Origin of the sequence: Legionella clemsonensis, from assembly GCF_002240035.1 — a bacterium.
Taxonomy (GTDB): Bacteria; Pseudomonadota; Gammaproteobacteria; order Legionellales; family Legionellaceae; genus Tatlockia; species Tatlockia clemsonensis.
Window position 1 is genome coordinate 2778942 of sequence record NZ_CP016397.1, and the last position, 88559, is coordinate 2867500.

An 88559-nucleotide genomic window follows, 5' to 3' on the forward strand; every position below is an offset into this window, starting at 1 on the left:
TACGCGACTGTTGCCAACAAACCATTAGCAGCCCAGATCGATCCACTCCTTGCCATTCAACAAGTCCATTTTCCTCAAGAAGTACAAACAATAGGTCAGGCAGTTGAATGGTGGTTGAGGTTTTCAGGGTTTTCTCTGGTATCGAAAGAAAAGCAACCAGAAAGCCTACAAACCGTCATGCACCAAGCCTTACCTCAGATTGATAGAAACCTTGGCCCTTTGACTGTTAAAGACGGACTTGAAGTCCTTGTTGGCCAACAGTCCTTTACCTTGATCGAAGATCCCTTATTGCGGCAGGTGAATTTCAAATTAAAAGCTGGAATACGAAATGGGGGTAAATCATGACCAATCGCGCAACAACCTTAAAGTATTTATTGGCAGCAGGTTTAGGCTTGACCTTGGCAAGTGTCATTGTTGGTATTAACTATTCTCCAACAAATAAAATGAATGATTCAGATGTTATTTCACATCGTCTTGATACGTTGCAAGCACAGCTTGGTGCTTTGCACGAGGAAGTTAAAAAGCCCGTTGAGACAGTAGATTTAACCGCGATTAACCAGGATTTTCATAAACTGACCTCCTTGATTGAACAGCTCAAAAATCATAATGAAACAGATATTAATCGCCTGATCAATGATAATCGTACTGAATTAACACAAAAGTTGGATGTCTTGCGTGAAATGGTGAGGTCTTTGGATAAAAAGCAGCATCCCATTAAATATCTGCCCATTAACACCTTACCGTTTAAAGTCATCAGTATAGACAGCATTCAGCAAGTCAGTGTGGCTACAGTGGCTTATAACTTTAAGACAGTGCCTTTGGAAAAAAGCGACCAATTAGCTGGCTGGACAGTATTAAGTATTGACTTCAGTCTACAACGCATGGAATTGGAAAACGGTAATAAAGAGCATGTCGTGGTGAAGATGGATGTATTGCAGGGGGAATCTGATGCTTAAGTATTCTGCTTTCCTGATTCCAATATTAGCCTGTCATGCAGTACATGCTGATCTGACTATTCCAGGATTAAATCAACAGCCCTTAAATCACTTTACCATTGAAGATAAAACATTGGCAAAAACAGGGTTAACGGTTAATGAAGACGATCTGACCTCAGAGCAAGACATCAATAAAATTACACTGACCGATAACCAATTGCATGAAGCTAAAGTGTGGGGATTAACAGCTGATGAAGAAAAACGTTATGTCCTGCTCATGCAAAATAAAAGTAAATTCTACTACAAAGGCTTAAGACAAACTCCTATTGATATTCTGGGTATTAATGCCAGAAATGAAACCGAACGCAACCATTTTGCAGAATTAGCAGCAAGACAGGAAGCCCAGAAAGTAGCTAAAAATATTGCTTGGAACAATGCTTTTTACAAGGCCTATAACGAGTTGTTTGTTAATGTCCCTGTGGTTGGTGATTTTGACCCATCTCCTTATTCACCCTATGCCCACAAACCGGTGCAATTAAGCCAGGGCGATACGCTGTATTTCTTTATCAAAGAACAAGATGCTGTAAAAACCATTTTGCTGATGCTCTTTGATGCTATAGAGCAAACACCAAATGCACGGTTGCATCTGATGTTACTGGACATGAATGATACGACCATCCAAATCTGGGCAAATCAACATCAAATACCACAACATCTTGTAAATGGTGGCCGTATTACCCTTAACCACGGTGAACTAAGCTACCAATCCCTCAAGATCCAAAAGTCACTACCGATGTTGCTACTCTCCCAAAATGGTCATTCCAGCATTGTGGATTTGGGGAGGTTTTAATGTGAAAAAGTCAGCCATACTCTTTGGATTGTTGATGATTACCTCCTGCTATGCCTGGCAAGCCATTAACATGGAGCAATTCATTAAAGAAAGCCAAGCTCAGATCACCGAAGAATCTTTAAAACTACAAGAAAAGTTAGATGCAAGACTGCCCGTATCAAGTAAAGCCACTACTGGCAAAGTAGAAAAGCGAACACTCACACTAGTTAATTTCTCAAACCCTGTGTTCATCATTGGGGATGATAAGGACTCTTACCAATGGTTGCAAAAAAACGCGAAAAAGCTGGAAGAAGCACAAGCCTTGGGCTTTGTCGCCAACATTAATACCAGTGAACAACTTCAAGCGCTACAACACCTCACCAAAGCACCTTTATTACCGGCTAACGTTGATGACTTAATGGAACTCTTTCAAGAAACCCATTACCCGCTCGCTTTCTTTGGGGAAGAATTATGGCAATAAGGACTGCAACGCCCAAACCCTCCAAAAAAACGGTCATGAGTTTTATGCTGCTTGTTTTATTGGGCTGGTTAATCCTTATGGGTTGGGTATCCAGTCTTTGGTGCTGTTTAGGATTTGAAAAAGCGTTTAGTTCAGTCACCACACTTTCCCAAAAACAAACGCAAGCAATTACCGCATTTAACGGAGTGATAGTTGCTAACACTATTAAATCCTGGTTAAAAACCATTCCTACTCAAGGTGTTGCCAACAAAGCGGCGCACACAGGCTCCCTGATTAAAAAAGGGCTGGATGAGGTGATGCCTGATGAAACCAATGATTTAAATGAAATAGCACAAGATTTTATCCTAATTGCCAATCAAGTTTGGTTACTGATGGGATTAATTACTCAAGTAATGTTCATCAAACTGGTTATTCTGATTTCGGCTATCCCTCTGTTTTTATTAATGGTCGTGGTTGGACTGGTTGATGGGTTAAATCAACGCGCTATCCGCACCGCATCATTAGGCCGTGAATCATCCTATGTCTTTCACCAACTCAATCGCCACGCCAAGCGAGGCCTTTTACTGTTATTAAGCTTATGGCTTGCGCTGCCCATAAGCATCACGCCTGCCTTTGTTTTTGTACCTGCAAGCCTATTGTTAGGCATCATGGTTTCAATCACCGCAAGTCGATTTAAAAAATATTTGTAGGAGAAAAACATGAAACGATTATTGTTATTACTCATATTAAGTCTGCCAATGGCCTCTCATGCGAGTAACGATGCACTCAATCAAACGCTGGTCAGAATAATTAATCAGATTAATGCCATCATGCCTTTGCTTGATGAAGCGAAAACGGAAATTGAACCCAATACCCGCATCCAATTGCATATAGAACATTTTGAAGGCTCTGATGGAAAGATACACGCAGGCCTTCGTACCGATTTACTGTCCATTCGTAATGCGCTGATTGATTACATCAATAAACCAGCCATTGAACCTAAAACCATCAAGCCGTTAGCGTTGGATTTTATAGGAAAGTGACTATGAGCAAAGTAGATATTGCCAAAACTTTTGCTTCCAGTTTTAAACAAGCTGCGGGCGATACAACTGTAAGTGCCTTTTCCGGCAGCATCCGATTTGTCGCCATCATGCTAGTCATTATTGGCCTTATTTGGTGCATTAATCAATTCATGGGTAATACAGAAAAAGAACAAGAAGGATTTCTTATCCTTCTAGGTTCCCGCTTAATCCGGATTGTTCTTGGTTTTTGTTTATTCATTCTAATTTTAATCGTTAAGGGGAATTAATCATGAAAAAGTCAATTGCAATTGCAGGTGTCAAGCAATGGGGACAACGAATGGGTGCAGGACTCATTACTTTAAATTATGCGCCTGCATTGTTTGCCGACAACTGGTTTCCAAAAATCTCTAATGCCGATGACATCAGTGATGGTAATAAAAGCATGATGACAGTTACAGGTAACTATGTTCGTCAAGGCTTGGGATTATTGCTTTTTATTGCTGCTGTCATGAGTTTTATTAAATTCATCACCACCATTCAGCATGGCATTGAAGAATCCAAGAAAAATGATGGTTCTATGGTGGCCTTTGGTACGTTTGCAGTGATGGGGATTACTTATCTTGCCATCAGTATTGTAGCAGGTTATGTCGGCTACAGCATGATTACCAAATTCAAGATTTAGGGGGATTCATGAATCAACCGTCCTCACGTCATCTATCGTTTGATTATGAAGCCTATAAAGGGTTAAGCCTCAGAGAGCTTTTCTGGATAGTGGTGGTAACCACGCCACTAATGAGTATGGGATGTGTTTTAGCCGGACTTTTTATTGGCTATCCGCTGGCCTTCGGCTGTGTTGGTTTCATTGTGGGTTTTATTGTGTCCATTACTTTTTGCCCTAAACGAGCAGCTGCCATTAAAGCGGGTAAACCGCATGGCTATTTAATGAAAAAAACCGTGTTGTTGATGGCAAAGTGGGGGTTAAGACACTCTCCCTACATTCACCATCAAGGTGTCTGGCAAAAATCAAGACTGGTGAGGTAGTTTTATGTTTCATTACTGGAAAAAAGTGGACAGTTTAAATCATATTAATCGGTTGTTATTAGCCTTTGTATCCGTACTCATTTTGATTGTATTTGGCCTGATCATTACGCTAGCTAAAATACCCAATCGTTTTGAATTTTGGCTAACACCTTCTATGAATAGTAATGGTGGATTAATCAAGGAAAACGCCATACCCAAAGAGTACGTTCAGGGTTTTGTTGCCACACTGCTACCCACCTTAAACACCTGGTCACAAGGTGGTAAAAAAGAATTTGCTACTAATCTTTCAGGCTTTCATTACTACTTCACTCCACGACATCAGGCATTAATGGATAAAACCTTGATAGCTTATAAAGATGCTCAACTTTTTAATCGCATACAAGTAGCAAGTCTTTATCGGTTTATGGAAAACGAAGATGTCAAAGTAATCGCTCATAACACATGGGAAGTTCATCTGGTTTTACGCATTACCCAACGCTTAAAAGACGATAGCCCCATGGTCATTGCAGACAAGATTGTGGACTACCATGTGCGTGTGGTTAAGGTCAATCTCTCGCGCTTACAAAATCCTTTTCAACTGGCATTGGATGGTTATACCCAACCAGAAACACTAATCACCGATTTATTGGCAACCAATACAAGAGGTACACAACATGACAACAACTAAATGGTTACTCACCATAATTGCCTTAATTAGCAGCCAATACACGCTAGCTCTGGATGCAGAACATGTCTTGTGGGATAAAACACCCATCCCTGTCGAACTATCCTTGAATGAGGAAAGGCTCATCCATTTTCCTCAAGCCATTAGTATTGTAGATAATGAAGCAGCCTCTCAAACCGCACTTTTGAAAATTCAGGATGCTTTGTATCTGAAAGGCAAGGACGTTTTTAAAAACAAAAGGCTCTTTGTGCAGCTCATGCCTCAAGGTGAAGTCATTATCTTAAACTTAAGCGTTAATGATAAAACTCATGATGTAAAACCAATAGAAGTGCTTTTGGAATCCAAAGAAAATACCAACTCCCCTCAAGAAGTGGTTAACCCGCTGGATTTAAATGCAGTAACACTGACGCGCTTTGCCATCCAATCCTTGTATGCCCCGCAAAGACTGTTGGTTATTCCTGATGGTGTGGGGCGTGTTCCTATGCAAACCCGAAAACAAGTAAGCCTTTTTTATGGTGCCAGCATCGAAGCAAGACCATTGATTTCATGGCATGGTGGTGCATTTTATGTAACTGCGGTGGAGTTGAAAAACCTGCTGAACAAGGAAGTAATTGTTGATCCTCGCCAAATGATGGGTAACTGGCAAACCGCTACCTTTTACCCCACCAACACTTTATCACCTCGTAGCAATAAAGAGTCCACTACGGTATTTCTGGTATCAGACAGGCCCTTTGGTACAGCGCTTTCCGCAAGTCGGGAGTACGTACGATGAAAAAAAATGCTGGACTCAAAATATTAACCGTAACAGTGATCGCTGTTGTTGCACTCATTATGATGAACAGCAAACATCATGACCGTGAACCCGAAGTCACTCGCCCCGATCCCAATAATCTGAATGAAGCCATTGCCAGCCAGTTTAATGACAACATCCGTGATGTTGCTGCAAGACTACAGGAAACCGAAAAGAAACTTGCCAATCTTGAATCGGAAAACAAGCAACTCAGAGGCAAAAAAGAAAATGTGCAGGCTTCTTATAATCCTGAGGTGATTAAAGAAATAGAACAACTAAAATCCGAATTGGCCAATGTCAAAACCAGTCAGGAATCCCAACAAAACTCTCAACCCTACACCGTCAATGGAGAATCGACTCTTACAAAAGAACAAAGTGTTAAGGACATCGATGCTTTATTAATGAAACGTGAAAACAATCCTAATGAACAAGCCTATTGGGAGGGATTAAAGAAAAAAAAGCAAGCATTAACCCCAAAAGTTAAAACAGCAGCTTTAAACAGTATAGATAAAAAAAGTATTCCCTATTATACCATTCCAGCAGGCTCTGATTTAGGCAGAACTACCTTGTTATCGGCACTGATTGGTGAGGTACCAGTTGAAGGCAAACTCATGCAGCCTTTATTTCCCTTCTCAGCCATTATTAATCGTGGTGATTTAATGGCTGCTAATGGTATCCCTTTGCCTCCCAATATTTCAGGTATGAAAGTTAATGGTTATGCAATCGGTGTTGGTTCTTTTTTGGATAACATCAGCTGTGTTCGAGCCTATGTGACCTCTGCTTTGTTTGTTTTTGATGACGGCCATTTTGTGACTGTGGGTAAAGAGCAGATGACCGGAACAGCTGAAATGGTCAATAACGAAAGTTTAGGTTATCTCACCACCGCTTTTGGTAATCCCTGCATTAAAGGCCAGTATTTTACTAATGCTCCAAGAGTACTTACGGCACTCGTGGCTTCCGATGGGATTAAAGGGTTTGGTAATGCACTGTCTCAGTGGCAAATGACTTATACCGCCAATGCCAATGGTGCAACCGGTATCCCTACCGGTTCTATGGGCAATTATGCCTTGGGTGGTGCGCTTTCCCAGGGAACAGTCAAAGCTGCTGATTGGCTGGAAAAACGCATTCAAGGCAGTTTCGACATGGTTTTCGTTCCAGCATCTCAAGGATACAGACCAACACAGCTTTCATTTCACGTCACACAAACCATCAACCTTGATAAAGAAACCAATGGGAGAGTATTAGATTATGGCCATTTACAACAAACTGCACACGATTTTAGCCTTAGGTAGCGTCTTGGTGCTTAGTGCTTGCGCCTCAAAGACAGTTGGCTCCACGGCTATTCCCGAAGGAGGATTGACTGTTAGCCAACTTTATCAGCAAAGCTTAGGTGATGCCATGCCTGGCTGGTCTGTACCTAAAAGACAGGCGAAGACCGTGAATTATTCAGGGTATACACGAGATGCTTCCAACGAGATCCAACATTTGTTCAAGCCTTTGGATAACCCACAAGTTCCGATTTATGTGTTTCCTCATGTTGCTGTCATTGGTGATGAGCAATTGTTAAAACCAGGCTATACCACAGCCTTTTTTCTCTACAAACAAAATCAATTTGCACTAGCTTCCGAACACTATTAAGAGGTAAATAATGAAATTATTCAGCCAAATAAGTGACTGGCTGTTAGGACAACCCAATAAACCAGCATTAACGCAACAAAACATAAAAAAAAGATTTGAGAATCACAACCCTTCCTTTGCCAATCAATTGTCTATGGTGGATTTCAATGATGAGCTCAATTTCTTTTTACTCAATGATGGAGTCAGCATTGGTTCAGGTTTTGAATTAGCGTCCATTCCAGCGGAGGCCGCCTCTACTGAACATTTACACGCAGTTTTTAGCAAAATTCGAGATACTTTTGCCACTGTAGTCCCTTTGCACAAAGAAGATCCCTGGGTGATGCAAATGTATGTCAATGACGAATACACTTTGAAACCTGTTCTCACTCATATTCAACAAAGCATTGCACCAGACATTGCTGAAACATCCTTTACTCATGACTATTTGGCAAGGTTGGATGATCTGTTTTGTAAGATGACAAGACCCGAAGGATTGTTTGTTGATCCCAAAACCGATGCACCTTATCGCGGCAGACGAAGACGAATCAGGGTTTTATTTTATCGCCTCTATCAAAAAACGCAAACCACCAGAGAGCTGGCACTTGCCGAGCATCAGGAAGTCATGGCTCAAATTGAAAGCAAATTACTATCACCTGGTCTTCAACTAAAACAACTAACCGGTAAAGATTATTATCAGTGGTTGGTGCGTTGGTTTGCAGCCAACCCCGAAGAACTATTAGCTCGCTTTCCTTATCCTAAAGACAAAAAACCCGCAGGTTATACCCTAAGCCAGAATGTTTTGTTTCATGAACCACAAAGTGACGAGCAAGGTTTTATATTTGATGAGATGGTCCATCGTATTCTTTATATTGATGGGCTGAAAGAAGCGCCTGAAATTGGTCTTTTATCTCGTGAAAAACCACAAGCCAATCCCAAACATCGGTATGCACTTTTAGATAAGTTGCCTGAAGGCGCTACCTACACCATTCAGGTTATCTTTGAAAATGATGAAGCCTTAGACGCGCATCTGATGCGTCTTGAAAAAAGTGTAGTAGGGACAAGCCTTAAACCTTCACAAGTCAGAGAAGACATAAAAACCGCACGAGATGAATTGTCTATAGGAAACCGTCTGTTTTGGGTTAATCAATCCATTTTTTATCGTGCCAGCACAAAAGACCAAGCAGTACTCATTGAAAAAGAACTAAAAGAATTATTCATTGAAGCCAAAATGCCTTTGATTTCTTCTTGTTTCGACATTCATCCCATTAACAGTTATCTCAATGCCTTACCTTTTAATTTCAATCCACAATATGCTCGCCAATACTTGCGCTTTGACCGATTGATGTATGCATCCGAATTAGCCTCTTTACTGCCTGTATATGGACGTAATCAAGGGGCAAGACACCTTCCCTGTTTCACCTTTTTTAACCGTTTGGGAGAACCAATACTCTTCGATGTGTTGCATCATGATTTTATCAGCCAAAACTCCCACATGGCCTTGTTTGCTAATTCCGGTGGCGGCAAATCAGTGGCTACAGGCTGGATGATTAATTCGCTGATGGCCACTAAAAATGCCCGCATCATTCTATTTGAAATGGGAAATTCTTTTGATCGTATACTTCTACATGCCAAAACACACGGCAAAAAAACCAAGCAGTTATTACTGAGTAATAAAAAAGATGAAGCCGTTCCATTAAATCCATTTTGTGAAGCTTATAAAGCCATTCCTGAAATCACGGACAATCTGAGTGCAGAACAAGCAACCTTAATTGCGCAAAAAATTAGAACAATCAAAGAAAATCTCGAACAGCCTGCCAGCTCAGAAGAGTTGGCCTGTAATGATGGATCTCGCTCGTATCTAGCAGAGCTGGCCTTAGCGTTGCGTACCATGATTACTGAAGCCAATGCACTGGAAGAAGAACAATTTACTCTGGCCGATGAAACACTGTTAATCGAAGTCTTAAGTGATGCCATCTTAACGTCTTTTAATCATGATATCCCGCAAATGCTAACTGAGCATATTGTAAGTAGCTTTAAACGGCGACTGGATAAAGAAACAGTTCCTCGCAAAAAAGACCGCATTTTGGATATGCACGACCGATTAAACAGTTATGTCATTAACAGCGCCAAATCACGCTTTTTTAATGTGCCAACTGAACCTTTAGGAGATTTTGATATCTTCCATGTTGATATCTCCGCGATTAAAGATGATACCGGAAAGCTCGCTTTAGTGATGGTGTCTTTATTACCAAGAATATTGGCTATGGCAGAAGCCACTCAAAACGACGACAGACCAACCTTTCTTTTTATTGATGAATCTCATTTGCAATTTCAAATTCCTTCAGTAGTGGCCGTGTGTTTACTGGTTGCCAAAGTAGCCAGAAAGTTAGGTCTTTGGCTGGTTGCTATTACCCAAAACGTCACCGATATGAATTCGGAAAAAGCCACCAAGATTTTATCGCTAATTGAAACCTGGATTTTGTTAGGCCTTGATGAAAAGGAAATTAGCGATGTCAAACGCTTTAAATCATTAACTCCACAACAAGAAGCCTTAATTAGAGATATTGATTCTCAAAAAGGCTTATATGCAGAAGCGGTTTTATTAGGCTCACGTTATCAAGGATTATTTCGTGTCATTCCACCTCGCTACTTGCTTGCTCTTTTAATGACTGAAAAATCAGAAAAAGCACAGCGCCATACTCTGGAGAAACAACATGATGTCCTTAAAGCCGCTGAATTACTTGCAGAACAACTCGAGAATAAAAAACAAAGCAAAAATCATGATGCTTATTTCTATGATGATTAGCTTACCCATCCATGCAAGAGAAAGCATAGAGCCACCCCATCCTATTAGCAGTTTTGGTATTGCCACCAAGGTATTGGGCAGAATCTTTACCAACAGTCACTACAAGGTAATTGGTTCCTGTACTTGGGCAGTAGGAAAATTTCCGCCTAAGCTAGTAGCTGTTCCTGCAATCGAACAGTTTTTACCTGACTTAATTGTCACAGTGGCCAATCGCCCCGAAACCAATCCATGGATTGAAGCGCGTGCCCTTTATGAAAACCCGGCAAGCCAAGCCTTGTATCAAAAAACCTATCGACTAGCGACTGGTTCAGCGCTAGGGTTTGGAGATGATGCAGGACAAACCTCAGCCATGCACATCAATGAAGAACGCACACGGGTTGTAGATGTAATTGGCAGCCCTGCAGGTCTTTATCGTTTCCCTTATTTGTCACATAAACCTGAAACACGTTTTGGTTCTCCTTACTACATCAGTGAGGCTGATGCCGTGTCAGACCGCACAGAGCTTGCTGAAATTGCTTATATGGCAACTCATCCTCATCTGTTATTCAACCATGACATAGGATCCGCAACACAGTCGTGGGGACATGAAATCCCAAGGATTATGCGAGTCACGCAGCCCTCACGCTTTAGAGCATCCGTTGTTGCAGCCCTTCATGCAGCAGACATCGTGACCAATAAAAATAGTCTTCATGTGACCCAGAGCACCAGCAATTCTTGTGGTGCTAATTGCGTAGTAGCCAATGTCATATTCGATGGCCACAACAAAAACATCATCTGGCAGGAAGTGTACCCTAAAAACCGCAACATCAATTTCAATGATGCTAACGATATGGGTGTAAAAGATGACAAAGCAGGTAACGGCAATTATGTCTTTGTAGTCTGGCGAAAATATCGAGGTTGTATTGCCCATAAAGGAAAACTGATTCGTGCACTTTCATTCCCCAAAGTGGGACATCCTCAAAAACGATAGGAGTTAATCATGCACAAACTGTCTATGTCTTTACTTGCATTGATGCTACCAAAAATGCTCTTTGCCAGTTCTTTTATGCCTAATGAATCGGATTATTATTACAAGTTGGGTGGCTCATCCAATCTATATGTACCCCCTGTTAATAATGACCAAACCATTACTATTGGCGGTAATGTCGATGGACGGCTTGGTTTTACCTGTAATGGATTTAATCCAGTGGTATCCATTACCAACACCTTTCAGGATATGAAATCCTCTGCCATGAATATTCCAGGTGGCATTATTGAAAACCTTAAAGGTTCTGTTGCAGGTTTTCCGCTGTATAAACTTCAGCAATCCATGCCTGGGCTTTATAACGTACTGCAAAATACTGCTAGCTACGCACAAAATGAATTTAGCGTCAAAGTCAAAGACTGTCAGGATGTGAAAAAGACTCTCGAAGAAGGCCAATCGCCCATGGAAAGCATGCTTTCTGTATCTGACAGTCAGGGTTGGCTTGAAGCAGCAAAACGAGCGAAAACTGAAAATGTGGATGTGACTTCAACGGCTAAAAGTATTGCTAAAAAACGAGACGAATATGGACTGCCCTGGATAGGTCGGGAAAGCGGAAATGCTGGTGGAACATACCAACGGCCTATCAAAGTCATTAACGATGTAGTCATTGCGGGTTACAACATTTTACTAAATCGCAAACCACTTAATAATGAGAAGAAGCCAGATACCAAAACACCCATGACGCATACTTGGCCAACACCTGCTGATGCCAGTAAATGGGCAGTTAAAGTATTAGGTGATATTCATGTAAGCACCGCCGCCGATGCAGATAAAACCAAACACGATGCCAAAGCTGGCATTGGATTATCCGCGTTATTGCAAAGTTGTGACAGCTCCAACACCTGTACTTCCAATGTGTCTAAAGCACTGTGGAATCTAGTAGACAAGCAATGGCCGTTGACTGAAGAAAAACTCAAAATGGTTAGTGCATCCAACTTGATGATTACAGATGAAATCATCATCACCATACAACGTATGCCGCGGGAAGAACAAATCTTAACTGTTTCCAAATTGGCCGAGGAAATTGCTGTACAAAACATGCTCGATAAGGCCTTGATGATGCGCCGTATCTTACAAGCTGGTCTTCAAGTACAAGAAGTACAAAACTTAAAGTCCGCGCTTGATATGGTGAAATTTGCCTTAAAGAAACTCGATGATGACATTCATTCTTTAGCTTTTGAAAGCGAAGTCCGTAAAAAAATGATGACTGAAACCTTAGGTCTTTTGATGGATATGCGAGGTAGCGATATAGCCAAGGGCTTGCCTGGTGATGATCATGAACAATCGCAAGTTAAAAATGGCGCAGTCTATGCGAAACCTGATTCCAAAGGAGCATAAGATGGTTGTATTTAGCCCTTTATCCTTGTACACCACCTATTTAGGCTGGCAGCAATATGAGGTTATTTTTAATGCCCTGTGGCAAACCGGTTTGTTATACCTTGGTTTTCTTATGGTAGGGTATCGATTCTTAAAAAATGTGCTGGCACCTTCTGGTGCTACACATCACGCGGCAGAATATGCCTTGAATCATTTTCTTTATGAATTGGCAATTACTTTTTTGATTTGCGGCATCTTTATCTACCCCTGTGTGCCATTGGAAGAAAAAGCCATGAGTTTTAAGCCTATGTGCGGTATAAAAAAAGGAACAGATGCAAAAACCTCTACGTTAAAAGATACAGGTACTACTTATGATGAAGCATTTGCAGACGTACTGACCCCCAATGTCAAAATGCCTATTGGTTTTGCACTTTTGCAAAATTATATGTCAGGAATTACCTACGGCTTAATGAAAGTGACCGGTTGCACCGACAGCTTACAGGCGATTGAAGGCGATTTAATTTCCACCTATTTACCTGCCGATGTACGTGAACAAGCATTGAATTTTCACAGACAATGCTTCCTTGAGGCCAGAAGCCAATATCACAATGAACCGCACGATAAAACTAAGGTCAATGACATTTTAAAAAAATACGGTGGTGAGGAAGATTTGAAATGGGTGGGTTCCAAAGTCTATCAAACACTATACTATGATAAAATTTACGCAAGACAACCCGTAGCTGGCTTTACCTTTAACGAAGCCCCCAACAAAAATCTCGAAAAAGCAGCAGAACGTGGTGATATTGATGCCAAACATCTGCCAGAGCAAGGCTATCCCACCTGCAATCAATGGTGGAAAAAGCTCAAAACAGATTTGGTGCAAGTAGCCAATAACGCCAGTGTCTTTGACAGCCACCTGAATTACTATGCGGTTTTAGACAGGGTACGCACATTCAAAAATAACCATCCCAAAGCCTGGGGTTCGCAGTTAAGCTCAGAAGACTACATTGCCAAGATGTTGCTTAATGACAGTCGCGAAATGCAGGCTAACAGTATGAAAAACCTAATGGGAAACACCAATGGGGCTTTTGGTGGTGCCATTTCTCATGGGTTAGTAAATATTGGGCAATTAACAAAATCATGGACATCAACGCCATTAAAGCGTGAAGCCATTATGCAAACGCTACCTGTCATGCAGGCCTTTTTGTATTTCTTCCTGATTATCTTGACTCCTGTGATTTTGGCTCTAAGTGGTTATAACCCTAAGGCGTTAGGCAGTATTTGCGGTCTGTTTATAATGGCGATATTCCTGCAATACCTATGGCATCTGGTGGGCTTTGTCGAACGCAGTGTGCTTGATCCTTTAGGACAAAACGATGCCATTGCAGCCATGCGCAATATGGCGGTTTTATTCTACTTTATTGCACCCATGTTGCTATTAAAACTGTCCAGTCATTTTGGTGGGGAAGCAGGAGCAGCTCTTGGTGCATTGGTTAATGACGCAGCACAACACAGTAACAAAGTTGCTAACTCAGGTGTGGATACCATCAAGCAAGGGGCAAAAATAGCCAGCATGGGGAAAGTAAAATGAATTTAGTCTCCATGAATATGTCTGGCGTATTCAGATCCACTGATTGCACCATCTTCATAAAGCTCGGTTGCCTTCCCCGCAACATAGTGTGGTTTATCTTTTTCATCGGAAGCAAAGGCAACAATCGCTTGCAAAGCAAGAAAACTTATCTTGCCAAATATTTTCAATCCCTTCCAAACCACCGACTGTTCTGGGGTGTTCTTACTAATCATAAGGAGTTTTTCCATGTTAAATAAATGGTTTTATAAATCCATTATAGGCATAAGCAAATTCATTCTGCCAGTGGTATTACTTTTGTTATTAGCACCTCAATTGATGCAATTTAGTACTGAAATTAGCAGCATGAATGACTTTTTCAAAATCCATCAAGTAGGCTTTTTACTCTGCCATATGCTGTTTTATCTAGCTCTGTATTGGGCTTGGCCAAAACTGATTACAGTCATGATAAACCAACGCCAAGATGAACTTGATGAAGCTCAAATTAAAGTGGCTTTACAAGCAAAATATTACCTGCTTACAGCACTAATCTTTTTTGAATTACTGATGTGGTGGAGATAAATCATGAGTCAATATCCCGTTGAAAATCTTTTGCGTGAACCCACTGAATTCTATACCTTTCTAACTTGTGTTTCACTGGCATGGCTTACTGTCACTCAACCACACCTGTTTCTACTCACACAAAACATGGGAGTCTATGCAGCACTTAGCCTTATGACATTGGGTCTAGTTAGAGGATACCAGGCCTTCCGCATCAAGTGTTATCACCGCAGACTTATTGCTATGCCTTATTATGCTTTGTCCACCACGGAAGTGCCATTATCCAAGAAATGGTTGTTTCTTGGGAAAGGGTTTCGTTGGTTGCCTCATCATACGCAGCGATTACATCAAATTAAACAAATTAGAAATGAATTATTTATGCAACGAAATACCTGCTATCGCAAAGTACGTGATTATTGCAAAAACCACGAAAGTTCATTATTGACCCAACTTTTTAATACCCCATCAAGATTCAATCCATTTAAACCTGACCCACCTGTAGGTGGCAGCTCATACCTACATGGGCTAGGTGAAAAAGACAGTTCTGTCTATATCCCGCAGGAGGTGCGAGTTGGTCATACTTTTGTAGTCGGGACAACTAGAGTTGGCAAAACACGTCTAGCAAGTATCCTAATTAATCAAGATATTAGAAATGGCGATGCAGTGATTGTCGTTGACCCCAAAGGAGATTTAGATTTAGTTCGTGATATGTACTCAGCCTGCAAGGCTAGTGGCAGATTACATGATTTTAGAGTGGTGCATTTAGGTTTTCCTGAATTGTCTGCTCACTACAATCCGCTCAAAAACTATGATCAAGTTAGTGAGGTTGCAACACGTGTTACCGATGCGATTCAAGCTGAGGGCGAAGGAAAACAGTTTGCAGCCTTTGCCTGGAAATATATCAACATTGTAGCTATCTGCCTTGAAGAAATGAAACAACTTATTTCTTATACTTCTATAGGGTTTTACATCAATCGATTGGATCAACTACTAATGGCCTACTCTGATGCCATACTCCCCACACATGATCCAAATTATCATGAAAAAATAGAAGAAATCATCGCTAATAATGATTGCCGGGTAGATAAATACGGCAATACACCGCCGCCTATGAGCCGCTCAAAGGCGGTGGTGAAATATTTACAAGAGCATATCAGTAAAACCATCACTTCAGGCAACGTTGAAAGCCTTCATGATCAAGTACTCATTGATCTGTTTGATGCGGCCATCATGGATAAAAATTATTACGATAAAATCACAGCCAGTGTTGGCCCTGTATTATCAGAGATTAATAAGAGTAATGCCTCAAGGATCTTTTCATTTCGTAAAAGCAACTGTGAAATCGAATTGATGAGCGCAATAAAAAACAAGCAAGTCATCTATATCGGGCTGGATAGCCTGACAAACCCCAATATCGCCCAAGCAGTAGGTAAAGCCTTTTTGTCAGATTTAGTATCCACAGCTGGAAAAATATATAAGGAAAGTAACGCTAGTTACCGTCTCAATCTCCATTGCGATGAGCTTTCTGAAATTATCCAAGACTCGTTTGTCAAAATTTTAAACAAAGCTGGTGGAGCTGGTTTCCAAGTCACAGCTTATGCTCAAACCAAACAAGATATGGAGGTGGCACTAGGTTCAAAAGCGAAAGCAGAAGTGACTGAAGGAAATCTAAACACCCTCATCATGTTACGTGTTAAAAATGAAGAAACAGCCAATTTATTAGTTAAAGTGTTACCAAAAATTGGCGTGGTCGAGCACACTCAAGTCTCCATGGTCAACGACACACCTCATGGCGAAGATGGCGTTTATTTTAACACCACCAATGAAGATCGAGTACAAACTACCGCAGTACCTATGATTGATGTCAATGACATTATCTCATTGCCCAAAGGGCAGGCCTTTGTTTTAGTGAATGGCGGAGAGCTGTACAAAGTAAGAATACCCTTACCTGTGAACGATGGATTAGCTCCCAAGGATATCAAAAGCGCTATTCGTGCAATTAACCAATTAGATGATAACCTTGGAGATTAATATGAAAGCAGAAATTACTTTAAACCTTCGTACCCGTGAAGTGTATAAATTATTTGAGAGAAAAATCAGTGGGGATAGGTTATTTATTGATGTTATTTTGAAAAAGATGAATATTGTCATTGGGCAAAATCGTAAGCAAAATCTCATGGCTCTTAAGATGCTGCATGAGATAGAACAACAGCTCAATTCCCTAACCAATGCATTTGCATCTGAAATTAGGCGATTTGAAGAATTGCTTGCTAAGAAAAAAGAGTTTAAGGGCAAACAAATCAATTTTGTTGTGCTGTTTCATCCAAAGATAATTGTATGTAACCCATTAAGTATTAAATTAGCTGAGTTGCTCGAGATTTATGACCAACTGATAGCAACTTTGAAATTACTCCGGCTTGCAGGATGCTTTGAGACTGATCAGGCATATTTTATCCATATGAAACAAAAACAAAAGCTCACTAACCAATCGCTAAGCAAAATTATTTTGGGCTGAATGAATTGAATTCTTTTAGAATATGGCATTGAATTTTTGTAAAGCCACTATATCTGACAATGCCATAAAAATTATTCAAAATCCCATGACTAAGTTGATGATTTGTTTTTCTCAAAATCTTTAAATATTGCTTCTGCTTTTTTTTGTTGTTCAAGAAGTTTGCAATAATGCTCTCGCATAGAAACATCTTTGGCGTTCTTACACAACTGTTTAAATGTTTCTATATTCTTACTTTCTTGAGCTGGATTTGCAGAAATCATCGAAGGAAAACACAATATAATAAAAATCAATTTTTTCACAATTACATCCTTTATAAATAAAACAACACTCCAAACAAGACTTTAAATAAATCCTGCCCCGCTAGAATAATATAATGGATTTAATAGCACAACATTAACATTTGAGTGCATTGAAACTGTACTATTTCGGAGTTAATTAAAAAGAAACTATTCTGATAGCAGTTCTAAAATTTTAGGAATCCAAGTTTCTTGATACCACAACCACTGATTATTAACGACTAATTCTCCATATTGTTTTGCCTGCATATTCCGTGTATTTGCATCTTTCCACAATCTTTTCCATAAATTTTGATGAATTGTTTTATTAAAATTCTTCCCTTGTTTTTTAATAATATCTATTACCTCATTTTGAGTTAGTTTTTTATGCTGTTTGTATTTAAAGAGAATATTATCAATTTCCACTCCACTGGCTGATTTCTCATCAATAAATCGGTAAGCTCTATCAGCTTGATTTTCATGATTGGCATTTATCCGCATATAAATGACACGATAGCTATATCTTGAATCAGTTAAAGAATCACAATCTGTTTCATAATCTGAAATAAAATCCAGTAAATTTTTAGGCAATTCTTTTTTTTCTATTAGTTCATCAACTTGACTTTCACCAAAAGAAAACAGTTGTAATGCAATCGGAGTAATTTTCTCAAGTCCATAGTTATTCCCAAATAAATTCTTCAATGTAGAATTATAATTTATGCAACACGCTTGGAATTTTGCACTAAAAAACGAATCAATTTTATTCGTCATTTGATGCTCAATTTCATGCCTAATTCCAAGTAAGAATAACAAATTATCTTTGATAGTTTTATCTAGAGGACAACTCTCATGGTTTAAACATTTTTCTAATTCCCAATATCTATAGGCACCATGTTTGGTTTTGATAAAAATTTTTCTGGATTTTGGACTGTTATAATATCGATATTCAATATTATTTTTTCTGAAATAAGCATGTAAAAGATATGTCCAAGCAATATTCATCAGAACAATAAATGATTCTGATTTAAATGTTATAAGAGGATTATTGTAAAGCTGAATTGCGGCCAAAGCCGCCTCTTGTGATTTTTTTATTAACTCATTTTTAATTGAAAAAACTGACCGCTTCCTTTGTTTAGCCATAATTTATCCAACTAAATATTGTCTTTATAGTTTAGATTATCTGGCAAACAAATTTGCGAGCTGCGTCACTGAGGATTTATCCGCAGTGACGCAGCCGAAGGGCTGCGAAATTTTTCAATAAATTCAGTCTACTATTCATCATTGAGCAAGCGCACGCAACGCGATTGCTCAAAATAATCATTTAAAAGCCCTTGTCCAACACAAATCGTTTTGCTAATGTAATATTAAGCATAACTGACGAGACCGGTGCGACTCCGGCGAAACCTTATAGGTCTTATGCAATGGCCACTCTCATTCTCTAATCTTGTGGCAGAACGATAAGTCGAGAACAAAACACCATCTGTACTTCGCAGAACCTATTGCAATAAATGCAATGCAATTCTTTGAGAATTGAACCTCACAATACCATTTCTGTATTGCCCATGCGCAACAATGGCTCGTATAGGCTTTGTTGTATTTAAACCCATTAAAACCTAAGGAGGTCACCACCCTAAAACAAAGAAGTAGCTATGTAATCAGGTCAATGTAAGTTTGCAGTTTAAAACTGATTTGCCCCTGAACTGAGCCTTGAGGCTATATGCCTGGTACTGCAATCTTGCAGGCCGCTCTACCAACACTAAACAAATACCAGGGCAAATAGTTTTAGAGGTTTATAGATGAGAAAAAATCAGCTCAGACAACAAGTAGATCAGTATTGTTATCATGATCACACCGGTTCATTCCGTGCTAAAAAGCACCGACATTTTGTATTACACAAAATGATTCGTGATTTATATCATATTGGGCATGTTCCCCCAAAATGGCATGGGATTACTCCTGATCATATTATGCAACTTGTTGGGCATTGGCAAAAAGAGCAGATCAAGCCCAAAACCATCATGAAGTATATGACCATCATTCGTAGATTTTTCCAGAGCATTGACCATACAATCCCTGACATTAGTAATCAACATTTGAGAATTAAAAGCGCTAATCTTCGTTCCAAGACAATCCACTTTCCAAATAATAGTTTTGAAACGATAAAAAATCCTATTGCAAAAATATTGCTCGAATTCCAAATTTATTTTGGATTAACGTTCAGCGAAGCAATGCGTTTAAATCCTGCCATTCATATCCTGGAAAATTCACTTTGGATTACAAGAGACATTGCCACAAACAGCCATGACCGGAGGATCCCTGTTAGAAATGATAAGCAAGCTCAAGTAAATAACTCACTTCAAGCACTTTGCAAAGAACAAAGTTTGATTTTAACTTATGGGTATCATTCTGTACGAGGCGCGTACAGCCATGAAATAAAAAAAATAGGCCTGTCATCATCAAAGAGCTACCGCTGTTTTTATGCCAAGAGTATGTATCCAGAACTGTGTCAAATCTTGTCCCCTTACCTGGCGAAACAAACAATCATGCGTGAAATGGGGCTGCAATCCAGACGCACGCTTTGGAGTTATCTGCATGAGTAATACAAAATTGCGTTCGGCAAAATTTTCAATCAATGAATTGGTTAAAAAAGCATATAACCACTCCTATGCCAGTCAATCAGACATGCGTCACATGCTATTTCGATGTGTGAAAGATTTACATGAGCTTGGCTATAAAATTAGCCATGTAAAAGGATTAAAAGCAAAACATATCTACGTGTTAGTAGAACACTGGAAATCTGAGGGGAAAAATACAGGAACAATTAAAAACTATATGGCCAAACTACGCAAAACAGCTTGTCTATTGGATAATCCCAAGCTCATTAAGCCAGAAAATAGTGCTTATAACATCGGTCAACGCTCTTATATATCCTCAATCAACAAATCAATTCATCATATTGATCTATCCAGGTGCACCGATCCTTACATTAGATTATCCCTTGAGGGTCAGATGCTTTTTGGCCTAAGGCGTGAAGAATCCATGAAATTTACGCTTAGTGAAGCACACCATGGAGATAGCTTGACGATTAAGCCAAGTTGGACAAAAGGAGGCATAGGCAGAACATTAAATATAACAAATGAGACACAACGGCAATGGTTAATAAAAGTTTCTCAGCAGGTCAAGACTGGGGAGTCGCTCATACCATCAAATAGAACCTATAAGCAGCACTTAAGTCATTATGAAGAACAATCAAAAATCATGGGGGTTAGTAAACTGCATGGCTTAAGACACGCCTATGCCCAAAGACGATATGCAGAGCTAACTCAATTATTTGATCCAAAAAATAAAGGAATGGTATGCCCATTTGAAGGAGGGAAAAAATTTCAGGACATGAATCCAATAGAAAAAGCCATGGATAGAAAAGCACGTCAAATGATTAGCCTTGAATTAGGACACTCTCGCTTATCAATAACAAGAATTTATTGCGGATGAAATAAATCGAAACGTGTTATTAATTCAAAAATAAAACACGTTTCGATTGATTTGTCTGTTGTAACAGTTTATAGTACTAGGTATATAGCACAACTGAAGAGCCAGTGAGAGCCTGTTGAAACCGCAATCGGTCTTGTGAAGAGCCACTATCATTCCCTAATCTTATGGCAGAACGTTAAGTCGGGAACCTCAGTTTCGATCACTGATCACCCACCAGGGTGAAACCACATTAAAACTCTTGTTTTAAACCTGTTTATCCATTCGCAATTGTTCATTTGCGAACGGCTGTTCTTTAAAAATTAGGCGAATCAACCAGACTTGTCGTAATCGAGTATGGATGACTCATTTTTTAATCATCTGGGAGAAACTTCCCTGATGGGGTGGTTTTCCCAATTTTTGGAGAAAATCATGGAAAATGTGAGTTCTACTATCTCAAGAAAGGAATATGTATTTTTTGATTTAGCTTGTTGTATTAATGAATTTCATACCTTGCGCGATGAGTTATCAGCACAAGATATAGAGGAAATTAAACGGCTAAGCAAGAAATTGCATTCTCTTTTAGAAGCTCAACATCCTCAGCTCAATTTAGTTTAACCCTAAGTAGGAGTGCTTATTTCTGCTTAGGGAATAGCACTTCTTTTACAAGGAGTCTTAAAATGGATACACCTCAAATTTATGTTGCATGTCTTGCGGCATATAACAATGGCATACTACACGGAGAATGGATTGATGCAACTCAGGATGTAAGCACTATTTATGATGAAATTCATAAACTGTTGGCTAACAGCCCCATTGAGAATGCAGAGGAATTTGCGATCCATGATTTTGAAGGATTTGGTGGTGCACAAATTGGCGAGTATGACAGCATCAATGATGTTGCTGATTTTGCCTCCTTCATTATGAATCATGGAGAATTAGGTGCTGAACTTTTTAGCTACTACTCTATTGAGGACGCTGAGAGGATGTTAGAGGAAAATTACCACGGTGCTTATGATAGTGAAGTTGATTTCGCCCATGCGCTTTTTGATGACTGCTACAGAGGTGCAATACCGGAGGATTTGCTGTTTTATTTTGATTACGAAGCTTTTGCACGTGATCTATTTATAAACGATTATTTTTCGGTAGAAGCAGATGGTCAAACGCATGTTTTTTCTAGCTACTAAGCCCCTTCTTTGGGGCTTTTATTGCTACCTTGAGTTTAATTTTTCCACCGTTGCTATAGCTTGCTCAAAACCAGGTTTTTCTAACTGATAAACCATTTGCTCCAGAAAAAATCGCCAATGCTCTTCCCACTTTTTATCTGAGCGAAGGTAATGTAATGCTGATATTGATTTCTCATATACGCTATCAGAAGATTCACAGCCAAACATCTCCTGCTCTTTTTCTAAGACCTTTTCCAGTACAAGGTAATAATTTTCTGTAAGGCAATTTTGTTGCTGCAATCGATGAAGATCATACAAATGCCTGACTAAGTGCTTATCTGAGTCGCGCGCGGTTTGATTTGCATCTACAATTCGGCGTGACAATGCCACCCATTTTTCCGCTGCGGTCTCATCTAAGGCAACGCAAGGAACTGGAAAATAATGGTGATCACATTCTGCATCACCTAAAGTTACTTTAACCATTGAAGAAATGTTCCGAATTTCAGGATTTAACTCCAACGTACCAAGAAAACAATCAATGGCAATATGGGGCTTCAAATAAACAATGCCTTGGGCACCATCAAATGAAGCACGAATACTCATATATCGTCCTTCATAAAAGACCTTAACATCCTGTGGTTGAACATTAAAGCCAGCATTGATTAATGATTCAACCAAAGCACGCCGGAATAATCGCAACTCTCGTCGTCTTGCATCTTTACCTAAATTAAGACAAGCAGGCTTAGAAATTACTCGGAAATCGATATCCTCCGAGAGTCTGCTAATCACTCCATAACCTTTAGAAAGGCTAGTACCTCCTTGAAATACCAACTCAAAATAATCATTAGATATTCCAACCAATAAGCGAATTGCTTTGGTAACGAAATAGTCTTTGCGAATAAATCTGCAGGCAATCCTAAGATAATAGCAGTTTGACGAATTTGCTGTTCATTTAATTCACCTGGCATTGATACCACCTTCAAAAATCAGTTTTCTACCCTCTGCATGAATAGAACCACGATATCGACTTTTTAATCGCACACTAAAAACAGCTGGCACCTGGGTAGTTTTTCCCGCATTATAATCGCGGATAGCACTTCCTAACTCCCATTTAATTCCTAATTTATCTAGTGCCTCTGTCACGACTGTTTCAAAGGGTTCTGTCAGCACAGCTTGTATCTTCCTACCAGGGATACTCATAGGCTCGGCTTTGGCAAATAAACCGTGTGCAATTTTAATGATAATACCCTCGTCCATAAATGTACGCAGCGCACGATTTAATTTTAATTGAACTTGATTAGAATGATCTTGTATTAAATCACCCCGCGAAAATACACGGCTGGTTATATGATCAATCTTTTTTCTTAATTCATCACGAAAAGTATTATTGTAATGGTTTTTCCGGTTCATAGCTGATTACCATAACGTCATAAATAGTCATTTTTTATTATAGCACAATATTACGTCACAAATAGTCATTTTAATAAATAATTGATAATTTACTTCACAAGAAGCTAAAATAGCCTCACGTGAGATTTGCGTGTTTGAGTACGACGCAGTACGCCATAATACGCCATTTGTAGTGGTTGTTACGCAGCAAATTTCATAATAAAATCAAGTGGTTAAAATAGAGATTGATGGCTCATAATCCGTTGGTCCTAGGTTCAAGTCCTAGTGGGCCCACCAATTAAAATCAGTAAAATCAATCAGTTACACTTGATACCTTAAATCCCAAGAAACCCACTTCGGGACTTCTTCGGGAGCTACGTGCAAAATCTAAAGGGTCTTCCCCAAATCCGGGGGCACTTTACTCATCCACAAAGCACTCTAACTCTTAATCTATAATTTTCAAAATTTCTAAACCCATAAGCCCTGCGTTGAATCAATTTCATCTTTCGATGAAACCCTTCAGTTATTCCATTATTCTTAGTAAAACGAAGCATTCTGGGTCTTCCCCAAATCCGGGGGCACTTTACTCATCCACAAAGCACTCTAACTCTTAATCTATAATTTTCAAAATTTCTAAACCCATAAGCCCTGCGTTGAATCAATTTCATCTTTCGATGAAACCCTTCAGTTATTCCATTATTCTTAGTAAAACGAAGCATTCTAACGACTTCCTCTCTCCATTTAAATAGTGTATTTCCTAAAGTTCTAAGCGATTGAAAAGCGCTTTGCTTTAGTTCTTTAACCATTTCCAAGAATTGCGGTAATAAGCGTTTACACTCTTTTGCTGTACAATGCTTCTTAGTTAATAGTTCATGCAACTGTTGTTTAAAATCATAAATCGCAGCAATCGCGGGTTGTTGTTTCAGGTATTGGTCGCGTTTGCTTAAACGTAATGACGTTAGATTCTCTGGCTTTGTCTTCAAAGCCATGAGTGTGCCTCTTTGATACTTCATTGTGGGATCAATTTGATGAAAGGTTTGCATGCTCAGTTGGTTAATTAATCGGATGACATGAAAGCGATCAGCCACAATCTTGGCCTTAGGAAAGTGGCGTTTCACCAAAGCCCGATAGCTGCTACTTAAATCGATACACACGACACGTACACGCTCTTTGCCTTCCAATGTTTTAAAATAAGCCTCTAAATCTCGCCCTGAGCGGCCTTTAACAATATCAAAAACCTTATGCTTACCTAAATCACATAAGGTAGTTACATAGCCCTGCTTCTTTGTAAACGAGTGTTCATCAATACCCAATACACGAGGACATAAGGGTGATGTAATCCGTTTCTCTTGCCGTTCATAACCATAATGATACCAACGTTCTATCGTTGATTTGCCTGTATGGAAATGACGGCTTAAATCTTTTTGACTAACACCCTCTGTATGATGGTGAAACACCTCTTTACGCAAGCTTTCTGTAGCTCGCTGGTATTTACCTATCCCCGGAAAACGCTGATTAAAATAGCGCTTACACCCATAGCACTGAAACTTATGCGATTTAATAAGTAAATAGCTATAACGTAATCCGATAGACTCATGACGTATCTTTCGATTAAAGCTATCTTTCTTCCTTAATCGCTTGCCATTGCAGTAAATACAACGCACAACTCGAGTATATCTTACTTCAATATAAACAGGATTGTTTCCTGTCACCTTGACTATTGTATAGCCAGGTAAATTTAGGATAATATCTTTTCTTGGCACTTTAATCCTCTTTTGATTGCGGAATCAAAGAGTTAGATTACTATAATCTGATTAAAGTGCCCCTACATTTGGGGTAGAGCCAGCATTCTAACGACTTCCTCTCTCCATTTAAATAGTGTATTTCCTAAAGTTCTAAGCGATTGAAAAGCGCTTTGCCTTAACTCTTTAACCATTTCCAAGAATTGCGGTAATAAGCGTTTACACTCTTTTGCTGTACAATGCTTCTTAGTTAATAGTTCATGCAACTGTTGTTTAAAATCATAAATCGCAGCAATCGCGGGTTGTTGTTTCAGGTATTGGTCGCGTTTGCTTAAACGTAATGACGTTAGATTCTCTGGCTTTGTCTTCAAAGCCATGAGTGTGCCTCTTTGATACTTCATTGTGGGATCAATTTGATGAAAGGTTTGCATGCTCAGTTGGTTAATTAATCGGATGACATGAAAGCGATCAGCCACAATCTTGGCCTTAGGAAAGTGGCGTTTCACCAAAGCCCGATAGCTGCTACTTAAATCGATACACACGACACGTACACGCTCTTTGCCTTCCAATGTTTTAAAATAAGCCTCTAAATCTCGCCCTGAGCGGCCTTTAACAATATCAAAAACCTTATGCTTACCTAAATCACATAAGGTGGTTACATAGCCCTGCTTCTTTGTAAACGAGTGTTCATCAATACCCAATACACGAGGACATAAGGGTGATGTAATCCGTTTCTCTTGCCGTTCATAACCATAATGATACCAACGTTCTATCGTTGATTTGCCTGTATGGAAATGACGGCTTAAATCCTTTTGACTAACACCCTCTGTATGATGGTGAAACACCTCTTTACGCAAGCTTTCTGTAGCTCGCTGGTATTTACCTATCCCCGGAAAACGCTGATTAAAATAGCGCTTACACCCATAGCACTGAAACTTATGCGACTTAATAAGTAAATCGCTATAACGCAATCCTATCGATTCATGACGTATCTTGCGTTCAAAACTATCTTTTTTCCTTAATCGTCTTCCATTGCAATAAATACACCGTACAACTCCATTATAACTTACTTGAATATAAACAGGATTGTTTCCTGTCACCTTGACTATTGTATAGCCAGGTAAATTTAGGATAATATCTTTTCTCGGCACTTTAATCCTCTTTTGATTGCGGAATCAAAGAGTTAGATTACTATTATCCCATTAAAGTGCCCCTACATTTGGGGTAGAGCCAAAGTTATAAATGGGAAAAGAAACCTAATCCATTGAGCTGAGATGAACAACATAAGCTGTTTGATCACTTGCCTGATCATCTGAAAAGTGGCTTTAATTGGTGGGCCCACTAGGACTTGAACCTAGGACCAACGGATTATGAGTCAGCTTAATCATTTTTAACTACTTGATTTTATTATAAATTTTGCCGCGGGTTTTTCCTACAACTGGCGTACTGTGTCGTACAATGTCGTACTCAAATACGACGATCTCCCGAAGGGTAATATATAACACTAAACATCGTAGTCTCTAAATTTCTGCATATTGATCAGTAGTTTTTATCACAATGTCCATTTTGTGGGGAATCTGCAATAACGTTTACCTGTTATCGGATCATAAGGAACATGAATATTGCCTGTCCTGATTCAAATGGATAAGCCCAGGTACTGCCCCTGCTTTCAGGCTGATTGGCAAAGACTTGATGATGAAACCTTTTAGTCATAAATGATGTCCATCGCATCATTTTCATTGAGTGCATCTTGGAGTTGGATTAATTCTTTATTTACAATGTTTGTTTGATAGGCATCATTGCGGTGATAAAAAGCATAAATTGATTTTTCAAACGCATTGCCTATGGCCTGTTTTATCCAAAGATCTGGTCTGGAAACGGATATAACAGGGATATTATTTTGTTTGGCATAGATGGCAAGCCAAATATCTGACATATTAGGCGTTAAAAAAATAGTGTGATTCAACTTTATATTATCGGTATGAAAAGCGAGGGTCCCTGTACCAGGGATATCAGCCAGCGTGTCCTTTACTAATTTTTTTGCAAAGTGAATACCTTGCTTATCTTTATAATAAGATGAAATTTTTCTTTTAGGCAGAATGTTAGCATGAGCACAAATTAATGCTTTTCTTTTATAAGTGTCAATTTTATCTACCAATGTGCTCACATAGTCAGCTGGATAAATCAAATCATCATCTAAAGTGAATATATAACCGAAAGCTCTTTCAACTTGGTAAAATTTACCTATATCACCTCTTTCTCCAAACTCTTGGCTTGTAAATATTTGTATATTCTTATGTCGTAAGAAAACCGGAACATTATCATAGTTATTTAAATAGACCTCTATTTTATCTACTTGCTCCAAAAATAGTTTTATAGTTAACTCAAGCTGATGAACCCGTTCTGGTATGGATGCAATTTTTGCTGTAATCACGCCTTTAATTCTCGTTTAAATGAAATATAAGCTCCTTTGGTGGAACATAATCTATTTTCCATGTCCAAGCTTTGTTCTTAATATAAATGTCCTTCGTCTCGTTATAAAACTCTATATCGCTATTCATGCTTACATAATTATAATTTTTAAGCCGGGTTTCGGGTATCGCAGGGCAAAATATCTTACTGCCACAAAAAACTTTTTTTACTAATTCGTGAACTAAAATATGATCAGAGTGGCCATATTCACCAACTGAATTGTGGGTAAAAATTTCTGTAAAAGTATATTTGTCTTTCAACTCCAGTAATGAGTGATAAAGATTAATTTTTGCCTCATTAAACTGTTGTTCTCTGGTTTTATCTTTCCAATATCCAGATTCATCAATCTCTAGTAATAGAATTCTCTCTTTTAAAGGATGCTCCTGAAGCGCAAGTCTTCTGCACAGGGCGGCATAGGGCTTATCATGACGAGCAAGGAAAGCAATAACAATTAAATCAAAGTACTTTGATGGAAACCAGATAACTTCATCATCAGGATGAGCGACAATTAATGCTTTCATACAATGCTATTTTCCTGAAGCTTTAATTCATTTAATTGTTTATTGACCAATTGCAATATAAGTGGACGCAGTAGCGACACTTTATCCTCTTCATGACAAGTCAGAATAAGGCCGCACTGTTTTGATTTCTCTTCCAGAATTTTTAACAGAACCAATTGGGAGTTTAGATCTAAGCCATTCAATGGTTCATCTAAAATGATAAAATTAGGATTTCCAATTAACGCTGTAGCTAAGATAAATTTCTTTTTAGTGCCAAAAGACATGGCTGAAATTGTTGTATTTAAGTGTTTGTTTAATTGGAATTTGGTAATTATAGTTTCTATCTCATGGCTATCGGTGGTCCTGGCTTGAGCAATCCAATTAATAAACTCTTGACCCGTTAAAAAAGGATATACTTCCAAGTCATCTGGTACATAATGGATATTTTTAGCCATTACATTTTGCTCACTTACTGCCAAGGTCTCATTAAGGGTCACTGTGCCGGTATCAGGACGTTCTAAGCCGACTAAAAGCCGCAAGAGAGTTGATTTGCCTACCCCATTACTACCAATGATATGATAAATATGCTTCGCAAATTGATAAGTAATTTGGTTCAACAATTGATGATGTCCGTAACCTTTACAGACATTCGTTAAGCGTATATTACTGTTCAAAAATAACTCCTAATATCCAATACTGCACCATAACCCATAACATACAATTTATTAGTGAAGTAAATAAACAGAAACGAAGTGACAATTTATATAGCGCCCTATTGATTGCTAGTGGCATGAAACTACTCAAAAAGGCGGTAAAAATGACCATAAACAGAGTTCTCTTTTCTACTGCTAGGTATAATAAAAAAGGTAACCCGGTAATTATAAAAAGTACAAAAGTTAGTATTATTTCTTTTCCATACTTAAAATAATTTTGGTATGGAAATAGGACGTGAAATAACTGGTGATGATTCTCCTCCTCTTGGAAAACGGAGAACAAGGTAGATAGAGTGTAGCTATTAACCCCTATAATGGTTATAAAAAAACCAATATTATCTAAATTAAAATGCTGTGCGACTATTAAGTAAATCAAAAAAATATTAATCAGTGTAGAATATAGAATTTTGTGAAGAAACAATTTCTTATGCTGCTTATAGACAGCATATTGAATTGTAAAATAAAATTTTAATGAATTAGGGTGTTGTTTTTTGTTAGTTAATTGCCCCGATTTATTGGCTTTTCCCAAAGGCTTGGTTTTCCAGAAAAGAAATAAACTGAAATAGCTTATTAAAATCGCCCCCACATAATTTATCAAAATTATTTTTGAAGAAGAAATGAAAACAAGAACCATTAAATTGCAAAGTAGCAGTAGGATGTGCTTTTTATTGCCATATAAATTACTTAATAATAACACTAAATAATTAACCATAAAGGATAAATATAAACAGAAAAGAGAAAATGCCATGCTGGCATTGCTAGATGAGGTATAGATAAACACAACTCCTAAAGCAATCGAAAGCCATATAAAATTAAGAGAAAGTGCTAACAGTAGAAAATCTATTTTTTTATGGGTGTCTAGTGAGATATCAAAACTATTTAAATACTCTCTTAATTGTCCGCCAGTAATAAAATTGGCTTGAGCATTGGTTAAAATAAGTGAGAAAACTAAGATACTTCCAATACACAGTAATTTTAATGGTATCGTTGCTGTAGGATCAACGATAGCAAAAAATGGTATACCAATTTTAGGTAGATTGTGGATGCCAGGTACTAATAAACAAATAGCAAAAGCCAGTAGTAATTTATGCCGGGTTAAAAATTCAGATGTCTTATTAACATAATTTTTTATTCGGTATTTGCAATATAATCGGTTGAAACGATTTTTATTAGAAAAAGTGTTTTCTAGCATATTGTCTCTTCAATTAAGGGAAAATAAGATGGTTTTCTGTCGGGCATTAAAATATGCTTATTCATTAGTGTTTGGATCTCACTAGAATGACTAATAACTAATAATGTCTGTTTTTTTATAGTCATTAAGTTACTGATCACTTGTAATTCTAATTTTTTTTCCAAACCAGAAGTCGATTCATCAAGTATCAAAATTTTTGGTTGAGCTAGTATTGCTCTTGCAATCGCAATTCTTTGTGTCTGTCCTCCAGAGAGCAATATACCTTCTTCACCTATTTTGGTGTCAATTCCATTAGGCAGTGTGTTGATAAAATTATGACAACATGCCAGATTAAGTGCGGTGAATAATTGCTCTTCTGTATAATTAGGATTGTTATAACATATGTTTTCTCGAATGGTTCTATTAAAGAGCAAATGATTTTGCTCAATTAGAACGATTAGCTTTTTCAATTCTTCTCTTGGTATGGTTTTAATATTAATCCCAGCAATATAGATATTGCCAGAATAGTTTGTATGTAAGCCAGTTAATAATTTTACCAATGTTGATTTACCGGCTCCAGAATTTCCTTTTAAAAGAACTTTTTGATTGAAATTTATTTTTAGTGATAAATCATTAATTATGTTTTTATAATCTTTAATTGAAAAACATAAATTTTTTATTTCAAGAATTGGTGAGCTACTTATTAATTCGGTGTGTGATTGATGTTGTACAGTGTAATGAGGGTCCTGGTTGCCTTGTATCAAAATAGAAAAAGAATTTTTTATAATGCCAATTTCTCTAATAAATATTGTAAGTTGAAATGAACTGAACCATACATAATTAATTAAGTTATATGTAATAAAGATAACAAATATAAAGTCACCAGCTTGGAATTTTCCCCTTGATAGTCCATTTAACTGGTGCGAAACCAAAATAAATATTAGGAGAATGGAAAGAATGCTTTGAAATATTTTGATTTTTTCAAAATATATTTGTGCTTTCTGTAAGGATTTTTTTTCTAAATAAAAGCTTTTTTTTATTTTTCCTAGCTCAAATGCCTCTCCATTGAATACTTTGACCGTAATAATTTTTGAAAGTAACTCATTTAAATTACCAGATATATTAGAGTGTATTGAATGGTGATTTTTTATATGCTTTATGGACTGATTGAATCTAAGGTAGGTTGAAAAAATATGAATAACAAACCATGCAGTTATAAGAAAAGTATAAAATGGTGTTATAAAAAATAATAAAATTGATATTAAAACAAAGCTAACTATGATTGTGAAAAAATTAAAAATAATAATTTGTAATACTCTCTCGGACGAAGAGGTAAAGTCTTGTAATTTTTGTACTATTGTTCCAGGAAGATTGTCCATGAAATACCCATAATCTTTATTTAGGATCCTTTGAAGGAAGAAGTTTTTTACATTCTCTTTGAAACCAGGAATAACTTTAGCGATAAGTATCCCCTGGCTCCTTATAATGAGTTCCGATATTAAGTAGATAGTGAGAAAAACTGATAAAAATGAATGTAGTGGAATGTGATTATAATTTTTAGATTGAAAGTTATTTAAGATAAATTTAATTAGCCAAGGAGTAAGACATTGTTGAAGCGCACCAAATAATGAAGAGATAAGCAACAATAAAAAACCAAGTTTTTGTTTGCGTATATTAATTATAAAAACATTAATTATTGACATAATTATACAGCAATACGTTTATTCCAGAATCTAAGGAGGAGTCTATTGTCTTGACTATTAAATTCAGTTCTACCGTGAAATATTCTACAATTATCCATTACAAGAAGCTGATCTTTTTGCAAAGCAATCCGATGTTGGTTTGATGGGTCATGAATAAATTCATTAATAAATATAATCATGTCAGAAATAGGTGCTGTAGCTCTCCAATTCAGTACAAAAGGTGAATACGACATTCCGATTGAGCCATTATCTAAAGTGAAAAGAATTTGTTTGTTCGAGGTGCCGGCCTTTGTTGTTATGCTTAATGCATCCGCTTGGAATAGTTTTGCGACCTGATTCCCAAATTTATTATATAAAGCGTTCAGCAATGTTTCTACGGGCACAATTGTACTTATTCCTCCTTGATTGGATTGTTGCAAACAATACAAAGAAGCATAGCGTGGAAATATGTTCGTATACCCTTCATCAGTATGTAACGGCTGAGACATATTAGAATTGACATAGAATTTACCATTCTTAGCTGCTTGAACTTTTGCTATATATTTTTTATAGACTCCGGAATCTTTCATCGGAGGTCCTAAGTAAAATGCAAGTGTTTTTAGAAGTGATCGCAATGACTTATTATTTAATTGTACTATTGCAAATCCGTTATTATCTACAAATTGCCGGAGTAGCTCAGTATTTAAAAAATCCTCTTCTGGGTGAAAATAGTACTCACTATTCATACCCGGATGTAAGCAGTATTCTTTAGTATTTATATATTTTTGGATTTCTTTAAGATCACACAGCATATTGGATCCTTTAACTAACTCTTCATGTATAAAAAGATATGTCAAATTAATTATCATCAGTGATTATTGAAAGAGATTAAAAAATCTCTCTGGATAATTTTTGTCGCCAGTTTTCATAATCTTTGTTTTCGTTTCGTTCAATTCTTGGAGGGAAGTTTTCCCGTTTATAAATAAAGTATTGTGTTCTTAAGTCTCCATACTCTGCAGGTGAATAAGTAATAAAAAAGCAGCTTCTATCTGATGTGGATAAATTATTAAACGACTGGTGTGCTAAGAATGAAGAAAAGAAAAACGCATCACCTGGAGATAATAATACATTTTGCCAGTTCTCTATTACATCCTCCTCATATCCTTCAGATGCTATTTTTCCCTCCCTGTGAGGAAGCAGTTTTTTTTTAAAATTTTTATTTGAAATTTGAAAGCAACCATTGCTTTTACTAGTATTATGAATTGGAATTATAAGAGTAATTAGCTCATCATCAACGAAGCTTTTAAAGGCTGCACCATCTTGATGAGGTTTAAAGCCCCCGCCACCAGATAATTTGAAATTAATCTTTTCTTTGAATAGAGTATATTGTTTACCCGTAATTTCCTTTAAAGAATTAAGTAGCTTATCTCCTCTTATGATTCCATCTATTAATGGCAGATATTCACAGAATTTTTCCACCCGGTTTAATATAATAGAAGCATTAATTTGACTTTTTTCAAAATATTTTAAAGGTCCATTAATAATTTCTGGAATTTCTTTAAGGTAATTGGCTCCGGCTATAAGTTGTTCTAATTCTGAAGTATCAAAATAATTTTTTGCAAGGTAGAATCCATTGGTTTGATAATCTAACATAATGCACTCACAGTAACACTTTAGCAGGCTGTTTATATTTTTTTATAATTGACTTCGCTCTTCTAGCCTCGTCAACGATACCTGAAAACGGTTCAAAATTAGCGTCACGTTCAATAATTACACCTCGAAAAGGTATTGTACGCGCTGCATACTCAAATAATTTCCAAACTTCATTAGCAATTGCGTTAGCGTGAGTGTCTACATGCATGTTTTCTTTAAACGATCCGCCTGCTAGATGTATCTCTACAATTCGCTCAATAGGTATATTTTTTAAAAACTCATAAGGATCATAATTGTGATTTAGAGAATTTAAATATAAGTTATTTAAATCAAGAAGCATTCCGCATTCTGCTTCATTTAAAATTCTAGAAATAAACTCATACTCTTTCATATTGGAAGAGGGTATTTGATAGTAATAAGTTATATTTTCTAGTAAAAAAGGTTTTTTAATAGTTTGATTTAATTTTTGAACCTTAGATACTATCGTTTCAATATTTTGATCCTCAAAACTAATTGGCATTAAATGTCCAACTTCAATTTGTTCAATTTTAGTGAGGCTAATATGATCACTGTACCAGTGGCACGGTGTTTCATTAATAACTTGTTCTAATTTATCAAAATAGGTTCTATCGACTGGTTCAGGCGAACCTAAAGAAAGGTCTAACCCATGCAGAACAACCGGCTTGTGTTTTAGAATCTCTTTTAATTTACTATTTTGTTCCCTGATAAAAAAACGTTCTGTATATGCTTCAATAAAATCAAAATCTTCAATGTTATTTAGTATTTGCTGACCAATTGCACTCATGTAACTTATGCCGACACCAAGATCAGGTCCTGAATAGTACATCATTTTTAATTCTCTATGTATTGAATGATTAAGACGCCGATTTGTTCAAGTTTTTGAAATAATTCTTTAAACTCATCTACAGTTAATTTATTTTTAAAATATTTATAGGCCTCTGATAGATTTGGACTTTCAACTGACTGCAAGAGGATGTTTTTTACATCATAAGATATCTTAATTGTGCCTACTCCTTCCTTTTTTAGATTTTTGAAAAATAGAATAAGTGTGTTATCAGGCGCGCTTATTTCTTTGGAAGACATCTTAAGAATTACAGGGATATTATAAGAGAACTGTTCTATTCTAAAACAATTATGGATATAAACGTTGAAGTTTTCTAAACAATTAATTGCTTCATCGTGACGAATAGTTTGTGGATAAGAATTAAAGTCATTATGATGCTGATAAGTAACCTCATTCCTTGTTTTTTCATACTTAATGATTTGTTTATCAAGTAATGATAGTGAGTTGTTGTCTTCCACATAATTTAAAAAATGAATGCTTTCGGATAAAGGATTTTTCGGAACATTTGAATCAAGATTTAGAGCATTTAAATAATTTTCCCATAGTTTCTCGAGTACATCACCGTGTATATAATCGGCTGTAATAGGAAGCGAAGCTTTAATATCATCCCATCTGTTTTTCTTTAAAATCCTAGCGGAGGCCTGGAATTTCTGTTTGTTCTCGTTGTAGAAAGAGTCCAGCATATCGGCGACATCAGCGCTTAAATTTAAGCTTGCGATAATTTCATTTCTAAAGTTGAAATAATTTTCACAATATTTAGGATTGGTAATTAATTTTGCGAGTGCTTGTTGAATTTGGCTATTCATTTATTATAAACCTCTACATCAAGAGCCATTAAAAATTCATCTTGGTAATCATCCAAAAGCTTAATGGCTTTTCTCTTCCTTCCTTCAATTACAAAACCGAATTTTTCTGCTAGCTGTATAGACTTTTGATTGCAGGCTGCTATATGGGCTTCTATTCTGGTTAGCTGATTTTTTTTTGCATGCTCTATCACCTTAGTACCTAATTGGTTTGCAATCCCTTTAGAATAATGAGATTTAAGGATACCAATTCCAACTGTAGCAATATGACATTTTCTTTTATTTTTAAATGCATCTAAGCATAAGAAACCTACAATAGGCTCTTCTTTGAGTTTTCTATCAAAAGCAAGAAATATAGCTGATTTACTATGTTTTTGAGTGTCGATAATTTTTTCTTCGTACTTACTTATCTGTGCAGATCTTTCACCTGGCTCAAACACTGAGTAAATAACTTCACTATCAAGTTGCCATAACATCTTGGCCCATTTTGTTGCATCTTCAGGAAATGCCTTTCTAATCAAAATATTAGAGGTAAACATTTTTTATTAAGGAATTTAAAGGCTAGGCTATTACCTAGCCAAAACACTTTATGGGCAAGCAACAGAGTTGCAAAGGACTTCCACGCTATCTGTAGACTCTTCGATGATTTCAATATCTAAATCCATTATTTTCTCCTAGATGTGAAAATTAATTTTGACTTGTCTTCTCTTCCAATTGACACTATATGCATAATGTCGGCAGCATGATATAAAAAAAAACTAAGATTGGAAATAAAATAATGTGAGCAAATTGTTTTAAATATTGACTTTTAATCAATAAGATTATGATTTAAATAGCGAAATCAAGTAATAAATTATTAAGCCCTCTGAAGAGGCTTAATAATTTAAAAAGACATGAGTCTGTCTATCATACTCAACCGAACAGTAATCATTGATAAAAAGATCCCGGGCAAAGGCCTCAAAATCAAAGTAGCAGATCAAACCATTCGGCATTTGATGGGCATAACAATCATCAAATAACTGCCTGGCAAAATCAACCTCTGAATCATAACTACCCTGGTAATGGTCTTCCAACATGGTTTGGGCATCATCTACCGAATAATCACAGAGAAGGGCTAAGCCTAGCTCTCCGTGTTCTTGAATAAATGAAGCATATTCCACAATGTTACTTATTGACTCATACTCATGAATTTTGATGCTGCCGAATCCTTCATAATCGTGTATGGCGTATTCTTCAGCATTGGGTTCAGGGCTGTTATCCAGCATTTCCCATATTTCTTTCATGAGGTCATCTTCGCTTTGTGTAGCATCTATCCAGATACCATGTAGAATGGCGTTATTGTAAGAGGCTAAACAGGCGACATAGATTGAAGGGGTGTCCATGGGATTATCTCCTTATGTGAATGGAGCAATCCCACACGGGAGCTTGCTCCCGTGGTAGGGTATAATTAAAACGGAATTTCTTCTGAATCCGGTTGTATCATTTCACGCATCTGAGCCATGTGCTGTTCTGCGGTTTTGTTGTTGGATTCGTCAGCTGATTTGGGTGGGCTGAGAAGCTGAATGTGGCTAACAACAATGCTTAAGGCTTGACGTGCTTTGCCTTCGTTGTCAGTCCATTGATTAGAATGAAGTTTGCCTTCAAGGTATACTTGCGTCCCTTTCTTTAAATATTCAGCAACTTTAGTCAGCTTGCCAAAAAGCACCAACTGATGCCATTCCACTCTGGTTTGCCATTCATCATTCTGCTTGAATGATTCATTAGTAGCCAAAGTGGCGGTGACAAAAGATTGTCCGTCTTTTCCGGCGATGCTTTTAGGATCAGCACCGAGATTACCGATTAATTGAACGCGATTTAAAGATGCTGTCATTGTATTCTCCTGTTATTTTTTAATGTGAACCGCATAACAGAAAAACATCCGCATAGGCAGGTGGTTTTCTGTTATGCGGATAAGACTTTTATTACTTCAATTAACAAGCGATTCGTTGAGTATCGAACTGTTTAACAAAGGAAATCAGGGATTCCAATTTGTGTAAACTTAACTCTGCTTGCTGTATGTCATGGGTATTGATTTGAAGTCGATGACGGCCTAAATCATTCACACAACAATTTAGCTCAAAGAGCAAATGTTCAATCTCAAGTTGTACTGGTTCCTGTTGTTGCATGGTAGCTCCTTGGGTAGGGAGGATTAGCCCCAAAAAGGACTGTTCATCCCAATTGGGTTATGCAAAAAAGATCACCGAAACATCGGTTGATTTACCTGGTTATTAATGATGATGTGCTTAAAGCACTCCTCGGGCGTAAAGCCGTAAAACATCTCATGATGGGGTTTCCCTGCTAAACGCTTTGCCATGGAATTAGGGGAACAAGATGGCATATCACAAGACCTGGCGGTTTCGTCAGAATTGCACTGACTCATCAGTTGTGTTGTTTTTAGATTAACAAACTAGAATTAGAATTCAAGGATAATTTACTGTTGATATTAAATGAACGTAATTGAAACAACATTTGGATTAAATAACAATATATTGTGTTTTTATGGGGTTTTTATTCAAAATAATGTGTTTTCCTGTTGATTAAACAAGATGATAATGGCATCATAAATATGATCTTAACTTGATCTATAAGGTTGTTAAGTGGTCTTTGATTTTAATTTTAGTCCATTTCAAAGGAGTTGAGTATGACATATTTATGGACATGGAGTGGTCGATATTTTGGCTATCGACAAGACAATCAATTATGGACTTCATCAGGTATTCATGTTGGTAGGATATATGATGATGAGGTGTATGATCATAAAGGGCATTATCTGGGAGAAATTCTCCACGGACGTTTAATAAGGAATCCACAAAAAAGATATTTTCGTAAATATCCTTCAGTTTGTTATGGCCGAAAGGCAGCCATAGCTAAGTATGCGGATTATGCCGGTTATGCTATGTATTCTGGATGGGAAGACTTCCCTGCGATACATTAGCGTGTATCGGAGCAGCTTATTAAAATAAGCTGCTTTTTTATTGGTATATAAGGTTAACCAAGGTAGATTTTTGTAATACTCAATCTTGAATGCCCAAGTGCCTGACTAATCAATTCTCTTGCAGCCTGATCCCAATATTTTTCAAGGGAATTAAGCTCTTTGTAAATTCTACCCCCTTGTATTGGGCATATAAGATCTTTGCCAGTTTTGTCATAGGATTTTGTTATTTCGTGATATCTTTTTTGGGCGTAAGCATGACGAAGCCCATGGCATTTGCTTAAGCCCATTTTTTCTATTACTTCATGATATTGGGTAGCATTGTCACGCCGGATCGTAGATGCTAATCAAACCCCGCGAGATTCAGATAAACACTTAGTTCGGCATTTATATGATCTTTATCAGCTGAAGCAGCAAAACTGTCTTTCTGATAATTATTATATTGTCCTTGATCGCGTGCTGGAAAAAGAGCAGGAAATGTTTGGTACGGGGAATTTTGATCGCATGCGCACAAAAGTGACATCAGCGTTGCATCACCTTCGTACTGATAAAAAGTGGGAAGAGCATTGGCAATTTTTCCTTGAGCAAATGGTTTATCAATCAGAAAAACCTAGTTTTGAGCAGGCTGTTATTGCTGTAGAAGAACTTAATTGTATATAGAAATAGGAAGTCTCAAATAGCAACTTGGTTGATAACGGATTATAAGCAAACGCACCATAATCAAAATATAGTTTATCTTCAATTAATCCATAGCAGCATCAAAGCCATAATCAGCAATTTTTATCTTCATCAAGCCATTTTCGGGTTTGTTTTTTCCATTCAGCATAGCACTCATTGCCGCAAAAATACCGGACATAATCTTCCCCTTCAAACGAATTAGCGGCTGATTTTGGAACCAGTTTAAGGCAGGTATAACAGCTTTCTGTTTCGCAGTTTTCCTGGAGATTAAATTTTTCAAACGAAGTTAATAAGGGCAAGGTTTTTCTATCTTCTTCCATATGGGCTTTGAGTGGTTCTTTATTGTGTCCCAAAGCCAAGCCACCAATAATGGTATGTTCTTTAGGGATTTCTATTTGCTCTTTGGTAGAAGCCTCATCCAAGGTAACCCAGCAGCAACCAATATCAAGGGCGGACGCCGCCAGCCACATATTCTGCATGGCGGCTGCACCGCTGTATAGGTGCTGATTATGCTGTTTTAACCACTTATCAATATCTACGCCTGTATCAACGGTCACGATAATTAACAGCTGGGCTTGAGAGAGAAATGAAGCATGCTGTGCTTTCTTAGATAATGTTTTCAGGGTGTCTCTGTTGCGAATCAGCGTGAAATGCCAGGATTGTGAATTTAAAGGGCTGGGTGCGTATTGACCGGCTTGCAGTATTTTTTCAATGGTTTCCTCATTCAGAGGCTTATCAGAAAATTGACGTACCGCCCGTCTTCGTTTTATTGCTTCAAACAGTTCCATAAATAAGTATCCTGTGTTTTCTATATTAACTAAGTAACACAATGCTCATCACTCAGAAAAAGTGCAGAAAAACCGTTACCGGGGTAATTTGCGCGTTTTTGATTTTCGCCAGCCAGCGCAAAATATTTTTTCTGCGATAGCAATTCCTCGAGTACCACGCGTATCTCTAATCTGGCAAGAGGTGCTCCTAAGCAAAGATGAATCCCTTGTCCCCAAACTAAACTATGTTTCATGTCCCGCTCAAGCTTAGTGGTGTTTGGCTCATCGAAGACATATGGGTCCCGATTAGCCGCTATCCACATCAACGATAGGTTCTCACCTTGTGGAATGGTTCTTTCAGCGATTTTAACTTCACGTGTTGTAACACGGCGATTGGCGACAAGCGGGCCATCAACGCGCAAAATTTCTTCGATTGACTGAGGAATGAGCTTATGATCGTTTCTAAGCCTATCTTGCAGACTGAAATCTTTAGCAAGATGGAATAGTAGAATACTTAATCCAGCAGCAACGGTACCGTGCCCGGCTGTCCAATTGCGTAAGATACTTACGATTTGTTCATCATCTAATTTCGCACCATCCACCTCGGTCTTAAGTAGCGCATCGGTTGCGTTATTTTCAAACTCGAATGAAGCTCGGGGTTTATTTAAATTAGTCTTGACGCATTCTGAAAAAAGTGTGGCCAGTGCTTTTCCAGCAGTTTGATCTCTATTAAAAGCAGTTTGTTGATTGCCATCCGCCCAGCCACTTAAAAATTCCCATTGCTGCTCGGGCCAACCCAGAAAAGCACACAAGGTTTTGAATGCAAATGGGGTAACAAAAGAGCGCATGAGTTCTGTTTTTTCATCAAAAGGTATAGAATCAATAAGGTCTCTGGCAATTTTGCGGGCTTGGGGCTCAAGGCTTGCCATTTGTTTTTTGCTAAAGTTGGGAGCTAAGGCTTTGCGGTATTGTTCGTGAATCGGAGGATCCATTCCGTTAGGAATCGCTAAAAATTGAGATTGATTACTAAAGGTTTCTGGATCGGATAAAACAGTTGTAATATCTTGATGGTGAAATAGCGACCAGCCCATAAAATCGCTATGCGCCACTGGACACTTCTCCCGCATTTTATCATAGGCTGATCGTTGATTTTGCAAGACCGATTCATCTCGCGGGTCCCAGTCATTGCGCGTCGTTTCATCCATTGTGCACTTCCTTGTTCAAATATTGAAATTGAAAAAAATCAAATGTAATTTCTTTTGTCTGGCATTTAGTTATTTAAAACTATGAATCATAAGGCGATGATTGTCACGTTCTTAACATTTTTGAAATACTTTACATTCTTTATTTTTACAAAAACGCATCGCTGTAAATTTTAGATGAGGGAACGCCAGCCAGAAAGGCTTTTGTTTTTAGTTTATTGGTCGTTTCTTTCGGCCCACATACATAAACTTGAACGTTATCGGTATTATTTAAATGCATCAATAATCGTTGTGCAATATCCGATTCCTGGTAACATCCATTACTCTTTAATACGCAGGGTACGTATTGGAAATTCTGATAAAATGACGCCAGGGTTTCCATTTCCTCAGCGTAATAGATGTCATCGTCCTGACAACCCCCATGGATTAAGGTAATTTTGCCTTGATGTTGTTTGCTTAATGCCGCTTTGGCGATGCCTAATAAAGGCGCTAATCCAGTACCGGTTCCCGCTAAAATGATGTCAAAAGAGGATTGGCCTGGATTTAGATAATAACATTTACCAAAAGGTCCTCTGATATGAACCATCGTGTCAACGGCTGCCTTTTTGCGAAGCCATTGGCTCATTGCCCCATCTTTTTTAAGCTTGATATGCAGTTCAATATAGCCTTCTTTTTCTGGCATATTGGCGATGGAATAACTTCGTGATATCCCTTCAGGATTTAATAGATTCAGATATTGCCCTGGTATCCAGTTTTCCAAATGCTCTGCTAAAAGTTTTACTCGAATGACATTGGAAGTGAGAGAAAATAGTTCTGTAATCATAGCCTGTTGCTCACATTCAGCGGCATCTGGATTTTTGAGATGAAGGGTATTTTTTGGTTTGGCTTGACAGGCAAGAAAATAACCTTGGGATTTTAAGGTCTCAGGCAAACCTTCCTGCCATTTTGGTTCTATTGCGGTATCGGTAGTTTTTATCAAACAAGCCTGACAAACTCCGGAATGACACGAGTTAGGATAATCAACATCATGTCGTAACAGGCAGTCAAGCACAGACTCATCTTCCATTGATTCTAAGATTAGTTGGTTGTAATGCAGTTCAGCCATAACTTCACCTGTCTAACACATCATCACGCACGCTGTTAGCAATAGCAGCGACTTCCTGAATATCTTTTTCATTTGCGCCCAATTCTTGCAATGTTGCGCCCAGATGTTCAATGACCATATCCACATGGGTATCATTCAAACCGCGCTTGATTAAATGGCGATGACCTTCGCGCATGTCTTTTCCGCTATAATGATTAGGACCACCAAAAACCATGGTTAAGAAGCCCTTTTGTTTGAGGATTTGTTGTTCCATATCCACATCAGCAAAAAAATGACTGACTCTATCATCGGTTAACATTTTGCGATAAAAGATATCAACCGCAGTGTTGATGGCGTTTTGACCACCTAAGCGCGCAAATAAAGATTCAGACATGGTATACTCCTTAAGATGTATTTGAAATACATCTTATAAAAAGAAATAATACCCGTCAAGAAATAATGTAAAGAGATTAGTATGCAGCTAACCCAGTTCACCGATTATTCATTGAGGGCATTGATATACATTGCTCTTAAAAAAGAATTGTGCACCATTAACGATATTGCCAATGCCTATTCAATTTCATCCAATCATCTGCTGAAAATTATTCACAATCTATCTAAGATGGGCGTTATTAAAACCCTTCGAGGTAAAAGTGGTGGTATTACGATGGCTCAAAACCCCTCTGATATTAATTTGGGTGAGTTGGTTATCAAGCTGGAACCACACTTTGATTTGGTGCCTTGCTTTAATAAGGAAAAAGCAAATTGCTGCATCGCACCTGCTTGCAAGCTAAAGCGTATTCTATTTGATGCCAAAGAAAGCTTTTTGGCTGTTTTAAAAGAATACACGCTTTCGGATATTCTCGATAATCAAATGGCCTTAAAAGAGTTGCTTTCTATTGATGAGAAGATGTAGTCAACGAGTCTAATTGTGGCGTCTTCGGCCAGCAATCAAGAAAAGCTTTTAGCACCCTGGCATGATTGTGTTGTTTGTCTTTTGCAGCATAAAACAATACGACTTCCTTGTTTTTGGCTTTTGTCAGTATTTCTTCCACTAATTCTTGCTTGCGTCTAAGTTCATCGATATATCGACTTGCAAAATCCAGCCATTTTTCCGGTTCATGATTGAACCATTTTCTCAGCTCAGGACTGGGGGCTATTTCTTTTAACCACGCATCAATAGGAAGTTTATCTTTCTTTAAACCGCGCGGCCATAACCGGTCTACTAAAAACCATAAGCCATCTTTTATTTCAGGCGGCTCATAGGCTCTGCAAATTTTGATATTTTTTTCGTTGGCTGTCATATGCAATCCCTGGAACTTTTATAAATGCTTCTCCGCAAGCAGATGACCAAAGATACCTTGTTTGGGTTTTCCGCTTTCATCTAGCTTGTGTAATTGGCCCGGCTTCTCCTTGTATTCCAGAATAGACCAGCCATTGTCTTGATAAAAATGATAGAGTTCGTTGGTTTCTGCCAAATAAGTAAAACTGTGAGGGTACGTATAGGGTTCTGCCTTAATGGGAAAAACGAGAAAATGCATTCCCCCAGTGGAAGTTAGGGATTGCAGCTTTGTCAGCAACGGCTTAATACTAGACGGGGTTAAAAATTGCAGCGTTACGGTGGAGTAGATAAAGTCAAAGGACTTGTCTTTGATTGGAAGCGGTTGATTCAAATCATGAATATGGGTTTCAATGTTTGATAATCGCTCTTGTGCTGCGATATGGCTAATATTCTCAATCACTTCCTTATTCTTATCTATACCAATAACATTGTTTCCTGATAAGGCAAAAACTAATGGATTTCGACCCGAACCACAGCCAACATCCAAAACAGTCATTTTTCCTTGCTCTTTCAGGTATGTTTGATGGATGGTCCATAAGTCATGATGGATAGGTGCCAGGCGATATTTTTTTTCAAAATAGCGATGCGGCTGGCAGCAAAACTGCAAAGTAGCTTTGAAATCACTGCTTATTGATGCAATTTTATGCCATGCTGCAGGCGGTATCGCAAGCGTTGGAGATTTGGAGTTTAATGTATGGTGCGACAGCTCATGTCCATGCCCATCGAGGAAAACAAACTCAAGGGTACCTTCATGAACGGTCAAGTGTCCCCATGTGCCTTCTTTGGTGCTGTGTTTATCAAGAAAAAATTGAAGATTTTTTTCACTGCTTAGCTCAATCTGTTTGTATATCTTTAAGTCTGCGATTGCCTGGTGATAATTGCGCATAATTAGATCTTAAGTTTTGAATGTTTTACTAAGCTTAACTGCTTCACCAATAGGGTGTCCAATGATTAGCATCAGACATTACAATAAACAAATTATAAGCACTTATGAATATCACCCAACCGATTATTTATTCATGTGTTAAGCCCCATAAGCCATAGCGGTTGAGATCTCAAGTATGAATAATCCACTATCAGAAAGACTAAGCTTAGCTAGGTGCTATTGATGTAGAAGTATTTATTGTTGATATAGATCAGAAGCCATAAAATAGAATTGAATGAATAAATTCAAGTCAAAAAAATTAAAAATAGTCCTTTATTGCAATTTCCAGAATCGATATTTATCGATATACTTTTGCCTTAGTTGTTGGATTTATCATCATGTTTTTGGATGCATATGGATTTATAAAAAACACTAACTCAATTAAAGCTCTTTTAGCAGGTGTATCAGGCACAACGCTCCAATGGTATGACTTTGCGATATTCGGTTATTTTGCGCCAATCATAGCAAAGACATTTTTTCCAAGCGAGAATCATACAGCAGCTTTACTGAGTGCGTTTGGTGTATTTGCTGTGGGGTATTTACTTGCACCACTTGGTGCAATTTTTTGGCTCTACCCCAAATGTAGGGGCACTTTAATGGGATAATAGTAATCTAACTCTTTGATTCCGCAATCAAAAGAGGATTAAAGTGCCGAGAAAAGATATTATCCTAAATTTACCTGGCTACTCAATAGTCAAGGTGACAGGAAACAATCCTATTTATATTCAAGTAAGTTATAATGGAGTTGTACGGTGTATTTATTGCAATGGAAGACGATTAAGGAAAAAAGATAGTTTTGAACGCAAGATACGTCATGAATCGATAGGATTGCGTTATAGCTATTTACTTATTAAGTCGCATAAGTTTCAGTGCTATGGGTGTAAGCGCTATTTTAATCAGCGTTTTCCGGGGATAGGTAAATACCAGCGAGCTACAGAAAGCTTGCGTAAAGAGGTGTTTCACCATCATACAGAGGGTGTTAGTCAAAAGGATTTAAGCCGTCATTTCCATACAGGCAAATCAACGATAGAACGTTGGTATCATTATGGTTATGAACGGCAAGAGAAACGGATTACATCACCCTTATGTCCTCGTGTATTGGGTATTGATGAACACTCGTTTACAAAGAAGCAGGGCTATGTAACTACCTTATGTGATTTAGGTAAGCATAAGGTTTTTGATATTGTTAAAGGCCGCTCAGGACGTGATTTGGAGAGTTACTTTAAAGCATTGGAAGGTAAAGAGCGTGTACGTGTCGTGTGTATCGATTTAAGTAGCAGCTATCGGGCTTTGGTGAAACGCCACTTTCCTAAGGCCAAGATTGTGGCTGATCGCTTTCATGTCATCCGATTAATTAACCAACTGAGCATGCAAACCTTTCATCAAATTGATCCCACAATGAAGTATCAAAGAGGCACACTCATGGCTTTGAAGACAAAGCCAGAGAATCTAACGTCATTACGTTTAAGCAAACGCGACCAATACCTGAAACAACAACCCGCGATTGCTGCGATTTATGATTTTAAACAACAGTTGCATGAACTATTAACTAAGAAGCATTGTACAGCAAAAGAGTGTAAACGCTTATTACCGCAATTCTTGGAAATGGTTAAAGAGTTAAGGCAAAGCGCTTTTCAATCGCTTAGAACTTTAGGAAATACACTATTTAAATGGAGAGAGGAAGTCGTTAGAATGCTTCGTTTTACTAAGAATAATGGAATAACTGAAGGGTTTCATCGAAAGATGAAATTGATTCAACGCAGGGCTTATGGGTTTAGAAATTTTGAAAATTATAGATTAAGAGTTAGAGTGCTTTGTGGATGAGTAAAGTGCCCCCGGATTTGGGGAAGACCCATAACTTTCTTTCTCTGTATACAACCTTACTCGTCGATGATTTGGGAAAGACCCAAAAAAAAATTTATCTATAATCGTTGCGGGAATTGGTCGGGACGGAAGGATTTGAACCTTCGACCACTAGCACCCCATGCTAGTACGCTACCAGGCTGCGCTACGCCCCGATGGATGCGAATAATAACGTGTCTGGGTGGAAATAACAAGGATTTAAGCATTTAACCTCAATGATTTGCTCTAATCTTGCTAATTCAGTGTTCTCAGGTAAAGCTGATAGCACTGGATTATAGCAGAGATTTAAGATTTTTGAGGTTTCTTAGGAGTTGAACCTAAAAAATGCTGCGTAAATTCGTAATCGTTTGATTGTAAATTATTGCCACTGCATACAGGGCTTGCCCACTTATCGGCGCAGGGTTTATCTCTGGCAATTGACCACATGGACAATCCACCTAATTTTTTACTCTGAGCAAATTGGCGTAACGCGTCGGTATTTATCAATGTAAACTGTTCAGTATTGACATCGTTCACACCAATCATCGGCGTCACGATAATTTTTTGCCATAAAGATTCCGCTTGCTTTTCCGGGTACATAGTTTGCAATTGCCCATGTAATGCACTGGCTGCAGCAATAGCATAGTTTCCCATATCTTCACTATAAGCAGGACCGTAATCCATAGCCATAATGTTAACTTGATAATTAAGCTTGGCTTTTTTTGCTGCTTCCAATATTTCTTTCCCTTGGAAAGTTAATCCTTCAGGCAAGGTAGGTAAAGTAAAACTTAATTGAATTTTTGGATATTTTTGTTGAAATACATTTAGTGCGGTCATTAATTTATTGATGTCAGCAGTTCCATTTTCAATGTCAAAATCTAACGTCTTAGCTTGATAAGTAGTCGCTACTTGTTCCAGAATATCCACTAACTGTTTTTGATCACAGTTAAACGAAATGTCCGTTCCGCTAGCGCCACCAAAAGAAACGGCGACATTAACACCATTTTGCACCAATTTATCTGTTAAACGTTTCCCCCATTGACTGTCGATGCTATAAGTAGCTTGTCCACCCCAGGCAGGCTGACAACTGCCGCTATCAGTAATAAAGGCCAAATGATAGGCCTTTAAACCATTAGCAACTGCGATGGCAACTAAATCCATTGGCTCCATACTTTGAGTCTCAGGTTCCCAATGTGTATTGATGGTGATATCAGCATAAGGACTAAATGGAATTTCTGCAGGTGCTGCATAAGCAACAGCGATAAAAAATGTTCCAAAAATAGACAGCAGAAGTTTACTCATAATGAAAGTGCTCAAAATAAATGAGCACAAATAGTACCATTTACCAATAAACAACACAACAAGAATAATTTATCAACATTAATCATGCTCCGGTTAATTAATCCTTTATCTATTGGTATTAAAATTAAATCATGAGATTCGGGCACTGGTTTCATTTACATCATAAGCAAAAATAAATAATTCTTGCATTTTATGAGGGTTGTAGATTTTTTAATTATCGCAAGGTATTAATCACATTCTTTTTTAACAAGCTTTAAGACTCTTACCGGATGTTTAAGACGATAATCATTAGAATGCAACTGATAGGTATCCTTGTTCCAATCCGCTTCAAGAAGATAAATATGCCAATTCTCCTCATGCGGTAGTATTCCTGTATTCAATTGTTTTTTAAGTAACTGACATGCTTGGGAAATGGTACGAGTCACCTCTCCACCACCATAAGAGCCATCACTTTCCAAAAAAGATTGGGGTATTACAGGAGGCACTTCATTCGCTGGTAAAGGCCCTAGTTTCATCACCGCGGCTCGCTGTTTAAAAGCATCGTCGTAAGCCCCTATTGTATACACGTTTTGACGTTGACTTGCCCACCCGGCAGCAGAGCATAAGCTACTTATTAATAGTAAAGTCCAAAACAACCATTTATTCATAATTAGATATTCACAACATCATAAAGAAGGTAGGCTAATCTGCCGAGGCTAATATATCAAGTATTTACTAATATGCTAAGCGCTTGTTACCTGAGAATGGCAACACTAATATATATCCCCAACGTGTTAGGTTTAAAATACCATGAGGAACCTCATTATCTGTGCTGACCCCAACTTCCTTACCACATTGTCTTCAAGAAAAGATTGCAAGTTGTTTACCTTGCGTCTTCAATTTCAATATTCAGGTGGTTAGTTAATTTCAACCAGAACCCGATAGGTACTTTACCGGGTAGAATCCATTTCTTAAGTAATTATAGAACAATCCGCATATCTACTTCAGACTATACTTTAGATATACGTAGACTAATAAAGGTAGACAAATTATGGAAAATGAACGAATAAGGAAGTCTCTTCAAGAAATTATTGAGTATTTGGAGCATTATGATGAAGAGAAAAACTCACTAAAACAATTCGAAAATCCTAAAAAAATCAGATTTTCTTCAATAAGGGATGTCGTGCGTGAACTGAATGAAATTCTTAATTCATTAAATTAATTATAAACCTCCCTTTTTTTATCAAGGGCTTATCTTGTCCTATTTATTTGATTTCCACCCTCATTATCCATAGCTTGTTTTGCTTCGCTTTCTTCCTTTTCTTGTGTTTGGATTGATTCCTTGGAATCATAATGAGGCATATCACAAACTGGGCATGATGAATGCTTGGATGGGCAAGCATAATAACAAAATTTATTAAACAGACACAGAACAACACCTGCTGCAAATAGAGCGACTATTCCAAGACCATTGCCAGTCGATATCGTCAAACCAGTTGCAATAGCTAATAAAATAACCCCTAGTACTTCAAAGCGCAATGCCCAGAGACATGTACTTATTTTCCAAAATTCCATTTTCCTCATGGTATTACTCCTATACTATTAATGCACCGATGCTAGTGGAAAAAATATCGACTTTGACCGCCGTTGCGACCACATTAAGCCATGCAAACTAGGAGTTTCCTGCTAAATCAAAGCCATCTTTCGTCGCAAATGCCTCAACGGCCGCAATAGCGGTTAAGGCCAAATATCTTTCATTAATTCTAGACTAATATTTTATTTTTCGTGGCATTGCGTTTATTTATGTAAAAAGGGAGATTTTAGAGCAGAGCTTTACTTGTAATAATACGGTTTAAATCATCTAATCGGTCGGGGTTAAGTATTTTACTTAGGCTGGCAGTTTTGTTTTTTAGCACTTCATCTTCTCCTATAAAATACATTAAAATGCAAATCGATATTGGCTTTGGTGATATTATTTATCCTATTCCTGAAAAATCATTTATGCCAACAATCCTGAATCTTCCAGCACCAGATTGTTTACTTATAGTATGGAAACTGCCATTGCAGAAAAATTTGAGGCAATAATTAAACTAGGTAGCCTCAATAGTAGAATGAAAGACTTTATGATTTGGGATGTTATCCAGATAAGGAGATGTCAATGGTAAGGAACTTTCAGAAGCCATACGTCTGACATTTGAATTAACCCATTCCAATCCGGTGCATCGGTTTGCAAATCTTTGACTTGCGCTAACGGGTCACCATTGAAACAAATGCTATACTTGTATTACAAATTTAAATCTGGGGTTTTCTTATGTTGGTAGTTCGCTTGCCCGAAAAACTAAATGAACGTTTGTCAAAGCTTGCCAAACTTACCCATCGTTCAAAAAGTTATTATGTTAAACAGGCACTACAAGATTTTTTAGATGACCAGGAAGAGCATCTCATTGCCCTATCAAGGCTAGAAAAGAAAAATCCACGAATTACTCTTGATGACATGAAAAAAAATCTGGATCTGGAAGATTAAAACTAATGTAACTACTTTTATATAAATACTGAAGCCATGCCAAAATTAGGGAGAAGAGAAATGGGCGTTATTAATGATTTAAAGAAGGAAAAAAATGTGCCGGTCGTCATAGCCGATCACCATGGCTTAATAACCTATGTTAATCCAATTTTTGAGAAGGTATTCGAATGGACATTAACTGAAATTAAAAAAAAACCCATTGCCATTATTATACCACCTCGCTTTCATGATGCCCATAACCTTGGTTTTTCTCGTTTTCTTTCAACAGGCCAGCCTACTCTATTAGCCACACCTCTTCACCTTTCTGCTGTTACAAAAAAAGGGAAAGAGTTTAATGCAATACGTACCATTTTTGCAGAACAAATTGAAGATCAATGGATTTTTGGAGCAACAATCTCTCCTACTGATAAAGGAGATTAAATTATGGGACAAGTGGATGAATTAGTTAACCCATTGAGACATACTTTAAGTAAAATGGAGTTAGCATTAGGCACTATTAATGAAGCCATTATATGGGTTGATGAAATAGGAATAGTTCAATGGTGTAACAAAACATTTGACCATTTGATTAATAAGCGTCATATCGAAATATTAGGTAGTAATATTTCTCAGCTTTTACCATTAAAAAATAAGCATAAGCTCTCTTGGAAAAAACTATTGAAAGCCGCAATAACAGATAATAGTACTAATGAAATCTATACATACCATCGTAATGATAGCGAATTTTTTTTAGAAATGAGGACCAGCCACTTAATACTAGATAACAAGACAACGATTATTATCGTATTAAAAGACGTCACAGCAGAGCAACACTATTTGAGCGAACTACTCAAGAAAGAAAAACTATTACGAAAACAATCAGATCTTTTAGCGAGAGATAAAGAATATGTGGATAATATCATTCGCTCCATGAGTAACATGCTTATTGTAGTTGATAAAAATGGAATGATTACAACGGTGAATCAAGCCACTGCGTCGATGTTAGGATACAAAATGGAAGAATTGTTAGGTAAGAATCTCCATATTCTTTTTTCTGATGAATCTTATCCTGAAGTGTTAAATAAAATTATCTCATCAAAATCCCTTACTAATTTAGAAGCTAATTGCAAGACAAAAAATGGGCATATTAAGCCAGTCTTACTTTCGGGCTCAGTTATGTTTGACACGGATGGCAACCCTTCATCAATAGTAACCATCGCTCAGGATATTAGTGAACGTAAAGATATGGAAAATAGACTACTTTATTTGTCTACCCATGATAGTTTAACTGGCTTACCTAATCGTGCGGTGTTTGAAGAGGCATTAGAGGCGGCAGTTCAACGTGTAAAACGCACTAATCAGAGTATGGCTCTACTTTATATCGATCTGGATTATTTTAAAAATGTAAATGATACCTTCGGACATCGAATAGGTGACCTATTGCTAATAGCCATATCTGAGTCTTTAAGAAACTCTATACGAAAAGATGACCTTGCACTACGTTTAGGTGGCGATGAGTTTGCAATTATTCTTAACGGAGTAAAATCCCCGAAAAATGCCTATAAGATCGTAGAACATTTACTGCATAATATTGCTAAAAAATATACGCTAGAAGGCAATAAGGTATTCATGACTGCTAGCGTTGGCTTAGCTTTTTATCGTACAACAGATGGGCTCTCCACGCAGGAATTGAAAAAAAATGCAGATCTCGCACTGTATCAGGCAAAAGAGCAAGGTCGTAATACTTATCAGGAGTATAATGTAATCTGACGTTATACACTGTGATTTACAAAATGGTATGCACTGTATTTAATAACGACTGCAAATTTCGCTCCTTCGTGTATGGTATGTTCAACACGATGGACATCATCCTTCATCACAATTCAACACGACCATTGGCAATCATGGGACAATCCAATACTACGCCTTATCATGGCATTACAAACAAAATATGGCCTAACCTTTCAAGAAGCCATTTATATAAAACCTGAAATTAACATCCAAGAAGACAGCGTTTGGATAACCAGAACCATCGCGTTCTTGAAAATATTGGGATAGAACCACAAGGGAAATTATTAGCCAGTCGCTTGGACATTCGAGATTGAGTATTACAAAGATCTACTTAGGCTGACAATTTTTGTTTTTTTAAGTCTTCAATACACAATTGCATGGTATAGTGTGGTACGGGATGCCATGAAGCAATAAATTCCCCAATGATTTTAAAACCAGCTTTTTTATAAACATGAACTGCACGCTCATTAGAAATTTCAGGATCAATCAGTACGATTTTAGCATCAGAAAATTGACTTAAGATAAATTCATGTATTATCTGTACCGATAATCCCTTCCCAATATAATCCAATCTGCAAATAAATAAATCCAGTGTTACTGCACCATCTGGATATTCTTCTGATTTCTCTATTTCAGAAGTAATTAAATAAGCGAATGGAACTTCATTATCATATGCTATCCGATGAGTAGCCCAGGGTTCTCCCTCGTTCAAAAACTCATGAATGTCTTTTATTGTATTACTTAAACCATCACTATGAAGCCATTCATTAATATGTGGCTGATTAATCCAGTCAAGAACAAGACCTTCTTGTGTTTTATTTACTGGTTTAAAATGAAATCTGTTCTCATTATTCATGTTCATAATTGATTAAACTCATATAGCTGGGTAAAACATGGGCTTGTACTTCTGTATACCTGAATCTTAAATATTGAATACTTCAAACATGTTTATTTTATCGCATCATAATCCGTATAAATTTCATGCAAAACCTCTTTTACATCAGTACTCTTAATTGGCCAACATAAGGTTTTCCAAAATGCCCATCCTAAAGCTCGTATCCAGGTATCATTATCCAGCTGAACTGCATTTTTAAATACTTTTCGTTCTTCACTGGCAAAAAAATTCCATGCAATCATCAAATCACATGCTGGGTCACCTATAGCAAGTTGGCCAAAATCGATAATGGCATGCAATCTTCCATTACAAATCAAAATATTTCCAACGGCTATGTCTCCGTGCACCCAAACAGGCTTTAAGCGCCATTCAGAAGAGAGTGCCTGTTGCCATAATGATGCTGCAAGTCGTTGTTCATGAGAGTTTTTAATTTTAGGAATTGCAAGTTGCATTTCATGATTATAAGCTTTTAATGAACTACCCCGATAAAAATTATGTGCACCAGCCAAAGGTCCATCTGTAGCATCTAAAGATTGAAATTCTTTTAGGCACTTCCCCAATGCTTCTGCAAAACATTTTATATCATGAATATTCTGTCTTGAAGCAGATTCCCCTTCAATCCATCGATTAATACTCCAATGACATGGATAAGCGGATGAGGGTTTTCCAAGTGCGATAGGTTGCGGGATTTCAAATGAAAGCTGTTTAGAGAGCCACGGCAACCATTGATATTCTTTGTTTATTTGCGGCTCATACTGCTTATCACTAGGCAACCGAATCACCATTTCTTCACCTAGATGATACGTTCGATTATCCCAACCACTTTGAGCAACTGGGCAAATTTGCAGTGATTGCCATTGTGGAAATTGCTCGGTAATCAATTTTCGGACTAAGTTGGTATCAATTTCTACTTTATCCATTAAGGTCTCTTTATTGTATATTTCTATTGGGCTATCTTAACATATGTCTCAAAAGTGTATTAAAAATACTCATCATACCGAGGGAAAAAATGATTCTGATAAAACAGCTAGACAAATTGCATGTAGATGAATTGTCCTCTGATAATTCTGCCATACGCTCTTATAAATCACTTGGTGTTCAAGAAATAGGAAAATCTCGGTTGGCATTAAAATAAATAGTTTCAATTTTGGACTTGAACGATTTTATATATTAAAGTCAAACGAAGTGAGGTTGTTTGAGAAAACGGTGAACCAAAAGAAAAAAGAAATTGAACTCGCTTTAAAATGGGCTCTTGAGTATTTGGTAACTAACAATCACAGCAGTATTATCAACCATAACAAAATTACAGAAACCTCCTATTCCGTGGTATATAAAATTACCACGTCAAAAAATACTTTCTACCTTAAACAAACACCACCAGAATTGTCCACTGAGCCTCAAACATTAATATACCTGCATGAAAAAGGGTGCAATAATATCCCAACGATTATTGCAGAAAACAAAGAGTTAAGCTGTTTTTTTAATGATCTCTTGTGGTGATGTGACTTTACGACATCTTTTTAAAGAGAAAGTTGATCCAGCCCTACTTAATACAGGGGTTCTAAATTACACAAAAATTCAACGAACAGTAGAGAACAAATTACCCAAATTAATAGCCTTAAATATTCCTGATTGGCGGATTGGAAAAATACCTTTGTTATATCATGGGTTAATAGAACAAGAAGAATTTTTAATAAGTGATGGCCTGTCCAAAGAAGAAATTACAGCGCTAAAAAATGCTTACGAATTCTGCACTACTCTCTGTAAGTCACTCTCTAAATATCAGATTTCTGAAACAATGAATCATTGTGATTTTCAGGATAATAATATGGTGCTCAACCAAAAAACTGGAAATATCAGCATTATTGATTGGGGAGAAACCGTTATCACCCATCCATTTTTATCATTAAGTGGCTGCTTATGGAATATTACTTACTTTCATGAAATAAAACCAAGCGACAAAATTTATGAAGACTTTCAACGACAATGGATTTCGCCATGGTTAGATATGCATCAAGAACGAGATTTATTAGATGCTCTAAAAATTACCACACAACTAACTGGGATTTTTGCGGCATTGGGCTATAAGCGAATGTATGTTGCAACAATGGCTCAAACTCGTACCGTACAACAGGAGCATCCTGGTTCAGTAGCAGGCTGCTTAAGATCATTTTTAACAGAGTCGCGTTTAGCATGATCAGCGGTTAGGGCTTTTTAAAAACTCGTCATAATTTCAATGAAGTTCCTTTGCTATCATTTGAAAAAAACTCTTGATTTCCAATACTGGCTTGATAATCTGAAAACCACAACTAAGAGTCAGCGCAATCCTGACAAAACCTATAGGTCTTGTAATATGCCATCTTGTTCTCTAATTCCATGGCAAAGCGTTTAGCAGAGAACCCTACCCGGAGATGTTTTTAACGGTTTTATACCCGAGGAGTGTGTTAAGCACATCATCATTAATAAGCAGGTAAATCAACCGATGTTTCGGTGATCTTTTTTTGCATAACCCAATTGGGATGAACAGTCCCTTTCACTCCTAAAATCCTCCTTTCGTACCGTCAAAATAAACACCCATTTTACATGAAAGCGTATGTCATTTTACCCGACCACCTTCATAAACCTTGATTACACTTCGCTGCATCAAGGCTACGCTTGCTTCCAACTTCTGCTTATTTTTTATAAATTTCTAAAAATAGAATATTTTGATGGGTATCAATAAATAAATTTATACTTTCTATCTGATCTTGTGGAAGTGCATCCGCAATTTTTTGCATGTCTTGCTGATCTCGATAAATTAACCACCAATTCATAAATGCCTCCATGTATCCTATCTCTTCCATATGAGGCACAAAATTGGGGATAAGCAAACGCCCACTTGCTTTAAGCTTCTTAAATAAGCACTGCGTCAATAATATTGCAGTAGGCTCATCTAAGTAATCAAATAATCCCGTGGCATAGATAAAATCGAAATCATGTAAATTAATTTTACCTTTTAAGATATCTCCAATAGAACCAAGTGTTGTATTCACGTTAATATTGTTTATTTCCCGTGCTATCACAGCAAGACTTTCAGGATCTTGATCCAAAGCAATGAATTCTTCTAGATTAAACTTTTCTTTAATAAATAAGGCTTCACGCAAATGTCCACTTGCTACTGCTAATACTCGGGCATTATTTTTTTGCGTAATAGTCTGATTTAAAATTTCAACTAAAATATTTAATCGTGCGCAAACAGATTTTGACGAACTTCGAGAAAGGGAATAGAGCATAATTTCTTGACCTTTTGGAGTTAGAGTATGGTCAAATTGTTGTTCTATTAAACCGCCGCCAGTATAAATTAAATCCATCATTACTGCATCACCGGCATATCCCCTTGGCTTTTTATAAGCCCTATCAGTAAAAGGGTCTTCTTGCAATACCTTCGAAAGAGGGTGACTGAGACATATTTGGACAAATTCTTTCCACTCATTATCAGTGCTTCTAAGACGGATAGCATTTAACTGAATTACAATATCATCCATAATTTCATGGACTTTATGTTGTTCTTGTAAAAATTGATGGTGCCATCTGTCGAGTAACCTACAGTTGTTCATAAAAGCTCCCCTATCGAGCAAACTATGTTGCTGATAATTTGCAAAAATTGCATTCATGACATTTGATATAGTTTAAAGATAATTATTTTTAGCTGATGATTTGCAAATTAAAAGCAATCAACATGGTTAATTTTAGTACAAAAACTTAAAATACTTATTCCTGTTCAATAAAACTTGAAGGCATTATTCGGTCAATTGATAAGGGGGAGAATGCCTAATTTACGCTTCAGGCTTTTTGGCTTGCCCGGTTACAAGCTTTTTCCTACCATCCCAAGCCCTTAAGATTAAGTTTTTTTGCTTACTTTTTAAGATACAAGCCTTACGCTCATTCTGCTGCTACTGAGCATCACTTGTTCGAAGGTATTATTTCTGCGCTTAGTGGTGCTCTATCTGGCATCCAATTGCTGTTTCTTGATAACTACCTGCCTTTATTATTTGCTATATTACTGTAATTCATTAATTTTTTTATTAAAAAAATGACATTTACTATTAATCTACTGCTGATTATGGCTAATCAATGCATGCTATTTCTCATTAATCTGATGGTTGCTCGAAATGCAGGAACCTCTGCATTTGGGGACTTTACTGTTGCAGTGAATGCATTATTTTTAATTGGAACAATAGCAACCATGGGCCTGGACTCCATTATCGCACACTACATACCCAAATATTTTGTTAGAAGAAAACATAACGACATACATGCACTGACCTTATCAATTAAAAATTTTCTACGCCCCATTTATTTAACAATTTTTAGTGGTGGCTTACTTATAAGCTTGGCAATTATTGCTCTTAGCTATTCTTTAGAGCATATACAACTCTACGACATCAGTCATCTTGTAACCCTGTTTCTTTGGGGGGCAGTGGTACTCTCTATTTACAATATCTATATTCAATTGTTTCGAGCTGTCGGTTATATGCGAACAGCTGTCATCTTAGGTTTACTCCAGACTTTGCTTTATTTTCTGTTCACTTTATTCACTTATTTTTACTTTCATGACATCTTGTTTCACAATAATGCTAAATATTTTGCTCATATCATGCTGATAAGCTTTATTTTAAGTTATGTTCTTATTGGGCTGGCATTTATTTTGATTCATTATAAGACTCAATTAAAACTAAACATTACCGTCAGCAAGCTCCATAAGACCGGGATCGCTTGGAGGGAAAAAATGTATGGATATACCATTCAGAGTCTCGATAAGTATGCATTTACGGTAGTCCCCTTATTAATTACAGAGTGGCTGGGTAGGGATGAATATATTGTTGGACTATTTTCTGCAGTTGCATCTATTATAGCTTTAGGTTTTACGGCCTTAAGTCCAATTGGTATTCTAATAAAACCTGAAATTTCTGCGGCTTTTGCTCACGGTAAAGAATTCTTATTTAAAACAGTACGCAAATATATAGGAATTTGTCTGGCCACTGCTTTTATAGTAGTTCCTATTCTTGGTGTTTTCACCCAACGCATTCTACTGCTCTTTAAATCAGACTTTATTGAGGCACTTCCTTATGTATATGTTGCACTGATAAATCTTTTTTGCTATGCGATATCCATGCCCTTAAGCCACATGATTCAATATTCACGTGAAGGCAGTAAGATTGGAGCAAAACTTACTATCTATATTTTACTTCTACAAATCATCGCCTGCATGATTTTAATTCCTTGGCTAGGTTTGCTAGGTGCAATAATTTGCTATATAGGTATTAGTATTGTCAATCTAATTGCCGCATTTACCACCGCTTACAGAATTTATCAGCGAGAATCGTTTGATCATCATCGATAAGGACAGCACTAAATAACTTGGGTAGTCAATAGAGGAAGCTATTAAACCACATAAAACTAAAATATAAAAAAAATCCACCCTCATATCGCTATTATTGAAAGGAACTGAAATAGCGGTGATCGCATGCCTATGTTCACTGGCTAATCTGAATTTTTCCACATACTAAAGAAAGCTTGAGAATAACCTCCAGTTGGACTAGAAATGCGTGGCACTCAAGGAAATTTTATCGCAAAAAAAAAAATTTGCGCTGGAGCATCTTTCTGTATTTGGTCTGGGAAGTACTTCATACCGTTGGAAGTTCATAAGAATGATTCTTCTCTCATCATTTCTGGGAAAAATTAACACTGGTTACATATACTATAAGCATGGTAGTTGTGCGAAGATGGCTATGAAGATTATTCTATTTCTATGGTTTATGAGTATAAGTTCTATATCTATCTCTTCAGGCACCATTTTCATTAAAGGACTCCCTATGGCATTGGAGCAAAGAGACGGAATTTACCTTCTCCCTCCCTCAAATATCATCCCCTCTAATACAATTTCATTATATATTACTATGGATGGTGTCGATAAAATATGTGTTATAGATACCCACAGCGGCGGAACCCTTGAACAAATTACTCAAGTGAACTTTCTAATTAACGGAGTTAGAACGACGTGGAATTGTTATGCTTACGAAACCACTGTGATTAAAGTTCTTCCGTGGTAGAATTTAGACTTATTACGATTCAGGTATAGCTGTAAATTTCTTATACCAAACCTACAATAACTACTGCATGTCCAAGGACTCTTTTTATCCGACGCCTACATCACATTTGATGAATAAACTATAATGCCGGATTCCTTAAAAGGTCTTCAGTAATATCCGAGGGAGTTTTTAACTTTTGTAGCGCATCTTTCGCGGATACACTAGCAAAAATCTGATTTTCTTTCTGGGAGCATCCTTTATTATTTGGGACATGTTTAATTAATTCGTTAAAATCACTATCATTAAGAGCATTCTCTTCTTCTAATTTATTCAAAGCCTCTAATATATCTTTTGCAGCAGCATGATTTTCTACTGTTTTTAAAAAACTATCGTTAGTTAAAAGTTCGTGTCTTGCAAGTAAAGAAATAATTTTACTTACTTCCTCTAAAGAGGAGACACAGTGCTTAACTTTATTAAAGTTATCGTTATCTAATAAGCCAACTTGGTATAATTTGGAAAAAATTTTTCTCAAATATTGAGCATCTTCATGATGTTCCAAAATGAATTGAACCTTCTCTCTGTCTAATATCCCTCGTTCACGTAAAGGATCTAAAGCCTCATAAATATCTCCAGCACAGTCGGCATAGTGTATTAAATCATTAAGACTCTCTTTATCTAAAATATTTTGCTCGCTCAATAATGAGAGGACATCAAGAACATACAGACTATCTTTCCCATGAGTAATCAGCGCTTGGAAAATAATGTTATCAAGCATATTTACTGCAGCCAGTCCAGGCATTATTTCATTAATAGTTTTGAGGTAGGGAGCATTTTCTATAATTTTTTTATACACAGCATTATCAAGCACATTCAATCTATACTCTTTGGCTCTAGTGAACAGGTTTAAAATCTCAGGTGCATATCTTCCATTGTTGAGTAATTCATGAAATGTGGGGCCATCCAGGGTAATATCAAATTTTGATTTTAAAGTAATTACGGTAGAGAGAATTTCTTCGTTGAAATTTTTTCTCGATTTTTCCGCAAGTAAATAGGCATTTGCTAAAGCTTCAAAGCCATGATTATCCAAATGAATGTTGGCGCGAGAAAGTCGAATCACATTTCGGGATATATTTTCCAAAATTCTATCTTTGTTTAGAATTGAGGAATTATTAATATTAATAACCGTTGTTAAATTTTCTTGATTAAGTAGATGCGCCTTATCTAAAGCGATAATCGTTTCACAAATAGTTTTAGCTTGCCATTTGTCTGTAGTAATTTGTTGGAACGAATCATTATTAAGTAAGGAAGCTCGGTCAAGTAGAAACAACGCTTTCCAAGTAATAAGGCCGCCACTATAATCAAGATCAGCACAGGAAGAAATAGTGGCTAATATCTCTTCTGAATGCCAATCTAAACTTTCAGAAGTTACTAACAAGCTCCATATCCACATACTGTGTTTTTTAGAGTAAATGGACTCTACTATATGCGCTAAAGTTCTTGTGGAAGAAAACTCGGCATTTTCTGTCAACTCAAAAAGAAGGTCTTCTTTAATATCCTTGATTTTATCAAGATCTATAGCAATAAGTGTTTGGCTTTTGGAATCATGATATTGTGTGCCTTCCTCCATTATTTCTGCATACTTTAAAGCAGGAGCCTTACTAAACGCAGATGGAGTTCGGGGACTATTCCTGCCCGTGGTCACTTGTACTATATCTCCATTACTTTGGGAAACCACCATGTGGCTAAATTTTCTGAGCATTGCCACGGCAGTTTCATCCTCTTTTTGCCGCGCGTTTTCCCATGAATCAATGGTAAGGTTTCCGCTCATACTAAGCCAGGCATATCCTTGGCCAACAATTTCAAAGTTTTCATAATTTATCGTTTTATCCTGCAATAACGGCGAGACCTCCTTTTGCGACGTCTTCTTTTTGAGCATGACATAAAATCCATTATATTCCGAACTAATTCCATCGAGTACGCAAGGTTCTCCTTTGCTACCAATAGATTGGCAATCATTGGTAATATAACCAAGAATTAAGGAACGAGGATCTTTAATAGGCAATTTAACAAGATAATATCCAGAGTGATTAATCTCCGGATCTGAACCATTAATTATAATATCGGGGAGATTATCCTTTGCTTTCCATAATTTGTTGATTTCTAAATCAAGGCATCGATTGAACACGGTTTCTGGAACATTATATTGTTCACAGACTTTAGCAAGCTCTGGGTCCTCCCAGTAACGTCGATAATCAGTCTGAGCTAATGCCTCAAATGCTTCCACAAGTGTTTCTGGAGCTCTTTTTAATTTTTCTTCAATATCGTGTGCTCTTTTAAAGAAGGCAATTGATTTTAAATCATATTTTTCGATAAATTGAGTCCATTCTTTAAAATGAATGCCATTTTTCTTACCTATTTGAAGATCCATGAGGGCTGGTATCGATTTATTTGCTGTTTGACTTGCTTGTTTTGTGAGAAGAAATTCCTCTATCCTTTCTAACATTTTTAACTCTGTTTGATCCTCTAAGCCACCAAAACATACTAGCGTTTTATAGGCGCACTCATAAAGTTCTAATTGGTTACTATTATCACAGTTTACATAATTTGAAGCAAGTTGTAGAAATTTGTACACAACAGAAAATTTATGAAAGGCTTCTAAATCATCGGTAGCAAAATATCCGTAAAAGCCATTTTTGTCCTTAAATACTTCTTGAAGTTTATCGTCTGTAGGAATTTTATAGTGTTCAAGAGAGCTGGATGATAAAATTTCCTTCGGCTCAAATAAAATTTTTTCCAAGCTCAGGGAGTTAGGGGTATTGAGTTGTAGGAGCATTGTACGAAAGTGAGATGAAAGATCTTCATCTTTTAAAATAAATTCAAACTCCTTCTTTGTCTCTTTTGATCTTTTTTCAATCCTTAGCTTGATTCTTTCAACATTAGTAGGATCAAGATTACTTACATCGATAATTCCTTTACCTGCAAAAACATATCGGAAAAAATTAACAAGCTTCATAGTTGTCATTCTTAGGTATTCTGCCTAAATTATAGACTATTAGGTGCTTGTCATAGCAGGGAAAAATCTCCGATATCTGCATAATATTAATAGCAGGAACCCAAAAATTGCAATCTTTGCAAAAAACATTTGCATTTAATTGCAAATTCCGATTAATCTGAAAGGGACTCATAAGGAAAAGGAGCTCACCATGGGTAAGAAAAATGCAAATTCTCGTAGAGTGCATGCAAATGGAACTAAACAACCTTACTCCAATCAGGAAATACTACGTTTTTTTAATCAAAAACCAATAACCCCAGCAGCAAAGCAAATCCAAGAGGGACAACAAGCTGTGCAAAAAATAAAATTGGAAACTACCACTGACATTTTATTAGTTGCCATTTTAGAAGAATTAAAAACCCGTAATAGGATTGAGCTCATGAAACTAAAAAGTAAGCAAGATCAAGAGCAAAAGGAATTGCAAGCAGCTAAAAAAATGCAAGAACATGATCAGGCACGATTCGAAGAAATCCGCCCATTCATGTATCTTTAATTATTTTACATTCTCCCTAACCAATTAACTGATAAGGGTTAATTGGTTTTTTTATAAAACAATTAAAAAATTAAAGGCTCGGAGGCTCATACCCTTTTTCTTGCTCATGAATAGTCATACCCGCAAATAAATCCACTTCTTCTCTCTTTACTTCCCAACTCATGCTTTGCTCATGGGTAACAGGGGTGCGTGCTAAAACATTTTCAATGATAACTTCAGGTACGCCAGTAAACATGGATTCTACGCCACTTTCTTCGCATTTTTTAACGTAATTCCTGATTTCTTGCTGCAAAACCATAACCTGCTCATCGACTTGATCAGCAATATCCTCTGAGCGGGCGTGTAGAAGTTCGTGATCTCTTCTTTCCCATGTTCTTAACCGGGCAACCACAGTCGCCATAAAATCAATATCTACTTTTAGCGGTCCTGCTTCACGGCCAGACGGAACACCTTCCCCATAATTCAGTTTAATTTCAGTAGCTTCACCATGACGGTTGTGAAGATACCTTAAAAGTAGGGTTCCCACCTGACCAGAGGTATGTTCTAACCAATCACGTGAGACATTCATAAAGCATCCGCGCAAAATCATCTTTCCAGCATTGTTAGGTCCAATTTGATATTGAGGTTGAATTCTATTAGGCATCGCTCTTCCTTGAGGTAGATATTTAATCAAAGTATAGTAACAATTAGTTACAAAGACATCACAACTTGGGCTTTTTATTCATCCTACTTCCGACCTTAAAAAGGCTGCAGTATTTTGATACAATATTTCACATGAAATTCCATGTCGGTTATATATAGTACATTTTAAGGTTTTTAATATGCCGTTACCTTCTTATTTGCAACCGCTACAAACACTTCGGAACATTGTACAAATACAGCCCTGTGTGAACTTGGCGGAACAAGCCTTTATCCATACAGCAGCAGATAACAATTCAATTGATAGCTTACGAGGAGAACTATTACGCACTTTGGAGGTATTACTGCAATATAAAACTAAGAATAACGGAGTGTTTTATTCATTAAAGCATTATACCTGGGCTTTTTTTGAACCAGCTCAAAATCTGCGTCGTTTAGAAAATTTGTTCTCCAGCGAAATCCAATTGATTGAAAATAAAATTGTTACTGCATTGCAGGGTTTGGCCCGAGCTTACCCCATTAATGATGTTGATGTTTTTGACTTTGAACCAATTGAAGAAGATGAAAAATATTGGCTCAATTTAAAGGGACGGAAATACCGTCTTGAAACGTTAGCTGAATGGATTAGTATTCGCCAAGAATTTATCTATCCAGAAGATAATAGAGTAATGTTTTCACAAGACATAGAAAGCTTGAAACGACTATGCAGCCTTCACAATATCTCTCTTAAACCCAAACCTATTTACTCCGAACTGCTGAAAGAGGCAATCGTTGCGGCTGGATTTTCTATTGCAGAAATAAGAGAATTGGATGTTCCTCGGCTACATAACAATCACCTTAAAGTCTTACACAAGTTGATGACTACCTATCATTTTAGTAAAAGAGAAGCCTTTGCAGAACTGCAAGGGTTAAATTCCGAGCAAGCAGAGGCTTTAAATGAATTATATGCACAAGGGTTGCGAGGCAATCATTTAAGAAATTTATCAATTGATGAAAGTGAGTATAGTCCTCATCATACTGTTGTTTTACAACTGTTAATCAATGAGTGGCATTATAATATTGAATCGGCGGTAGAGGCCATTTCAAACTGTGATGCTGATGAAGTACAACAATACTACTCCATGTCACCCCCACATTTATAATTTATAGAGGTGCTTTTGTTTCACAGGGTAGCCATTTATTCCTGAAAATTCTTCAAAAGAGGCATTGACTTTCGCGTTACGTGATACAATCCATCAATTGGCAAGTACCGCAAAAATTATTGGAATATTGGAGTTAATACGATGAATGATGCTGTATTTAAAAAATACTCTTCCGTTAGTGAATTAGAACTGGGTAAAAAATCAGACTATGATGCAACCTATAATCCCAATCGACTTTATCCGATTCCAAGAGTAGGCAAGCGCCAAGAAATTGGAATTGATCCATTCAAGCTGCCCTTTTTTGGATTTGACTGCTGGAATCATTATGAAGTCTCATGGCTTAACGAGAAAGGAAAACCCATGATTGGGATTGGTGAAATTTTTTATGACTGTAATTCTCCCAAACTCATTGAATCCAAATCATTAAAACTTTATTTTAATTCCTTCAATAATACTAAGATAAAAAACATCGAACATTTGGAAAATACCATCAAAAAAGATCTGGAGGAGCGTATTGAAGCACCTGTTTTCGTGACCATTTATCCTCTGGAACAAGCCAAACAATTTGCTGTAACACAAACACTTGCAGGCGAGTCTATTGACAATCTTGACATCGAATGTTCTGTTTATGAGGTAGAACCCTCGTTTCTTACTGTTGAAAACGTCATGGTAGAAGAAGTTTTATATTCTGACCTCCTGAAGTCAAATTGTTTGGTTACCCATCAACCTGATTGGGGAAGCGTGCAAATTGCTTATAAAGGAAGAAAAATCAATCGAGAAGGTTTATTAAAATACCTTGTTTCCTTCAGGAATCATAATGAATTTCATGAGCAATGTATCGAGCGCATTTTTGTGGATATCATGAGCCTTTGCAAGCCTGAGATATTAACCGTATATGGTCGTTACACACGACGTGGAGGGCTGGATATTAATCCCTATCGCTCAACAGGGAGCGTTGTGTTTGATAAACAAAATCTGCGATTAATTCGGCAGTAAAAGAAGTCATTTTGTTTAAATTTAGAATTAATCCGGCCAAATTAATCAAGGCCACTGAATGGCTACGCATCTGTAAATGCGTAGCCATTGATACGCCTATAATCCCATCACCAAGTCCAAAAGTCATCAAACTTCATGCATTACATCCTTTTAATTTTCTACCTTCCCGACTACAGAACAACTCCCATCAAGAGCAAGAATAAAAAAACTACAATCTTGAATCATGCTATTCTCCGACCTTAAAAAATCAATGCCAGATGTGTCATTGGCAGTTACATTCAACGCAGAGTTAAATAACGTAGCAGAGCTGGAGCTAACAGCTTCAACACCGATAGCCGTTGCATTATTTCCTGTAGCGGCGACATTGTAAGTCATGTGCGTAGCAATTCGTCTATTGCTGGTAATATTATTGCTAAAGTCGCTATCATTTAATTCCACCCCTTTAGCAAGCGCTATCTGAAAAGACCTAAACGTATACCACATTTGCTTGTATTGTTCTTCTTCCATTTCATGCTACCTTAAATGTGCCAGCTTTTAACATGGAGAATAGCAATGAAATGTTATGCATTAGGAACTCGTTTTGGCGATACCTCCTTCGATTGGCTAATTTCTGTCAATAGTAGTTTTTTTGGTAGTGGCTTTTTTGAGAGACAAATTAAACAGTCTATTGAAAAACACAAAGATGAAATTGCTTCTTACTGTTCAATGATGAACCCTAATGAAACTTTTGGAACCAAAAAAGAGGGCTTTTACCTTTACATAACCCGTTTAGTGCATGACTACTGTGTCATTGTAGTTGATAGCGAACTTTCGGAACAACAAATGAGATGGCTTTGTTTTTATTTACTGAAAAAGAAAATAGAGAAAAATACCGTTGCCGCCAACATAGAAGAATTCACCCAAGACTATAAGATTACCCAAATAAAAAGCGAACTCCATGAAACAACGGAAATTATGAAACAAAATATAGAAAAATTACACTTAAGAGAAGAGGGACTTAAGAAGTTAGTGGAGAAAACCGAAGAACTTGAAACACTTACCTTTCATTTTAATAAGAAAGCCAAAGCATTAAACAGCTGTTGGCCAAGTTGTGTGTTAATTTGATAGTGTACGCTAAGGCTCTATGATCTATTTCTATGGGGCCTTAACTTATTAGTGGAAAATTGTCTGCCATCAACCCTCAATATTTGGTATAACAGCTTTTTGCAATATTCATTTAGCCAATCCTATGAAAGAACTTATTTTAGCAACGAGCAATAAAGGCAAAATTGCCGAGATGACAGCAATTCTTTCTCCAATTCGCTGTATTTCTCAGATGGAGTTGGGAATCACATCTCCCGAAGAAACTGGCTTGAGCTTTATTGAAAATGCCATTCTTAAAGCCAGACATGCTAGTCTTTTGGGCAAAAAAGCAGCCTTAGCTGATGATTCTGGATTAGTTGTTGAAAGCTTGCATGGAGAGCCTGGCATTTACTCCGCTCGTTATGCAGGCTCTCATGCTACTGATGCTGCCAATATTGATTTACTATTAGATAAACTTACTCATGTTCCAGAAGAGAGTCGTCACGCTTATTTTTATTGCGCAATTGCAGTGGTCATGCACGCCAATGACCCTACACCATTAATTGCAACGGGCAAATTTTCAGGTAGAATTATTAGCACGCCAGCAGGAAATAGTGGATTTGGTTATGATCCCATTTTCTTTGTGGAGGCAATGAACTGCACAGTCGCCCAATTACCTGCTAAGATAAAAAATACCATTAGCCACCGCGCTCAAGCATTAAATCAGCTGCGCCACCAACTTTTTGGCAACTATCATGATTAATACCCAAATTTATCACTACAATGAATTGAGCAAAGCAATGCTTTATGAAATTTTAGCCTTGCGAAGCGAAGTTTTTATTGTAGAACAGCAATGTTTCTATCAAGATCTCGATTATAAAGATCAGGATGCCGCTCATTTATTAATGATTGAAGAGGGCAAATTGATTGCTTATGCTCGCATTCTTTCCTATGACAATAGAGGAATGAGTTTTGGTCGCCTGGTGACTGCTACCTCTCACCGCGGCCGAGGTCTGGGCAGGCAATTGATGGACACCATTTTAAGTTATTTAAAGACCCATTATCCTTTCCAACCAATTATTATCACTGCTCAAAATTACCTGCGCCCTTTCTACGAAACCTATGGTTTTATAGCAGAAGGAGAACCTTTTGACTTGGATGGAATACCACATATTTGCATGGTAAAAGACTATGAAGGCAGAGGTTGATTCATTATTCGCCGAAGCTTATTTGCTCCAGCGGCAAAACCAATTAACAGAAGCAATTAAGCTGTATGAAAAATTATTAGATCAGGAGCCTAAGCACACACAGGCATTGCATTTTCTGGGACTTGCTTATGCTCAACTCGGCGATATAAACTCTGCTCTGGGTTTTCTTCATAGAGCCTTGGAAATTGAACCTAATAACGCCAGTCTTCATAACAATCTCGCCAATGCTTATAAAAAAAAGAACCAATTTGCCAAGGCAATTTCTCATTATACAACAGCGATTCAACTAGCCCCTAATTATGCACAAGCGCATCATAATCTGGCCACTTTATATGCGACTCAAAACAATTACCTAAAAGCATTACACCATTATCGCCTGGCTGTTCACGCAGAACCTGATTTTGCTGCAGCCCACTTTAATTTAGGCTTGTTATTGCTGCAAAATAAAGAGTTAGAAGCAGCCAAAACGCAATTTAAAAATGTTCTTGCGCTACACCATGAGCACCTTGAAGCTCATTTTTATTTAGGCGTGTTAAATCTAGAAGAGAATTTACTCGATGAAGCGGAACAAGCCTTTCAAAATGTTCTGCAACAGGATAATCAGCATGTTGAAGCGTTAACTAATTTAGGCGTTATTGCTTTAAAACGTGAAAAAGGACAATTAGCCGTTGATTATTTCACCAAGGCTTTGGCCTTTGATAATAATCACCTAGAAGCACGCAATAATTTGGCAGCTACTTTTATGCACCACGATCGTTTTGAAAATGCACTAATGCATTATGACGTTCTTCTGCAGAAAGCGCCTGAAAATTGCGAATATCTTTATAATTCTGGAGTCGCACAAATGGCTCTCGGCCATTTAAGTGAGGCAATCGTCCATTTTGAGGCTATTCTACAACAAGAGCCCAGGCATTTTGCGGCTTTGAATAATTTGGCTGCCATTTATCTTCGTCTTGAAGATAAAAATAAAGCGAAAGCGCTGTTGGAATTAGCAGTCGCAGCAAATCCAAAGGATAGTTCAAGCAGGCATATGCTAAGTGCACTAAGTGACAGCGAGGTAAATCCCAAAGCATCTCCTGAGTATGCTGCCAATTTATTTAATAACTATGCTCTATATTATGATCAACATATGACAGGCCCTCTCTCTTATACTCTCCCACAACAAATTGGTCATCTCATTCATCAAATTGGTTTTGATAAAGTGGATTACGCGCTCGACTTAGGTTGTGGCACAGGTTTAAGCGGCGTGGTGATGCGAGAGGTTAGTCAACATTTAACGGGTGTTGATCTTGCTGCAAAAATGCTTGCTCAGGCTAAACATAAATGCGTTTATGACACCTTGGTTGAGGCTGAAATACTCCAATTTCTTAAGCAGACTCAACAACACTACGAATTAATTGTAGCTGCTGATGTGCTTCCCTATTTTGGTGAACTGGATAGCTTTTTTGCTGCCATCGCTCAACGTTTAACTATTTCAGGTTATTTAATTTGTACAGTGGAAATCAGTGAAGATAAACCCTATCATTTACAACCTACTGCGCGTTTTTCTCATAAGCCAGCTTACCTTCATGCTCTGGCGAATAAATATGGGCTTGAAGTTATCCGAGAAGAAAAAGTGAAGGCTCGTCAGCAAAATCAACAAGCCCTTGAAGAAATGCTCTTTGTACTGCAAAAAAAATAAATCCCACTCTCGCAATGCCAGGCAGACTTTATAACGTCCAGCTTAAAAAGAGAGAAGCAAATTTTTGTCTATACTGCGCAACTGTTCTCTAAATAAAGCCTGAATACGCTCAAGACTTGTTTCATCTTTCGCTTCAAACCGCGCTACCAGACAGGGTGTAGTATTCGAAGCTCGTAATAATCCCCATCCTTCGGCAAATTCCACCCGCAAGCCATCAATTGTTATCAGTTGTGCATCAGGAAAATGAGCCTGCTCACAAAAACGTTGCATGAAACCAAATTTTTGTTCTTCCGCGATAGGAATTTTAATTTCAGGGGTATTAATACTGTTAGGAATTGCTGCAAATTGCTCACTGACAGTTTGTGGATTTGCACTGAGAAGCTCTAGCAAGCGACAAGCGCTATACAAGGCGTCATCAAAACCATACCAGCGATCTTTAAAGAAAAGATGACCACTCATTTCACCAGCCAGCGCCGCATTTTCTTCCCGCATAACCGCTTTCACAATAGAATGACCAGTGGGGCACATTTTAGCTATCCCGCCTGCCTCCTGAATTAACTTCCCCAGGTGGCTCGAGCATTTTACATCATATACAATGGTTGCTCCCTTGGTGTTTTCCAAAAGATGGCGAGCATATAACATAAGCAAGCGATCAGGCCAAATCACTTCGCCTTTATCAGTTACAACTCCTAAACGATCCGCATCACCATCAAAAGCAATACCAATATCTGCTTGAGCGTGAATAACTGCTTGCTTTAGATCACTTAAATTTGCTTCTACACTTGGATCTGGATGATGATTGGGAAAATGCCCATCAACGTCACAGTAAAGAGGAATAACTTCACAACCTAATGCTTTAATTACTGTAGGAATAATTGGACCACCAATCCCATTACCACAATCCACCACTATTTTTAAGGGACGCTTTAGTTTGATATCGTTAATAATACGCTGCGTATAGGCAGGAATGATATCAAAAGTATGATATTCACCTTTACCTTGATAATGTGTACCTGCCATCACCAAATCATAAAGATGATGAATATCTTTTTCTACTAACGTCCTGCCAGCAAGAACAAGTTTTATTCCATTATAATCCGCCGGATTATGACTTCCGGTTACCATTAAACCACTGTCAACTTCAAGAGTGTGAGTAGCAAAATACATCATCGGTGTTGCTATCGCACCTAAATCCAGGACAGTAATCCCACTGTCTATTAAACCTTGCTGTAATGCCTTAACCAGGCTCTCACTGGTTAAACGACCATCACGAGCCACAAAAATTTTTTCACGTTTTAACGCATGCAAGCGGCAGCTTACAGCTAAACCAATACTGTAAAATGCATCTTCATCAAGCTGCTTTCCAATAATGCCACGAATGTCATAAGCCCTGAAGACAGAACGCTCAATTTGCTTTTGTTGGTAAACCACCCTATGCTCTCCCTGAACTGCCAAATCCATCCACACCTCGACTACTTTCGGCAAAGGAATCTACAATTTTAAATTCAGGGTGAATAATAGGGAGAAAAATCAATTGTGCAATACGATCCCCTGGATTGACCGTAAAATGTTCCTGATTGCGATTCCAACATGAAATTTTTAATTCACCTTGATAATCAGAATCAATCAGTCCTACCAAATTCCCTAACACAATACCATGTTTATGTCCTAAGCCAGAGCGCGGTAAAATAACAGCCGCTAAATTAGGATCTTCAATATAAATTGCTATTCCTGTGGGCAGTAGCACTGTTTCTTTAGGTGCAATTTGCAAAGGCTTATCAATACAAACACGCAAATCAAGGCCAGCAGAACCAGTAGTCGCGTAATGTGGTAACTCAATCGTGTCACCTACTCTGGGATCTAAAATTTTTAATTGAATTGCCTTTTTCATCTTATTCCTCTGCGTTAAGCGAAGTGTCATTTTGAATAGTTGCTGCCAGGATTGCAATAATCCTTGCAGCAAGACGCGTTTTATGGATATAGGGAAGTTCCAGCTGCTTGTCTTTGGTGACTACAATGACTTGATTATAGTCAGCACCAAATCCTAAACCGCTACCCACTTTATTAGCAATAATCATATCTGCTTTCTTATTTTTTAGTTTAACATGTGCATGTTGAATCACATCGTTGGTTTCTGCTGCAAAACCCACTACATAAGCTGCTTTACCGCTAGTAGCTACTTTCGCAAGAATATCAGGAGTTTGTGTTAATTGAAGAGTTAATGCGTCATCGGCTTTCTTTTTTATTTTTTCACTTGCCACAGAGGCCACAGTATAATCAGCCACTGCTGCAGTTCCTATGAAAATCATTCCTTCCTGCAAGTTAGCCATAACAGCGTTATACATCTCTTGTGCTGATTCAACACAGTGTATTTCAACACCGGCAGGTGGGTTCAAATCAGTAGGACCAGTAATTAAAATAACTTTTGCACCTGCCAAAACAGCTGCTTTAGCCAAGGCATACCCCATCTTGCCTGAGCTATGATTACTCAAATATCGCACCGGATCGATAGCTTCACGTGTAGGGCCAGCAGTAATTAATAATTGTTGCCCCTCTAAGAGTTGGTTTATTTCATGACAACGTAATGCATTAATAATAGACTCTGTAGCACTTAACCGGCCAAATCCCTCTTCACCACAGGCTTGAGAGCCTTCCTCTGGCCCTACAATAATTGCTCCTCGTTTTTTCAGTACAGCACAATTGAGTTGGGTGGCTGAGTGCATCCACATCGAGCGATTCATAGCAGGACAAATAATAACCGGCGTCTCAGTAACCAAATAGATTGTTGTGAGCAAATCATCTGCCAATCCATTGGCCATTTTAGCCAAACAATTAGCAGAAGCGGGCGCAATTACAAAATAATCAGCCCAACGTGCCAATTCAATATGACCCATCGCCCGTTCAGCCTGTTCATCAAAAAGAGTCGTGCGTACCTCATTGCCACTTAGCGCTTGCAAGGTTAAAGGTGCAATAAACTCCTGGGCCGCGGCTGTCATCACTACACGAACGTCAGCACCTAAACAGGTTAATTCACGCACGAGATAAGCAGCTTTATAAGCAGCGATGCCACCACAAATCCCCAAAACAATTTTTTTATTGGCCAAATCTTGCATGGTTTATCATTTTTAATAAGAATACCTGCGATCAAACCACAAACCTCGCAATAAAGGAATAACAAAATGACGCAATCACCAGTCTTGCCACCGCCATTTCGCGTGCGTGAAAAATTATTGGCTCAAGGTGCAGAAAATCTTTCAGATGCCGAACTATTAGCCGTTTTTATCAGTTCGGGAAGCCGAAAAAAATCCTGCATGCAGCTTGCACTGGATTTAATTAAACAACTGGGTGATTTACGCGCCATTTTAAATGCCGAGCCACAAGCGTTTAACCAAGTAGTCGGACTTGGTATGGTACGTTATTTACAGCTACAAGCGGCAAGGGAAATTTGCCGTCGTAGTGACTTTATCAGCTTACAAAAAGAGAAACCACTAACCAATTCACAACAAACGTACACTTATCTGAAACCGCAACTCAGAGACCGGAAAAATGAAACGTTTGTTGCTTTATTTCTCGATAGTCAGCATCGCGTTTTAGCGTATGAAGAATTATTTAGCGGGACAATCAACGCAGCCAATGTTTATCCACGACCAATCATTGATAAAATATTTAAACTCAATGCAGCAGCCGTTATTCTAGCTCACAATCATCCCTCCGGAATTGCCGAAGCCAGTCCTGCTGATTTAGCCGTGACTACACGCTTAAATCATGCCCTGGAGCTAATTGATGTTCGTTTGCTTGATCATTTAATTATTGGGGACAATGAAGTGTATTCAATTATGAGTAACAGTAAATGGGTCTGTAATTAAATTAGAGATACTGGCTAGAATTGAACTCTTTGATATTTCACTTTATGCTAGATAAAAATGCATCCTTGAATCTCTATAAACGGTACTACGGATCACCGTCAGGTTTCTGTAGAACTGAGATGGATTAGTAATTTAGCCTGGGTAGTTAATTGGTCTGTGAAATTCAGGCAACAAGGGAGTTGTCATCATGGCTGAAAAGCTAGAGGCATTAGTTGTGGGCGCCGGCCCAGTTGGTTTGTTTTGTGCGAATGAGCTAGCCAGACACGGCTTACGCTGTCGCATAATCGATAAAAAAAAGGGATTAAGTGATAAATCTAAAGCCCTGGCCCTTCATATACGCTCTCTTGATGTATTTGACGATTGCGGTTTTATTGATGAAGTGCTTACTCAAGGACATCGCATTGATGGCGCTATTTTTAAATCGGGTAAACAACCGCTCTTTGATATTAATTTTGCAGAGTTAAAGGATGCCACTCGCAATTTTTTAATTGATTTACCACAAAGTCAAACGGAAGCAATCCTCCAGCAAGGATTAATTCATAAAGGTTTAAACGTGGAGTGGGAAACTGAACTTGTTGAAATTACCCAGCATTCGGATTCAGTCACTGCCTTATTGAAGCACAGTAATGGTAGTGAGGAAAAAGTACAGGCGCTGTGGATTATTGCTTGTGATGGTGCCCATAGTACTCTAAGAAAACTAGTGAATGCAGAATTCAAGGGAGAGGTCTATAAACAAACTTGGTGGCTTGCTGATCTTTTAATTGATTGGAATTTACCCGCCAATAAATTAGCCATGTTCTCTAGCGTTGAAGGCCCTTTGGCTTGTTTTCCTATTGGAGATAAACGATATCGGGTGGTTATGACCGCCGAGGAAAACATTTCGCATAAAGAGCCTGTCATGGCAGACATTGAGCGTGTCTTTAACAAACGAAGCCAGGAAAAGGCAATCCTGTCAGATCCCATCTGGATTAGCCAATTTGGCATTGCTCATCGACAAATCAAGCACTATCGTCATGCTCGCGTCTTCTTTGCTGGTGATGCGGCTCATATCCATAGCCCGATGGGTGGCCAAGGACTTAATACCGGTATCCAGGATATATATAATTTGGTATGGAAGTTGGCTTTAGTACAAAAAGGGCTGGCGAAAGAATCTTTACTTGACAGTTATCATAGCGAACGTCATCCAATCGCCGACGCTGTTTTAAAGAAAACGGGGGTTATGACCACTATGTTTATGCTAAGGAACCCTTTTTTAATAAAACTACGCAATAATTTTCTTAAATTGATCACCTCGTTTGATTTTGTGAGAAGGTACATTGTTACCGATTTGGCTGAATTAGCAATTTCCTATGCCAAAAGCCCCATTGTTAAAGCACTGGGAAAAAAAACTGCCTTCTCCATCGGCGGATTCCCTCCTGATTTCTATCTACTTGAGCTGCAAACCAAAGAAAAAAAATCAATCCATGACGTTATTCGTGGCACGATGCATCATTTATTTTTATTTGTGGGGCACGATAACTCCCTTCTTTCTTCTTTAGTAAAAACGGCAACTTTTATAAATCAGCATTTTCAGTCTTTCATGAAAACTCATTTAGTATTAACGGAAGAAAGCGGCATTTTTCCTACAAATTCAGTTTTTTTAGATGCAGAACAAATCGTGCATCAGCGTTTTGCAATCAGTGAGGCAACAGCAGTCCTTTTTCGCCCGGATAAGTATATTGGTTTAATACAATGTCCTGTGGAGCAAGACGCTTTAATTCATTATCTGGAAGAAATTTATGTAAGGGCGACGCAGGAATAGTTATTCCTTCTTGCACGCGTATACCTTGATAACGCTTCACTTTTTGGAGTGAGTAATAATGATGAGTTTATTATTTATTTTTTATTTTATAGTAGGCGTACAAATTGTATTTAAGCCTAACCGTTTCATAAAACTTCAATTTTTATTTTGCCTGTTTTTAACGATGTTGCTATTTAACTTTCATAGTCATCTCGTGAGAATATAATGACACAAAATAAACTGCATCAATTCGCTAATATTTTAGGATTAATCCTTACCTGCATCGTACTCTCTTTTGCCTTTTATCAACAACTAGTCGATCATACCCTTCCTTGTCCATTGTGTCTTTTACAAAGGGTATGTTTTATTGGAGTCGGATTATGCCTTTGTATGAATTTAATGAATGGTATTCGAATCAGTTACTACGGTTTAATGGGTTTGTCTTCCTTGTTAGGACTGGGTATTGCGTTAAGACAAATCTTTCTCCACGTTTCACCAGGTGATTTAGGATACGGCTCGCCACTGCTGGGTTTATATCTTTATACCTGGTCTGCTATAGGTTTTGTTATTATTATTGGACTTTTGGCCATAGGCCTTCTTTTCGAAAGAGCATTTTATGGGCAAAGTTCTCCGCCAGGAAAATTCATTTATAGTTTGGCCAGTCTATTTCTGCTCTTGATTCTTGCCAATGGAATCAGTACATTTCTCGAATGTGGTCTTTTTATATGCAAAGACAATCCTGTTCATTACTATTTATTTGATAGCGTGGGCTAAATTTATTGCAGTCAGATCTGCAGGGTCTGTTAGCAATGGTTTTGTAGCCGCGATACATAGCCCTTTGGCAGTGTAATGAAATGAAATGTCAACAAGACCTGGATAACATAATGGGGAAAACAATGCGCGCTTTCATATTTTTATCGATGTTGCTATCTACCTTTTCTTTACAGGCCGACACCATGGAACACTACATGAACATTTCCAACGCCATTCCGCAAATGGAAATGAAAGCAGACCCCCAAGCTCAAGCATGGGCAAGATCTGCTCGCAACGTATTAATTATTACTGATGAAAGTATTGCAGAAACCTTATTGCAGGCCAATGAACTGGCCAAGTCCCAGGGAAAACCTCTATTCTGTTTGCCCCCAGGTACTGCATTGAATGCAGTTACTTTAAATGGAATTATTCTGGAAACTTACCGTACTATTTCAAGTCAGCAAAGTGATAAAGATAAAATGACTGTTTCCCAGGTAGCCTGGCTTGGTGTTACCAAGAAATATCCTTGCGAAGCCGATGCTCATGGGAAACAGATGGAGCATATGGCAGCATTATTGACCCATTAAGCGTATAACAACAAAACAATTGGCAGTGTTGATAATTTGCTCTCAAGACCGATGTCCCACACTGCCTGATATCACAGCAGTCCAAATAAATACACGTGCTATCGTCCTTGACCGCACATCTTAAGTAATGGTTAGTTAAATTGAATCTTAAGATCTTGTTCTCCAACGTTTTTCACCACTTCTCTATAGGATGAATATCTCACACAGTTCTTCAAACTGGATAAAAACTTTTCCAAGCATTTCAGAATTGTAGGAGAAGATTCATTCTCTGCGTGAATTTCTTTGGCCAAGCCTAAAATTTTGTTCATAAACTCACTATCAACTGATTTAGGTTCAGTGTCTATAAATCGATTCAGAGAGAAACCTTTCGCTTTATAGAGGTTAGGGTTACGCGCCTCATGGATGGCCTGTTCTCTTTCAAGAACTCTTAACTTAATCTCTGAGCCGCCACGATTAAAGGCAAACACGCATTGATTAATCATATCCTCTCTCTCTGAAGAGAAAACATGATCATCATTTTGTTTATAAGCTTGTATGATTTTGCCCAGCATTTCTTGTTTAGAAACAGGTGCAGTTTGTCCCAAATCATCTAATAAAATGTAAGCAGCTTTATAACATTGCACCGCTAAGCGTGAATTTTTTGACGTCAATGCTAAATCACCTTCCTTGCATAACATGTCAAAATAAATTTTAGAGTGTTGCTTGCGAAACTCTTCTAAAGGAATTTGCGATTCTGGTCCTTGATTGAATTGCATTGCGTCGCCCTGGATAGGAGGCAAAAGAGTATGCAGCACATGATTATAGCCTGTTAAGGCTTTATGAGCATTCTCTAATGATTGTTGTTCCCTTAGAGTATCATCAACAAAAATTACTATATCATCCTTTTGATAAGTATTCTGCGTAACCAATTGGGTATAAATATTGCCTTTACCATCATGCTCCTGGGCCATTGGAGCAGCATTTCGATACCGTAAAGAAGCGATGTAACGTATATCCTCATAATACCCGAGCTCTGACAAATAGGTATCAATCAATTGTTGTTCTTCTAAAGTATTATCTTCAGGGGCTTGATAATTAGTATAAGTTTCAACCAATTCCTCATAAAACGCTTTGATAGTAAAGGTCTTTGCCTTTTCTGGATATTGTTTAACACATTCCCTAAGTTCAGCAAAGATATTTAGAATTGAATAAAAATTAAGCTCATTGCCCTTTGTTATTGTTTGGTCAATGATTATTTGGTTGATTGCTTTAATAGAAGCCTCTTCTTTTTTACTCGCTTCTTCAATAGAGTCCGTTAAAACTAGTGCTTGATGTTGTATTAAAAAATCCAATAGTTTAATTTTCTTTTCTACAGCCTTATGGGCTTTATATTGTTTATAGCGACTCTCATAATCTTTAATTTTAGCCACTGCAACTACAGCCTCTTCAACAGGTTTCATCAAAGATTGATAAGTATCACCGAGGCTCAAGTTCGAAAAATAGCCTGATTTTATAAACATCGTATCGAGGGTAGTCAGTACGCTTCTAACTCGAATTCCATTTTTTTCCAGATGATTAATTAGCTCTACTCTCAATGGTTTATTGGGAGAGGTGGCAAACACATCCATTTTAGTTAAAAAATCAACTTCTTTAACGCCCACACGTTTTAGTTCATTGATTAAATTTTGATTATAGAATGTGGAACCAAAAGAAGTAACCATTAAGGTATAATCTACATCCAGTAAGTAACGAATTGTCATGCTAAGCCTCAAGTTAATAATAAATTATTCAATTCACTGTATTTTCCAGTAGTTATGAAAAATCAGTGATAATTTGTATATTTATTATCCTTTTTGTATGCGATATTATCAATGGGTAATATTACCCACATCGCCATTGCTATTATGCTGACAATTAAATCATCTCAGTAGATCTTGAAAAGCCAAGTTTGACTGTTGCTGAATGTCGTTCTTATTTTACGTAAGTGAGCGCAACCTTTTAAAAGTTACGCTACCATTTTGGAGGGTGTTGCCTGACGGCTTGTAATTAGGTATTAAATTCTTCAAACGCTTCCAATGCCTCAGCAGCATACATCAAAGAAGGACCACCCCCCATATAGACAGCCATACTTAAGGTTTCCAGTAGTTCTTCACGAGTAGTTTGAAGTTTTACTAAAGCCTGAGAATGAAAACCAATACAACCTGGACAGTGATTAGCTACTGCAAGCGCCATGGCAATTAATTCTTTTGTTTTTTTATCGAGAGCACCGTCTTTGGTGGCTGCTTGAGCAAGCGAAGAAAATCCAGCCATTACCTCTGGCATTTCTTTACGCATTTTCGCTAATTGGGTGTTAATGTTCTTGGTGATTTCATTAAACTTGTGAGGCATGAGCTACTCCTTGTGTTGAATAATGGTATGATTTTATATCACGATTGCGGCATACGAACAATGCAGAGGCCTCTCCCCATCAAGGTAAAGATCATATTTACCTAAAAATTGGGCACGCTATCCTTGATATTTCGCTCCAAAAAAATTTGAATGCCAGGCATTGACGTTATTAAGCAAAAATTTCAAGCAGGAAATTAGTCATCGCTAACAATGCACGACGCTCAGCCTTGGCATTATAGACAGTGCCTAATTGCACATCATGCGCATGCGGGTTAGCAAAAGCATGTTGGGTATGTCCATACATGTGAACTTGCCAATCGACCTTTGCTTCTGTCATTTCACGACAAAATTCATCCACTTGTTCAGGTGGAGCCATAGGATCATCGTAACCATGTAAAGCCAGGATTTTAGCCTTAATAGGTTGATTGGGAATATCTTTTGGCTTGCCCAGCAATCCATGGAAGCTGACCACACCTTTAAGATCAGCGCCACTTCGTGCCAAATCCAGAGCGCATAAGCCACCAAAACAAAATCCTATCACCGCAATACGATTATTATCAACTTCTGACATACCAATCAGTGCATCATAGGCTGCACGAATGCGAGCACGAAGCAATAACCGATCATTGGCCAGTGGTTCCATAAGAGCCATTTTTTCATGGGTACTCGCACCAAGGCGCCCTTGTCCATACATATCAAGAGCAAAGCCCACATAGCCCATTTCAGCCAGCATTTTTGCTTTTTCACAGGCAAAATCATTTCGTCCCGACCAATCGTGAGCTACCAGCACAGCAGGTCGTGGCTGATCACTTCGCTCATCATAGGCTAAAAATCCATGCAACTCCTGTTCGCCATGATGGTATAAATAATTTGAGGTATCCATAGATAAATCCTTTTGACTAAATGAATTCTAGTCTAAATTGATATTTATAAAAGTCCAGTAGCTGTCTAAAATTTAGTAATCGCTATCAAATTTTGCAAATCAATTTTTATTAATTATGCTAAATTTATAGATACTCTGTTAAATTTATAAGAATAATGAAAGGTGGAGCTATGCTTGCGAATAAGTTGACTGAGTTTAGAGACTTAATCCATGCGCAATTATGTTATCAGGTATTTATTACGCCAATTCATCTTCCTATCGAAAAAGAGTACCGTGATTTTGCGCGTCGAGCCTGTGAGTTTTTTTTAGAGAACCGAACTGGCACCATTCATTGCGAGACGCCAAGACATCATGTCATTCATCATTTTGAGCCGAGAAAAAATAAACAATCAAAAAAAATTCTTATTACTCATGGATGGATGTCACGTGCAGCGTACATGATACGTCTAATCCACAGTCTAAGAGAACAAGGCTATGATGTTTACGCTTTAGATTTCCCTGCACATGGTGAGGCGAAAGGGATGCAATTAACCTGGACTGAAGCGGTTACTCTGTTGCGGCAAATATTAAATAAACTCGGTCCTTTTTATGGAGTGATTGGCCACTCTTTCGGTGGCTCGATGCTTTTAAATACGCTTAACTTAAGCAGCCAATTTTCTGCATGGCAGCTTGATTTTACTCCTGATCGAGTCGTGTTAATAGCATCACCTACCCGTATGCGCGTGCCTGTCAGTCGATTAGCAAGACGTCTCAAACTTAGCCGTCGTGGCTTTTTATTTTTACGCGAAATGTTTCAGCAAAATGCGGCCATCGATTTAAAAACCCTTGATTTTCATCATTTTGTTAACCGTACCAGCATCCCCGTTTTATGTATTCATGGAAAAGAAGATGTTTCCATAGCCCCAACTGAGTCCATTGTATTTTGTGAACAATATCCACATGGTCATTTAGCCTTGCTACCTGGCGCTGATCATGTCAGTGTCCTCATGGATGAACGTGTTGAAAAAACTGTCTCACAATTCTTGTTTTGATTAATCAAGAGTTTGGCGATAGCGTGAAAATCCAGTAGCCATTACAACCAGTGTAAATAATGAAATAGGAATGACTTCTTGCCAAACGTCCAGAAAACCATTTCCTTTTAATAAAATACCACGAACGATAACTAAAAAATGCGTTAGTGGCAGCACATTTCCTATCCATTGCGCCCATTCAGGCATTCCCCTGAAAGGAAACATAAAGCCTGATAACAAAATGGAAGGTAAAAAGAAAAACATAGCTCCTTGTACAGCCTGCAACTGATTGGATGCCAAGGTTGAAAACGTTAACCCGACGGAAAGATTCGCAGCAATAAAGGGGAGGCAAAGAATGAACAACAGAAAAATATTTCCCTCCATGGGAACACCAAAAACAAATTTGGCCATTGTCAGAATTATAGCAACTTGTGCATAGCCCACTATAATATAGGGAATAATTTTTCCTAGCATAACTTCTAAAGGTTTTAAAGGAGTTGCTAGTAAGTTTTCCATAGTTCCCCTTTCAAACTCACGGGTAAGAACCAGCGCGGTAATAATAACCATTGTCATTGTTAACACGACACCTAACAAACCTGGCACAATATTAAAAGAAGTAATGGCTAACGGATTATAAATGGCATGAACAACTGGTTGGTAGGGAGGCGAACCCGGTGATAACTTTTCTAAGGGACCCACTAATTCTTCATTTAAAACTGTCGAGGCTAGTTCAGTAAAAACATTCAAAGCGCGACTTGTAGCAGCAGGATCTGTAGCATCCGCTTCTAACAATAAAGATGGCTTTAATCCTTTAACAACATCATGAGAAAAATTAATAGGGAAGTTAACAATAAACTGTACTTTTCCGCGTTTTAGTAATTCTTTTGCTTCAACTTCCGTAGCAGAAGGGGCTATAAAATGAAAATAGGTGGAGTTTTCCATACCCACCAAAATGCGACGACTTAAGTCACTGTAATCAGGATTGACGATTGCTGTGGGCAAGTTACGTGGATTGGTATTAATCGCAAAACCAAATAAAATTAATTGGATCAGTGGAATACCAATAATCATGGCAAAGGTGGCTCTATCACGGCGCATTTGAATAAATTCCTTAACTATAACTGCGCTTAAACGTGCAAATGAAAAAGTTTTCAATCCATCGCCCCATGTGTTTTTTTAACCAGACTGATAAAAGCATCCTCCAATGTTGATTCAATGGGTTCCCAGCTAATAGTGTACTCTCTTGCCAATCGCTCTAACTCAGACTCTATTTTTTCCGACTCATAGCCGCAAATATGAATCTTGTTACCAAATAAAGCAGCCTGCGTAACACCTTCTAGTTCTTTAGTTTTTTGTAACAAAGAGGTGGTTACTGTTCCTGTGACTTCCCAAGTATATAGACCCGTTTTATTAATGACTTCCTTCACAGTCCCTGTCACCAACAAATCGCCATAAGCAAGATAAGCAAGACAAGTACATCGCTCAGCTTCATCCATATAATGTGTTGAAACCAGAGTGGTGATACCTTGCTCACTAAGAGCATGAATTTTGTCCCAAAACTCACGACGAGCAATTGGATCAACGCCTGCAGTAGGCTCATCTAAAAGAAGTAAATCAGGTTCATGCAATAAGCTGGCTGCCAGAGCGACCCTTTGCTTCCAACCACCTGATAATGCCCCTGTTAATTGACGTCGCCTGTCTATCAAACCTAAATCTTCCAATGCTTTTTCGACACGTTCCTTTCTATGATTCAAGTTATATACACGGGCAATGAAATTTAAATTCTCTTCAACACTCAAATCCGTATAGAAACTAAACTTCTGAGTCATATAGCCCACATGCTGTTTTATTTTTTCAGACTCAGTTAGAATGTTGTAGCCTAGGCATGTTCCATATCCGGCATCAGGCGTTAATAATCCACATAACATACGAATGGTGGTAGTTTTGCCACTACCATTAGGCCCTAAGAAACCAAACACATCTCCTTTTTTAACCCGTAAGGCTATGTCATTAACAACCACTCTATTATCGAAGGACTTCCTTAAATTTTTTACATCAATGACAGCTCGATTCATGGCAAAATGACCGTTACTGGTTCTCCTGGTTTAAACTTATCAGGTTGCTCAATACGTGCTTTAATTCTAAAAACCAATTTATTTTTATTCTCACGGCTAAATACGAGTGGCGGGATGAACTCTGCCTCAGGTGAAATATAGTCAATAATGGCAGTACTTAACTGGGAGCAACCGAAACATAGAAATTTAATCTTTTGACCACGCTTAAATTGAGGTAAGTCCTCAACAGGTACAAAAAATTGTACCCTTACATTTTCAGGTGGTAATAGCGATAAAACAGCTTGCTGACTACCCACAAATTCGCCCACCCGATAGTAAATATCAAAAATATAGCCATCCGCAGGTGCATATCTTCTTTTCTGTGCTAATTGCCATTGGGCCTCTTTTAATCTTGCCTCCAATGAAATCACCTGTGCTTGTTGCGCCTTAATTTGTTCATTTCGACTTCCAAGCCTCGCCAGTTGTAAATTAGATTCATATTGTGCTTTAAGTTGCTGCTGCTCTTGGTAATGAGCTATAGCAGCATCAACTGAATCTTTATCAATCGCTTGTTTGGCATACAATGCTTCCATACGACGTACTCTAATCTCAGCAAGTTTTAATCGGGCATCCGTCTGTTCTATTTGTGCCTTGATGGCTTCAATTTCAGGAATTCGGCGGGGCTGCTCCAGATCAGTTAATGTTTTTTGTGCCTGTATTAAATCAGCCTCACGTTGCTTAACTTCAAGTGCTTGTGGATTTTCATCCAGTTGAAAAAGCAATTGTCCTTTTCTAACTCGATCACCACGATGAACAAATAATTGTTTTAAAATACCCGCATTTGGCGATGCAAGGTAGACATTTTCACCCTCTATATAACCTTGATAACGATGCTGTGATGACTGTCCGCACCCCACTAGCAGTATTAAAATACATGGAAAAAACCTTAGAAATCCCTGTTTCATACCAAGCTATTATTTTAAGTTGATATTTCAGTATAATGAAAGCGCTTCGGTATTGCAGCTAATACTGTGTACAGATAAAGTAATACGCTAAGCCCGTGTACATGACCTTTATAATTTCAACGGAGAAAGGCGCATATGAAATTTGACTTGCTCGTTTTAGGTGGGGGTAGTGGTGGTATCGCCAGCGCAGTACGTGCTGCCCGTCATGGCGCCAATGTGGCTGTGGTTGAGGAAAAACATTTAGGTGGCACTTGCGTTAATCTGGGTTGTGTTCCCAAAAAAGTGATGTTTAATGCTTCCATGGTTGCTGAAATTATTCACAAATCTCCAGATTATGGTTTTCATCCTTCCGAAGTTAAACTGGATTGGCACACCTTAGTGAGTAAACGAAATGCTTACATTGAAAAATTACGAGAGATTTATGCTAAGCGTTTTACAGACTATAAAATGACTTATTTACATGGCAAGGCGATTTTTGTTGACGCCAAAACCATTGATGTCAACGGAAAACAAGTTACAGCCGATCATATCATTATCGCTACCGGCGGAGAGCCCATTTTACCTAATGATCTTTTAAGAATTGAGTATGCCATTGATTCCGATGGCTTTTTCTCGCTTGCGGAAAGACCTAATAAAGTGGCTATTATTGGTAGCGGTTATATTGGCGTTGAATTAGCGGGTTTACTACATGGTTTAGGTGCTGAAACACATTTGCTTATTCGAGGAGACCGTCCTCTTAGTCGGTTTGATTCCATGCTTGGAGAAACGCTCTTGGAAATTATGCTCGGGCAAGGCGTGCATGTTCATTTAAATCATTGTGCACATAGCATTCATTTACAAGAAAACGGACGTAAAACGGTTAAATGCCAGAGCGGCGCATTTATTGCAGATCTGGATACTGTTATTGCAGCCGTAGGAAGAGCACCCCGTACTTTTGATTTAAATTTAGATGCCGCAGGTGTTGCTAAGGATAATCAAGGTTTAATTATTGTTGATCGCTATCAAAATACTTCTATTCCAGGAATTTATGCCATTGGCGATGTAACAGGTGCTCCCGCACTAACCCCTGTGGCTATAGCTGCTGGTCGTAAGCTTTCTGATCGTCTTTTTGGTGGCCAAAAAGATGCCTGTCTAGATTATGAAAACATTTGTTCTGTAATTTTTACTCATCCTCCCATTGGCACTGTAGGTTTAAGTGAAGAAGAAGCCTTAAGTGAATTTGGCAAAGAGGAAGTGAAAGTTTACAAAACTCGCTTTAATCCCATGTTTGATGCACTTAGTGAAGCAAAAACTCCCACTGCCATGAAGCTGGTAACTCTCGGCAAAGATGAAAAAATTGTTGGTCTTCATGTTATTGGTTACGGAGCTGATGAAATGCTGCAAGGCTTTGGCGTTGCTGTTAAAATGGGGGCTTTAAAACGAGATTTTGACAACACTGTTGCTATTCATCCCACTAGCGCAGAAGAATTTGTAACGATGGTATAACCATGTATAACATTCGAGCTTTTGAAAACAAATATCCCCAAATTGGGGAACGAGTGTACATTGATCCACAGGCGACAGTCATAGGTGATGTTCAGCTAAGTGATGATGTATCCATTTGGCCTATGGCTGTCATTCGCGGCGATGTAAATTATATAAAGATTGGTGATTCTTGTAATATCCAGGATGGAGCCATCCTACATGTCACTCATGACGGCCCCTATACACCTGGAGGTAGGCCACTCCTTCTTGGGAAGGGAATTACTGTCGGTCACAAAGCTGTTTTACATGCGTGCAGCATTGACGATTATTGTTTAGTGGGCATGAGTGCTCTTATTTTGGATGACGTTCATATCGAACATCATGTCATGCTTGCTGCTGGTAGTTTAGTACCCCCAGGAAAACGATTAAAAAGTGGTTATCTCTATTTGGGTAATCCCGCTAAAGCAGTAAGACTGTTAACCACAGAAGAGTTAGCCAATCTTGAATATTCAGCTAACCATTATAAAAAATTAAAGGACAAATATTTAAACGCTCAATCGCTCGCGAAGTAGCGATTAATTCTATTTAAGGTGTTTTTTAGTTAGACTGCAGTTACACTGTTTTCATTTAACTGTGATATATAAAAGCACGCACCACTTATTAAGATAAAATTCTATTACACATCAGATTCTAAGATGTTTTAAGTGTAGGTAAGGAAGTCATGAGAAAGCGACTTCTCGAGGAAAAACTGCAAATTTGTTGATAGTTTTCTGTGTTGTCGGTTGGACCGTTTTAAATCCAATTAAAGAGGTGAGAATTTGTTGAGTCGAAAACGACTCAATCTACGAATCAAGGTAAGGTAGGTAAAAAAAAAGCGGCACGAGGCCGCTTTGGAATAAAACCCTGGCGATGACCTACTTTCGCATGAGGAAGCCTCACACTATCATCGGCGCTGGTCTGTTTCACTTCTGAGTTCGAGATGGAATCAGGTGGTTCCAAACCGCTATGGTCGCCAGGAAAACTGGTTTTCCAGCTGGGTGGACAGGATTGTTTTATTCTCTGTCTTACCAGCAGGCTGGTAAAGAAGTTAAGGGCAACACAAGGTTGACTCGTTTAATCGTTTGTTGCCATACCCTGAAGCAATTCAGGTTATATGGTCAAGACAATCAGCCAATTAGTACGAGTTAGCTTCACACATTACTGCGCTTCCACACCTCGCCTATCAACGTCGTAGTCTTCAACGGGCTTCATGGGAAAACTCATCTTGAGGGAGGCTTCCCGCTTAGATGCTTTCAGCGGTTATCCCGTCCGAACTTAGCTACCCGGCAATGCAACTGGCGTTACAACCGGTACACCAGAGGTTCGTCCACTCCGGTCCTCTCGTACTAGGAGCAGCTCCTCTCAATTTTCCTACGCCCACGGCAGATAGGGACCGAACTGTCTCACGACGTTCTAAACCCAGCTCGCGTACCACTTTAAATGGCGAACAGCCATACCCTTGGGACCTGCTTCAGCCCCAGGATGTGATGAGCCGACATCGAGGTGCCAAACACCGCCGTCGATATGAACTCTTGGGCGGTATCAGCCTGTTATCCCCGGAGTACCTTTTATCCGTTGAGCGATGGCCCTTCCATTCAGAACCACCGGATCACTAAGACCTACTTTCGTACCTGCTCGAGCCGTCACTCTCGCAGTCAAGCACCCTTTTGCCTTTACACTCTTGGTACGATGTCCGACCGTACCGAGGGTACCTTTGTGCTCCTCCGTTACTCTTTGGGAGGAGACCGCCCCAGTCAAACTACCCACCATACACTGTCCTCAACCAGGTTTACTGGTCCAAGTTAGAACCTCAATAATAACAGGGTGGTATTTCAAGGTCGGCTCCATGCGAACTGGCGTCCGCACTTCATAGCCTCCCACCTATCCTACACAGTTATCATCAAAGTCCAGTGCAAAGCTGTAGTAAAGGTTCACGGGGTCTTTCCGTCTAGCCGCGGGTACACTGCATCTTCACAGCGATTTCAATTTCACTGAGTCTCGGGTGGAGACAGCGTGGCCATCGTTACGCCATTCGTGCAGGTCGGAACTTACCCGACAAGGAATTTCGCTACCTTAGGACCGTTATAGTTACGGCCGCCGTTTACCGGGGCTTCGATCAACCGCTTCGGATTTCTCCTAACAGCATCAATTAACCTTCCGGCACCGGGCAGGCGTCACACCCTATACGTCTTCTTTCGAATTTGCAGAGTGCTGTGTTTTTAATAAACAGTCGCAGCCACCTGGTCTCTGCGGCCCTCACCAGCTTCGTTTCGCAAGGAAACTAACCAGCAAGGGCGTACCTTCTCCCGAAGTTACGGTACCATTTTGCCTAGTTCCTTCACCCGAGTTCTCTCAAGCGCCTTAGTATGCTCTACTTGTCCACCTGTGTCGGTTTGCGGTACGGTTCTCTATAAGTTATGGCTAGCAGCTTTTCCTGGAAGCTTGGCATCAATGACTTCCCTGCACCCCGTAGGGTCAGGACCACTGTGCACCTTAGCGTTATCAAGAGACCGGATTTGCCAAGTCTCTCCGCCTACATGCCAGTACCGGGACTACCAACGCCCGGCTCACCTAGCCTTCTTCGTCCCCACTTCACCACTTATAGAAAGTCCAGGAATATTAACCTGGTTCCCATCGACTACGCTCTTCAGCCTCGCCTTAGGGGCCGACTCACCCTGCTCCGATTAACGTCGTGCAGGAAACCTGGGATTTCCGGCGAGAGGGTTTTTCACCCTCTTTATCGTTACTCATGTCAGCATTCGCACTTCTGATACCTCCAGCAGACTTCTCAATCTACCTTCTTCAGCCTACAGAACGCTCCCCTACCACGTGCACTAAAGTGCACATCCGCAGCTTCGGTGTATAGTTTTAGCCCCGTTACATCTTCCGCGCAGGCCGACTCGACCAGTGAGCTATTACGCTTTCTTTAAAGGATGGCTGCTTCTAAGCCAACCTCCTGGCTGTCTGGGCCTTCCCACATCGTTTCCCACTTAACTATAACTTCGGGACCTTAGCTGGCGGTCTGGGTTGTTTCCCTCTTCACGACGGACGTTAGCACCCGCCGTGTGTCTCCCGTGATTCAATTAGCCAGTATTCGGAGTTTGCATCGGTTTGGTAAGCCATGACAGCCCCCTAGCCGAAACAGTGCTCTACCCCCAGTAATCATTCACGAGGCGCTACCTAAATAGCTTTCGGGGAGAACCAGCTATCTCCGGGCTTGATTAGCCTTTCACTCCTAGCCACACGTCATCCGATAATTTTTCAACATTACCCGGTTCGGACCTCCAGTTGGTGTTACCCAACCTTCATCCTGCACATGGCTAGATCGCCCGGTTTCGGGTCTACTCTCAGCGACTCGCGCCCTATTAAGACTCGATTTCTCTACGGCTTCCTTATTCAGTTAACCTCGCCACTAAAAGTAACTCGCTGACCCATTATACAAAAGGTACGCAGTCACACTTCCTAAAAAATGCTCCCACTGCTTGTACGCAAACGGTTTCAGGTTCTATTTCACTCCCCTCTCCGGGGTTCTTTTCGCCTTTCCCTCACGGTACTGGTTCACTATCGGTCAGTAAGGAGTATTTAGCCTTGGATGATGGTCCACCCGTCTTCAACCAGGATTTCACGTGTCCCGGCCTACTTGTTCGCATGCCTAGTTCTTCATTACCATGTCGTATACGGGACTTTCACCCCCTTCGGTCAGTCTTCCCAGACTGTTCTACTTCTGATAATGATAAATCATGCCAGGCTCTTCCCCGTTCGCTCGCCGCTACTTAGAGAATCTCAATTGATTTCTTTTCCTTCGGGTACTTAGATGTTTCAGTTCCCCGAGTTCGCCTCCGCATCCTATGTATTCAGATACAGATAACCTACTCACGTAAGTTGGGTTCCCCCATTCGGACACCTCTGGATCAACGCACGTTTCCAACTCCCCAGAGCTTTTCGCAGGATTCCACGTCCTTCTTCGCCTCTTACTGCCAAGGCATCCACCGTTTGCGCTTCTCTTCTTGACCATATAACCTCAATCACCTCTTTGCTTCAGCTTTTTCCTTGACTCGTCGTTATCGACACTCTCTCACTCGGTCACATACATTAGTATGTTCCCTCACTCGTTCGCAT

General features: G+C 38.3%; 96 protein-coding genes, 1 tRNA gene, 2 rRNA genes and 4 pseudogenes (1 of these 103 only partly in view). 53 read left to right on the forward strand and 50 right to left on the reverse strand.

From position 1 onward, the window contains the following. The 17 genes in view from pilL2 to clem_RS12275 are tightly spaced (at most 10 nt apart) and all read left to right on the forward strand, a layout consistent with a single transcriptional unit that may run on beyond the window. Positions 1 to 345, forward strand: partial view of a PFGI-1 class ICE element type IV pilus protein PilL2 gene (pilL2, locus tag clem_RS12195; RefSeq protein ID WP_094091809.1) — the 3' portion only. Its footprint begins 90 nt before the window's first position; the window shows 345 of its 435 coding nt (coding positions 91-435); its start codon lies beyond the left edge, outside the window; it ends in the stop codon at positions 343 to 345. Further along, the gene (locus clem_RS12200) at positions 342 to 956 is read left to right on the forward strand and encodes a hypothetical protein (RefSeq protein ID WP_094091810.1); all 615 of its coding nucleotides are present in this window, start codon (positions 342 to 344) and stop codon (positions 954 to 956) included. The genes pilL2 and clem_RS12200 overlap by 4 nt, the downstream gene beginning before the upstream one ends. Further along, positions 949 to 1785, forward strand: coding sequence for a TIGR03759 family integrating conjugative element protein (locus clem_RS12205; RefSeq protein ID WP_094091811.1), 837 nt, complete (start codon positions 949 to 951; stop codon positions 1783 to 1785). Before clem_RS12200 ends, clem_RS12205 begins: the two co-directional genes overlap by 8 nt. 1 nt (position 1786) lies before the next feature. Beyond that, positions 1787 to 2245, forward strand: coding sequence for an integrating conjugative element protein (locus tag clem_RS12210; RefSeq protein WP_061504352.1), 459 nt, complete (start codon positions 1787 to 1789; stop codon positions 2243 to 2245). After that, positions 2236 to 2934 carry a TIGR03747 family integrating conjugative element membrane protein gene (locus clem_RS12215; protein WP_061504353.1) on the forward strand — a complete coding sequence of 233 codons (699 nt, stop codon included), beginning with the start codon at positions 2236 to 2238 and terminating at the stop codon, positions 2932 to 2934. The genes clem_RS12210 and clem_RS12215 overlap by 10 nt, the downstream gene beginning before the upstream one ends. Positions 2935 to 2943: 9 nt before the next feature. Then, positions 2944 to 3267: a hypothetical protein gene (locus tag clem_RS12220; RefSeq protein ID WP_094091812.1), complete on the forward strand. Its 324-nt coding sequence runs from the start codon at positions 2944 to 2946 to the stop codon at positions 3265 to 3267. A 2-nt stretch (positions 3268 to 3269) separates the two neighbouring features. Beyond that, on the forward strand, positions 3270 to 3533 hold the full coding sequence (locus clem_RS12225) for a hypothetical protein (RefSeq protein WP_094091813.1): 264 nt from the start codon (positions 3270 to 3272) through the stop codon (positions 3531 to 3533). A 2-nt stretch (positions 3534 to 3535) separates the two neighbouring features. Then, complete coding sequence (locus clem_RS12230) at positions 3536 to 3928, forward strand: hypothetical protein (RefSeq protein ID WP_061504355.1); 393 nt, start codon at positions 3536 to 3538, stop codon at positions 3926 to 3928. 8 nt (positions 3929 to 3936) lie between these two features. Continuing rightward, positions 3937 to 4287 (forward strand): TIGR03750 family conjugal transfer protein, encoded by a 351-nt coding sequence (locus tag clem_RS12235; protein ID WP_094091814.1) that lies wholly within the window; start codon positions 3937 to 3939, stop codon positions 4285 to 4287. Between the two features lie 4 nt (positions 4288 to 4291). After that, the gene (locus clem_RS12240) at positions 4292 to 4954 is read left to right on the forward strand and encodes a DUF2895 family protein (RefSeq protein ID WP_094091815.1); all 663 of its coding nucleotides are present in this window, start codon (positions 4292 to 4294) and stop codon (positions 4952 to 4954) included. After that, positions 4941 to 5723, forward strand: coding sequence for a TIGR03749 family integrating conjugative element protein (locus clem_RS12245; RefSeq protein ID WP_094091816.1), 783 nt, complete (start codon positions 4941 to 4943; stop codon positions 5721 to 5723). Before clem_RS12240 ends, clem_RS12245 begins: the two co-directional genes overlap by 14 nt. Next, positions 5720 to 7033 (forward strand): TIGR03752 family integrating conjugative element protein, encoded by a 1314-nt coding sequence (locus tag clem_RS12250; protein ID WP_094091817.1) that lies wholly within the window; start codon positions 5720 to 5722, stop codon positions 7031 to 7033. The genes clem_RS12245 and clem_RS12250 overlap by 4 nt, the downstream gene beginning before the upstream one ends. Beyond that, positions 6990 to 7379 carry a TIGR03751 family conjugal transfer lipoprotein gene (locus tag clem_RS12255; RefSeq protein ID WP_058530875.1) on the forward strand — a complete coding sequence of 130 codons (390 nt, stop codon included), beginning with the start codon at positions 6990 to 6992 and terminating at the stop codon, positions 7377 to 7379. Before clem_RS12250 ends, clem_RS12255 begins: the two co-directional genes overlap by 44 nt. Positions 7380 to 7389: 10 nt before the next feature. Beyond that, the gene (locus clem_RS12260; protein WP_094091818.1) at positions 7390 to 10164 is read left to right on the forward strand and encodes a conjugative transfer ATPase; all 2775 of its coding nucleotides are present in this window, start codon (positions 7390 to 7392) and stop codon (positions 10162 to 10164) included. Continuing rightward, positions 10139 to 11134 carry a TIGR03756 family integrating conjugative element protein gene (locus clem_RS12265; protein WP_094091819.1) on the forward strand — a complete coding sequence of 332 codons (996 nt, stop codon included), beginning with the start codon at positions 10139 to 10141 and terminating at the stop codon, positions 11132 to 11134. Before clem_RS12260 ends, clem_RS12265 begins: the two co-directional genes overlap by 26 nt. Before the next feature lie 9 nt (positions 11135 to 11143). Continuing rightward, entirely contained in the window at positions 11144 to 12526 is a 1383-nt protein-coding gene (locus tag clem_RS12270; RefSeq protein ID WP_094091820.1) for an integrating conjugative element protein, read from the forward strand. A 1-nt stretch (position 12527) separates the two neighbouring features. Beyond that, on the forward strand, positions 12528 to 14096 hold the full coding sequence (locus clem_RS12275; protein WP_094091821.1) for a conjugal transfer protein TraG N-terminal domain-containing protein: 1569 nt from the start codon (positions 12528 to 12530) through the stop codon (positions 14094 to 14096). Between the two features lie 2 nt (positions 14097 to 14098). Here clem_RS12275 and clem_RS12280 read toward each other — a convergent pair whose 3' ends face one another. Next, a complete protein-coding gene (locus clem_RS12280) occupies positions 14099 to 14323 on the reverse strand; it encodes a hypothetical protein (protein WP_232505480.1) in 225 nt (74 codons plus the stop codon). Here clem_RS12280 and clem_RS12285 point away from each other — a divergent pair. From clem_RS12285 to clem_RS12295, 3 genes are read left to right on the forward strand one after another with little or no spacing between them, the layout of a single operon-like run. Further along, positions 14322 to 14654 (forward strand): hypothetical protein, encoded by a 333-nt coding sequence (locus clem_RS12285; RefSeq protein ID WP_094091822.1) that lies wholly within the window; start codon positions 14322 to 14324, stop codon positions 14652 to 14654. The genes clem_RS12280 and clem_RS12285 overlap by 2 nt on opposite strands. Positions 14655 to 14657: 3 nt before the next feature. Beyond that, complete coding sequence (gene traD, locus clem_RS12290; protein ID WP_094091823.1) at positions 14658 to 16664, forward strand: type IV conjugative transfer system coupling protein TraD; 2007 nt, start codon at positions 14658 to 14660, stop codon at positions 16662 to 16664. 1 nt (position 16665) lies between these two features. Beyond that, positions 16666 to 17148, forward strand: a complete 483-nt coding sequence (locus clem_RS12295) for an AcaB family transcriptional regulator (RefSeq protein WP_094091824.1) — start codon at positions 16666 to 16668, stop codon at positions 17146 to 17148. Positions 17149 to 17237: 89 nt separating this feature from the next. Here the strand turns inward: clem_RS12295 and clem_RS12300 are convergent, their stop codons facing one another. Both clem_RS12300 and clem_RS12305 read right to left on the reverse strand, forming a co-directional pair. Beyond that, on the reverse strand, positions 17238 to 17447 hold the full coding sequence (locus clem_RS12300) for a hypothetical protein (RefSeq protein ID WP_094091825.1): 210 nt from the start codon (positions 17445 to 17447) through the stop codon (positions 17238 to 17240). A 147-nt stretch (positions 17448 to 17594) separates the two neighbouring features. Next, the gene (locus clem_RS12305; protein WP_094091826.1) at positions 17595 to 18563 is read right to left on the reverse strand and encodes a DUF3644 domain-containing protein; all 969 of its coding nucleotides are present in this window, start codon (positions 18561 to 18563) and stop codon (positions 17595 to 17597) included. A gap of 656 nt (positions 18564 to 19219) precedes the next feature. Here clem_RS12305 and clem_RS12310 point away from each other — a divergent pair. The 4 genes from clem_RS12310 to clem_RS12325 all read left to right on the forward strand — a co-directional run bounded on the left by clem_RS12310 (position 19220) and on the right by clem_RS12325 (position 22078). Continuing rightward, positions 19220 to 20023: a phage integrase N-terminal domain-containing protein gene (locus tag clem_RS12310; RefSeq protein WP_094091827.1), complete on the forward strand. Its 804-nt coding sequence runs from the start codon at positions 19220 to 19222 to the stop codon at positions 20021 to 20023. Continuing rightward, positions 20016 to 20915 (forward strand): phage integrase N-terminal domain-containing protein, encoded by a 900-nt coding sequence (locus clem_RS12315; protein ID WP_094091828.1) that lies wholly within the window; start codon positions 20016 to 20018, stop codon positions 20913 to 20915. Before clem_RS12310 ends, clem_RS12315 begins: the two co-directional genes overlap by 8 nt. Positions 20916 to 21248: 333 nt before the next feature. Next, on the forward strand, positions 21249 to 21509 hold the full coding sequence (locus clem_RS12320; RefSeq protein WP_094091829.1) for a hypothetical protein: 261 nt from the start codon (positions 21249 to 21251) through the stop codon (positions 21507 to 21509). Positions 21510 to 21571: 62 nt separating this feature from the next. Further along, complete coding sequence (locus tag clem_RS12325; RefSeq protein WP_094091830.1) at positions 21572 to 22078, forward strand: antirestriction protein ArdA; 507 nt, start codon at positions 21572 to 21574, stop codon at positions 22076 to 22078. A gap of 24 nt (positions 22079 to 22102) precedes the next feature. Here the strand turns inward: clem_RS12325 and clem_RS12330 are convergent, their stop codons facing one another. From clem_RS12330 to clem_RS12420, 19 genes and pseudogenes are all read right to left on the reverse strand, one after another. Beyond that, entirely contained in the window at positions 22103 to 22846 is a 744-nt protein-coding gene (locus tag clem_RS12330; RefSeq protein WP_232505481.1) for a nucleotidyl transferase AbiEii/AbiGii toxin family protein, read from the reverse strand. After that, positions 22843 to 23025, reverse strand: coding sequence for a hypothetical protein (locus clem_RS15180; protein ID WP_232505482.1), 183 nt, complete (start codon positions 23023 to 23025; stop codon positions 22843 to 22845). The genes clem_RS12330 and clem_RS15180 overlap by 4 nt, the downstream gene beginning before the upstream one ends. Then, positions 23015 to 23467 carry a hypothetical protein gene (locus clem_RS12335; protein ID WP_094091831.1) on the reverse strand — a complete coding sequence of 151 codons (453 nt, stop codon included), beginning with the start codon at positions 23465 to 23467 and terminating at the stop codon, positions 23015 to 23017. Before clem_RS12335 ends, clem_RS15180 begins: the two co-directional genes overlap by 11 nt. A 401-nt stretch (positions 23468 to 23868) precedes the next feature. Further along, a pseudogene (locus tag clem_RS12340) lies at positions 23869 to 24003 on the reverse strand (transposase); the annotation flags it as partial. Between the two features lie 30 nt (positions 24004 to 24033). After that, complete coding sequence (locus tag clem_RS12345; protein WP_094090993.1) at positions 24034 to 25209, reverse strand: ISL3 family transposase; 1176 nt, start codon at positions 25207 to 25209, stop codon at positions 24034 to 24036. An 83-nt stretch (positions 25210 to 25292) separates the two neighbouring features. Beyond that, a pseudogene (locus clem_RS12350) lies at positions 25293 to 26339 on the reverse strand (ISL3 family transposase); the annotation flags it as partial. Between the two features lie 554 nt (positions 26340 to 26893). Beyond that, entirely contained in the window at positions 26894 to 27622 is a 729-nt protein-coding gene (locus tag clem_RS12355) for a hypothetical protein (RefSeq protein ID WP_094091833.1), read from the reverse strand. A gap of 4 nt (positions 27623 to 27626) precedes the next feature. Then, positions 27627 to 28181: a hypothetical protein gene (locus tag clem_RS12360; RefSeq protein WP_094091834.1), complete on the reverse strand. Its 555-nt coding sequence runs from the start codon at positions 28179 to 28181 to the stop codon at positions 27627 to 27629. Continuing rightward, complete coding sequence (locus tag clem_RS12365) at positions 28178 to 28834, reverse strand: ABC transporter ATP-binding protein (RefSeq protein WP_094091835.1); 657 nt, start codon at positions 28832 to 28834, stop codon at positions 28178 to 28180. Before clem_RS12365 ends, clem_RS12360 begins: the two co-directional genes overlap by 4 nt. Further along, a complete protein-coding gene (locus clem_RS12370) occupies positions 28824 to 30065 on the reverse strand; it encodes a hypothetical protein (protein ID WP_094091836.1) in 1242 nt (413 codons plus the stop codon). Before clem_RS12370 ends, clem_RS12365 begins: the two co-directional genes overlap by 11 nt. Next, the gene (locus clem_RS12375; RefSeq protein WP_094091837.1) at positions 30059 to 31747 is read right to left on the reverse strand and encodes an ABC transporter ATP-binding protein; all 1689 of its coding nucleotides are present in this window, start codon (positions 31745 to 31747) and stop codon (positions 30059 to 30061) included. The genes clem_RS12370 and clem_RS12375 overlap by 7 nt, the downstream gene beginning before the upstream one ends. Positions 31748 to 31749: 2 nt before the next feature. Next, a complete protein-coding gene (locus clem_RS12380) occupies positions 31750 to 32538 on the reverse strand; it encodes a TauD/TfdA family dioxygenase (RefSeq protein WP_157698245.1) in 789 nt (262 codons plus the stop codon). A 76-nt stretch (positions 32539 to 32614) separates the two neighbouring features. Further along, positions 32615 to 33379 (reverse strand): phytanoyl-CoA dioxygenase family protein, encoded by a 765-nt coding sequence (locus clem_RS12385; protein ID WP_094091839.1) that lies wholly within the window; start codon positions 33377 to 33379, stop codon positions 32615 to 32617. 7 nt (positions 33380 to 33386) lie between these two features. Further along, entirely contained in the window at positions 33387 to 34229 is an 843-nt protein-coding gene (locus tag clem_RS12390; RefSeq protein WP_094091840.1) for a multinuclear nonheme iron-dependent oxidase, read from the reverse strand. A gap of 2 nt (positions 34230 to 34231) precedes the next feature. Next, positions 34232 to 35050 carry a hypothetical protein gene (locus clem_RS12395; protein ID WP_094091841.1) on the reverse strand — a complete coding sequence of 273 codons (819 nt, stop codon included), beginning with the start codon at positions 35048 to 35050 and terminating at the stop codon, positions 34232 to 34234. Further along, the gene (locus clem_RS12400) at positions 35047 to 35586 is read right to left on the reverse strand and encodes a GNAT family N-acetyltransferase (protein WP_094091842.1); all 540 of its coding nucleotides are present in this window, start codon (positions 35584 to 35586) and stop codon (positions 35047 to 35049) included. Before clem_RS12400 ends, clem_RS12395 begins: the two co-directional genes overlap by 4 nt. Positions 35587 to 35922: 336 nt before the next feature. Then, positions 35923 to 36429 carry an antirestriction protein ArdA gene (locus clem_RS12405; protein ID WP_094091843.1) on the reverse strand — a complete coding sequence of 169 codons (507 nt, stop codon included), beginning with the start codon at positions 36427 to 36429 and terminating at the stop codon, positions 35923 to 35925. 65 nt (positions 36430 to 36494) lie between these two features. Further along, a complete protein-coding gene (locus tag clem_RS12410) occupies positions 36495 to 36917 on the reverse strand; it encodes a single-stranded DNA-binding protein (RefSeq protein WP_094091844.1) in 423 nt (140 codons plus the stop codon). Between the two features lie 100 nt (positions 36918 to 37017). Continuing rightward, a complete protein-coding gene (locus clem_RS12420) occupies positions 37018 to 37212 on the reverse strand; it encodes a hypothetical protein (RefSeq protein ID WP_094091845.1) in 195 nt (64 codons plus the stop codon). Between the two features lie 515 nt (positions 37213 to 37727). Between clem_RS12420 and clem_RS12425 the strand changes: the two genes are divergently transcribed. Beyond that, the gene (locus tag clem_RS12425; protein WP_094091846.1) at positions 37728 to 38021 is read left to right on the forward strand and encodes a 4-fold beta flower protein; all 294 of its coding nucleotides are present in this window, start codon (positions 37728 to 37730) and stop codon (positions 38019 to 38021) included. Between the two features lie 53 nt (positions 38022 to 38074). Here the strand turns inward: clem_RS12425 and clem_RS12430 are convergent. Further along, positions 38075 to 38335: pseudogene (locus clem_RS12430) on the reverse strand (phage integrase N-terminal domain-containing protein); the annotation flags it as partial. Between the two features lie 4 nt (positions 38336 to 38339). Between clem_RS12430 and clem_RS12435 the strand changes: the two are divergent. Then, complete coding sequence (locus clem_RS12435) at positions 38340 to 38678, forward strand: nucleotidyl transferase AbiEii/AbiGii toxin family protein (RefSeq protein WP_232505484.1); 339 nt, start codon at positions 38340 to 38342, stop codon at positions 38676 to 38678. Positions 38679 to 38788: 110 nt separating this feature from the next. On the opposite strand, the gene clem_RS12440 is transcribed toward clem_RS12435, so the two are convergent. The 4 genes from clem_RS12440 to clem_RS12455 all read right to left on the reverse strand — a co-directional run bounded on the left by clem_RS12440 (position 38789) and on the right by clem_RS12455 (position 42143). Continuing rightward, positions 38789 to 39484 (reverse strand): DUF3330 domain-containing protein, encoded by a 696-nt coding sequence (locus clem_RS12440; protein WP_094091847.1) that lies wholly within the window; start codon positions 39482 to 39484, stop codon positions 38789 to 38791. A 29-nt stretch (positions 39485 to 39513) separates the two neighbouring features. Then, entirely contained in the window at positions 39514 to 40668 is a 1155-nt protein-coding gene (locus clem_RS12445; RefSeq protein ID WP_094091848.1) for a cytochrome P450, read from the reverse strand. A 145-nt stretch (positions 40669 to 40813) separates the two neighbouring features. Continuing rightward, complete coding sequence (locus clem_RS12450) at positions 40814 to 41770, reverse strand: FAD-binding oxidoreductase (RefSeq protein ID WP_094091849.1); 957 nt, start codon at positions 41768 to 41770, stop codon at positions 40814 to 40816. Between the two features lie 4 nt (positions 41771 to 41774). Next, on the reverse strand, positions 41775 to 42143 hold the full coding sequence (locus clem_RS12455) for a group I truncated hemoglobin (RefSeq protein ID WP_094091850.1): 369 nt from the start codon (positions 42141 to 42143) through the stop codon (positions 41775 to 41777). 81 nt (positions 42144 to 42224) lie between these two features. Between clem_RS12455 and clem_RS12460 the strand changes: the two genes are divergently transcribed. Next, a complete protein-coding gene (locus clem_RS12460) occupies positions 42225 to 42665 on the forward strand; it encodes an Rrf2 family transcriptional regulator (protein ID WP_094091851.1) in 441 nt (146 codons plus the stop codon). On the opposite strand, the gene clem_RS12465 is transcribed toward clem_RS12460, so the two are convergent. Both clem_RS12465 and clem_RS12470 read right to left on the reverse strand, forming a co-directional pair. Next, positions 42646 to 43053 (reverse strand): DUF488 domain-containing protein, encoded by a 408-nt coding sequence (locus tag clem_RS12465; RefSeq protein ID WP_094091852.1) that lies wholly within the window; start codon positions 43051 to 43053, stop codon positions 42646 to 42648. The genes clem_RS12460 and clem_RS12465 overlap by 20 nt on opposite strands. An 18-nt stretch (positions 43054 to 43071) precedes the next feature. Further along, positions 43072 to 43977, reverse strand: coding sequence for a DUF1971 domain-containing protein (locus clem_RS12470; RefSeq protein WP_094091853.1), 906 nt, complete (start codon positions 43975 to 43977; stop codon positions 43072 to 43074). A gap of 377 nt (positions 43978 to 44354) precedes the next feature. On the opposite strand from clem_RS12470, the gene clem_RS12475 reads away from it, so the two are divergent. Together clem_RS12475 and clem_RS12480 are read left to right on the forward strand one after the other, a co-directional pair. Continuing rightward, positions 44355 to 44621: a hypothetical protein gene (locus tag clem_RS12475; RefSeq protein WP_232505485.1), complete on the forward strand. Its 267-nt coding sequence runs from the start codon at positions 44355 to 44357 to the stop codon at positions 44619 to 44621. Positions 44622 to 44664: 43 nt separating this feature from the next. Continuing rightward, the gene (locus clem_RS12480; protein WP_094091854.1) at positions 44665 to 45840 is read left to right on the forward strand and encodes an ISL3 family transposase; all 1176 of its coding nucleotides are present in this window, start codon (positions 44665 to 44667) and stop codon (positions 45838 to 45840) included. 117 nt (positions 45841 to 45957) lie between these two features. On the opposite strand, the gene clem_RS12485 is transcribed toward clem_RS12480, so the two are convergent. The 3 genes from clem_RS12485 to clem_RS12495 form a co-directional block, all read right to left on the reverse strand. Then, positions 45958 to 46034: transfer RNA gene (locus clem_RS12485), tRNA-Pro, on the reverse strand. A gap of 130 nt (positions 46035 to 46164) precedes the next feature. Then, positions 46165 to 47160 (reverse strand): chitinase, encoded by a 996-nt coding sequence (locus clem_RS12490; protein ID WP_094091855.1) that lies wholly within the window; start codon positions 47158 to 47160, stop codon positions 46165 to 46167. A gap of 227 nt (positions 47161 to 47387) precedes the next feature. Further along, complete coding sequence (locus clem_RS12495; protein WP_094091856.1) at positions 47388 to 47807, reverse strand: DVU_2496 family lipoprotein; 420 nt, start codon at positions 47805 to 47807, stop codon at positions 47388 to 47390. A gap of 383 nt (positions 47808 to 48190) precedes the next feature. Here clem_RS12495 and clem_RS14910 point away from each other — a divergent pair, with 383 nt between their 5' ends. Beyond that, complete coding sequence (locus clem_RS14910; protein WP_157698246.1) at positions 48191 to 48361, forward strand: hypothetical protein; 171 nt, start codon at positions 48191 to 48193, stop codon at positions 48359 to 48361. 29 nt (positions 48362 to 48390) lie between these two features. Here the strand turns inward: clem_RS14910 and clem_RS12500 are convergent, their stop codons facing one another. Further along, entirely contained in the window at positions 48391 to 48723 is a 333-nt protein-coding gene (locus tag clem_RS12500) for a hypothetical protein (RefSeq protein ID WP_094091857.1), read from the reverse strand. 360 nt (positions 48724 to 49083) lie between these two features. Here clem_RS12500 and clem_RS15185 point away from each other — a divergent pair, with 360 nt between their 5' ends. The 5 genes and pseudogenes from clem_RS15185 to clem_RS15190 form a co-directional block, all read left to right on the forward strand. Further along, entirely contained in the window at positions 49084 to 49224 is a 141-nt protein-coding gene (locus clem_RS15185; RefSeq protein WP_232505486.1) for a hypothetical protein, read from the forward strand. Between the two features lie 226 nt (positions 49225 to 49450). Continuing rightward, the gene (gene relB / locus clem_RS12510; protein WP_094091858.1) at positions 49451 to 49663 is read left to right on the forward strand and encodes a type II toxin-antitoxin system RelB family antitoxin; all 213 of its coding nucleotides are present in this window, start codon (positions 49451 to 49453) and stop codon (positions 49661 to 49663) included. A gap of 60 nt (positions 49664 to 49723) precedes the next feature. Next, positions 49724 to 50083, forward strand: coding sequence for a PAS domain-containing protein (locus clem_RS12515; protein ID WP_157698247.1), 360 nt, complete (start codon positions 49724 to 49726; stop codon positions 50081 to 50083). Between the two features lie 3 nt (positions 50084 to 50086). Next, the gene (locus clem_RS12520) at positions 50087 to 51412 is read left to right on the forward strand and encodes a sensor domain-containing protein (protein ID WP_094091860.1); all 1326 of its coding nucleotides are present in this window, start codon (positions 50087 to 50089) and stop codon (positions 51410 to 51412) included. A 108-nt stretch (positions 51413 to 51520) separates the two neighbouring features. Continuing rightward, positions 51521 to 51682: pseudogene (locus tag clem_RS15190) on the forward strand (integrase); the annotation flags it as partial. 82 nt (positions 51683 to 51764) lie between these two features. On the opposite strand, the gene clem_RS12530 reads toward clem_RS15190, so the two are convergent. Next, entirely contained in the window at positions 51765 to 52295 is a 531-nt protein-coding gene (locus tag clem_RS12530; protein WP_094091861.1) for a GNAT family N-acetyltransferase, read from the reverse strand. A gap of 86 nt (positions 52296 to 52381) precedes the next feature. Next, complete coding sequence (locus clem_RS12535; protein ID WP_094091862.1) at positions 52382 to 53248, reverse strand: aminoglycoside phosphotransferase family protein; 867 nt, start codon at positions 53246 to 53248, stop codon at positions 52382 to 52384. Between the two features lie 286 nt (positions 53249 to 53534). On the opposite strand from clem_RS12535, the gene clem_RS15195 reads away from it, so the two are divergent. After that, positions 53535 to 53828: a hypothetical protein gene (locus clem_RS15195; RefSeq protein ID WP_232505487.1), complete on the forward strand. Its 294-nt coding sequence runs from the start codon at positions 53535 to 53537 to the stop codon at positions 53826 to 53828. A 1-nt stretch (position 53829) separates the two neighbouring features. Beyond that, entirely contained in the window at positions 53830 to 54525 is a 696-nt protein-coding gene (locus tag clem_RS12540) for an aminoglycoside phosphotransferase family protein (protein ID WP_232505488.1), read from the forward strand. Between the two features lie 475 nt (positions 54526 to 55000). On the opposite strand, the gene clem_RS12545 is transcribed toward clem_RS12540, so the two are convergent. Further along, positions 55001 to 55981: a class I SAM-dependent methyltransferase gene (locus clem_RS12545; RefSeq protein ID WP_094091863.1), complete on the reverse strand. Its 981-nt coding sequence runs from the start codon at positions 55979 to 55981 to the stop codon at positions 55001 to 55003. A 419-nt stretch (positions 55982 to 56400) separates the two neighbouring features. On the opposite strand from clem_RS12545, the gene clem_RS12550 reads away from it, so the two are divergent. Further along, a complete protein-coding gene (locus tag clem_RS12550) occupies positions 56401 to 57711 on the forward strand; it encodes an MATE family efflux transporter (RefSeq protein ID WP_157698248.1) in 1311 nt (436 codons plus the stop codon). Positions 57712 to 58538: 827 nt separating this feature from the next. Here clem_RS12550 and clem_RS12560 read toward each other — a convergent pair. Continuing rightward, the gene (locus clem_RS12560; RefSeq protein WP_094091866.1) at positions 58539 to 61412 is read right to left on the reverse strand and encodes a hypothetical protein; all 2874 of its coding nucleotides are present in this window, start codon (positions 61410 to 61412) and stop codon (positions 58539 to 58541) included. A gap of 190 nt (positions 61413 to 61602) precedes the next feature. Here clem_RS12560 and clem_RS12570 point away from each other — a divergent pair, with 190 nt between their 5' ends. Then, a complete protein-coding gene (locus clem_RS12570) occupies positions 61603 to 61944 on the forward strand; it encodes a hypothetical protein (RefSeq protein WP_094091868.1) in 342 nt (113 codons plus the stop codon). 70 nt (positions 61945 to 62014) lie between these two features. On the opposite strand, the gene clem_RS12575 is transcribed toward clem_RS12570, so the two are convergent. After that, positions 62015 to 62587 carry a hypothetical protein gene (locus clem_RS12575; RefSeq protein ID WP_094091869.1) on the reverse strand — a complete coding sequence of 191 codons (573 nt, stop codon included), beginning with the start codon at positions 62585 to 62587 and terminating at the stop codon, positions 62015 to 62017. A 178-nt stretch (positions 62588 to 62765) separates the two neighbouring features. Between clem_RS12575 and clem_RS12580 the strand changes: the two genes are divergently transcribed. Together clem_RS12580 and queF are read left to right on the forward strand one after the other, a co-directional pair. Further along, positions 62766 to 63725, forward strand: coding sequence for a hypothetical protein (locus clem_RS12580; RefSeq protein WP_094091870.1), 960 nt, complete (start codon positions 62766 to 62768; stop codon positions 63723 to 63725). 141 nt (positions 63726 to 63866) lie between these two features. Further along, the gene (gene queF, locus clem_RS12585; protein ID WP_094091871.1) at positions 63867 to 64721 is read left to right on the forward strand and encodes an NADPH-dependent 7-cyano-7-deazaguanine reductase QueF; all 855 of its coding nucleotides are present in this window, start codon (positions 63867 to 63869) and stop codon (positions 64719 to 64721) included. Positions 64722 to 64871: 150 nt separating this feature from the next. On the opposite strand, the gene clem_RS12590 is transcribed toward queF, so the two are convergent. After that, entirely contained in the window at positions 64872 to 65228 is a 357-nt protein-coding gene (locus clem_RS12590) for a hypothetical protein (RefSeq protein WP_094091872.1), read from the reverse strand. A 45-nt stretch (positions 65229 to 65273) separates the two neighbouring features. Here clem_RS12590 and clem_RS12595 point away from each other — a divergent pair, with 45 nt between their 5' ends. The 4 genes from clem_RS12595 (at position 65274) to clem_RS12610 (ending at position 68672) form a co-directional block, all read left to right on the forward strand. Further along, complete coding sequence (locus clem_RS12595) at positions 65274 to 65825, forward strand: R-SNARE family protein (protein WP_157698249.1); 552 nt, start codon at positions 65274 to 65276, stop codon at positions 65823 to 65825. Positions 65826 to 65949: 124 nt separating this feature from the next. Then, the gene (gene rdgB / locus clem_RS12600; RefSeq protein WP_094091874.1) at positions 65950 to 66546 is read left to right on the forward strand and encodes an RdgB/HAM1 family non-canonical purine NTP pyrophosphatase; all 597 of its coding nucleotides are present in this window, start codon (positions 65950 to 65952) and stop codon (positions 66544 to 66546) included. Next, positions 66539 to 66991: a GNAT family N-acetyltransferase gene (locus clem_RS12605; protein WP_094091875.1), complete on the forward strand. Its 453-nt coding sequence runs from the start codon at positions 66539 to 66541 to the stop codon at positions 66989 to 66991. The genes rdgB and clem_RS12605 overlap by 8 nt, the downstream gene beginning before the upstream one ends. Next, a complete protein-coding gene (locus clem_RS12610) occupies positions 66975 to 68672 on the forward strand; it encodes a tetratricopeptide repeat protein (RefSeq protein ID WP_094091876.1) in 1698 nt (565 codons plus the stop codon). The genes clem_RS12605 and clem_RS12610 overlap by 17 nt, the downstream gene beginning before the upstream one ends. A gap of 42 nt (positions 68673 to 68714) precedes the next feature. Here the strand turns inward: clem_RS12610 and clem_RS12615 are convergent, their stop codons facing one another. The 3 genes from clem_RS12615 to coaBC are packed head-to-tail and all read right to left on the reverse strand — an operon-like array spanning position 68715 to position 71785. Next, positions 68715 to 70103 carry a phosphomannomutase/phosphoglucomutase gene (locus clem_RS12615; protein ID WP_094091877.1) on the reverse strand — a complete coding sequence of 463 codons (1389 nt, stop codon included), beginning with the start codon at positions 70101 to 70103 and terminating at the stop codon, positions 68715 to 68717. 1 nt (position 70104) lies between these two features. After that, a complete protein-coding gene (gene dut / locus clem_RS12620) occupies positions 70105 to 70563 on the reverse strand; it encodes a dUTP diphosphatase (protein WP_094091878.1) in 459 nt (152 codons plus the stop codon). A 1-nt stretch (position 70564) separates the two neighbouring features. Further along, a complete protein-coding gene (coaBC, locus tag clem_RS12625; RefSeq protein WP_094091879.1) occupies positions 70565 to 71785 on the reverse strand; it encodes a bifunctional phosphopantothenoylcysteine decarboxylase/phosphopantothenate--cysteine ligase CoaBC in 1221 nt (406 codons plus the stop codon). Between the two features lie 66 nt (positions 71786 to 71851). Here coaBC and radC point away from each other — a divergent pair, with 66 nt between their 5' ends. The 5 genes from radC (at position 71852) to clem_RS12645 (ending at position 75658) form a co-directional block, all read left to right on the forward strand. Continuing rightward, positions 71852 to 72538 (forward strand): RadC family protein, encoded by a 687-nt coding sequence (gene radC / locus clem_RS12630; RefSeq protein WP_094091880.1) that lies wholly within the window; start codon positions 71852 to 71854, stop codon positions 72536 to 72538. A gap of 187 nt (positions 72539 to 72725) precedes the next feature. Then, positions 72726 to 74339 carry an FAD-dependent monooxygenase gene (locus clem_RS12635; RefSeq protein WP_094091881.1) on the forward strand — a complete coding sequence of 538 codons (1614 nt, stop codon included), beginning with the start codon at positions 72726 to 72728 and terminating at the stop codon, positions 74337 to 74339. 61 nt (positions 74340 to 74400) lie between these two features. Next, entirely contained in the window at positions 74401 to 74544 is a 144-nt protein-coding gene (locus clem_RS15445; protein WP_408606898.1) for a DUF5993 family protein, read from the forward strand. Beyond that, positions 74544 to 75092 (forward strand): disulfide bond formation protein B, encoded by a 549-nt coding sequence (locus clem_RS12640; RefSeq protein ID WP_198333126.1) that lies wholly within the window; start codon positions 74544 to 74546, stop codon positions 75090 to 75092. The genes clem_RS15445 and clem_RS12640 overlap by 1 nt, the downstream gene beginning before the upstream one ends. A 122-nt stretch (positions 75093 to 75214) precedes the next feature. After that, the gene (locus clem_RS12645) at positions 75215 to 75658 is read left to right on the forward strand and encodes a phosphatase (RefSeq protein ID WP_198333127.1); all 444 of its coding nucleotides are present in this window, start codon (positions 75215 to 75217) and stop codon (positions 75656 to 75658) included. A gap of 131 nt (positions 75659 to 75789) precedes the next feature. Here clem_RS12645 and clem_RS12650 read toward each other — a convergent pair whose 3' ends face one another. The 3 genes from clem_RS12650 to clem_RS12660 all read right to left on the reverse strand — a co-directional run bounded on the left by clem_RS12650 (position 75790) and on the right by clem_RS12660 (position 78908). Continuing rightward, a complete protein-coding gene (locus clem_RS12650) occupies positions 75790 to 77397 on the reverse strand; it encodes a hypothetical protein (protein WP_094091883.1) in 1608 nt (535 codons plus the stop codon). A gap of 286 nt (positions 77398 to 77683) precedes the next feature. After that, positions 77684 to 78025: a carboxymuconolactone decarboxylase family protein gene (locus clem_RS12655; RefSeq protein ID WP_094091884.1), complete on the reverse strand. Its 342-nt coding sequence runs from the start codon at positions 78023 to 78025 to the stop codon at positions 77684 to 77686. Positions 78026 to 78194: 169 nt separating this feature from the next. Then, a complete protein-coding gene (locus clem_RS12660; RefSeq protein ID WP_094091885.1) occupies positions 78195 to 78908 on the reverse strand; it encodes a dienelactone hydrolase family protein in 714 nt (237 codons plus the stop codon). A 170-nt stretch (positions 78909 to 79078) separates the two neighbouring features. On the opposite strand from clem_RS12660, the gene clem_RS12665 reads away from it, so the two are divergent. Next, positions 79079 to 79939 carry an alpha/beta hydrolase gene (locus clem_RS12665; protein ID WP_094091886.1) on the forward strand — a complete coding sequence of 287 codons (861 nt, stop codon included), beginning with the start codon at positions 79079 to 79081 and terminating at the stop codon, positions 79937 to 79939. On the opposite strand, the gene clem_RS12670 is transcribed toward clem_RS12665, so the two are convergent. From clem_RS12670 to clem_RS12680, 3 genes are read right to left on the reverse strand one after another with little or no spacing between them, the layout of a single operon-like run. Beyond that, positions 79940 to 81073, reverse strand: coding sequence for an ABC transporter permease (locus clem_RS12670; RefSeq protein WP_198333130.1), 1134 nt, complete (start codon positions 81071 to 81073; stop codon positions 79940 to 79942). It abuts the gene before it with no gap. Next, positions 81070 to 81993, reverse strand: a complete 924-nt coding sequence (locus clem_RS12675; RefSeq protein ID WP_094091887.1) for an ABC transporter ATP-binding protein — start codon at positions 81991 to 81993, stop codon at positions 81070 to 81072. The genes clem_RS12670 and clem_RS12675 overlap by 4 nt, the downstream gene beginning before the upstream one ends. Further along, a complete protein-coding gene (locus clem_RS12680; RefSeq protein WP_094091888.1) occupies positions 81990 to 82937 on the reverse strand; it encodes an HlyD family secretion protein in 948 nt (315 codons plus the stop codon). The genes clem_RS12675 and clem_RS12680 overlap by 4 nt, the downstream gene beginning before the upstream one ends. A 135-nt stretch (positions 82938 to 83072) precedes the next feature. On the opposite strand from clem_RS12680, the gene gorA reads away from it, so the two are divergent. Together gorA and clem_RS12690 are read left to right on the forward strand one after the other, a co-directional pair. Next, a complete protein-coding gene (gene gorA, locus clem_RS12685; RefSeq protein ID WP_094091889.1) occupies positions 83073 to 84422 on the forward strand; it encodes a glutathione-disulfide reductase in 1350 nt (449 codons plus the stop codon). A 2-nt stretch (positions 84423 to 84424) separates the two neighbouring features. Next, complete coding sequence (locus clem_RS12690) at positions 84425 to 84973, forward strand: gamma carbonic anhydrase family protein (protein WP_094091890.1); 549 nt, start codon at positions 84425 to 84427, stop codon at positions 84971 to 84973. A gap of 329 nt (positions 84974 to 85302) precedes the next feature. On the opposite strand, the gene rrf is transcribed toward clem_RS12690, so the two are convergent. After that, positions 85303 to 85418 (reverse strand): 5S ribosomal RNA (rrf, locus tag clem_RS12695). Positions 85419 to 85554: 136 nt separating this feature from the next. Beyond that, positions 85555 to 88453 (reverse strand): 23S ribosomal RNA (locus clem_RS12700). Positions 88454 to 88559 lie beyond the last annotated feature (106 nt).

What these genes read in the sequence shown, in the direction of transcription:
- clem_RS12200 (WP_094091810.1), top strand. Translation starts at nt 342, where the DNA reads ATGACCAATCGCGCAACAACCTTAAAGTATTTATTGGCAGCAGGTTTA.
- clem_RS12205 (WP_094091811.1), top strand. Translation starts at nt 949, where the DNA reads ATGCTTAAGTATTCTGCTTTCCTGATTCCAATATTAGCCTGTCATGCA.
- clem_RS12215 (WP_061504353.1), top strand. Translation starts at nt 2,236, where the DNA reads ATGGCAATAAGGACTGCAACGCCCAAACCCTCCAAAAAAACGGTCATG.
- clem_RS12220 (WP_094091812.1), top strand. Translation starts at nt 2,944, where the DNA reads ATGAAACGATTATTGTTATTACTCATATTAAGTCTGCCAATGGCCTCT.
- clem_RS12225 (WP_094091813.1), top strand. Translation starts at nt 3,270, where the DNA reads ATGAGCAAAGTAGATATTGCCAAAACTTTTGCTTCCAGTTTTAAACAA.
- clem_RS12230 (WP_061504355.1), top strand. Translation starts at nt 3,536, where the DNA reads ATGAAAAAGTCAATTGCAATTGCAGGTGTCAAGCAATGGGGACAACGA.
- clem_RS12235 (WP_094091814.1), top strand. Translation starts at nt 3,937, where the DNA reads ATGAATCAACCGTCCTCACGTCATCTATCGTTTGATTATGAAGCCTAT.
- clem_RS12240 (WP_094091815.1), top strand. Translation starts at nt 4,292, where the DNA reads ATGTTTCATTACTGGAAAAAAGTGGACAGTTTAAATCATATTAATCGG.
- clem_RS12245 (WP_094091816.1), top strand. Translation starts at nt 4,941, where the DNA reads ATGACAACAACTAAATGGTTACTCACCATAATTGCCTTAATTAGCAGC.
- clem_RS12250 (WP_094091817.1), top strand. Translation starts at nt 5,720, where the DNA reads ATGAAAAAAAATGCTGGACTCAAAATATTAACCGTAACAGTGATCGCT.
- clem_RS12255 (WP_058530875.1), top strand. Translation starts at nt 6,990, where the DNA reads ATGGCCATTTACAACAAACTGCACACGATTTTAGCCTTAGGTAGCGTC.
- clem_RS12260 (WP_094091818.1), top strand. Translation starts at nt 7,390, where the DNA reads ATGAAATTATTCAGCCAAATAAGTGACTGGCTGTTAGGACAACCCAAT.
- clem_RS12265 (WP_094091819.1), top strand. Translation starts at nt 10,139, where the DNA reads ATGATGCTTATTTCTATGATGATTAGCTTACCCATCCATGCAAGAGAA.
- clem_RS12270 (WP_094091820.1), top strand. Translation starts at nt 11,144, where the DNA reads ATGCACAAACTGTCTATGTCTTTACTTGCATTGATGCTACCAAAAATG.
- clem_RS12275 (WP_094091821.1), top strand. Translation starts at nt 12,528, where the DNA reads ATGGTTGTATTTAGCCCTTTATCCTTGTACACCACCTATTTAGGCTGG.
- clem_RS12285 (WP_094091822.1), top strand. Translation starts at nt 14,322, where the DNA reads ATGTTAAATAAATGGTTTTATAAATCCATTATAGGCATAAGCAAATTC.
- clem_RS12280 (WP_232505480.1), bottom strand. Translation starts at nt 14,323, where the DNA reads ATGGAAAAACTCCTTATGATTAGTAAGAACACCCCAGAACAGTCGGTG.
- traD (WP_094091823.1), top strand. Translation starts at nt 14,658, where the DNA reads ATGAGTCAATATCCCGTTGAAAATCTTTTGCGTGAACCCACTGAATTC.
- clem_RS12295 (WP_094091824.1), top strand. Translation starts at nt 16,666, where the DNA reads ATGAAAGCAGAAATTACTTTAAACCTTCGTACCCGTGAAGTGTATAAA.
- clem_RS12305 (WP_094091826.1), bottom strand. Translation starts at nt 18,563, where the DNA reads ATGGCTAAACAAAGGAAGCGGTCAGTTTTTTCAATTAAAAATGAGTTA.
- clem_RS12310 (WP_094091827.1), top strand. Translation starts at nt 19,220, where the DNA reads ATGAGAAAAAATCAGCTCAGACAACAAGTAGATCAGTATTGTTATCAT.
- clem_RS12315 (WP_094091828.1), top strand. Translation starts at nt 20,016, where the DNA reads ATGAGTAATACAAAATTGCGTTCGGCAAAATTTTCAATCAATGAATTG.
- clem_RS12320 (WP_094091829.1), top strand. Translation starts at nt 21,249, where the DNA reads ATGGATGACTCATTTTTTAATCATCTGGGAGAAACTTCCCTGATGGGG.
- clem_RS12325 (WP_094091830.1), top strand. Translation starts at nt 21,572, where the DNA reads ATGGATACACCTCAAATTTATGTTGCATGTCTTGCGGCATATAACAAT.
- clem_RS15180 (WP_232505482.1), bottom strand. Translation starts at nt 23,025, where the DNA reads ATGCCAGGTGAATTAAATGAACAGCAAATTCGTCAAACTGCTATTATC.
- clem_RS12335 (WP_094091831.1), bottom strand. Translation starts at nt 23,467, where the DNA reads ATGAACCGGAAAAACCATTACAATAATACTTTTCGTGATGAATTAAGA.
- clem_RS12360 (WP_094091834.1), bottom strand. Translation starts at nt 28,181, where the DNA reads ATGAAAGCATTAATTGTCGCTCATCCTGATGATGAAGTTATCTGGTTT.
- clem_RS12370 (WP_094091836.1), bottom strand. Translation starts at nt 30,065, where the DNA reads ATGCTAGAAAACACTTTTTCTAATAAAAATCGTTTCAACCGATTATAT.
- clem_RS12375 (WP_094091837.1), bottom strand. Translation starts at nt 31,747, where the DNA reads ATGTCAATAATTAATGTTTTTATAATTAATATACGCAAACAAAAACTT.
- clem_RS12380 (WP_157698245.1), bottom strand. Translation starts at nt 32,538, where the DNA reads ATGCTGTGTGATCTTAAAGAAATCCAAAAATATATAAATACTAAAGAA.
- clem_RS12385 (WP_094091839.1), bottom strand. Translation starts at nt 33,379, where the DNA reads ATGTTAGATTATCAAACCAATGGATTCTACCTTGCAAAAAATTATTTT.
- clem_RS12390 (WP_094091840.1), bottom strand. Translation starts at nt 34,229, where the DNA reads ATGATGTACTATTCAGGACCTGATCTTGGTGTCGGCATAAGTTACATG.
- clem_RS12395 (WP_094091841.1), bottom strand. Translation starts at nt 35,050, where the DNA reads ATGAATAGCCAAATTCAACAAGCACTCGCAAAATTAATTACCAATCCT.
- clem_RS12400 (WP_094091842.1), bottom strand. Translation starts at nt 35,586, where the DNA reads ATGTTTACCTCTAATATTTTGATTAGAAAGGCATTTCCTGAAGATGCA.
- clem_RS12405 (WP_094091843.1), bottom strand. Translation starts at nt 36,429, where the DNA reads ATGGACACCCCTTCAATCTATGTCGCCTGTTTAGCCTCTTACAATAAC.
- clem_RS12410 (WP_094091844.1), bottom strand. Translation starts at nt 36,917, where the DNA reads ATGACAGCATCTTTAAATCGCGTTCAATTAATCGGTAATCTCGGTGCT.
- clem_RS12420 (WP_094091845.1), bottom strand. Translation starts at nt 37,212, where the DNA reads ATGCAACAACAGGAACCAGTACAACTTGAGATTGAACATTTGCTCTTT.
- clem_RS12425 (WP_094091846.1), top strand. Translation starts at nt 37,728, where the DNA reads ATGACATATTTATGGACATGGAGTGGTCGATATTTTGGCTATCGACAA.
- clem_RS12440 (WP_094091847.1), bottom strand. Translation starts at nt 39,484, where the DNA reads ATGGAACTGTTTGAAGCAATAAAACGAAGACGGGCGGTACGTCAATTT.
- clem_RS12445 (WP_094091848.1), bottom strand. Translation starts at nt 40,668, where the DNA reads ATGGATGAAACGACGCGCAATGACTGGGACCCGCGAGATGAATCGGTC.
- clem_RS12450 (WP_094091849.1), bottom strand. Translation starts at nt 41,770, where the DNA reads ATGGCTGAACTGCATTACAACCAACTAATCTTAGAATCAATGGAAGAT.
- clem_RS12455 (WP_094091850.1), bottom strand. Translation starts at nt 42,143, where the DNA reads ATGTCTGAATCTTTATTTGCGCGCTTAGGTGGTCAAAACGCCATCAAC.
- clem_RS12460 (WP_094091851.1), top strand. Translation starts at nt 42,225, where the DNA reads ATGCAGCTAACCCAGTTCACCGATTATTCATTGAGGGCATTGATATAC.
- clem_RS12465 (WP_094091852.1), bottom strand. Translation starts at nt 43,053, where the DNA reads ATGACAGCCAACGAAAAAAATATCAAAATTTGCAGAGCCTATGAGCCG.
- clem_RS12470 (WP_094091853.1), bottom strand. Translation starts at nt 43,977, where the DNA reads ATGCGCAATTATCACCAGGCAATCGCAGACTTAAAGATATACAAACAG.
- clem_RS12475 (WP_232505485.1), top strand. Translation starts at nt 44,355, where the DNA reads ATGTTTTTGGATGCATATGGATTTATAAAAAACACTAACTCAATTAAA.
- clem_RS12490 (WP_094091855.1), bottom strand. Translation starts at nt 47,160, where the DNA reads ATGAGTAAACTTCTGCTGTCTATTTTTGGAACATTTTTTATCGCTGTT.
- clem_RS12495 (WP_094091856.1), bottom strand. Translation starts at nt 47,807, where the DNA reads ATGAATAAATGGTTGTTTTGGACTTTACTATTAATAAGTAGCTTATGC.
- clem_RS14910 (WP_157698246.1), top strand. Translation starts at nt 48,191, where the DNA reads ATGGAAAATGAACGAATAAGGAAGTCTCTTCAAGAAATTATTGAGTAT.
- clem_RS12500 (WP_094091857.1), bottom strand. Translation starts at nt 48,723, where the DNA reads ATGAGGAAAATGGAATTTTGGAAAATAAGTACATGTCTCTGGGCATTG.
- clem_RS15185 (WP_232505486.1), top strand. Translation starts at nt 49,084, where the DNA reads ATGCAAATCGATATTGGCTTTGGTGATATTATTTATCCTATTCCTGAA.
- relB (WP_094091858.1), top strand. Translation starts at nt 49,451, where the DNA reads ATGTTGGTAGTTCGCTTGCCCGAAAAACTAAATGAACGTTTGTCAAAG.
- clem_RS12515 (WP_157698247.1), top strand. Translation starts at nt 49,724, where the DNA reads ATGGGCGTTATTAATGATTTAAAGAAGGAAAAAAATGTGCCGGTCGTC.
- clem_RS12520 (WP_094091860.1), top strand. Translation starts at nt 50,087, where the DNA reads ATGGGACAAGTGGATGAATTAGTTAACCCATTGAGACATACTTTAAGT.
- clem_RS12530 (WP_094091861.1), bottom strand. Translation starts at nt 52,295, where the DNA reads ATGAACATGAATAATGAGAACAGATTTCATTTTAAACCAGTAAATAAA.
- clem_RS12535 (WP_094091862.1), bottom strand. Translation starts at nt 53,248, where the DNA reads ATGGATAAAGTAGAAATTGATACCAACTTAGTCCGAAAATTGATTACC.
- clem_RS12545 (WP_094091863.1), bottom strand. Translation starts at nt 55,981, where the DNA reads ATGAATGCAATTTTTGCAAATTATCAGCAACATAGTTTGCTCGATAGG.
- clem_RS12550 (WP_157698248.1), top strand. Translation starts at nt 56,401, where the DNA reads ATGACATTTACTATTAATCTACTGCTGATTATGGCTAATCAATGCATG.
- clem_RS12560 (WP_094091866.1), bottom strand. Translation starts at nt 61,412, where the DNA reads ATGAAGCTTGTTAATTTTTTCCGATATGTTTTTGCAGGTAAAGGAATT.
- clem_RS12570 (WP_094091868.1), top strand. Translation starts at nt 61,603, where the DNA reads ATGGGTAAGAAAAATGCAAATTCTCGTAGAGTGCATGCAAATGGAACT.
- clem_RS12575 (WP_094091869.1), bottom strand. Translation starts at nt 62,587, where the DNA reads ATGCCTAATAGAATTCAACCTCAATATCAAATTGGACCTAACAATGCT.
- clem_RS12580 (WP_094091870.1), top strand. Translation starts at nt 62,766, where the DNA reads ATGCCGTTACCTTCTTATTTGCAACCGCTACAAACACTTCGGAACATT.
- queF (WP_094091871.1), top strand. Translation starts at nt 63,867, where the DNA reads ATGAATGATGCTGTATTTAAAAAATACTCTTCCGTTAGTGAATTAGAA.
- clem_RS12590 (WP_094091872.1), bottom strand. Translation starts at nt 65,228, where the DNA reads ATGGAAGAAGAACAATACAAGCAAATGTGGTATACGTTTAGGTCTTTT.
- clem_RS12595 (WP_157698249.1), top strand. Translation starts at nt 65,274, where the DNA reads ATGAAATGTTATGCATTAGGAACTCGTTTTGGCGATACCTCCTTCGAT.
- rdgB (WP_094091874.1), top strand. Translation starts at nt 65,950, where the DNA reads ATGAAAGAACTTATTTTAGCAACGAGCAATAAAGGCAAAATTGCCGAG.
- clem_RS12605 (WP_094091875.1), top strand. Translation starts at nt 66,539, where the DNA reads ATGATTAATACCCAAATTTATCACTACAATGAATTGAGCAAAGCAATG.
- clem_RS12610 (WP_094091876.1), top strand. Translation starts at nt 66,975, where the DNA reads ATGAAGGCAGAGGTTGATTCATTATTCGCCGAAGCTTATTTGCTCCAG.
- dut (WP_094091878.1), bottom strand. Translation starts at nt 70,563, where the DNA reads ATGAAAAAGGCAATTCAATTAAAAATTTTAGATCCCAGAGTAGGTGAC.
- coaBC (WP_094091879.1), bottom strand. Translation starts at nt 71,785, where the DNA reads ATGCAAGATTTGGCCAATAAAAAAATTGTTTTGGGGATTTGTGGTGGC.
- radC (WP_094091880.1), top strand. Translation starts at nt 71,852, where the DNA reads ATGACGCAATCACCAGTCTTGCCACCGCCATTTCGCGTGCGTGAAAAA.
- clem_RS12635 (WP_094091881.1), top strand. Translation starts at nt 72,726, where the DNA reads ATGGCTGAAAAGCTAGAGGCATTAGTTGTGGGCGCCGGCCCAGTTGGT.
- clem_RS15445 (WP_408606898.1), top strand. Translation starts at nt 74,401, where the DNA reads ATGAGTTTATTATTTATTTTTTATTTTATAGTAGGCGTACAAATTGTA.
- clem_RS12640 (WP_198333126.1), top strand. Translation starts at nt 74,544, where the DNA reads ATGACACAAAATAAACTGCATCAATTCGCTAATATTTTAGGATTAATC.
- clem_RS12645 (WP_198333127.1), top strand. Translation starts at nt 75,215, where the DNA reads ATGCGCGCTTTCATATTTTTATCGATGTTGCTATCTACCTTTTCTTTA.
- clem_RS12650 (WP_094091883.1), bottom strand. Translation starts at nt 77,397, where the DNA reads ATGACAATTCGTTACTTACTGGATGTAGATTATACCTTAATGGTTACT.
- clem_RS12655 (WP_094091884.1), bottom strand. Translation starts at nt 78,025, where the DNA reads ATGCCTCACAAGTTTAATGAAATCACCAAGAACATTAACACCCAATTA.
- clem_RS12660 (WP_094091885.1), bottom strand. Translation starts at nt 78,908, where the DNA reads ATGGATACCTCAAATTATTTATACCATCATGGCGAACAGGAGTTGCAT.
- clem_RS12665 (WP_094091886.1), top strand. Translation starts at nt 79,079, where the DNA reads ATGCTTGCGAATAAGTTGACTGAGTTTAGAGACTTAATCCATGCGCAA.
- clem_RS12675 (WP_094091887.1), bottom strand. Translation starts at nt 81,993, where the DNA reads ATGAATCGAGCTGTCATTGATGTAAAAAATTTAAGGAAGTCCTTCGAT.
- clem_RS12680 (WP_094091888.1), bottom strand. Translation starts at nt 82,937, where the DNA reads ATGAAACAGGGATTTCTAAGGTTTTTTCCATGTATTTTAATACTGCTA.
- gorA (WP_094091889.1), top strand. Translation starts at nt 83,073, where the DNA reads ATGAAATTTGACTTGCTCGTTTTAGGTGGGGGTAGTGGTGGTATCGCC.
- clem_RS12690 (WP_094091890.1), top strand. Translation starts at nt 84,425, where the DNA reads ATGTATAACATTCGAGCTTTTGAAAACAAATATCCCCAAATTGGGGAA.